Raw genomic sequence first — 101,738 nt, 5'->3', positions numbered from 1 at the left:
TATATTTTAAATTTGCGTGTTTATCGAATATCATGAGGCTACTTTTACTTTTTAAATATCCCATAAAACTCGATATGCTTAAATGTGGTGGTATTGTTACTACCATATGAATATGATCTGGGCAGCATTCCGCTTCTATTATCTCTACATTTTTTCTCTTACATAGATCTCTTAAAATTTTACCTACATCAGCTTTTATCCGACCATAAATTATTTGCCTTCTATACTTTGGAGCAAAAACAATATGATATTTACATCTCCATTTACTATGTGATAAGCTTTTTACGTCATTCATTGACATTGAACCTCCTATATTAAAATGTTGTGGTTGCCAGACCAACTTCATTTTATCACTAGGAGGTTCTTTCCTTTTCTCTAAGAATTTTTACCGACCCCCAGTTTAACTGGGGGTTTAGTCATGCCTATTCGGCGTACAATAAAAGCCCCTTGTAGTAGTGAGCATCAGCTTTCACTATTACAAGGGGCTACGATTAATTTGTCATATCATGAAAGGCATACAAATCAATCATCATCCTAATTATTTTTCGTCTCGTTTACGATATACAATGAACGGACGTGTTAAGTAGTTGAGTGGAACACTCAAGCAGTGTACCAAACGGCTGAATGGGAAGATAATAGCTACCACCATCCACGCTAACATATGGAATTTAAACATGAATGGTACGCCTTCCATCAAGGATGGATCAGGCATAAAGGATAGTAAGCTACGGAACCAAGGACCGATAGATACGCGGTAATCAAAGAAACCAGATGCATTAAGCAGTGTACCAGCCATACCGCTGAAAATGGCTAATGTTAAGAACAAATATAACCATTTATCAAGACCAGATGTATTAACTTTCATAGCAGGCACAGTAAAGCGACGTTTCATCAAAAGCAAGAAGCCTACGATAAAGATAAGACCCGCTACAGCCCCCATATATAACGCACCTTCATGGTACAAATGGTCATTAATACCAATAGCAGCAGTCCAAGTTTTAGGGATTAACACACCTACTACGTGACCACCGATAACGCAAAGCAAGCCAAAGTGGAACAATGGATTGGCAATGCGCAATTGTTTTTTCTCTAAAAATTCACTCGATTTTGTAGTCCAGTTTCTTTCAAAGTAGAAGAAACGAACCAAAGTACCTACGATTAAGAAGGTGAAAGCGATGTAAGGCAAAGCGCCCCAAAGGAATAGATTCATCGTGCACCGTCCTCCAATCCATTTGCAACAGACAAGATAATATCAAACAAGAATGCATAAGGCAATTTAGCCTCAATGAAGCGTTCTCTAATGTATTCCAATTTTGGCTTACAATAGTCGTAAATTTCTTTTGCTTTTTCATCATCGATAACGGCACATAATTCAAGAAGTGCTGGAACATAGTCTGGCATTTCTTTTGGCAAATCATAGTCGTTTTCTAGGAAGAAAGCTTTAAATTTAACGAGTTCTTCTGCTTGTTCCCCAGTACCTTGTAATTCATAAGTCGACAAATACATTGTTGTATTTTGACTAAAATCAAAGGTACGAACATATTGGTCTTCAAATTCTTTTTTATTGGATTCCTCTACATAGTCGAAGAATTCTAATAAACCTTGGCGGAGTTGAGGATGCCCAACGGATTGGGCGTCCTCTCTCCATTCAGGTAGTTCGTTATACCATTGTTCATCAGGATAGCGTAGAAGAAATGACGCAATAAGAGCGATTTTCTGAGCATCCTTCATTATTGACATCCCCCTGTAGGGCAAGCAAAACCGCGATTATGTTGCATTTCTAGGCGACCTTCGCGAGATACTTTTACATCAGATGGAATAACAAAGCGATCGTTGTATTTAGACAATGCCAACAATTTGTACATACCGTACATTTGATCCTCTGTTAAATCAACTTTGTGTTCAATAGGACCGTCACCTGTTTCACGACGGCGCATGTATTCACGCATGTCGAGAACACGTTGCAATGTACGAGCTAAAATTTCTGTATTACCTGCTGTAAACAAGTTAGCAAGGTATTGTACAGGTACGCGCATTTCATGTGCATCTGGCAAGTATACATCAGATGTTACACGTTGCAAGATTGGGCTGAGTGGTGGTACATACCAAACCATTGGCAATGTGCGATACTCAGGATGCAATGGCAAAGCCACGCCCCACTCTTTTACAAGTTTGTATACAGGAGATTTTTGAGCTGCTTTAATCCATGCTTCAGAGATGCCTTCAGCACGAGCCGCTTTGATAACCTCTGGATCATGAGGGTCCAAAATCAAATCTAATGTATTTTCGTAAATGTCTTGTTCATTTTTTGTAGCTGCCATTTCTTCAACTTTGTCCATGTCGTAGAATACAACGCCAACATAGCGCATACGACCTACACAAGTTTCAGCACAGATTTGAGGCAAGCCATTTTCTAAGCGTGGGTAACAGAATACGCATTTTTCAGCTTTATTAGTTTCCCAGTTATAGAAGATTTTTTTGTATGGACAAGATGGAACACAATGTCTCCAACCGCGGCATACATCTTGAGATACGAGAACTACACCATCTTCGTCGCGTTTATAAATCGCGCCGGATGGACATGCAGCTACACACGCAGGGTTCAAGCAATGGTTACAAAGACGAGGCAAATAACGCATGAATACTTCTTCGTAATCAAATACGATATCTTGGCCCATCTTAGTTAAGTTCACATCAGAGCGAGCATGTTGACCACCTGCTAAATCATCATCCCAGTTAGGACCCCAAGTAACTTCCATTTTTTGTTTCGTTACAAGAGAACGAGGACGAGCAACTGGTTGGTTATTTTTACGACCGCCATGAATCAATGTTTCATAGTCGTAAGTCCAAGGTTCGAAATAATCCTTCAACTCTGGTTGTTCAGGATGGAAGAATAATTTCATCAAACGATTTGTTTTAGAACCTGTAGAAAGAGCTAGTTTACCAGAGTTGTCTAGTGTCCAGCCGCCCTTCCATTTTTCTTGGTCTTCCCAATTACGTGGATAGCCTACACCTGGGCGAGTCTCCACGTTATTAAAGTACATATATTCCGCGCCTTCGCGGTTCGTCCATGTATTTTTACAAGTGATAGAGCATGTATGACAGCCTAAACACTTATCCAAATTTAGGACCATGGATACTTGAGCTTTAATCTTCAAGCCAATCCACCTCCTTCAACTTACGAGCCACAATTGTCATATCACGTTGGTTACCAGTTGGGCCATAGTAGTTAAAGCCATAGCTCAATTGACCATAACCGCCAATCATGTGTGTCGGTTTCATGTGAATATGAGTTGGTGCGTTGTGTGTACCACCGCGACGGTCTTTCTTAACTTGCGTACCAGGAACGTTGATGTGACGATCTTGGGAGTGATGCATATAGGAAATGCCACGAGGAATACGTGGAGATACAACTGCACGAGCTGCCACAACACCATTTTTATTGAAAGCTTCTACCCAGTCATTATCTTTAACGCCAATTTCTGCTGCATCATCTTCGTTGAGCCAAATAGTTTGACCACCACGGAACAATGTCAACATTTGTTGGCTATCGAAGTACATACTATGAGTAGACCACTTATTATGTGGTGTTAAGTATTTCAATGTAATTTCTGGAATACCTTCTTGTTTGTAGTCACCTTGTACCGGTTTGTAGGACAATACAGGTTTGTACAACGCCATAGCTTCACCGTAATCGCGCATCATTTCATGATCACAATAGAAGGATTGACGACCTGTTACGGTACGGAATGGTACTTTATCTTCTGTAGATGTTGTGAATGGGGAATAACGACGGTTTTTATCGTTTTTACCAGTACTTGTTACAGAGCTAATGATGAAGCGTGGTTGGCGAACCATGTCATCAAAGGTAATTTTTTCTTGTTCACGACCTTTTGCATTCTTTTCAAGATTAGAAAGACCTGTTTTTTCTTCCATTGCCTTCCAAGAACGAACAGCCAATTTACCATTTGTACAAGAAGACAATGTCAATACAGCATTACAAGCTTCTTTACATTCGTAAATGCTTGGACGGCCATGAGAAATGAATTCCGGATTATCAATTGTACCATTTTGTGCATACAATGTTTGATATTCATCAGATACATCCCAAGCTAAGCCATGAGCCCCCATTTTATTTTCGATGTTAGGTCCCAAAGCAATGAATTTTTCAAAGATTTGGCTATAGTCACGTTTTACATGAACGAGGTTAGGCATTGTTTTACCAGGAATTGGTTCACATTCGCCTTTGCTCCAGTCAAGAACCTTACCTTCTGGTTGAGCCACTTCACCTGGGCTGTCATGACCAAGAGGCAATGCTACGATGTCTTCGTATTCTGTGAAGCCAGACTCTTTTGCTACGCGAGATACTGTTTCTGCAAGGGTACGGAATGTATCCCAGTCAGATTTAGTTTCCCATGCGCAATCAACAGCAGCTTGGAATACGTGTACATATGGATGCATATCTGTAGAAGACAAGTCTTCTTTTTCATACCATGTAGCTGCAGGGAATACGATATCAGAGTACAAGCCTGTAGAAGCCATACGGAAGTCGATGTCGATTAAGAGGTCAAGTTTACCTGCCCCATCAGCTTCACGCCATTTGATTTCTTCTGGACGTGTAGGTGCATCGTCATCTTCTAATACCGCATTTTTAGTACCTAATAAATGTTTCAAGAAGTATTCATGACCTTTAGAAGAGGAACCGATGAGGTTCGCACGCCATACGAATAAGTTACGTGGATGGTTTTCTTTAGCCGCTGGATCTTCTACGCAGAATTGTAAATCTTTATTTTTCAACGCTTGCGCCACATATTGGTTAATTTCTGCTTCTGTACCAGCACCAGCTGCACGAGCATCATTAATCAATTCTTGGCTGCCTTTATTGAAAGTAGGATACGATGGTAACCAACCTAAACGAGCCGCTAATACGTTGTAATCGCCAGGGTGACGATAACGAGGCTTAGCTAATTTAGATACGCGGTCTGCCAAGTCGATGCAATCAGAACGATATTGTTCTGTAGCAAAGTAGAACCAAGATGTACCGTTTTGCAAACGAGGAGCTTTACTCCAGTCGTTAGCTGTCATGATACCGCCCCAACCTTCAACAGGACGAAGTTTTTCTTGACCTACGTAGTGAGCCCAGCCACCACCATTAACACCTTCTGTACCACAGAACATGATAAGGTTCAAAATTGTACGGTAAATCACGTCAGCATGGTACCAGTGGTTGATACCACCGCCCATGATAATCATGGAACGACCTTTAGTTTTTTCTGCATTATCAGCAAACTCACGAGCTGTAGCAATAGCGATATCTGCTTTTACGCCAGTAATTTTTTCTTGCCATGTAGGTGTGTAAGGAGTGTCATCTGTATAAGATGTTGCCACTTCACCACCGATACCACGGTCGATACCATAGTTAGCAAGAATAAGGTCATATACAGTAGTTACTTTTACAGGACCATCTACAGTTTGTACTGTAATTGTAGGAATAGCACGTTCAATAACGCCTTCATGTTCTTCATCGCCAAAGTATGGCAACTTAACAACAGTCACATCTTCACGTTGATCAAACACGGATAAGCGAGGATCGATTTTAGCCCCTGTATCGCGGTTTTCAAGGCGTAAGTTCCATTTTTGTGGATTTGTGTGACGTTCGCCCATTGTACCATTAGGGATAACGATTTCATTAGTTGTATCATCGATTAATACCATTTGGAAGTTAGCGCCTTCCTCTTGGCGACCCAAATCCTTAGCATTCAAGAAGCGGCCTGGTTGTACAGTGCCGTTGATTTCTTCAACGCGTACAAGGAATGGCATATCTGTGAACTCTTTAGCATACTCTTTGAAGTATGGAGTTTCTTTATCGATGTAGTATTCTTTTAAGATTACGTGGCCCATTGCCATAGCAAGAGCCGCATCAGTACCGGCTTTTACATTGAGCCAAGCATCAGAAGAAGTTGTAGATTCCGCATAGTCAGGGGATACGGATACTACCTTAGTACCTTTGTAACGAACCTCTGTTAAGAAGTGAGCATCTGGCGTACGAGTCAATGGTACGTTAGAACCCCAAGTCATGATGTAACCAGCATTGTACCAGTCACCAGATTCAGGTGTATCAGTTTGTTCACCCCAAACTTGAGGGCTAGAAGGTGGTAAATCGGCATACCAGTCATAGAAGGACAATGGTGAACCACCCATTAAGTTAAGGAAACGAGCACCTGCTGCATAGGACAACATGGACATCGCTGGAATTACAGAGAAGCCTGCGTTGCGGTCAGGGCCGTATGTTTTTGCAGTATATAATAAGGATGCAGCAGTAATTTCTGTCGCTTCATCCCATGTGGAGCGCACAAAGCCACCCATACCACGGGCAGATTTGTATTTTTTCGCTTTTTCAGGATCTTCTACGATAGATTTCCAAGCTTCGATCGGGTTCTTAGCATGCTTTTTAGCTTCTCTCCAAAGCTCAGCCAATTCGCCGCGCACATATGGATATTTTACGCGCAATGGGCTATAGAGATACCAAGAGAATGTTGCACCACGAGGGCACCCACGTGGTTCGTAATCCGGCATATCATCTGGTGTTTCAGGGTAATCAGTAGCCTGATTTTCCCACGCTACAACACCATTCTTAACGTAGATATTCCAGCTACAAGAACCAGTACAGTTTACGCCATGCGTTGTGCGGACAACTTTATCGTAAGACCAACGGTCACGATAAAAATTTTCCCACTCGCGACCGCCATCTTCAGTTATTTGATGGCCGCTTGGAGATACGTTCTTCTTGCGAAGAAACTTAAACTTTTGAGACAACAAGCTCATCTCGTGTCCTCCTTCAAAACTACAAAAAAATCCCTTGTGCTAGCTGAGCTAACACAAAGGAGAAAATACTGTTATTCGATATTACTAATATTAGGGTCTATATTATCAACCTCTAAATCAAGCAATCCGATTAAAGCATCAAAATCACAGATTACTAGATGGTGTTTGTCATAGGCTACATAGCCCAACTTACGCAACTCACTTAGCATGCGATTTAAACTTTCTCTTGATGTGGCAGCAAATTCAGCCAACTCTTGATTTGTTAGGGCGATATCGATAAAGATACCATCCTCGCGCTCTACACCATAACTATTGGCTAAGCGCAACAAGGTAGAATAAAATGCTCCCTTCTTGCCATATAGTAGCAAGTCTCGGTATTTTGCCTGTTGACGACGCATATGTAATGTGTAGATTTGCATCATCGCAATAGCCAATGAATGATCTTTTGCAATAGCTGGCTCTAACACATCATAGCGAATGGAATAAACAGAGCAATCCTCCCGAGCGATGGCGTTGAACACATAAGTTCTTGTGTTCTCCTCATACAACGGAACCTCACCAATTACATTATTCGGACCTACTAGACGCAACGCAAAAATGTGCCCACTAGATTCGAATTTCTTAATGCTCATTCTACCTTTTAACACTACGTAAAAGTGTTCTGCCTTGTCCCCCTCGTGGAAGAGAAAATCACCTTTTTTAAGATGGAGTTCCTCGCCCGGCAAAGCAAGTAATTGGTTAATTAAATTTTTATCCATACCTTCACCACTCCATTGTACTTTTAAAATAAAATCCATTAGTTATACTAATCTATTTATAGTAAAAGCACATGTATTATATACTTTTTTGTATATATAAGATTATTATAACTTATTAATTTCAGAATATGTGTGTTTTATGTCACATTCACAAAAAAAATTACAATATATAATATATTTGTGATATAAGACATTGCAAATTTTGTTGATACAATAATTATAACTCAGTTCTCTAAGTAATTCGAATATTTTCTATAGAAATTCTATAAATTGCAATATTCATATACATTGACTGATAATTGTATCTTCCATGTCTTCATTGCATGTATAGTTTTTCAGTAAGGAGAAGTTCAAAATGAGCGAACTAAAAATGCCTCAAGTAGGGGCAAGCCGTAGCGAAATTGTGGCTAATTGGCAACCAGATAATCCAGAATTTTGGGAAAAGTTTGGTAAAAAAATTGCTAAACAAAACTTGGTTATATCCACAATTGCATTAACCCTTTCATTCTGTGTATGGTATTTATGGGCAACCATTGCAGCACAACTAAATGGCGCTGGCTTTAACTTTACAACAGATCAATTATTTACATTAGCCGCATTACCAGGTCTTGTAGGTGCTACATTACGTTTCGTATATACCTACATGCCGGCCTTAATCGGTGGTAAGAACTGGACATTTATTTCCACACTTATTTTATTAGTTCCTGTTGTATGGCTTGGCTTTGCCGTTCAAGATACAACAACTTCTTATACGACATTCATGATCTTAACAGCCCTTATCGGTTTAGCGGGCGCCAACTTCTCGTCCTCCATGGCGTACATTGGCAACTTCTTCCCTAAATCTGAAAAAGGTACAGCCCTTGGTATCAACGGCGGCGTTGGTAACCTTGGTATCTCTGTAATCTACTTCTTAGCTCCATTCGCTATGGGTTCCGCTGCACTAGGTAGCGTATTTGGTGTAACACCAGCTATCATCAAAGGTAATGCAGTATACCTTGCCAATGCGGCTTTCATGTGGGTCGTACCACTCGTTGTTATCCTTGCACTTATGACACGTTTCATGGATAACTTACCACTAGAAAAACCAAATCCTAAAAACCTTGTACAAATCTTTGGTAACAAACACACTTGGGCACTTACATTGTTATATACATGTTCCTTCGGTGCTTTCTCCGGTTATGCGGCTGCACTTGGCTTATTAGTAGGTAAAGAATTCCCTGAAGTACCATTTGCATCTATCGCCTTCGTTGGTCCTCTTGTAGCAGGTGCCCTTCGTCCTGTAGGCGGTTGGTTATCCGACAAAATTAACAGCGGTACAAAAGTTACCTTTGTAAGCCTTCTCGGTCTATGTGCAACAACAGCACTAATTGCAGTTGGCGTAGATATGCACAACTTCCCATTCTTCTTTGCTATGTCCGTGTTGACATTCGTATGCTGTGGTTTCGCAACAGGTGCAACATTCCGTATGATTCCACACGTATTTGGCAATCCGTTGTTATCCTCTTTAATTACTGGCTTCGTTGCTGCTGTAGCTGCATACGGCGCCTTCATTACACCTAAAATCTTCGGCTTTGTATATTCCACATTCGGTAATATTCATCCAGCCTTTGCTGTATTGTTAGCCTTCAACATCGTAACTGTAGCAGTATGCTACTGGTTCTATGTGCGTAAAAGCGCAAATATGAACGTATAGGGTGTAACAGAAACTATAATTTACAACCCAATAAGGTAATAAAAGACTCCCTCAACAATCCTCCATGCGAATTAGTTCTGCGGCCATAGGCCTTGAACCCGCAAGTCGGATTTTATGAGGGAGTTCTTTTATTAAAAATTAGATGTATATTAGCATTTTAGGGAAATGTAAATTATAGTTTCTGTTATCTAAGCACGAAGGGAAGACCTCGTAAGTCGGATCGATGCGGGGTTTTCTTTTATAAAAATATAGTTGTAAACAAGATACTCAGACATAGTGAATTATATTTTACGAAGTACAGGTATAACGGATTCAGCAAATTTTCTGTTCAAAATTATAACCTTCATATTAAGGGGAGAAAAAATAGACTGCTCAGCAGTCCATTCATTCTAATTTGACGATATATATCTTTATCTCTATAATATAAATAGATAGTCAGACGAGTAGGAACGTCAGGCGCATCTCAAAAACTAATTATCTAGGAAATGGCCTTTCTGTTTAGCTAATTACGCATGGTAACGGAGGGCTATTTTTTTGCAATTATTTATCTATATATATGAATTAAACAATAGAAAGGGACTGCTCAGCAGTCCCTTTTATTATCCAAAGATTTCTTCTAATAGTGCATCATCAATGATGGTACCAACGTAGAAGTCGCTGAAGATGCCGTATTTTGCACTGGCTACTTCAAAGCGCATATCGTATACGATTTTTTTGAATTGGATGTCGTCATTACTGAAAATTGTAATGCCCCATTCCCAGTCGTCTAGGCCACAACCACCTGTTGTAAATTCGGATAAAACGTCTAAGTATGTTTTACCAAGTTCACCGTGAGATTTCATCAACATGCCCCGTTCTTGTGGTGGTAGCATGAACCAGTTGTCATCACCTTCACGTTTTTTGCTCATGTTATAGAAGCAGATGTATTTATCGCGAGGTACATGAGGGTATAGTTTTTGGTTAACTTCTTCTGTATCAAGTTTAGCCTTAACATAGGCACTTACTTCTGTTACAGATGTATAAGAGTAAGTTTGTACCAATACACTAGCAATGGCAAGGCGACGGAACTTGCGTTCTACTTGTGCCAAGTATTCAAGGGATGGACCAAGGATCCATAGGATTAAATCCCCTTTTGCGCCATTACAATCATAGAATGCATAGCTACCTTCTTTAGCTTGATGTGTAGCTTCAAGATCTGCTAAGAATGCTTTTAATTCGTTGCGCGCTGCTGCTTTTTCATCAGCTGTAAAACAGTTCCATGCGCTAAAGTCCATGGCGAATACCATGTGTTGGCTATGCCAACCTTCTACTGTAGGGATTGCTTTTCCCATTATGATCACTCCTATCTATGGTGATTATATTAAAATGATATATTTCTATTACTATAAGAATCGAAAAGACTCCATATACTATTATAGCATATGGAGTCTTTTCTTATAATTATTTATTAATATTAACTTTCATTACTATCCACAATAGACTGTACTAATTCTTTCGCTTGCTTCACACCATCAGGAATACCGATGCCATCAAATGGTGTACCAATGAGATGTAAATTTGGATAGTGTTTTGCCACATGTTTACGCACTGCTGTGATCCCTGCGCGATGGCCCACATTATATTGTGGCATGCAGTGAATGAGGCGATTGATGCGCACCCATTCAGGCTTAGCAGAGAAACACATAATGTTTTGAATTTCTTCCACTGCTAATTCTGAAAGTTCTTCATCACTATATTGTTCTACCACATCATTGCCTGGTTTACCGATAAAGACGCGCAATACAATTTTATCATCAGGCGTTGTTTGAGGCCATTTTTGATTGAGGATTGTGCATGCAGTAAGCGGTGTATCTGTATTACGAGTAATTAAAAGACCGGATCCTTTTAATTCACCATCAAATGTACTTTTGTCAAAGGCCATAATGGCAATAGCACAACTAGATTGCTCCATGGAGCGCAGGAAATCAAAGCCTTCATCATCTTTAAACCACTGATTATACGTCGCCGGCGGTGTAGATATAATCACATGATCCGCCATAGCAGGAGCTTTATCAAGAAGTACCTCTGTAGCTGAATCTGTAGCTAAATCTATAGTAGAATTGCTAGTTTCAACCCTGTTATCAGCGTTATTAGAATCAGTTTTAATGGAATTGGATTTGAAATTAGAATTAAAATTAGCATTAGCACTAGCATTAGCTTCACAGCCACAAGCATCGTTTCCAGACTTCACAACATCGATAGCATACATACCTTCAACATAGCGAATATTAGAAACTAATGTCCCTGTATGCAAGTGCACATTACTAGGCATAGCATCAACAATAGCGGTAATCACGCTTTCAAGACCACCTGTTAACTGGCGGAACATACCAGATTGAGCCGCAGTCCCCTTACGACTTGCCATATCTGCTTGAACCTTACTAGTTTGTTGGTGTGGACTAGTATTTGTGGCATGTCCAGAACTATTTGAGCTATTATTCATAGATGCTGTTTGACTAGACTTTGCTTCATGGTTTTCAAATTGGCGGTCTGTCATAGTCCCTTTACCAGCACGGGGTACGTCGCCTTCAGCTACGGCGCCTTTAGCCGCTTTAGTAACCCCCGCTTTAGAGTGGCCCATCTTAGCAGCCATCATGCCTTTTACCATATTCCCATATTTTTGTTCTACTTGAATAAAATGAGGGAATGTAGATAACAAGCTAATTTTATAAATGTCGCCGCCATAGATACCCGCCAATAAAGGCTCGATGAGTTTATCCATCATTTCTTGACCTAAATGGTATTGAAAGAAATGACCAATGGATACGTCACCATTTTTATCGAGCTGATACGGCTTTTTAAAGTAATCTAAGCCTGCTCGCAATTTGCCAGGCCAAGAAATAAGCGTTGCTTTCACAAAAGGCATCATTTCCGTAGGGATGCCCATGATAGAGCCCCCTGGAATCGGATGAATAGAACCTTTGTCATACACAAAGGCTTGCCCTGTTTCATTCGATACAAGGGTGTCCCCTAATCCGAGATCATAGACGAGATCCGTCATTTCCGTTTTACGGCCTAAGTAGGAATCAGGTCCGAGCTCTACTACGAAGTCATCGACGCGTTGTGTTTGTATTTTCCCACCAAATCGTGGTGCTTGTTCATAAAGAGTGATGGTCCAGTCCGGCTTTGCATGGCCTAAATAATAAGCCGCTGTCAATCCGGTTAAGCCACCGCCCACTATTGTTACATTCACGAATGAATCCTTTCTATTATTGCACTCGCCATCGCTTGCAAGAATGTTTCATCACAATTCGGCATTTCTGCACGCATATATACAGCGCCGCCAGCATCAACGAGTTCTTTACACTCTACATCATTATCGTACAATACCTCTACATGATTACTTACAAAGCCAAATGGTACAAAGGCTATATGTATCGCACCACTACGCAAAGATTGATTGATTGCTTCCGCTACGGTTGGCCCTAACCATTGTCCGTGAGGGGCTGCGCTCTGCCAAGCTACAGACCACTGTTCTAAATCGCAACGTTGAGCGATTTCTTTTGCACTTTCCTCTAAGGCCAAAGCATAAGAGTCTGCATTATGACTATTAATAAGAGGTATGCTATGAGCACTAAAAATAACAAATACATCTTTAGTGTCATTGATGCAGTCTGAAACTGCTTTTACCCAATACTCAATAAAGGAAGGTTGATCCCACCAAGCACGAATAACATCAAAGGTTACATCTTGAAAGTCACCAATTGCAGCCTGCACTTGTTTCTCATAAGCGCCAGTACCAAGAGACGTAAAGAATGGGGCCGTTACGATAGCGATAATATGCTCTACACCTTGTTTGACTAATGCATCTACCGCATCAGCAATGGACGGCTTCATATGAAGATATCCAATGGCCGATGGTATGGATGGCAACAAAGTAAGCAGTCTATTATATTGACGTTCTGCCATCGTTTGTAATTCTACGTTGGACCACTGACCAATAACATCATAACGATGGGTAAGATTTGCAACTTCAGCATCGGTCGGCACGCGACCATGACGAATACTCGTCATATATGGTACTAAATCATCCTTACTTGAAGGGCTACCATAGGATAAGAATAATAATCCTTTTTTCTCGATGTTCACCAGCTTACCCCTCTTGTGCCCATAATTCACGACTGCGTTCATGTACATAATCTGTGAGCCAATGGAGCTTTTTAGGATCCGCCTCTGGGAATACGCCATGACCTAAGTTAAAGATATGACGGCCATAACGAACACCATCAAGTAAGATACGATCCACTTCGTGAGCTAATGTTTTTTCATCGGCGAATAAGTAGGCTGGATCGAGATTACCTTGTACCGTTTGTGTTACGCCTCGTTCATTAGCCATAACGATGGAGCTACGCCAATCAAGAGCGATTACATCCAATGGCAAATGAGACCAAATAGATACGAGATGATCTGTACCAACACCATTCATAGCCATAGGCAAGTGAGGGTATCGCTCCTTTACAGTCTTAATAATGCGTTCCATATGAGGATAAATACCTTGTTTATATTGGTCCGCATTCACTGCACCAACCCAAGAGTCAAAGATTTGTAATGCATTCGCACCTGCTTCGGCTTGCATAGACAAATATTCAATGGACATATCTGCTAACTTTGTCATCAATGCATTCCACACATCTGGTGCACCTATAAGCAAGCCACGGGTCTTATTATAATTCTTTGTTGGTCCCCCTTCGATGAGGTAAGACGCAATCGTAAATGGTGCACCACAGAACCCAATGAGCGGAACGTCGAGCATACCGGATGTTAATAGAGTAATCGTTTTTCCAATATAATCTACCTTTGTAGGGTCAAAGGTATCTAATGTATCTACATCAGCCATGGAGCGAATTGGTGTATTAAACACAGGGCCCACACCAGCCTTGAGTTCTACGTTTACATTCATCCCCACCATAGGACTCATAATGTCCTTATAAAGGATGGCTGCATCTACGCCGTATTCTTTTACAGGTAGCTCTGTAACACGAGCACATAATTCAGGCTCTTTTGTAATTTCAAAGAGTGTATATTTTTCTTTAATTTTGCGATATTCCGCTTGGCTACGACCAGCTTGGCGCATATACCACACAGGTGTTACACCAGGGTTCTTACCTTGGATCATATCTAAATATGCTGTATTCAAGTACTCAACCCCTTTCTTTCTAATCAATACTAACACACTATGATAACTAAAACAGTTACTTTAGTTACATCATTTGTAACGTCGCCATTACTATTCCCTGTGAAAGCTATATACCTTCACAGGGGTTACATTTAATTGCGACTTAATCTATGGCAATCAATACCTGTAACGGATTGAGCCATATCAAATACAGAGCGTTGGCATGTAAACAACCAGATTTGTTGGTTCTTGCCTATTTCTGCTAATAGTTCTAAGGCACTACGTTGACGGTTTTCATCAAAGCGCACGAGAATATCGTCTAGGATAATTGGCAAGGATTCAACTTGGTAAGAGAATACCTTTGCCAGTGCCAAACGCAACGCTAAGTATACTTGGTCCGCTAAGCCACTAGACCAGAACTTAAGCTCTAATCGCTCCCCATTGCCGTTAACAAGAGCTACGCCTTCGTTGATGCCGAGGATATCAAAGGTGTAGATACCGCCAGTCAAACGTTCTATATAAGAAGATGCAAGTTCTAACATATGAGGCTGTTTTTCTTGCTCATAGGACTGTTGCGCTTTATCCATGCAGTGGCTCATCAATACTTGAGTAGCCCAATCTTCAAGAGCAGATTCCAGTTCATTTTGTAACGCTTCACGCTCTTGAAGCATTTGGTGTTGCTCTTGGTCAGAACCTAGGGCACGCATAGACTCCACAACTTGACCACGGCGCTCATATAATATTGCCAACTTGTCTTCAATGGATGCTATTTCTCGTTCAGAATGCGCCAATTCATCAAGCCAATTATCCTTATTGCCTTCACGCAAGCGGCGATAGAATAAATCCCTATTCTCCGCATCAGGCGCTAGTAAGTCTAACTGAACCTGACTTTGTTTGTAAATGGTTTGCCATTGCTTGTATTGATCTTCATCAATAAGATGTTGACGATACTCGTTGGAGCTTTCCATACCAGCCTTGTGCAAGAGCTCTTGTTGACGAAGTAGTAATTCTTTTTCTTTGCGGTGCCAATTATCATACTCATTGCGGAAGCTTTTACGTTGTGCTTCCTTTTGTTCCCATACAATTTTATTTTGTTGGAAGTTTTTGTATTGGTTATAAATACGTTTTAACTCTGTAGGAGATACTGGCGCCTCAACACCAAGGTTATACCACAAGGTCATGGCTTGGTCTTCGATAACACGCAAACCTTCTTTATGCTCAGCTAATCGCTTTTCATAGCCTTCAATGGTGCGCAATTGTTCATGATATTGATCATACTCTTGTTTGAGTCCAAAGAAATCATCTTCGTTAAGGCTCTTCGCCGCACCTTGAGGCAACCAATTCTGCCAAGCTGCAAGGGCCTCATCATAAATAGCTTGTAATGTATGACCTTCTTGGATCCAACGATCAAGATGTGCCGCTCCTTCAATGGATGGAATTGGGCTCACCACAGGTGTTGCGGCCTTAATCAACGCCTCTAGCTGATGTTCTACATCAGATTTACGAGATGACAAGATTTGTAACTCATAATTCAGTTTAGATACATCAGAATTGCCGTTATGACGTCTCCATGTAGCATACCAGAACAACGCCATAGATAGGATTAATAATACAAAGCCGCCAATCGTATAGAGTACAGACTCTAATACTAATAAGCCTGCTAATACGAGTAAAACGCCAATCACTGCAGCTACGCCACTAATGCGTTGTAACCACTTTGGCAAATTACTCGGTTGTGCATCAGGACCATAGCTATCCCGTTTTTCTGTAACCCGATCTATATCCATCAAGATAAGCTCTAGTTCACGTTCGAGATGCTCTTTTTTCGCCAAATCCTCTTCGCTGTAATTTGGTAACGATGCTCCGTCGAGATTGGCTGTTGGCAAATCATCAGAGGCCTCAGCAGGCTTGCGATCTTGCCAATGTAATAATTGATCTTTAGCAGTGCGCAAGCGACTTGCTAAGCGCTCTCCTTCAAACCAATTCACATCGTCAGCCATTGGCTCATCATCACGCCACGCAGAATGCATAGAACGAGAAAACTCTAATTGTTCTCGTACCTTAAAAATGTATGCATCCCCTTCTTCACACTCCCGGCGCAATTGTTCCCACTTGGCACCTTGTTGGATAAGGTCTTCAATATCTTGACCATACGTACCAAATGGACTATCCGGACTAAAGTTAGCTGGCATCAAGGCCGCTTCCTTTTCCTGCCACAACTGCATATTGTCTCGAGCTCGTTTGATTTCCTCATCGATACGAAGGAACTCATCACGGCTCAAGGCGAGTTCACTATTGTACTGCTGCATGTGCATACGCGCCTCTTCACTACGGCGATACGTATCCCATGCGCGCAATACGACGTCTATACCATCGCGGTATTCCTTCCATTCTTGCAACTGACCTTGCAATTCTGCCTCAGTCTGTTCCGTACTATGAAAGGCTTTTTGCAATTCTACATATTGCGTTTCATGCTCGGCTAAATGGCTTAACTTTTGACGATTTTCTTTAAGCTCATCCATCAACACATTGATGCGGCGTTTACCATTGGAGGAAGCTACTAATAGATCAGTAGCGCCTTTTTCCACATCTTTTACGACAGAGCCTAAATGCTCGCCCCCTTCAGCACCGAAGAAACGGGACCGAACCTCTACCTCTTGTAGAACATCGAGCCCTTGTAAATCATCAAGGGTCAATGCAAAAATTCGATTATATGTTTTTTTATCAATACCATGCCACCAGTGTTGAGCTGGCTCCTCATGAATGGCTGGATTCCCAGGACTGTAAAAGTCTAGTTGTTTACCCTTACGACCAATGTAGTAGCTTTCACCATTACGCTCTACATCAAGGGAACCAGTCATAGGCCCATAAGCCTTATGAGTACCACCAAATAGAAGTGTGCGCATCCCTTCAAGCAAAGAGGTTTTGCCACTTTCATTAGGTCCATACATGAGCTGAACACCATGATTTCCCGTAGTGAAAGACCAGTTGCGATACGGGCCAAATTCATCAAATCGTATGCGTTTAATGTTCATCGTTAGCCCCCATCAATACAGTAACACCTTCAATTTCACAGCGCTTCAAGGCGCGAAGCAATAATTCATCACTTAACAACTCAGCATATACACCTAAGCGTTTAAACTCAGGTCGTTCTGCCAAAATTTGACGTGCCGTCTGTACAGCATTGCCATCAACCATATCGTCATAGGCGCGTAAATAATCCCCTACTACATCGGATAACAATCTACGTTCAGCCAAATTAATGCTAGGTCGCGTATTACACATCATGCGATAAGGCATAACAAATATAGACTTGCTTTTCTCTTCACTTTGGGACTCTTGCAACCATAATTTGCGCACACCTTCTTGTGTACATAAACGATGCAATGGACCTGTACCTACGAGAACGATGGAAAGCAAGATATTTTTCTTATGCTGCTTACGCAGATTCTCTTTTTTATGGCGTAAAATTTCTAAGAATTCTGCTTCAGTTTTCATGCCTGCAATATCAATTTTGATTTCTTCAAAACGGATTGCACTTGTTTCAATGAAACGAGGTTCACAATGACCATTATGAGATACAGAGACGAGATAGCACCCCTTAGGGCCTATTTCCTTGCGGTGTAAACCTTGAGGATTACCGGAATAGACAACAAGAGGTTCCTCGCTAAGAACTTGAGATTTGTGAATATGTCCTAACGCCCAATAATCCATAGCTGCCTCTGCAAGATCAGTTAAACTGCACGGGCCGGTCACATTATGGTTTTCAGAGCCTGCACTAGAACCTACCGTCCCGTGCATTACAGCCAAAGAAAACTCATCTCGTTCAAAGGCACGGTATTGGCGCGCATAATTGTCGCTTTCATTACCATGGCCACAGCTAATACCGTAAACGCCACCAATTTCTATATTGTTAACAATTAATGGGAACCGTTGTACTTGTTCACTAGAGAATACATGCACATTGTCAGACATCTGCAATTGAGCCTTCCAGCTTTCAGCAGGGTCATGATTACCTTGCACCATATAAACCGCAATGCGATGTTCCGCCAAACGATACATGGCGCGCACAAAGCGCACCTGTGCCTCTAGATTATGATCTTCGCTATTATAAATATCACCAGCTATGACAACCGCATGAACATGCTCATCAATAGCAGTGTCAATAATTGTATCAAAGGCTACATAGGTAGCTTCGCTCACGGCACGATCAACGGCGCGGCTAATACCTGTAGCATATTGAAAGGGTGCCCCTAAATGCAGGTCACCACAGTGTATAAATCGAAATGGCTGCATCTATATCCACTCCTTGTATTAGTACTTTTATTATAGTTATATATAGTAATTACAATATTTTATTATACTACAAAACCGTAAAGATTACTTAAAAATAACTATCAATCAATCTATCAAAATAGATACTAAAATATAGTATCTCCAATTAGATTCAAACTATAGGCCTTACCTGTATTCAAAATGGTCTAAAACCTACTGCGACATTTTTGTTAACTTAAAAATACATTAAGTTGACAATTTATACACGAACGTTTACAATCAAATTGTCAATATTTTATATTTTTATTAAGTTAACAATCCTTGGAGGCTATTATGGCTTTGCCTACAGATCAACAATCAACCCAAGTGGGTACATACGAAAAAATCCTTACTATTGCCAACCGTATTATGAACGGCGGCGAAATCACTAAGAAAGAAGCAATCGAGCTGATTCATACTTCAGATGATGATACTATGATTTTACTTGCTATGGCCGATAAAATTCGCCAGCATTTCAATGACAACTCCGTGGATGTATGCGCCATTGTAAATGCACGATCTGGTAAATGTCCTGAAAACTGTAAATTCTGTGCCCAATCTGCCCATCACGAAACAGGTGTTCAAGAATATCCGTTCATGGATGATGAAAGCATCCTCGATGCGGCACGCAAAGCTAAAGAAGCAGGCGCTATTCGTTTTTCTATCGTAACGAGTGGTCGTAATACTAATAACCCAAACGAATTTAACCAAATCATTCGCGTATTAGACCGTATTAAAAACGAAGTAGGTCTCGAAATTTGCTGTTCTCTTGGTTTGTTAACTTACGAACAAGCTCTCAAATTAAAAGAAGTGGGTGTAACTCGATACCACTCCAATATCGAAACAGCGCCTAGTCACTTCCCAGATATTTGTACAACCCATTCCTACGAAGATAAAATGTCTACTATCGATAATGCTCAAAAAGCAGGTATTCGAGTTTGCTCTGGCGGCATCTTCGGTCTTAATGAAACATTAGAACAACGCGTAGAGATGGCATTCGAGCTTAAACGTTTGCATATTGACTCTGTACCACTCAACATTTTAAATCCTGTTAAAGGTACACCATTTGAAAATAATAAAGCATTACGTCCTCTAGATATTTTACGTACCTTCGCTGTGTTCCGTTTCATCTTGCCAAACGCATTGATTCGTACAGCTGGCGGTCGTGAAGTAAATCTTCGTGACTTACAAGCTTATGCTTTAAAAGGTGGTCTTAACGGCATCATGGTTGGTGGCTACTTAACAACTGGTGGTCGCTCTCCACAAGACGATCTCCAAATGATTCAAGACTTGGAGCTAAGTCGCAATTCTGCCCAAGTTTAAATTTTCGTATATACCATTCTCGTTTGAGAATGTTGTATATAAAAAATATTCCTAAGATTTATAAATTTTTTACACATATAAAAAAGAACCATCTAGTTTGCTGTGCTAGATGGTTCTTTTATTGCCATAATAAATTATAAATGGCTTGACCATTTGTATTGCCTTCAATAGGTTCTGGGTTTTCATTATACTCTACATTTTCATAAGGTGTACCGTCCGCCATGTACGCATCTACCTTTAACGTTTCCATGGTACGATTATATCTACTTATATACACTTTATATCGCAATTCGTCGCCACCCAGTTCATTGACCCGCAGCCACAAAAGCGCATCATAATCACTTTTTTGAACACTGTCATTGTCAATAAATAATTGGTTTCCTGACGCATCTGGTCCAACATAATACCAGTCCGTTGCGTTAGCGGTCCCCCCTATACTGAGTAGCCACAAAAGGGACAATATGGTTAATATTTTCCTCATATGACTGCTCCTCTCATGCCTTAGAGCTGTATACTTTATAAAACTTTAATAGCCATTAAACCTTTATAAAATATACAACTTCTCCTTTATATATAATACCAAAATTTCCCCATATTTATCAACAATAATTAAACTTAATTATTATCTTTTTTAGATTTTCAAGAAATTAAAAGAAATTTCTTAAAAAATTTCATTTTCAACTCATTTTTTGTTCTTATAATGACAATGTCAAATGATAAATAGAGGTAACAATTCCCTGGTTACCATACGTGTATTTATCTCCCGACAAGTATTACTAACCCCAAACCTACTACTTGTTTAAATACATGGTTCATTTGATATTAATACTAACACTCCCCTTACATGAAAAAAGGACTCCAGTTGGAGTCCTTTTTTCGTTGTATAAAACTTTAATGAATCTCAAAATATAAACGTGTATAAATTCTATCTACTTTGTAATCCACGATAAACTAGTTCAAAAATAATTTTCTGAGCTTCTAACCACTCATCGCTCTGAGACCACTTATATTGTTTATTAACAGCATATAGACCGTGTACTAAAAATACAAAAACGGATACCCCCACATCAAACGAAACGCCAAGAGATTTTGCCATAACGAGCCCTTGCCGATCTTTTTCACGTTCTATAATGCGTTGTAATACATATTCTGAAATTTGTTCATCTAAAAATAAAGGTAAATACTTTTTATGTCGTATAATACGCTGACATAAAGGCAATCTATCAAAAATAGAATCGTATGCTTCTCTCAACGAAACAGAATTAGAAGCAGCTGATAAGGTGTTAGCTATGGTTTGTAAATTGTTGTTATCTACCATTCCTGGCTTTGAATAAGCGATTGCATCATCCACTAAATCATCAACAATTTCCATGATATTACTATAGTGTAAATAAAAAGTAGAACGAGTTATACCCGAAGCTTTACACAACGATGTTACTGTTACAGACTCAAAAGAATTGTTTGCTAAACAACTAAGCAAGCCTTCTTTTAACAACATACGTGTCATTTCTTTTCGAGTTATCATATAACCTCCAATATAGACACTTTTATACAATGTGTCTATTAATAAACATAGTGTTAATTATTGTTGAGACTAGTATAACAAAACAAGGTACACTAGTTCTAGAGATTACAAATAATAATCTATTCAATTAAATCGACAATAATTTAATTAAGGAGATAACTATGACACAATATACTCACATTCGAAATGCTACAGGAAAATTAACAATAAAAAATACAACATTCCTTATTGATCCATTTTTAGCACCAAAGGATAGTTATCCTGGTTTTGAAGGAACATTTAACTATCAACAAAGAATGCCTATAGTTGATTTATCTCTATCAATGGACAATCTATTAAGCAATGTAACTGCAGTGGTAGTTACACACACACATCTCGACCATTGGGATGAAACGGCAATTAATGCTATTCCAAAATCACTTCCTATTTTTGTACAAAATTCAGCGGATCAAAAACTCATCAGCTCTCAAGGTTTTAATGATGTGCGCATCATTTTTGAAAGTGTGGACTTTAACGGCATTACATTAACAAAAACAGGTGGCTCTCACGGCACAATAGAAATGTATGCAAACCCTAATCTAGCAGCATTAGCCGGTGATGCAATGGGCGTAATTTTCGAAACATTAAATGAACCAACTGTGTACCTTGTAGGTGATACGATTTGGACAAGCGATGTGGAAAAAGCACTTCATCATTTCGACCCTAACGTTATTATTATGAACACTGGATATGCTCAAGTTTTAGGCTTTGAAGATAGTATTATTATGGGTACAAAAGATATTGGCCGCATGGTGGTACGCAAACCAAAGGCAAAAATCATTGCGGTTCACATGGATACAGTTAATCACACAGCAACAAGCCGTGAGGATGTGCGCAAGTTTATCAAAGGCAACAACATTGAAAGCCATGTAGCAGTGCCTGAAGACGGCGAAACCATCGCACTTTAATAGTCCTAAAATAATTAGCATACTAGGCTACAGCTAATACAACACTACTAAAAATCTATCAACAAACAATAAAAAACACCCTCTAAAGTCTAGCAGTCATAATAACTGCAAGATCTATAGAGGGTGTTTTTGTACTTAACTACAAATTATAATCTATCAAAAGATAAACTATTTTACTTCAGCCCAACCTAAAGCAGCACGTTTAGCATCGATATCTGCTAAGATTTTTTCAGCTACTTTAGCAGGATCAGTATTTACATACATAACAGATCCTAAGATGTCTTTAGTATCTTCTTTCAACCATTTTGTAACAGCATCAGAACCTTGTGTAGGTGGCTCAACGCAGTGGTAAGAGTTAATACCCATCAAGCGGAAGCCAAGGGATGCATCAATACCTTTTTCATTAGACCATTCAGGGCTAGACATTGCAAATGGCATTTGTGGTAAGTTAAGACCTAATTCACCAGCGATACCAGCAAAAATACCGGAGGAACGTGCATTATCTACACATTCGCCAACATGCCATACTGGTGGTTGATCATCACCTAAGAACTCTTGCAATGCAGGGCTACATTTTTTGTTAGCATCTGTATTACAGTAACCAAGTTTCATCAATGGGAAGGATGCACAACCATTTGTTAAGATGATACAGCCATTTTTAATAAGTGTATCAACGATATCTACAGTAGCTTTTTCGTAGATAACGCGAGGGTTGGAACAACCTACTACGTTAACGATACCACGAACTTTACCAGATTTTAAAGCCTCTGCCAATGGTTTGAAGGAACCATAATGTTTAACAGTGGATTCTGGAGAGAAACCGACTTCTGCAGTAATTTCGTATGGTGGAATGTATACAGGCATGCCTTTACGCAATTCATGAGCTTCAAGGGCACGATCCAAAATTTTGCGAGCCAATTCTTTTGTTTCAGACAAGTTAGTGTGATGATGATCGTAACCGATGTGTTCTGCACCTGGTAAACGAGCTGCATCAGATGTAGTGATAACTTTTGTGTTGAAGCAACGTGCTACGTCCATGATAGCAGGGTAAACGTCTTGAACGTCAGCTACCCAGCAATCAAGCGCGCCTGTACCAAGTACAAGTTCAGCACCGATAGCATTACACAATGGAATAACATTTTCATAACGATACATGCTGGACAAACCAGAGCAGCAGATACCGTAGAATTGGATACCTTTAGCACCGATAGCTTTCGCTTTTTCTAAGTACTCTTCGGACGCACCAATCTTACAAATTTGGGAAACCAATGTTGGTAAGTGACCATGAACAGCAATATTTACATAACCTTTTTTCAAGGCACCAATGTTAACTTTAGAAGTACGACGACCACCAAGACCGAACAATGCGTCTGTTGCGATGTCGGCAGCTACTACGCCTGTGAATGTGAACGCAAGACCACAACGTAAGAATTGTTTCATGTTGCTTTCCCAATCGCCATCTGTACCTACGCATGTACGATGATATGCATCAAATGCTTCATTGTATGCGGAAATAGGCAAGATATCTAAGTTTTTCCAAACTTCTCGACGTTCAGCAGGAGCTAACGCTGTAATTGTTTTATATTCGCCAGGCAATGCACGGCTCAAGTCTTCGAGCAATACATCAGCTAAATCATTAGCTACCTCTTTCAAGGAACGACCTTCTTCAGGGATGTTGAAAGCCTTACATACAGTACGGATTTTTTCTTCGCCCAAAATTGGAATATCTAATTGGTCATTAGCAGCAGCTTTCAAAGAAATCAAGATTTCACGAGCATGCGCACCATGTTGAGTCAAGCCACCTGCAGCAGCACGTGTCATATTACGAGCTACGATAAGGTCCGCATCAGCACCGCAGACACCACGAGGGCTCTTAGGTGTAATTTTACATGGACCCATGAAGCAGATGCGGCAACATACGCCTGCAATACCGAATGTACATTGTGGTTGTTGTTTATCGAAACGATCAAATACTGTATCGCAGCCAATTTGTTCCATGCGAAGAATCATTTCTCGTACCGCAGGATCTGGTGTTTGTTCGATAACATCTTGTTTTGTAGGCCATGTTTTACGGTATTCTGCAACGGCTTTCATGTAGTCATTTACGCCATGTTCATGAGGTACCCCTGGTTCATGAGTGTGTGGCACCCATTTATCCGTTGGTAGCGCTTTGCCATGACTATGGTCGTGACCATGTTCATGATCGTGGTCATGATGATGATCGTAATCGTGACCATGATGGTGATGATGACCGCCACAATGGCAATGATCATGGTCATGATGATGGTCATGATCGTGATGGTGATGATGTTCGCCATGGCTATGGTCATGGGTATTTTTGTTTTCCACATCTTTACTCATAATAAACCTCCTAAAGGCCTACGTAGGCCAGCTAACAATAATAAGAAAACATATTCTACATTTATTTCAAGTTAATTCCACCATAATGATGGACTTTAAATCCTATCTACTAAATATGTTTTAAACTACTATAAGTATATTTTCTGAAAGGACATTTGTCAATTACATTTTGAGAAATTTTTGACCCATTTATACCTATAAACCATTATATTAACAACATTTATCAAATTCAACCACTTCAGATTTCTTTCATAAAACAAAAGAGGTTAATTCCCGAAAATTATAGGAATTAACCTCTTTTATTTATATGACACATTATCTATATATTTATGTATCCAAATTATTATTCGATAATAGTATTAAATTCGCCAATATTCTATCTGTATAATTTATAAGAATTGTTGCATAATTCGAGCTACTTCGGGCAAATGGAATCGCTTTGCTCTATCCGATCTCGCTACAAGAACTAATTGACGGAAACATAATTTTGATGCTAAAGGATAGAATTTAACTTTATCATCATCACCTTTACTATTGAGTGTACTCGGCAAGAAAGTAATACCATAATCATCTTCTACTAAAGAACGGCAGGTATCTAAGTTTTCAGAACCAATAACAGCTTTTGGCACAAAGGATTCAGCCTGACATAGACGATTTACCAAAGTTCGTAACTTAAGGCCTTCTCTTATGAGAATAAAAGGGAAAGACCCAAATGGTGCTATCTCATGTATTCCATTCGGTGTCATGAGCGAGTCAGCAATAGCTATAGCTTTTTTATTTTCTACACTAACAGCTAATAAAATTTGCTCATCTAACACAGGATAACTTTCAAGAGCTTGAGAGTAAATTGGTGTTGGAAATAAACCTACATCAACTAATCCATCACAAATTTGTTGCTCCAAAAAATGGGACTCCCCTTCTACTACATGAAATTCCCAGGATGGCTCAATTTGTTGAAAGCTCTTCAATGTTTTACCTAACATATGGTGACCATAGAATTGAGATAATCCAATACGCACATGATAAGCCGCGTCAGACCCTTGATTAATGATAGACTGCGTTAAAGCCTCTACCTTTCCTACTAAAGGCATACCCTCTTTAGCAATTTGTAAGGCTGCAGCGGTTGGTACAACCTTTGTCCGATCTCGAGCAAATAAAGGCACCCCTAACTCAGCCTCAATGCGACGAATACTTTGACTCAATGCAGGTTGAGAGATATATAGTTTTTTAGACGCCTTTGAAAATGATGCCATCTCAACGATGGTACTTATATATTTAATATCCTTTATATCCATAAAAACACCTTATAACAAAACATTGTTGATTTATCATAAGTATATATTACCACAAAAGAAAGAACCCTCCACAAGGAGGGCCCTTTCTTTAAAGTTTTAAATAATCTTAAGACAGAAATTAAACTGACTCAATATATTACATTAGAGTTTTTAATACATCCAATACTTCTTGTGGCAATTCATTTTTATGACCAATAAGTTTTTCTACATAGTCATAGCGGAACTCGAACGCTTTGTGTAATTGGTGATGGTATTCACGCACTTGGAATGGTGGTTCAAAACCAGGAACCTCAACATAAGAGAGGTTTTCATATTTATAGAACGGTTTGAAGTCCAATGTACCTTCTACCAAACGTTCCAATAAATCAAGAGTTACCTCTTTAGGAATTTTATTTTCCAAGAAGAAACCTGTATTCATAATGTAGCATTGTACGCCACATTCAGAGAACAATTTTTTGTAGCTTTCATAGTCACGAACCAATGGATATGTACGGAATGGATTTGCATATGGTTCTATAACAAGTGCATTTGGATCAACGTGAGCATCGAGCTTTTCAGCAGTAGAACGACGTGTAGCTAGTGTTGCGCCCATTGTAGATGCCAAAACAGGGTCATTAATTTTAAGGATTGGTGGCAAAGTTTTATCTTTCATGAGCCATACAATGGCATTAACTGGTTGATCTACGTAGTTTACACGATTATCTGTCCAGAATTGAGATTTAATAGCGCGACCATTATTATTACGCACATCTTCTGCCAACACAACCTTACGGCCATCCTCATCCATAGTTACGCCAACATTTTGTAGAGTCAACAAGAATTCATTAGCAGGATGTTCCACAGGATAGTCTTGCATTTTGTCGAAATATGTAGGTTCAAGAGCAATAGAACTCAAGTCATTAGTATTGATGATATACGCATCGTCATGCAAGATAGAAATATCATAACGACCATCATGCTTTTCATGAGTTAATGTAGATTTACCAGAACCGGACAAGCCAAATACACCGATTGTATAGCTTTTACCATTCTCAAGATTGTAACGTTTCATACCGCCGTGGCATGCTACATAGTCGAAACGGTTCGCCAAGGACCACGCCAATGTAAGGGTACCTTTTTTATGCTCACCGAAGTAGCGCATACCAAGGATCATAGCGCAGTTATGAGCTGGGTCAAAAATAGCAAGCCCACCTGGATGACCTGGCACTACATAGTCAGGATCAGAATAGATATAAATATCGCCTTCTGGAATTTCTACACTATCATTGTAGAATTCTTTTACAGCTGCATCAAAGAACTTGAAGTTCATGATCCAGGAGTACAAAATGGATGCGTGGTCTTTTGGAATCATCAAATGAGCACGAGCGGTGAATTTTTTATCAAGACCAACAATAGCTTGAGCAGCAATCCACTCTTTATCGCGGCTATCATAGACTGCATCACGTGCAATATTAGCAAGTTCCACTTCGTCAATGCCTTCATCGCCAATAATGCGACGAGCTTTTGCATAGCGACCTGTAGTTTTACCATCGTTTGTAACTATTACCTTTGCATCAGCTGGCAAACCTTGCTCGCATGGTTTATATACAGGCATATCGAGGACGATAACACCTGGCTCTTCAGTGGCAAATTGATACGCTTGTGCCACAGATGTAATAGGCGTTACATTGTTTCCATAAAATGCAGTTTCAATAGTACTGCGCATCTTAGAAAATAATGGGTTTGTTTTAATTTCACTTTGCTTCCAAACGCGTCTTGTCGACATAGTATCCAGATCCTCACCTTTAATATATACGTAATTTCTCTTGTAAAAGTAGTTTAAGATAAGAAAATACTGCCTCGGCAAATACTTTCATTATATTTTATTGTACCCTTTTCAGACAAATTTGTATACACAAAACAGATGAATTATAAGAAATTAATGTATGTTTATTTTGAATTAGTGCAACACATCTCTAATAACAAAAATTGATAACTAATCATTCCTTAACGCTCCGACCAAGGTAAACCACATATGATTCAATATTCATAGTCACTGCACAATACTAATAACAAAATAAAATGAGGCAAGATCCTAAGACCTCGCCTCTTTCACATGTAAAAGTTCAATTATTTCTTATTTTTATTAATGAATGCGTCGATTTTACCAATCAAATCATTTACATCAAAATCACCGCGCTCTGCAATCATCTTGATGGTTGCTACCTTAGCCATTACTTTTACCATAGGTGTTTTCAATTTTTCAAATTTAGGATTTAAAGAAATTAAATAATCTACCACCTCAGGACTTTGTTTAATCAAATTAGAAAGAGTTGTTTTTGCGTCGATATGGAATTTACCATCTGCATCAGCTGTTAACGGTTCTTCCTCTACCTCCTCTGCAGCCTCTTGAGCCAATGATTTTTCTTTGCTACTATCGCCTACAAAGTCAGTTTTATCCCAAGTCAACAAGGTACGAGAACCTTCAAGTTCACGAATATGCGTACAATCTTGCATCATTTCTAGTACACCACGGAATTTACCATTTTCATCGCGCACTGCCGTGTAGATAACATAGATAAACAAGCCCGGTTTATTGATCCAGAATTCAGCTTGGCTTTGTTCTCCAGAGCGGAACTTTTCAACGATTTCTTCTACTATGTGAACAGACTTCGCTGGATGACAATTTTTCACCTCACGGCCAATAACATTGGCACTGCGAGGGAAAATGCGATGCGGTGTATCGCTGTAGAACTTAACGAGTTCATTTTCATCTACATAGGATAAATCTACAGGCAGATGACGGAATAACAAATTGATTTGCTCCAATGTCAATTTGCCAGTAGCTACATCTAGAACAGCATCCTTATTTACAGCTGCACCTCCTACAGGCCCAACATATTTGGATAATAGACCGGCCAAATCATTTAGGAACTCATTAGATACACCATTTTGACCGGAGTTATTTGCATTTAGTTGCGCCGCAGAATCATTGATGCCTGGCACTACATATAAACCTGGCGAATCAATGATAGCATAACCAATTTCATGATCATTTTTGCTCATGCGCACAAACTCTTCATCGCTTAACAATTTATACGATGTGGGCAATAGTACTTCTAACTCTTTGGAGTTCAAATCGCGTAACTTCTCTAACGTTTCTGGTACAGACGCTAAGAATTCTTCGTATTTATCCTCCCGTAGCAAAGCATAGGATGCAGAGATAGCATCGCGCACACCGTCATCAAAGGTCCACATAATACGTGTTGGGCGGTCAAAACCATGATCCTCTAACATTGGATACAGTTGATTTTGCTTACGAGACAGATGCGTTCTCCATTGCGCTAAAGAATCAAAGATACCAAGCCAAGGGTTCTTGATAAACTTCTCTTGCTTTAATAGTCCGTCTGCTTCAAGAGCGACCTTTTCAACAGCATTGATTTCTTCTAAGTACACCCACAACGGATGATTTTCAGGATACTCATTTTCTGCACGAACTAATACGCCATCAAACAAGTTCAATAAATCATCCATCTTATCTAGGATTTCTTCATCCTTGTAAACACCTTTTAAACTTTGCTCTGCATAAGCAAACTCATCAGGCGTACAAGTACCTAGTTTTTCTTTCAAAATGCGATTGCCCTCTTCTAAGGACAATTTGCCGTCTAAATAATCTTCTTTAATAGACACAATAATTCTGTAACGTTCATTGTTAATATCTAGCTTTTGTTTTAATGGATTCATATCTATATACCTCCAAGGGTTAATTGATGATTATAAATCCATTATATCATTTTGAAAATTATTTTCAGTAGCTATAGGTACAGTTTTATTATTTTATGAAACTTTCTCAAAAAAGCACCCATACCATTGTAACGGCCCTAAAGAGTCTAACTTTTTGAGGTCACTACACATGTACGGGTGCTTTTATTAGTTATTAAAATCAATATATTCTGTTTTAGAGGATGCTACTGGATTCCCATTAGAATCAGTAGCAGGATTAAATCGCCATGTAGAGATCTTTTCTACAAGTGCTTCGTCAAGAGCACTGATTCCACTAGATTTTACGACTTCTATATCTCCTACAGAGCCATCTTCATTAATGGTAAAACGCACATCAGCACTATGAGCTGCGCCACCATAACCAGCAATATTAATTTGATCTAAGGACGGTGTAGATATCGCTACAGGAAGTTGAAATGGAGCTGCCAACACAGAAGCTACCATACTAGTTACAAACAACGCACTCAACAAAGTACAACGCAACACTTTATTCATCATATTCTCCTTATTTAGCTGTTACAGCTTGTTTAGGTAGAGTAATTGTCATCCCAATAATAGATTCATGAGCTTTTTGATCCACCCCAATAGCAGGTGTGAATTTCCACTGCATGATTGCTTTTTTTACGGCTTCATCAACTGGAGCATAACCAGAGGAACGTTCTACAAATACATTTTTAACATTCCCTTTTTTATCAATCAAGAAGCGTACACGCATATTAGGTGCGACCGTAGCTGTTTGAGGAATCTCAGGCAACTCAGGTTTTACAATATCCACTTCTCGTGGAGATTCTAAGAACTTAGCCGCATCAGCCGTATAATTACCTAATACGCCAAAAGATGCAACAAGTAAAGCCGCCGCAGTGAATCTGAATACTTTATTCATAATAAGCCTCCTTATTAACTCGTATCTATGCATAATATCATACTAAATAAAGATGAATATTTAAAGAGCATTTTATTGTTGATAATTTTTCTCATTTATGCTATATTCAATATAGCGAAACTGATCGGACTTACATATCAGGTAGATATGACAAAAAATTACACAAAGGAGGTTCATCATGAGACGTAGAAAGCGTATTCAAATGAAGGTCATGATGGTACTTGGTATCGTTGCCCTCGTTGGGCCTAACCATCTACAAGCTCTCATCCACTAATGGATCATGACCCTAGCAGACGAACGTATAACTGCCAATAGCCGCTACGTTAGTAGCGGCTATTTTTCTGTTTAAATCAGGGTAGTAAATCACCTTTTCAAAGCATTTTATCTGTTAATTATGTATTCTTAATTATTTATATTGGTTTTTCTACATTATCATTACATCATTTTTGTATTAACAAGATAACTAAAGTTTTTAAATTCACTAACTATAAAAAGGAGGTTTATTATGAAATTCAATCGAGTCGTATTAGTTGTCTTATCATTAGTACTTATGTTATTAGCCCTTGCAGGCTGTGGTAAAGACACCGCTCCAGATAGTCAGAAAAAATTAAACGTCGTTGCCACAACGACAATGTTAACGGATTTAGTAAAAGAAATCGGCGGTGACCATGTGTCCGTCCAAGGTCTTATGGGACCCGGCGTAGACCCTCACCTCTACCAAGCGAGCGCCGGCGATGTAACAACTATGTCTAAGGCAGATGTTGTAGTGTACAACGGCATTCACTTAGAAGGTAAAATGGGTTCTATTTTTGACAATTTAACAAAACAAAATAAAGCTACTATCCGCGTATCCGACGCTATTGATCCAGCTACTCTACTCGACTTTGACGAAGAAGATGGCGTGAAAACTAAAGACCCTCATATTTGGTTCGATGTAGCGAATTGGAAACTAGCTGCCAAAGCTGTATATGAAGGTCTTGCGAAAGCAGATCCAGCTCACAAAGAGGATTTCAAAAAACGGTATGATGCATACCTCACTAAATTAGATGAAACAGATGCGTATATCAAAGCACAAGCAGAATCTATTCCTAAGGAATCCCGCATTCTAGTAACAGCTCACGATGCATTCCAATACTTTGCTCGCGCATACGGCTTTGAAGTAAAAGGTTTGCAAGGTGTAAGTACCGCTACAGAAGCAGGTACACAAGATGTGAATGAGCTTGTGCAATTCATCGTAGATCACAAAATTAAAGCGATCTTCGTGGAATCTTCTGTACCACACAAAACAATTGAAGCCGTTCAAGAAGCAGCTAAGGCTAAAGGCTGGAATGTTGCCATCGGTGGCGAATTATACTCCGATTCCCTCGGTTCTGAAGGCACTGAAGGCGGCACATATATTGGCATGGTAAAAGCTAACATCGATACCATCGCCAAAGCACTTAAATAACAGGAAACAAAATTAACAAAAGGAGGTCTCCATGGAATGGGCCGTTGAAGTTGAAGATATGACCGTAGCCTATACGACAAAACCCGTATTATGGGACGTAGATATGAAGGTACCCATCGGTTCTTTAGCGGCCATCGTCGGCCCTAACGGGGCCGGTAAATCTACATTATTAAAGGCCATGTTAGGCCTATTAACAGTTATCTCAGGTAGTGTTAAGTTTTATATCGACCACCACTTAGCGATGGACAAAAAGGATTACAAGAAAATCGCCTATGTCCCTCAAAGCGGCAGCGTAGACTGGGACTTTCCTACTACCGTATTAGACGTTGTACTTATGGGCCGCTATGGTCATCTAGGTTGGTTCAAACGACCAAGTAAAAAGGATAAAGAGCTGGCTCTCTCTATGATTGAAAAAATGGGCATGAGCGACTATGTAAATAGGCAAATCCGTCAGCTTTCAGGGGGACAACAACAGCGTGTATTCCTCGCGAGAGCTCTCGTACAAGAGGCAGATATTTACCTCATGGACGAGCCTTTCAAGGGCGTCGATAAAACAACGGAGCACGCTATTATTTCACTTTTACAAGAAATGAAAGCGCGGGGCAAAACGGTTATTGTCGTACACCACGATTTAAATACGGTGCCTCAGTATTTCGACTGGGTAACGATGGTCAATAAGCAAACTGTTGCCTATGGCCCCGTAGTAGATACCTTTACAGACGAAGCCATCGAGCGCACCTACGGCAAGGGGAGGATTGTATGACCATACTCCAATCCTACACGACGCAGATGGTGTTGCTCGGCACAGCGCTCTTGGGCCTTGCCAGTGGTATTGCAGGCACCTTTGCAGTACTGCGCAAGGAAAGCCTCATCGGTGATGGCCTCTCCCACGCGGCACTACCTGGTGTAGTCATTGCGTTCTTACTGACCGGCATAAAAGACATTGAAGTACTGATTATAGGTGCCGCCCTGTCCTCTATCACTGCGGCGTGGCTCATTACCGTCACCGTAGAAAACAGCAAAATCAAATTCGATGGCGCTCTGGCTACTATACTATCTGCGTTCTTTGGTCTTGGTATGGTTCTACTCACCTACCTTCAAAGTCTAAACAATGCAGGTCAGGCGGGGCTTTCAAAATTTATATTTGGACAGGCCGCCACCATATTAGCCCGCGATGTGTACATCACATCAGCAGCAGCGCTCATCATTATCGTTTTAACAGCTTTATTTTGGAAAGAGCTAAAACTCATATCCTTCGATGTGGAGTACGCCAAAACACTGCAAATTCCCGTCACATTTACGTTGATCTTATATCGTTCACTATTGATCATGACCATCATCATCGGCATTCAATCAGTAGGGGCTATCTTAATCAGTTCTCTCCTCATTGCACCGGCCGTAGGAGCCCGTCAGTGGACAAATAAGCTAGGTACCATGTGTATACTAGCAGGATGTTTCGGCATGGTGTCTGCTATGGGCGGTACCCTTTGGAGTACAACAGTACAAAAACTGCCTACAGGACCTGCGATCATCGTCATTCTGTCGGTTATCGTACTGTTAAGCCTCATTTTTGCACCTAATAGAGGCATGTTGTGGCAATTCCGGAAAAGAGGTGCCCCATGACAGTACATACAGAGATTTTACTCATCGCTATTGCAGTATCCATCGCGTGCGCTATCCCTGGTGTATTCCTCGTGTTGCGCCGCATGTCCATGATGGCCGACGCCATTACGCACACCGTATTCCTGGGCATCGTGCTCGCATTCTTTGTAACGGAAGACTTAAACTCTCCCTTGCTTTTAGTAGGGGCCACCTTAGTCGGCGTAGGAACGGTATGGCTTACAGAGATGGTTCATAACACAGGCCTCGTCAACGAAGACGCGTCCATTGGTATCATCTTCCCGCTCCTCTTCTCCATTGCTATCATACTCGTCAGTCTCTATAGCGGCAATGCGCACCTTGACGTAGATACGGCACTTCTAGGGGAAATCGCGTTCGCTCCATTCGACAGATGGATTGTAAACGGTACCGACTTAGGTCCTGTATCACTATGGATTTCCCTTGGGGTAGCGATCATCAACCTCGTATTAGTTATGCTCTTCTACAAGGAATTGCAGCTATCCACCTTCGATCCACTATTGGCAGGGCTTTTTGGCTTTATGCCCGCCCTTATCCACTACGTGCTCATGACCATGGTATCCCTCACCGTAGTGGCTTCCTTCCAAGCGGTAGGCGCCATCCTCGTTATCGGCCTCATGATTGGACCTGCGGTTATCGCTTATTTATGGACGGACTCTGTGAAAGCCATGCTCACTAGCAGTATCATCATCGGCATTATCTGTGCCGTCATCGGTACAGAAGTCGCTTTCACCCTAGATGTATCCATTGCAGGTGCTATCGCAACGACGATCGGTGTCGCTTTATTAATTGCCGTTATTTGCACGCCAAAGACGGGCTATATCGCAACCTATCTTCGCCAACGCCACTTGCGTCGTCACTATCGAGAAACAATGATGCTCTGCCATATCTACACCCATATGAATACACCTGTAGCGGCCATTGAAAACGGTATCGGTACTATTCACGAACACTTGAACTGGAAGCCAGACTATACACACCAAGCCGCATCACACCTTAAGAAGCAAGGCTTGTTATATGTAACAAATGGGTACTATATGCTGACCGATAAAGGCGTGGCACAAGTTAAAGAAATCATTTAATGATCCATATGGATTTTGGAATACACAAAGATAAGCAAATCCGTATAGTCTAATTAAATGAATTGTAGAAACTTAATATTTTTCCCAACAAAATAAGCTGAAATCAATGCACTGCAAAGATTTCAGCTTATTTTATTTGTTGAACTGAACGCGCATCTGATACCATTTGGCACCGCCATGATCAGACTCTGATTCACCTTCATTTACAAAACCAAACTTGGCATAATAAGGGATTTTTTCTTCCTTACAGGTTAGAATTACACCCTTACGTTTTTCCTCTCTCGCAAGGTCGATGAACGCCTCAATTAACTGACCACCTATACCGCGATTGCGGTATTCTGGCATTGTATTTAAGCCAAATATCATCTGCCATGCGCCATTGGGGTTATGCAAAGAAGCATCAGCGAACATCTCATCCGTTAAGATTTCATCATCCGTTACAAATCCATCGATAAAACCAATCGGTGTATCGCCGTCAAAGGCAATTAAAAACTGACCTGCATAATGGTCTAAGCGCTCCTTAAATGCCTCACGAGGTGCCGCTTCAGCAGGAGGAAAGCAAGTTGCTTCTATACGTGTCACTAAATCTAAATCAGCAGTTGTCGCTTTTCGTATTAATATATCCATATCTTTCTCCATCGTATTTACATATCGGTTTTAGTATATACCGTTTATAAAACAAAGGCTACACATTCAATGAATGATGCGTAGCCTTATATTAATAGTCTCACAAATTACTTTCCATATAATTACTTTCCATATAATTACTTTCCATATAGATTGTTCAGCAATTATTTTTCCGTATATTTCGGTACATTACGATATTGCATTGGTAAGGAATTCTCTTTCACCTTAAAGCCGTGCTTCTCGTAAAATGGTGCATTCTTGCTATCACCAATCATAACATTGATGTACAAATAAGACTTGTAAGCGTCTTTCACCATTTCTAGCAAATGACCTGCAATACCTCGGCCATGATAATCGGGATGAACTAGCACATAATTGATGAAACATACAAGCTCGCCATCATCCATGACGCGGATAAGACCCACCAAACGGTCGCCATCCCAAGCACTAATCACACGAGAGGAATTCATGAGAGCCTTGTGCAGACGATCTGGATATTTACCTACTACCCAACGAACAGACAGAAATAAATCTGCTACTTGCTGGGATGTAAAATTTCGCTCCTCAGTATATGTAATCTCCATAAAAGCTCCTCCAATGAATCCCAAGATAGCTCTATCAATCGAGTTCCTTGCTCATATAGATAACATCGTCCATAGGGTTATGATAATACGGATCACATTCAGTAAAGCCATGCTTCTTGTACAAATAAATCGCTGCTTGCAACGGTTCAATTGTATCTAGCACCATTTCTTTATATCCAGAAGTCTTAGCATGGTCCATGATACTTTCAATCAGACGATCCCCGAGAGCATGACCACGCCCTTCGGGACGTACATAGAGGCGTTTCATTTCACAACGGATATCGCTATGCTGATAATACGCCACCATGCCGAGCACGACATCATTATCATCAATAGCAACCAATAATTCACCATTTGGTGCCGTATATTTTTCTGCTATATCTGCTAATTCCTTATCTAAATTCTGAAAGGACAAATCGCGACCAAGCCACTGCGTATACTCAGTGATCAACTCTTTTACTTGATCTAAATACGGCTTGCCATCAATAATTTTAATCATATAAACTCCAATGGATATAATACTCTATAATTATTTTTCTCCATATGGCTTATGTTGAAAAATTTCTTTTACAACCCCTTCACCAACAATATTTCCGCCTTCCATGATAAAGAACTCAGTACCTGCTTGTAGAGCAGAATAATCTACAGTTTCATACAGTGGCAACGCATTAGCTCGTATCGGCTGATCAAAGGTAACATCCTCACCATCAATAAAGTTTACACCTAACAGCTGTTCAGAACCCTTTATAACAAGATGAGGGCAATACTTTCCATTATTCAAATTCGGTGGAGTTTTCCTCTTCTCGGTGAAGAAAGTAACTGTACAGCAAATAGTAAAGTCTAAATCGCTCATTTCCGGCCTCATTCAACTACATATACCATATCACCTTTAAAGTATATGTTCATTATACAGTGTACGGGATTTCCTTCGGTCCACAACCAACCTTGCAGCACAGCTCGCCCCCAGTTATAGGTCTCTGTAATAACCTCGAATTCACTTTCACTATACTCCTGCTGATACTGAGGCAACTCAATTCTTTTACCTGTGAAAGTATCTAATATTGTACTATTAAAGACGAGAATTTCTAAATCATCTATATCGCACGTCTCAAACACAACTTGAGCCTTATGAGTTTGTTCAACACCATTCTCATAAGAGAAAATGTACTCAAAAGTAAGAATCAAATTATCATCTTCATGTTCTATTTTTTGGACCCTTGCATCGTGGAGCGAATATTTTGGATACTCGCCAAAAGATTTTGTCGTTTTCATAGCTATCTCCAGTTATATCGCCATAGGGAATGGCTTTAAACCTTAAAATACATAAATCTAAATCATTACTAATGGAGAAATTATAAAAGCATAAAAATATTGTTATCTATTTTAGGCTACTTAATAAACAGTCTTAATAGTAATCAATAAGCTCATAAGTACTTATATAGCCAATATTAAAATCATTACGAAAATAGTCTTTTTGTAAAATAAACTTTATCCTTATAATTTAATTTTAAATATAAAAGCTAGTGAATTCTAAATTCATCAAGTATCACTGCAGCTTCTTCAATCCTTAGAGAGACCAACACTTCCAATATCCCTTCATAGGCAGTCATCAATTCAGCATCACTCTTTATTTTATCACTAAATGCCAAAAATGCTTTTGTAATAATCATATTTAGAGTTGATTCAACTGCATTTACTTGTTGTTGCAACTCTTTTCTATTACCCGCCTCAAGATTCCTTATACTTTCGTGTATAGGTATGAGGATTTCAGGTAAAAGCTCTGTAATATGTAACTGATATATTATATTGATTAGTTCTATAAAGTGTTCATGCCCATATCTAGACCAAATCTCTACAAGAAACATTTTATCAGCATAGGAGTAACTAGTTTGAAGTTCATTCCAATCCTTCATAGTATATTTTGGAAAAGTCAAAAGCAACATTTCAGTTAACTGCTGCTTTACCCATCCTTCCGGTAAAGTTAAAATACGCTCTTCAATTTTCAAAATATTACTTTTTAATAATTGACGAATATTTATATTTGTATATCCGTCAAAATAAGATGCTAAAAAACAAGAGCCAATCTCAACAAATACCTCAACTCCATCATTAGTAATATCTGTAAAATCAACAGAATCAAACATAATTGTAAGTGCAGGTTCTATATTCCTTTGAGTTGTCAGATATTGTGCTAAAAAATGTATCACTTCATGTTTAGAAGAATAATCTAAAAATTCATAATGATCTCGAATTTTACAGCATCCAATCATGGTTGGAAAGAGTTCACTAAAAACCAAAACAAAATCACTATCGTTAAAATCAAGACCACAGTTTATAGCGTAACAAAGAGTTCCTATTTCACACTTATCTATCGTCCAGCTAGAATAATCTTTTTGTAACCCCTTTATTAAAAAATCTTCAGCTATTTCTTTACGTTTATTTTTATATAAAGGAATGTTATTCGTTTCACATACTCTCTCTATCCAAGTAGGAGGTTTCTGCATATTTGGAAAATATTTATATGATGGCTCCTTAAGACAAACCTGCTCAGCATTATACAAATATCTTCGCATTTCATCTTCAGAAACCTCTACAATAGTATTAAACATGGATTTTGCTAAAACCTTATTAGTCACTAAATAATGCTTAAGCTGAGTAGAAATTTCATTGATAATCCCATGATGGCCTCTGTAAAGAATACAATCAACCATAAGATGGGATAGTCTCTCCTTCACAATATCATTAAGAGTATGTTCCATCTGTGTAAATAACACTTTTGACAGGGATATATCAAAAATAAACGATTCACCATTAAATAATTTCTCAATACCCTCAATCCAAATCTGACAAAATTTCGATCTACACTCTTCATCCATCTCATCAAAACCAAATGAATATGCTATAAGCCCAACCAATACCTGTTCTATCTCTGTCGTTATTGTGGCAGTATGTTGTAATGACCTTAGTACTTTTATTTGAGCTAAACATGATGCGAGGTCAAAACAATTTGTCTGCATTTTTTCATTACACTCTTGAATAATATGCTCTAACTTTCTTTGTTCAACAATAAAAGGAGTTTTATCATTATCATCAGTGATTTTTTTTGCTTCACCAACAACGACTGGTTGAATTTCTATAAGATTATTTTCAACACTTCGTATCGATACATTTCTAAGATCCATCTTTTGAACCTGTAAATTTTCTTTAGCATATTCTTTATTATTTGGATATAAAGAATATAGATAGTCTAATACAGACTGGGCCTGCTCAACAACCTGACTACTACTTATTAATTGTATTTGAATCATATACTCCTGTAATGATAAAAGAAGATTCTTATCAATAGGATATCTTTTTTCAAAATCAGGAATTCCCATTGTTTGCAAAATTTGTTTTTCAAGCAAAATCTTTACTGGATTTGGAGCAAATAATACAACTCTATTCGTATCAGCAACAATCAGTTCAAGACTACTTAATAACTCTAGTGAATATCCTGGCAATAGTTTTTTACAATAAATGCCTACATAGGAAATAACCGTTAACATCATTACATTATTTGCATTTTTTAATATTTCCTGTTTGATAAACTGCAAAAACTCTTTTTTTCTTTCATCATCACATTGATTAGAATTTAACAACTCTATAATATTTCTTGTAAGAACATAAAGTGCATCATCAACTAGATAATGAATCCCACCTTCTTGTGTTCCAACAAGCCAAAATTTATATGAAAAAAGATACTCTTTATCGATTATATCAGGTATATATAATTTTATTTTTGAAAGTTCATTTGGCGTCTTTTCATATACAGAATTTGCGACATGATTAGTTAAATTTATAATCCACCTCAAAGCTACTTTAAAATTATATCTCACAAGGATATGTAAGAACATATTCTGAGAAATTGTTTTAAATGTATATGAATATGAATCCGCCTGTTCTGATAATCCCCACACTTCAGATTCAGTTATAGATCTATGATTTAAAAATCTAGGCCTCCTTTTCATTTTTCTTTGCTCTAACCAATATATATCTGCTAATCGGCATAGTTCTGCACCTAAATAAATTGCAAGACGAGGCGTTGTATTTTTTAATGTATATTCAATAAAATCAGTTGAATTTCTTCCAAGTGAATTATCTTCATTCTTTATAAAAGCTTCACTAATCTGTTCCCAAAACGCTTTTATCCATGAAATAGCATAATCTGCCATTAAATATAGTGCTGATAATAGGTTATTAACTAACTCAACGTGTAACAAATCCCATTGTTTTTCAGCACCTTCTAACTCTTTTTGAATATAATACTCCAATATCTCACAAGCATTCTGTGCTATTATCGAATTAAACTGACCGATTTTAGAATAGTCTACACAAAGCTTAATAATCTCATCTTTATATGCCTCATTCTTATATTTTTTTGTAGTAAATAATAAACTAATAAGACATTCTCTACCTATACCAAACGGAGATAAAATTGCATAATCATTATTATGTAAAAGTTTAATTACTTTTGTACTAAAAGCATAAAGATTTTCAAGCTTTAGAAAACGTGTTAAAAGCTCTCCATTAATAGTATCCTCATACTCACTAAAAAAGTCCTTACAAAAATCTGATTTCAAAATTCCTATTATCGTTTGATCTTTCCATTTACTTGGAATATTATCAGTATAAAGCAAATTGTATAAAAACTTTCCTCGATTATCCCGAGTAAACAGCTTATTTTCCACCCATATCTGATACCTTCTATACACACATCTTCCAAAAACTTCTATAGACGTGAAAAAATCAGCATATTGCCCTTTACAAAGATCAAACTTATTATCAATAAGTCTTTCAAAGCAAATATCCTCAAAAATATCATATTTTAATCGAATTTTATTTGAATTACGTACTATTACCCCATTAGATTCTAAAATTGACACAATTCTAGAATCTAATTCATCCACTAATACTCCAGAAGAAAAGCGCTTTGCCCGCTCAAGCACTATATATTCTATTATTTGACGAATTTCAGTAGGCTTGATTTGCGGGTACACATTATTTCTACCCAAACATATAATCTCAGTCCAAATATAGCTTCTAAATGAGTTAATATTTTCAATTTCTGTTTTATCATCTATTCTCGAAACAATTAAATTTAAATAGAAGAGATTATTTAAAATCTGCCCGTATACAGGATTCGCCTTTACCCCCATAATTACAGGATACTTGCTAGCAACTGCATTAATCTCACTATTCTCCAGCACTGTAAGTCCAATATTTTTTATCGAAAAATGACTTTCAATTTTCAAGAATGCATTCTTATCAGAAGATCTACACGATGTGATAATATAAACATGTTCATAATTAACTGCATTATTATAAAGCTGAAATAAAAGATCCTGTTTTGATTTTGGTGCATCAGCAATAAATTCAAGTGCATCAATATATATATAAATTCGTTTATTGGCTGTATATCGGAATACATCTTGTAAATTAAGATTCCAAATAGAGTCAAGAGAGCTAGCTTCTATAAATCTTTCAGCGCGTGCAAATAAAACAAGATCTTTATCTTTAAGAAACTTTTTACATAGTGCAGATTTTCCGGATCCAGCAACACCTTGAACTGAAATAAATCTAGCTGCACTTTCATTCATTTCACTTAGTATCTCTGATCTATTAATCTCATATTCACCTGCAATTAAATCATCAATACTATTCTCAATCAATGATTTACTATCATTAATAGCTTGTTTAAGACTCGTTACACAAACCGATATCGTATTACCTTCATGAACGCACAGCTCATAAAGACTCTTTTGAAAATCCAAATCGACTTTGGCTTTTTCTATTATACTCTTTGTTGTAATAAGATGTTTGTCCTTTAAAAACGATATATTACCAATTTGGTTATCATTCGAGTAGTCTTTTACATTTGAAATAGAAGAATTATCCAATACAAAAAAATAAACTTCTTTGATTTTATCTATATTAACATCACTACTATCACGAATTTTTTCAAGTGTAGATTTAATTTTTTCTGGTATATTTTGATTAGTACTAACTTGTACAAAAATTTCAGCATTCTCTGAGATAAGATCAACATAAGGATAATTTCCCCTAGTACTATTCAAATTAAAAAAACGTTGCCCAAACCAAAGACTCGTACATTCAATAGCAAACAGCTCAAAAAGAGTAGCATTATCAAATAATCCTAACTTATTTAATATTTTGATATTATTCTCATAGTTTACAATATAATCATTAATATATTGAATTCGTTCTGCTGATTCTAACATATTGCCCTCTAATTTTTCTATAAAACTAACACTTTATCAGAATATCTTATTATAATAACAATAAGATTCAAAATTATTACTCTAACGCCATTTTAGTCCACAATTACATAACATATCAATCACCAGTCATTAAAATAAGCCTCCTACCAAAAACATAGGAGGCTTATTCAACTTTGATATAAGTATACGTAAAAAATTAGGTAATGTTAAATGCATTTTTCAAGTCTTGAATTAATGAAACACAATATAACTCTAATTCCTCTTTATTTAACTCTACTATTCTTTTAAATCCTGATCCTCCTACAGCTCTTCTAAAGGTTTTAATTAATTTTTTTGTAAAACCATATTTTCTAATATGCTCAAACTTGTCTTCTAAAGATAAAGATACTATTTCTGGATCATCTAATTTTTTTTGCTTCCTGTCTTTTAAACAATCATTAATTACTTCTATATTATCATTAATAAACTTTTCTTTTTTTGCATATAAATCTTCATCAGATATAGGATGCTTCAACAGTTCTTTTTCAAATGTATAACATTCTAACATACAATATTTAGTTAAAACTATTTTATTTAAAAAATCCTCCTTTTTTAATTCTTTATCAAATTTACAAACTTCATCTATAACTTCTCTTTTTTGTTTTTCTGTATTTCCACCATCCGAATCTACAATAAAAACACTTTTAGAGTTTGTATTAATATATTTCAAAACACTAGAATTAACTGCCATGGATAATTTTGATACACTAGTTAACATCATAAATTTGGAACTTATATCATCTCTGAATATCGTCTTGACTAAATACTCATAAGCCTTCTGATCATCTTTTCCTTCAACAAAGACAAGATACTCTTTTCCTAAAAGATATGTTATATCATAACCTAGCAATTGCATTACCTCTAAACTAGATTCTAACGGTTTAATCTTAGTAATAGGTAATGAGTGCTTAGTCGGATTTTCTCTAAAAATTTTAAATAATGTTCCTCTATCAAAGCTCATTATAGACATATGAGAATGAGTAGTTAACATAACTTGATGTTCTTTTGCAATTGTACAAATAAAATCTGCCATTCTCTTTTCCAATTTAGGATAAAGGTATAATTCAGGTTCTTCAAGCAAAAATAAAACAGGTTCAACACCACTTCTCTGCATCTCCAGTAAAGTTTGTAATAATACAATCTTATACATACTTCTTGTCCCTGAACCAACAGATTGAAAGTCTATATCTCTATCTATATTTGCAAATCTAAAGTTTGTTTTTATATGTATATTTTCAAAAAGTTGATTCGAGAATTGCCATGATATTTTTATAGTATCATCATAAGAATCTTGAAGATTATTATTTAATTTATCAGTTATTTCAAGTGTTTCTTCTTGAACACGTTTTAATAGATATTGATTAATCTCAGGTATAGATAGCTCCGAAATTATTGTATTATCAACTAATTGATTGGTGAGAGTTTTTTTTATATTTATTGAAGGTAACAAAAGTCTAAATAATTTATTAGTAGTACTATCAACCTCGCCTAAACCTTCTCCCAAAAAATTTCTTTCATCATGTAAATATGCATATCTAGGTTGTATAATCTTTTGAATCTGTCTAATTTCTTTAGAACTCAACTCAGATGTAATCGATTCACTAAAGCTAGCATCCGTCAAAAAGATATTTGACTCTATCGCCTTATCATATTTATAAACAATTTTAAAATATAAAACATTACTATGATTATCAATTCCCCATTCTTGTTTTATATTCTTTCGTAAATCTTTCAAATAAGCTTTACTTTCTAATCTCCTACGTCTTTCGCCTTTAGATTCTTCAAGTGCATTTGAATACCATTTTGGCTTATTATTATTTAAATCTGAATTCTCTAATATACGCTTAATTGAAAAGTCATCAAACTCTATGCCTATACCTATAGTAATTTCATCTTCACGATTTCCAGCTTTATCAAATCTAAAATCTGACTCCTTTATATTATATTCTCCTAAAAAAGTTAATATCGCAAATAATATAGAGCTTTTACCAGAGCTATTTTCTCCTATTAATCCTAATTTATTAGAAATATTACTAATCTCAATTTTTTTTATAGATCTATAGTTTTTTATAAGTATTTTTCTTATCATCTTAGTCCCTTATCACATAGAGTCATTATAAATTTTAGATAAACTATAAAACTACAATTATCTACTATAAAAACTCTATAGTCTTTCTCCCTATATAATTGATTAATACTATTCTCATTTATTTACTGCCTACCAACTTACACTTATCATTATATGAAAGCCTTCCACTTAAATAAAATGGAAGGCTTTAAAAGTTAATATATTCTTTTATTCCCACTCAATTGTAGCAGGTGGTTTAGATGTAATATCGTACACGATACGGTTGATGTGTTGTACTTCGTTTACGATACGACGGGAGATTGTGTCCAATACATCGTAAGGGATGCGCGCCCAGTCAGCAGTCATGAAGTCTGTTGTTGTTACGCCACGCAATGCCAATGTGTAATCGTATGTACGGAAGTCACCCATAACGCCTACGGTACGTGTAGATGTTAATACTGCAAAGTATTGGTTGATGCTACGATCAAGACCAGCTTTTGCAATTTCATCACGGAAGATGTAGTCCGCATCACGCAAGATGTCTAATTTCTCTTTCGTAATTTCGCCCATTACGCGAATAGCAAGGCCAGGACCTGGGAATGGTTGACGCCATACGAGGTAGTCAGCCAAACCTAATTCAGAACCAAGTTCACGTACTTCGTCTTTGAAGAGGTTACGCAATGGTTCAATAAGGCCTTTAAAGTCTACAACTGCAGGCAAGCCGCCTACGTTGTGGTGAGATTTGATAACTTCAGCTTCGCCAGTACCGGACTCGATAACGTCAGGGTAGATTGTACCTTGCGCTAAGTAATCAACGGAACCGATTTTACGGCCTTCGTCTTCGAATACGCGGATAAATTCTTCGCCGATAGCTTTACGTTTAGCTTCTGGATCTTCAAGACCAGCCAATTTATCTAAGAAACGTTTTTCAGCATCGACGCGGATGAAATGCATGCCGGAATCTTTGAAAGCAGCTTCAACTTCGTCGCCTTCGTTTTTACGCATCAAACCATGGTCAACAAAGATACAAGTCAATTGGTCGCCAACAGCTTTAGAAATAAGAGCTGCTGCAACGGAGCTATCTACACCGCCAGACAATGCCAACAATACTTTGCCATCGCCTACAGTGTTACGGATTTCTTCAATAGCAGTTTTTGCATAGTTTGCCATTGTCCATGTGCCTGTGAAACCACATACTTCGTACAAGAAGTTGTGAAGCATTTCTTTACCATGTTCAGTGTGCAAAACTTCTGCATGGTATTGCATAGCGTACAATTTACGTTCTTTATTTTGCATGGATGCTACAGGGCAGTCCTTTGTATGAGCAATGATTTCGAAACCTTCTGGTACTTTTGCTACATAGTCAACATGGGACATCCAAACGATTTGGTCTTCGTCCAAACCTTTGAACAACGGAGATGTAGTGTCCACTTTAGTAGGCGTTTTACCAAATTCACGGTTGTCCGCAGATTTAACTTCGCCGCCCAATGTATGCGCCATAAACTGCATACCATAGCACATGCCAAGAACAGGAATACCAAGTTCAAAAATCTCTTTTTCAATTTTTGGAGAGTTTTCTTCATACACGCTGTTAGGGCCGCCTGTGAAGATGATACCTTGCGGTTTTAATTCTTTAATTTTGTCCAGCGCTTTGTTGTATGGATATACTTCGCAGTATACGTGATTTTCACGAACACGGCGCGCGATCAATTGATTATATTGACCACCAAAGTCAACAACAATTACAAATTCCTTGTTTTCCATGCCTTCCTCCATATGCATCTTTGTGAAAGTATATTCACTATTTTTAATACCCTTACATTTCTGTACTGGCGGTGCGTTTTCTAGAGCAAAACGCTAAATTTCATTACATTTCATTATACCATACGAAGTATATGGACTCCATATATTCCGTATGAAATTTATGATTAATATTTTAATGTTCGGATTTTGGTTTTACTCTATACAAAACTCAATACAATGAGATGACCTATAAGAGGCTCTACCCTTTCAAGAGACTATTCTTTCTCAGGCTCACGTTTAGACATTTTTACGGCACCTACAGGACAGATGGAGTAACAATCGCCACATCCGATACAACCTTTACCTATATTAAATCGAGTCTCCCCTTGGGTAATGCATTGAACAGGACAATCTACCGCACACGCACCGCACTTAACACAAGTATCATCGATAATAAACTTTAGATTTCCCATTCTACATCACCTCCTATGTCTAACAATGCTATGTCAATATTGCTACATCAATGATATATATGTTTTTTCCAGATACTACCAGTTAAAAGTATTTATTTTTAACTGGTAGTATCTCAAATATAGACATATCTAGTCGAAGCGAAATTAAAGCAATTTATTTTTATTTAGCTCATCATTATGTGCTATAGCCGAGTAGATTGCTTTAGCCACGCCATGATGGTTATTATCCGTCGTCACATAGCGCGCTGCTTCTTTAATATTCGGCTTCCCATTGCCCATAGCTACGCTAGCACCTGCAAAACGTAGCATGGATAGGTCGTTCTCACTATCCCCTAATGTCATGACTTCATGGGGACTAAATTTCCAGTGATTTGCCAGTGCTTCTACAGCGGTCCCCTTTGTGGTATGTGGTAGTACGAATTCGAGATTACCTTCACTAGAGAGCAGTACATCGTAAAATCGTTCACGACCTGTACCATCATGAGACATACCTTGATATTCATCACGCAAATCTTGTAAGATTCTTTGGCGCATAGACTCATCGCCGTAAAAGATTTGCATCTTCTCAGGGCCTTCGTCTAAGGCTTCCATATGAGCTAGTAAATCAGGCACCATAGTTCGTGTTGCCAAGATAAATGGGCGGATATTAGGTCTAAAGAAGAAATTAGACTGTTCTACTTCACATTCAGATAAGTTATCATTTGCTGCTTTATCACCTTCAGCTAAGGCATAGTGATCATAAGTTTCACCAGGCAGATGTCCCCAAAGACCTTCCTCATCTGCACAAGCACATAAACGTTCCGGTGTAATACAGCGAGATGGCGGATACATACCAAAGATTTTATCTTTCACATAAGCCTCTACATAAACACCATAGGTTAAAAGTTTGCGCAACAAATAGAGTGCCTGTTCTTTATCAAAGGTTACATGGAACAAACTACGGTTTTCTTCCTTGTCCATTACATAGGCCCCATTGGTACACATGAAATAGCGTAAACATGGTAGTTTCTCGATAACATCATTCATCTCATTCCAAGCACGACCAGAAGCGATGGCTACGCGAATGCCACTTTCACGAGCAGCACGAATAGCCTCAATAGCCTCATCAGGAATTGCTTTTGCATCGTTAACTAATGTGCCATCAACATCAGAGGCTATAAATTTAATAGGCTTATCACCCTTGAGACCTATGTAGTTTTTAATTTGTAATGTTTCAGTTGAGGACATGAAGCCTCCTTTAATACAGTAGTATATAAATAGATAAAGAATTAAATAGATATACAGTTATCTAGATAAATAGTTGTGTATATAAATAGTTGTGTATATAAATAGTTGTATTTATAAATAATTAAGCAGATAGAAATGTATTTCTACTCAGCAAGATATTTCAGTAGGATATTAAAGTTTATAAGGTGTAAAATATAAACTAACAGAAGACCTACATAGAAATAAGAGCATCTAAATAGAAATTAAAACATAGATTGGAAGCGAGATAATATGCATATAATAATCGATCGAGATGCTGTTTGTGCAGCCGATGATGCTAGTTGGCATCGCGAAGAATTTACCGTACCAGATGATATGTCCATAGCCGGTTTATTCGAATTTCTTGAGCTTAAGTACATTCCGGTCATCGCTGGAAACAACGTGGTATGGGCGCTCTATCACCAAGATGTTGAGGTAGGAAGCTATTTCACCAAGATTCAGAGTTTTATCAATGGCAACATACCATTATCGTCCATTATTAGTAATTCTGAAAGAGACAATACATTCTATCTAAGATATTACAGCTCGCCCCATCGATATAGAAAGCACTGTATTAGCATTGGCCCCTTATCTAAATGCTAGTTGGTGAGATTGCATACAAATAAAATTATTTAGATACATTAAATTTAGATGCATTAAATTCAGCTACAATCTCTTCTAATACTGCTGGATTTTCTACCAATCTTAATAATGTACGACCAATAATATTGGCTCCATCAAGGATTGTTTGTTCAATGGTTGGTTCTAGCATAGCGGCTGCGAATTCTTTAGAGTGACATACTTTATCGTCCCCAGCAAGTCGTAATTTAGGGTGGAACGCCGCACATTGATAGCTCACATTACCAATATCTGAACTGCCCCCAATATCCGCTGGGCCCGATTTAAAATCTATGCCCATATCAGTCATTACGTCTTCAATAAGTAATGTACCTCTTTGGTTTTGATTCATATCATCATAGGGATTGCCGTAAAATTCTATGTCGACTGTTGTTCCAGTACAAAGGGCTGCTCCTTCAAAAATTTTCTTAATCTGTTCAGATAGACCATTCAAATAGTCCCGTTCGGTATGACGTACGGTTACTTCTAACTCGCCAAACTCAGGGATAACATTAGAAGCAGTACCACCGGCAATAATCCATGTACCGATGCGCGTTTCAGGTCGCACTTGTTGGCGCATCATATCCATCGCGTGAATCGCAAGTTGTACGCCATTTACCGCATTAATGCCGTTCCAAGGCTCACCTGCTGCATGGGCTGGTTTACCATGATAGCGTGCACGGAAACAGTCTAGTGCCAAGAATTGTGAATTAGGTCGAGTTTCTTCACCATCGAGGTGAACCATGATAGCCAAATCATAGTCCTTAAACACGCCTGCATTACACATATCCACCTTACAACCTGTAGCTTCTTCATCTGGTGTACCGATAATATCAATGTCCATATTGAAAGCAACGCCGTCTTGTTGCATTTTGCGGAGCGTTAATGCGGCGAGCACACTCATGGAACCGCTCGCACAGTGACCACATGCATGACCTACCTCAGGCAACGCATCATATTCACAGAGGATAGCCAAACGTCCTTTAGGGTTATCTACTTTTACAGGAGATGCCTTAAACGCTGTTGGTAGATTACAAAATTCATAAGTTACATCCATACCATATTTTTCGAGAACAGCACCAATCGTTTTTACGGTCTCAAATTCATGACTAGAAAGCTCAGGATTCTTAGCTAATGTATAGTTAATAGCAAACGCATCAGGTGCAAAGCTTTTACAAAGATCTGAAAAGGTATTTGTAAGGGACATATTACCTCCATGTATATATCCAAATTATTGTAAAGAATTTTAGTACTCTACAATAAAGAATAGAAAACTCATTTACTCTTAATTATACAATGTTATTGCCTATTATTGTAAAATTCCGTACAATATAAACAGAATTTGATAAACCATGTATATGGATGTTTGAGGAGGTTTCTATGTTTAAGTTCAAAAAGTTGACAGCTATCGCCCTCGTAGCGGTAGCAGCAATGGGTTTATTGGCTGGTTGTGGTAATGACAAACCAAAAATGACACAACAAGAAGGTGTATTGCGTGTAGGTTCTGAAACTACATTCCCACCATTCGAATTTACTGAAGGCGACAAATACGTTGGTTTCGACGTTGATTTGTCCGAAGCAATTGCTAAAAAATTAGGTTTAAAAATGGAATTCAAGTCCATGGGCTTCGATGCTTTGATTCCAGCTGTTCAATCCGGCGATATCGACATGATTGCAGCAGGCATCAATGCTACGCCTGAACGTGAAAAAGTATTGGACTTCTCCGATGTGTACTTCGATCAAGGCGGTTTCATCACAGTTGTTCGTAAAGACAACACTACAATCCACAACATGGACGAATTAGCAGGTCATACTGTAGGTGCTCAAATCGGTACTATCCCTGTTGAAATGGCTCAAAAAATCCCTAATACAACAGTAAAACAAATTGATTCCAATGCTAATATCTTCATGGAATTGAAAGCTGGTACAATCGACGGTGCTATCATCGATAACGCAGTGGCTATGTACTACCTTAAACAAGGTGCTGACAAAGACCTTAAACTCGTAGGCGAACCTACTAAAGCTGAAGGTACAGTTCTTGGCATGAAAAAAGGCAACAAAGCTTTACAAGAAGCTGTTAATAAAGCTCTTAAAGAACTTAAAGAAGACGGCACTTACCAAAAAATCTACGACAAATGGTTCGGCGATTACAACAAAAAATAATATCTATCTCTATGAACTAGGATAAATATGACCCCTCTGAAAGACTTCAGAGGGGTTTTTTCCTCTTTTGCGGTCTCTTACGTTCGTTATATAATAAATATGTATTCTATAGTAAATGTAATTAATATAAAGGAGGCCTTATGGCACAGTACTTTACGGAACGCCTAGAAAAGGTCTTCCACATGATTTTCACATCATATAATCAAGAGATGGCTCAAGAAGGCTTACGCCAATTAGAGCTCATCGTAAACAATCAGCAAAGCCCGGAGCAAACGAATCATCAAGCCTTGCGCAACGATATGACTACCTCTCTGGAAAACGAAATCACCACTAAAGAGGACGCATTAAAAATAGCAAACGATCCAGAGTCTCGAGAAATAGCTGATGCATATGCTTTATTGGCTCGTATCTACGCAGGACCACGCTTTACGTGGGAGGAATCTAATTTTCCTGAAAACAACATGCGTACCTATCAATGCTTGCACGATAGCATTCGCCGCTGTAGTCCAATCGGCACCTTGCAAGCATTGCGTATCAATGGAACCATTACACCTACGGTTGAAAAGGATATGTTAATATCCTTTAATGATGCATTTCGCATCGTTTACGATTACGCTGAACAAGGCGATGCCTTTTGCCAATACATTATAGGTAATGTCTTTTTCTGGCGCGATGATGATCGCATTAGCTTAGCCAAGGATATGATTACACCACCTCGCCTAAGTTGGTCCAAACGGATTCAACAGATTTTACAAAAAGGTTCTATTCAAGAACGTATTGGAGCCTTACAAGGCACTGTTTCAGACGAAACATTACAGGAAAATGCTACTACATTTGCCAAAGAATGGTTTAACAAGGCCCTCAACAATGGACTTGCCATGTTCCAAGGCAATTTACGTAACATCTATATCGACGAAGGTGATTTTGATAATGCGCGCCGTGTAGCTTTAACTGCTGCTGAGCTAGGCAATCCAACTATGATGCTCTACACTGGCCTAGACTGTCATGAACATGGAAAATTTGAGGATGCTTTCACATGGTTCACGAAAGGTGCCTCCTTGGGTCAAGCTGAAAGCACCGCCGAATTAGCGGATTATTACTATCACTTTTATGATACGAAAGAGCTACGCCGCCTAATTCCGTATAATCCTGTAAAAGCAATCGGCCTCTACCGTCGCGCAGCTACTAAGCATTTTAGCGACGCCGGCTATGCTGCATTGCAAGCGGCCTTCGGCTATATTTTCCACATAGGCCACCTTCCTCTCGACTGGGGTCTCATTGCAGACTTAACACACATGGCAGCCACTAAAGAACGCTTTATGTTCTCCTTGCCATACATCGGTTACATGCGAATCCATGGCTTAGGGGTAACAAAAAATATACGTTTCGGTGTACAATCGTTAACACGTGTACTGGATGAAGAAAAGCGCGCACTAGAAGAGGAAGATCGCGTTCTCTTCTATGATATTACACGGGCTTTAACACGAGTTGCCTTAGGATATGCCTATGAAAAAGGCTATGTCACAGGCAAACCTGATTTAGATGCCGCTGTAGCCTATTACGAAGAGTCTCATCAATATATACTATCTCACAAGGCAAACCTCGATGAAGAGCTAAAGGATATTCCTATTGATGATGAAGCAGAAGAACGCTTAGCAGCCTTCGAAGAGATTGATGGTCATTGGTACTATAAAGAGGGCTTTACAGAGTCTACCTCAACAGTACGGCCTGGTCATACGGAATGGCCTCAAAATGCGGCTCGCTTATCTGTAAATATGGATGACTTCTTATGGGATACCTCCTTATATGATTGGCAAACCATTGAGCATGCTTTAGAATCACAAGAAGAAATGAAACTGAGCTTTTACAATCATTTCCTATCCGTTCCAGATAAGTTGCGCAACATTTTTAAGTTAGATGTAAAACGCATGCCACGTGATACGTACCAAGTCAGAATACATGGATATGACTCCACAGAAGGTCAAGAGGTTATCTATCGAGCGCTATTCAAGAAAGAGGATGCTATACATCTGTTAAAAGACCTCTATGATAATCATCAATTACCTGTATTTGGTAATAACTGGTCCATTGAAAAGAATGAAGAAAAACCAACTTGGCACTATGTACTCGACGTAGATCACCAAGCTTTCTTGCTTGAAGAATACGACGATGCGAATGCCATGATACAAGCCGCATTACAAGGCTTAAAAGACAAAAAGTACGAACAAATTAATGTCCGTACCCATGACTTTATCGGTCCATCTTATTTTATTTTCAGAGGCAATCACACAAATCCATTTAGAGTACAACTCTATCTGAAAGAATCTATGCGCCACTCCATCGACAAGGATGGTAAACCTCTCGATACACCTGGCAATACCTATTTATTTGAACAACAGTTAGGTAACGAAGTATCCTTAAACTACTGGATTCAAAAAACGATTAATACCTTGGAAATACCTGAGCTAGACAATTGGAAAAAGCTCAGTGTTCCTAAGGGGTTACAATAATAAACAAATATACAAAAAGGAGCTAGTACACAGCGTACTAGCTCCTTTGCTATAAACGAAAATAAGCTATATTTAGTCTAAAATTACAGACTATAAACCAACATCGACAAACTGCTGTTCATAAGTATTTTCCACAGTTTCTTGTACAACCATGTCGCTACGATGTACCTTATCAAGCATCTTGGAACGAGCCGTTGTAATCGCGCTTTCACTATGTTTACCACCACGCCAAGCAAACTTGGAGGTACCGATGGTATATTTCAAGGTCGCATAAGGACCACTCAAATGATGAGATGCCGTTTGGTAACCCGCATCAAGGGTAAGATGCGGTGTTATATGGAATTCTGCACCCACTTTAAAACCTTTTATGGCATCACGTTTTTTTAATTTATAATACCCTACTCTTACAGACTCTCTACCACGCCAATTATAATAGTCCGCATAGACACGAGCCCATCGAGCATTTTTAAAGGTCCGTGAGTATCCTACATCAAATCCACTGGCAGCAACCTTTTCTGATAGCATCCAATGATTTTCATAAGCAGCCACACCATAATTATAAAGACTTTGATCAGGATCCATACCATATGGATACAATCCTGCAGGATCACCCAATACAACACTACGCCCATGGAGACCTATATATTTTCTATCATCAGTCCCTAGATTTCGGTACAGATTAGCATGAAATTCATTAAGGCCTGCCACATATTCTACACCGCCACTAACACGCTTATAGCCACCTTTAAACACATGGTCATAGAACGCATTAACACCAACATAAGCATGTTCACCTTTGCTAAGGCGACGATAACCAATACCAATATTAGCATTCATTCCTAATGATTCTTTCGTATCTGTTTGTTTATCGTGTCTTATAAACGTCCCTGCAGGTCTAGCTGGAACCAAATAACCATCTAATTTATAAGATGAAATCTTTTCTCCACTACGTCCAATACGACCTTGTACAAAGACAACGCTTTTAGCGTTTTCATCATAATGTGTTATAGGTTGCAAGGTCTCAATATACAATTTATTGATTTCAGTAGATTTTGAATTTTTCGAAGTTACAGTATGTAGATCAGTTCTCGGTGGTGAACCAACAGCATGGTGCTGTGTATGCGTCTCTTTCGAGTCTTTCATACCAACCCCAACAACCACATCTGTGCGATCCATCCAATTAGAACGAACAGCTTCATGTCGCGCTGCATCTTGTGAATTAATTTGTTGCTCATTAGGTGATGAATGTATACCTTGAGCATCCCCATTGGCTGCCATTCCTGTAATAGTGAAAGCACATCCTATAGATCCTAAAACTAACGCCTTAATGATTACGTTTTTTCTCATGCCTTACACGCTCCCCTCGTTTTACATAAGAAATAAAACCACACAAACTGTACGCCCTTCACGTTCATTTCATGGTTCATTCATCTTAATTATAGGTATGCTATTTTCCATAGTCAATATAAAGCCCTATAGTTAAACGATAGTTAAAGATTCTCTAAATCATTATGTTACAAATTGATTTCTATTTTCAGGCAAAAGAAAAAGACCACCTGCAAGCCAGGTGGTCTTTTTTCTGGGGAATGAAATTGTTATTTGAATAAAGGCAAGATTGCGTTTGCTAAACCAGTAAGCGCAGCCAAGATTGCTTTAACGATAGTTGCTACCATTGCTGTTCCTCCTTCTCATATAAGCACAATAACTAAACTAACTATAAATATCTTAAACTAGTATATTAAACTTAATATGAAATGAGTAAAAATTTACACATTAATTTTTCATGAGGAAAATAACAGAGTAGCAATTATTATAGATAGTTTTATGAGAAAGATAGCATACAACGAATTCATAATTTTCTATAAAATTTTAATAATTAACAGACTAAGGGATATTAATTTTCATAAACGTACTTACAGGACAGATACATATAACAAAAACCCTTCTCTCACTAGCTTAGCCAAGAATAACTAAGTGTAGTATAGAGAAGGATTTCCTATTTAGAAGTTAATACATAATAGACAACTCATAGTATGTATTATGTTCTTTGGATTATAGAGATTCAACAACCTCTGCACAACGATGGCAAAGTGTAGGATGTTCGATGTCTTGACCTAAATTTATTTTTTATCCGAATTAGGTTTTATCCCTAATGCCTCTTCTTGTACATACAACCGTTCTGTCTTTTTTTCCAATAATCGATCATAGAGCTTATTACCGGTTTCCACATTCACTTTAACATCGGAATCGTCTTTTTTATCCATATGTAACTCATCTAATAATTCTTTAGTGCGCTTTTCTTCTTTATCCAATAATTTTTTCTCTATTTTTTTTGTTATGGACATAATATAGCCCTCCATTCAATAATAATGAAACCTCTATATATAATCATTATACCTTAAAACGGCCAATATTATAATCAGATAAAATTAATAAAGTCACTATAACCGATATATCAGATAAACATAATCATTTTTCACATTATATTCATTAAATGTTATATACTTCTTACTACCTCTGCACAGCGGTGGCAAAGTGTAGGGTATTCGCTATCTTGACCTACTGTATCGCGGTGGATCCAGCAGCGTTCACATTTTTCAAGTTCAGATGGAGCAACTACTGTAGCTACGCCTGTTTCTTCGTCTTTTACAGCCTCTGCTAGTGCAGCGCCATTTACAATGTGAGCTTCGGATACAATAACGAGTTTAGCTAAACCTTCTTCACCAAGGGCATTTAATGCATCAAATGCAGCACCTTCAGCGTATACTGTAACGGATGCATCCAATGGGTGACCGATTGTTTTATTTTGACGAGCAAGTTCCAATGCTTTTTGTACAGATGTACGCAAGTCTAACAATTGGTTCCATTTATCAGCCAATTCTTGGTTGAAGTGTTCAGGATGACCTTGTGGCCAATCTTGAAGCATAACGGATTCAGGCATGCCGTCTTCTTTAGGCATGTATTTCCAAACTTCTTCAGCTGTGAAGGAAAGTACTGGAGATACCATTGCTACTAATGTTTTCAAGATTTCATACATTGCTGTTTGAGCAGAACGACGAGCTACGTTGTTTTTGCTTTCAGCATACATAGTATCTTTCATTACATCAAGGTAGATGGAACTCAAGTCTACTGTACAGAAGTTATGAATTGCATGGTACAACATGTGGAATTCATAATTTTCGTATGCGTCAGTAACCTTTTGACGTACTTCTTCTAAGCGCAACAATGCCCATTTATCGAATTCGGACATATCTGCGTAAGCCACTTTATCAGTGTTTGGATTGAAGTCATCCAAGTTACCAAGCAAGAAGCGGAATGTATTACGAATCTTACGGTATACTTCGGATAATTGTTTTACGATGTCTTTGGACAAACGCACGTCTGCTTGGTAATCTGCAGAGGATACCCACAAACGCATAACGTCAGCGCCATATACGTCGATGATGTCGCTAGGTGCCACTGTATTACCTACAGATTTAGACATTTTGCGACCTTCGCCGTCCACAACGAAGCCGTGAGTCAATACAGAGTTGTATGGTGCCTTACCTGTTGTTGCCACTGCAGTTAACAAGGAAGAGTTGAACCAGCCGCGATGTTGGTCAGAACCTTCAAGGTACATAGCACATGGTACATCTAATCCGTTAACTTCAAGTACACCGGACCAAGAGGAACCAGAATCAAACCATACGTCCATGATGTCTGTTTCTTTTTTGAACTCATCATGACCGCAATGAGGGCATTTGAAGCCTTCTGGTAACAATTCTTTAGCACTGTGAGCCCACCATGCGTCGGAACCTTCTACAGCTACTTTTTCAAGCAATGCAGCCATAGTGTCGTCGTTGATGATGTGCTCGCCACAGCTTTCACAATAGTAGATAGGAATTGGCACGCCCCAAATACGTTGACGAGAAATTACCCAGTCACCGCGGTCGCGAACCATATTAAAGATGCGGTCGTGGCCCCATTTAGGGATCCATTGTACTTGGTTATCGATAGCATCAAGAGCTTGTTGACGGTAACCATCTACAGAGGAGAACCATTGTTCTGTAGCGCGGTAAATAACAGGGTTTTTACAACGCCAGCAGTGTGCGTATTGGTGACGCAAGCTAGATTTATGAAGTAATGCATTATTGTGCGCCAAGATTTTGATAACAGGCACCTCTGCATCGTGAATTTCTACGCCAGCCAATGGGAATTCAGTATCGCCATAACGGTTGTCGTCCACTTGTTTTGTATAGTTACCAGTTTCGTTAACAAGGGATACGATAGGAAGCTCAACTTTACCTTCTTTGTTGTAACGTTGAACGATATTAAAGTCATCTTCACCATGTGCAGGCGCTGTATGTACGCAACCAGTACCAGCTTCAAGTGTTACATGGTCACCGCACAATACAGTGGATTTACGTTCTACGAATGGATGTTTGAAATCAGCCAATTCTAAGTCTGCACCGGAGAAGCGATTTACGATTTCGTATTCTTCAATGCCGATATCTTTCATAGCCGCATCAACAAGCTCAGTAGCCATCAAGTAGTATTCGTCGCCTACTTTTACCCAACCATATTCAAGCTCAGGGTTAACGGAGATTGCTACGTTGGCAGGCATTGTCCAAGGAGTAGTTGTCCAGATAACAGCATATGCTTGTTTTGGATCTACGCCAGCTGGTAAAGTTACCTTTTTCTCGGATACGTAAGGGAATTTTACGTAGATGGAGAAAGATTTTTTCTCAGCATATTCGATTTCTGCTTCTGCCAATGCAGTTTCACAGTGAGTACACCAGTATACAGTTTTAAGACCTTTATAGATGTGGCCGCGTTTTGCCATTTCGCCGAAGATACCAAGTTGTTTTACTTCGAACTCAGGACGCAATGTCAAATAAGGGCGATCCCATTCGCCTAATACACCAAAGCGAATAAAGTCTTGTTTTTGAGTTTCTACGCATTCTAATGCATATTCCTTACATTTGTTGCGCAAGTCCAATGGCGCCATTTCATGACGGTTAAGACCAGTGTTTTTAATAACCGCATGCTCGATTGGCAAACCGTGCGTATCCCAACCAGGGATGTAGCGAGTATAATGACCAGTCATTGTTTTGTATTTCATGATGATGTCCTTCAACGTTTTGTTGAGGGCATGACCGATATGCAATTTACCGTTCGCATATGGAGGGCCATCATGCAAAATGAAAGGTTTTGCGTCTTTACGCAATTCCAAACGTTTTTGATAAATTTTATTGTCTTCCCAGAACTTTAAGATTTCTGGTTCGCGCTTAGGCAAATTGCCGCGCATTGGGAATTCTGTTTCAGGCAAATGTAACGTCTTACCGTAATCCATGATATGCTCCTTTTACATAAAAAAATCGCCCGTCCCCGAAGGGACGGACGTAATATCCGTGGTACCACCCTACTGACCTTCTGTGAAAGCTAGCGCCACCGCATTTCTGCAATCGTCACACCATGAGACTCCATGATTGTAACTTATAGGACGCAACTCATCACATAACTATGAAAGCCACTTAAACATATAACGGTGTTCACCGGCAGGGTTCCTGCTTGCTCCAAAGTGATCCGCAAATCTCTAGATTTCCAAACCTTTCAGCCCATGAGTTTGGTCTCTACTAAATCCGTCTGAGACGTGCCGTCTTTTTCAACGCAATATTCATATAATAGATAATTATAGGACTCACGAGGGTAGATTGTCAAATATTTCATCACCTAATTTTACAAAGATTTTAAAGTCCTAATAACTAAAAAAGCCTGCATAAGCAGGCGTTTTCTTATATTGATAAAAAAGATATCCAAATATTAAGAACCCAAAGGCAGAGGCACACAATCATTGCTTTTTGGTCCATGCTTTCAGATGGTGTTTCTTTAAGGCCCGTACGAGCAGATTCGTCAGCTGTGATTGTTTCATAACTTACTGGGGAACCATATTGGTTATCGCCTGCATCACCTGGTTTAGCCAATAAATAAATAACATATATAAGACCGATAATTGGAATAAATGGAAGTAGCAAAAACCATCCAGATTTATTAATATCATGTAAACGACGAACTGCAATACCAAGAGACGGCAAGAATATTGCGCAAGTGTATGCAAAGGATAATAAATTAAAGAGGGATCCCAAGAATGTATTGCCAAAAATAAATCTTAATAGACTAAATACAAAACCTATGACAACTGTAACTGCTGTAAATCGCCAATATTCACTGCGACTAGCTCTAGTACTAAAGTTTACAAAATTACCGACTACAGAATGCTTGAAATTATCAATATACGCCAAGTTTTTAATGTTTAAATCAGTCATAATTCTCTCCTATCAAATAACAAATTGAAATTAATTAATTATACAACAAAACAGCCTATTGCACCATGCAAGAGGCTGTTATTTGTATATATATTTTATTTTTTACATCACACTTGTCGTTAGCAATCGATCCACCAAGAACCACAGCACAAAGATTGCACATAGTAGACCTGCTGTAAGGCCTGTGGTAGGTGTAGCATCAATCAAACCAATTTCATGAGCCATTTGTTTTGTTAAGATCACTTGCCCTGTAGGAGAGCCAAAGCGATTTGAGTGGCTTTCACCAGGAAGAGCCATGAGAACTAATAGGATAAGGGTCCCAATTACTGGAATAAAGCCAATAAATACTAGACCTCCAGAGCGACCTTGGTCGTGCAGGCGACGCACCGCAACGGCTACGCCAGGAATGACCATCACTACGGACAGTAGGACTAGGATTACTAAGCCGAAGCCAACGCCTACTGCACTAGAGAGAGGACTAATATAACTCAAAAAAGCACATGTGAACAAGATTGCTACAAAGAGCAGTTGGTACATCAAAAAGAAATTCCAATATTCACTACGACTAGCGCGTCCTTCAAAGTCAGCATATTTGTAAATCAAACATTGTTTAAAGTTTTCAATCAATCCCAAGTTATATTTATCTAACGAAATAGGTGCTTTACGAATACGTCCACAGTTTGGACAGTATCGTTCATTTTTTAACACCTCATGCCCACAATAGGGACAAGGTCTCATAATAAACTCCTTCCATTCACAGCAGGAAACAGTGAAGCTCATAAAGTCCTGTTGTTCTTAACACATATAGTAACTTAGATATGTTGTAACGTAACCATATCTATTTTTTTAAATTCATCTTGATTTCATTTTACTACAAAGTGTTATATTGTCTATAAAGGAGTTGTTAAACTTTTATAAAATAAAATAATAAGTATGCTATCAAATACAGATTGATACTATATGTATCCATTAGCATTTATACCATACCATAATATATCACCTATGGTGTTTCCAAATATTATGGACTGAATAATAAAAATGGTAATCCCCATAATCCAATCCTGACGACGAGAAGGTGTTTCTTCAAGTCCTATAGACTTACTAATAACAGCGGTGACAGGTACATAAGCGGTTCTTTCACCGTAACTATTCTCACCTTCATCGCCTCGTTTCAATTCATAGTTCAAGAATATAAAGAAGCCTATAATAGGAATAAAGGAGATGAGCTGAGTCCAGCCACTGCGACCAATATCATGCATACGTCGCGTTGTGATGGCAATATTAGGAATCAGGAAAAACAGAGTCACTAACAGATTAATCGTATCAATGATAGACTCAAAATTATAGAGACCTACTCCGTTACAAAGAATGGCTACAATCCCTAGTGTTCCTTGAACCATCATGACTCCAGCTATGAACCGCCAGTATTCACTACGGCTCGCACGACCTTTAAAATTGGCGTAGTTTTTGATGCCTAGCACGAAGGCATCGGTATAGTTTAAATCGTATACATTTACAGATGCCATACTAGTCCTCCTCAAACTCTTCAAAACCAACGATTTTCCAACCGTTACCCACATTATATAAACGTACTAACATAGATGGTCTTTTATCTACAAAGTCCACTCTATATCCGATATAATCCACCGTTACATCATCATCCACATCTTGAGACACATAATCTAATCGTATAGTTTCCACAACAGAACGTTGTTCCTTCGTCTTAGCCTGTTGCCAAAGATCAAAGGTACCATATCGTTCCATTTCACGACTACTCAATTCTCGATACGCACTATGATAATCCCCATTCGCAAGTGCTTTGTAATACTCTTTCACAACTAGATAACCTTCTGTTGTAGCAGAATCACTACGTAGTAAACGATTTGCTTTTTTGGTGAAAGCCCCCTGTCCTAAATTACCAAAGGCTGTTTCTTCTATCATATAATTATGACCCATCATAGAGGTCCCTACACTACTTGCAATCCAGCCTAAAACAAGGATAGCCATGATGAATACACCAGAAACAGACCGTTTTTCACCAATACTATGTTCTACAGATATCTGTTCGTTAGCTATACTTCCCGCTTGTTGCGGAGCCGACCTCTTGCATAATAGATAAAGCAAAACCAACCATCCTAAAATAGGAACAAAGACGAGGATCATCAATGTTGGATCATTATTAGAATCTCGCAACCGTCTTGCAACGAGCATAATAGTCGGCAATGTTAACACTACTGTCAATGCCGTTAATACGCCGCCCCCTAAGGATATAGCATATAAAAATCCATAAGGAATGAAGGTAGCAAGACCTGTTATGAATGTAACTAGACCGTATACAAAGGTCATAGCGCTTATGGTAAGCCAAAAATCAGCTGTCGTTGTTCGTCCTTTACCATTTGCATAGTTTTCTACTAACTCGCGATAGAGGATTTCATATACTCTCTGTTTCATAAAACTCCTACTATATTTAGATATTATACAAACTTAGCTATTACTATTATACTATGCTTTACCAAGGCTTACATTTCATTTTTTCTTCATTAATTTTACCTATACTAATAATATATTTTTTACAACTAAAATTCGTGCAATTAAGTTTGTATAGGAGATAATACTTATGAACGCTAAATTGACTAAAGTAGTAGCTATGGCCAGCTTGGCAGCATTCTTAACAGTCGGTATTGGTGCCAATGTGGCGCAAGCTAAAGATTACCACTTCAAAATCGGTGAAAACCATCGCATGGAAAAGAACGATGATGGTACTGTAGATAGCAGTGCTCATCCATGGTTCAAACCAGATCAAAAGAAATATAGAAAACACAAAATTTCTGAACGTGAAAAACATGATAAAAATGCCACTGCTAAACGCAGCGAACAACATCAACGTTCCGAATCCACAAACGGCTAATCATTCCCCTTTCATAACTGGTTATCCAGTCATATAACACATAACTAAACTAACTAACCTAAAAAGGACGTTATACACATGTATAACGTCCTTTTTAGTATGTATTGTATTATCTATTTTATTATGCGGTAGCTGTTATTATGCGTCAGCTTTTAGTACAGCTTGTTTCATAGATTGTACGTAGTCAAATAACGCTTGGTCAGCATTTTCACCGTGTTCTGCCACGATTTTAACAATAGCAGAGCCAACGATAGCACCGTCAGATACGCGCGCCATTGCTTCCGCTTGTTCTGGCTTAGAAATACCGAAACCAACAGCTACAGGAATATCTGTATATTTACGAATCGTCTCAACGATGGATTTAATATCTGTCTTGATTTCGCTACGCATGCCTGTAACACCGAGGGAGGATACGCAGTACACAAATCCTTCTGCATCTTTTGCGATCATTTCGATGCGGTTTTCAGATGTTGGAGCAATTAAGGATACTACTTCAACACCGTGTTTATTAGCCACACTAGCGAGTTCACCTTTTTCTTCAAATGGCATATCTGGCACAATAACGCCAGAAATGCCAACCTCTTCGCAGAGGGTAAAGAATTTTTCACGACCGAATACATAAATAGGATTCAAGTAGGTCATGAATACGAGTGGGATAGTCACTGCATCTTCACCACTGCGCAAACGACGCACCATATCAAAGATATCGTGAATTTTTACCCCTGTAGATAATGCGCGTGTGCTCGCTTCTTGGATAACTGGGCCTTCCGCCGTTGGATCTGAGAATGGAATGCCAATTTCTACCATGTCGGCGCCGGCTTTCACCATGATGCGAATATAACGTTCTGTATTCTCGATGCCATGATCACCAGCGCTGATGAATGGGATGAATGCCTTACCCTTTGTGAAAGCGTCTTTAATTTTACTCATGAAGATCCACCCCTCTATATTTCGCCATAGCCGCTACGTCTTTGTCACCGCGACCAGATAAACAAATAATAATGATATCATCCTTGCTCATGGTAGGAGCAATTTTACGAGCATGTGCCACTGCATGAGCACTTTCAATAGCTGGAATAATGCCCTCTAAACGAGACAAGTATTCGAATGCATCTACTGCTTCGTCGTCCGTTACAGGCACATATTCTGCACGGCCGCTGTCGTACAAGTACGCATGTTCAGGGCCGATACCAGGGTAATCAAGGCCTGCAGAGATGGAGTATACTGGAGCGATTTGGCCGTCTTCGTCTTGGCAGAAATAGGATTTCATACCATGGAAGATACCAACAGAGCCTTTCGCAATTGTCGCTGCGTGTTCCTCTGTGTCGATACCGCGACCTGCCGCTTCACAACCGATGAGGCGTACGCTTTCATCAGGGATGAAGTTATAGAACATGCCCATCGCATTGGAGCCACCACCTACGCAAGCCATAACAGCTGTTGGCAATTTACCTTCTGCTTCCAGAATTTGCTCACGAGCTTCACGACTGATGATAGATTGGAAATCGCGAACAATCATAGGGAATGGATGCGCACCCATTACGGAGCCCAATACATAGTGCGTATCAGACATGCGGTTTGTCCATTCGCGCATCGCTTCAGATACAGCATCTTTTAATGTACTAGTACCAGTTGTTACAGGATGTACCTTAGCGCCCAATAATTCCATGCGATATACGTTAAGTGCTTGACGTTCACAGTCCTCTGCACCCATGTATACTTCGCACTCCATATCCATTAACGCTGCAATAGTTGCCGTTGCCACGCCATGTTGGCCTGCACCAGTTTCAGCAATAACGCGCGTTTTACCCATCCGTTTTGCCAATAGCATTTGGCCAATTACGTTATTCAACTTGTGGGAACCAGTGTGGTTCAAGTCTTCCCGTTTTAAATAGATTTTAGCGCCTCCAAGGTCCTTTGTCATGCGTTCTGCATAGTATAAAAGGGATGGACGGCCTGTATATTTTTTATGTAAATCCTCAAGTTCGCGTACGAAATCAGGATCATCTTTGTACTTGTTGTACGCCTCTTCCAATTCGATGACTGCATTCATCAATGTTTCTGGCATAAATTGGCCACCAAAGGAACCAAAATAACCATGTCTTTGTTCACTCATATAACTTACCTTTCTATCTATCATTCTTGCTAATGTGTCATGTTATGACAGGGCTATTGTTCTTACAATGTTGGTGAAAGCTTTAATCTTTTCAGTATCTTTCACACCTTCTGTTTCAATGCCGCTGCTAATATCGATGCCATAAGGGCGAACCGTACGAATTGCACGAGCCACGTTGGCACTATCGATACCGCCTGCGAGCATAAATGGTCGTTCAAACTCATCTAACGAGGACCAGTCGAATACTTCACCTGTGCCGCCCCGTTCGTCTTTGTGGTATGCATCAAATAAGAGCATATCCGCACTGCTATCAATCCATTTTTCTGCATCTGCCGCACTACGGACTTGAACAGCCTTCCAAACCTCTACATTAGTACATTCTTTTAAGGATTGGATGAAAGCCTCATCTTCATCACCATGCAATTGCACCACATCAAGATTAACCTCATTTGCAATTGCTACAAGGTTATCTAATGTTTCATTTACGAAGACGCCTACCGTTTTAATCTTCTCAAAATTAGGATTTTCTTGGACAAATTCCTTACTATCTTGTGCTGTTTCAGCATTCATTGGCGCTTCAACTGCACCATATGTTTTTGCGTATTGTTTATGAAGTTCTTCCACTAATGTTTTAGCTTGCTCCACAGTGACTTGTCGTTTGCTCGGAGCAAACACAAGGCCCATATAATCAGGTTTTGCATCGACTATAGCAGGAATTGTTTCTACCTTAGAGATACCACACATCTTAATTTTTGGTGAGTAGTAGGTTGGACCATAGAGATATGCCAATTTCTCAACCTTATTAGAGGAACGCATAAAGGTTTCCCCCATCAAGGCTACGCCGATATTATTATCCCGCAACACTTGAATATCCTCTGGCGTTTCAAGGCCACTTTCAGATACGAAAATCACATCGTCTTCAACGAGATTGCGCAAGCGCACGCTATTTTGTACATCTACGGTGAAATCTTTCAAATTGCGGTTATTAACGCCAATAATGCGGGCACCACAATCGATAGCCATTTGCACCTCATGCTCGTCATGAGCCTCTACTAAGGAAGACAAACCAAGAGAATCGGCTAACTCGCGGAATTTTGTTAACGTAGGCACATCTAAACATGCACAAATCAAGAGAATCGCGCTAGCGCCCCACACCTTCGCTTGGTAGATTTGGTATTCATCGATAATGAAGTCCTTGCGAAGTACAGGGATTTTTACAGTGCTTGCAATTTCTTGGAGATATTTTTTATCACCTTTAAAGAAGTCTGGCTCAGTTAATACAGAGATGGCCGCTGCCCCTGCAACTTCATATTCTTTAGCGATGTCTAAATAGGGGAAGTGCTCAGCAATGATTCCCTTAGAAGGAGATGCCTTCTTTACTTCGCAAATGAAGTTGAAGTCTTGCTGACGAAGGGCTGCTTCAAAAGGAAATCCTGTATCAGATGGTAACGCCAAAGCCGCTGCTTTTACAGCCTCAGGCGTTTCCACCTGTTTTTCTTGGGCTACTCGAATTTTGGTAGCCTCTACAATTCTATCTAAAATCAATGGTTATACCTCTTGTGTTGCTTTCACAAACTGTTCCATTGTAGCAAGAGCCTTACCAGAATCGATCATGTTTTTCGCCGCTTCAATGCCCTCTGCCAATGTAATGCCATCTTTTGCGAGGTAAATCGCCATGCCTGCGTTGAGGAGAACTGCGGTGCGTTTGCCGCCTTGCTCACCGCCGAGAACGCGACGAGTAATCTCAGCATTCACAGTAGCATCGCCACCTTCGAGCTCAGTTTTATCAGCGTATTCGAAACCATATTCTTTAGGGTCGAATTCGTAGCTTGTGAAAGTACCATTATTAATTTCGCATACGTACGTTTTATTAGTAGCTGTAATCTCATCGAGACCATCGAAGCCGTGTACAACGGCACCGCGTTTAACGCCAAGGTTAGCCAATACGCGAGCCAATGGTTCTACTAAAGATTTATCGTACACGCCCATCAACTCCACAGTAGCGCCTGCAGGGTTTGCCAAAGGGCCAAGGATGTTGAACACCGTACGAACGCCTAGCGCCTTACGTACAGGACCTGCATATTTCATCGCTTGGTGATACACAGGGGCAAACATGAAGCACATATTTGCTTTATTGAGAACTGCCTCGTTTTGTTCACCATTAAGCTCTAATTTAGCGCCTAATGCTTCAATCAAATCAGCAGCACCACATTTACTGGATACACTGCGGTTACCATGCTTTGCTACAGGAATACCTGCGGCAGAAATGATAAAGCCAGATGTGGTAGAAATGTTGAACGTATTCGCTTCATCACCGCCAGTACCTACGATTTCTACAACAGTGTCTTCGTGAGGCACAGAACCAGCCTTCTCGCGCATAACCTCAGCAAAGGCCGTAACCTCATCTACAGTAGGGCCTTTTGCTGCAAGGGCGCACAAGAAACCAGCCATAGGAACCTCGGCTACATCGCCGCTCATAATCTTGTTCATTGTATCTTTTGCAAGGTCGTAGGATAAATCTTGACCGTGCGTTACTGCATATAATGCGTCTTTAATCATTTTATAACTCCTTTTGAGGATATCTATTAAATTGATACCATATCTACCTAGTCGGTACCGATTGGGTCATGCCCTCAGCCTCCAAGTGGCCACCCCCCCGCTATGCGGGGCGCCAAGTCGGCTTCGCACATAACCCAATCGCACCTATCAGCTAAAAAATCATACCAATTTAATAGATATCCCTCATACAAACTAATATCAAATGATCCTGCGCATTATATGGAGTAATGCACAGGTCATTTCTTTATGGGGAATGGGAATGGTGGGGCGGTGGCCACTTGGAGTTCCGAGGGACCTTATTTCCGCTCTATCATTCTAAGACTTATAAATAGCCCCTCGAATACAAAACAGAGGTTATTTTTCTAAGAAATTGCGAATCATTTGTTCCCCGTTCGGTGTCATGATAGATTCTGGATGGAATTGCACGCCGTAGATGGGGTAGTCTTTGTGTTCTACGCTCATTACTTCGCCATCGTCTGTAACGGATGTGACGATGAGTTCGCTTGGCATGGTTTCATCGATAATCGCCAAGGAATGGTAGCGTGCCACTTCAAATTGTTCTGGTACGCCTTTAAGGATTTTGGATGGGTGTACTTGTTTAGCTACGCTTTGTTTGCCGTGCATCACTTGTTTTGCGTAGGAAACGGTGCCGCCGAATACTTCGCCGATGGCTTGGTGACCGAGGCATACGCCAAGGATTGGGAATTCACCTTTGCATTCGCGCAATAGGTCTTCGTATACGCCCGCATCAGCTGGTCTACCAGGTCCTGGTGAAAGTATCACATAGTCTGGTTTCAATGCGCGGATTTCTTCAACTGTTAATTCATCGCTGCGGATGACTTTAATATCTGGATTGATAGAGCCTACTAATTGGTATAAATTAAAGGAGAAGCTATCGTAATTATCTATAAGGAGTACCATTATTCTACCTCCTGTGCATCTGTAATTGCGGAAATCATGGATTGGCCTTTGATCAAAGTTTCGTTATATTCACTAGCAGGAACACTATCGCGAACGATACCTGCGCCAGCTCGAACATAAACCTTACCACCTTTATTCATAGCCATGCGGATGCCAATACATACGTCCATGTTACCGGAGAAATCGATGTAACCTACAGCACCTCCGTATACACCGCGCGGGCTTTTTTCAAGTTCGTGTAAAATCTCGATAGCGCGAATCTTAGGAGCACCGGACAATGTACCAGCTGGTAATGTAGCACCGATAGCATCGAGAGCATCTTTACCATCTTGAATGTCGCCGCTTACAGTAGACGTAATATGAATTACGTGGGAGAAACGTTGTAACATATGTAACGCCTCTACTTGTACGGAACCAAATTTAGCAATCTTACCTAAGTCGTTACGACCAAGGTCAACGAGCATATTATGTTCAGCCAACTCTTTTTCGTCATTAATGAGTTTTTCTTCAATAGCAAGGTCCTCTGCTTCCGTTTTACCGCGGCGCATAGTACCTGCAATTGGGAAGGTGTACATTTTACCATCCGTCAATTTTACCAATGTTTCTGGAGAAGCACCTGTAAGCTCTACATCGCCACCAGATAGATAGAACATGTATGGAGATGGGTTCAAAGTGCGCAATACGCGGTATGCATTTAGCAAGCTGCCATCGAACTCAGCTTCACGACGGTTAGATACAACACATTGGAAGATATCCCCTTCCTTGATGTAATGTTGTGTCTTTTTAACAACTGCTTCAAACTCATCCTTTGTAAACTCAGAGGTAAACTCTGTTTTAAGGATGCCTTTTGGAATATTAGCCTCTTTGCCGTTTACTACGAGGTCAGCTAATGCTTTCAACTCAAGCTCAGCCTTGTTGTAGTTCCGTTCCAAATCGTTTGTACTGATGTTAGCAATCAAATAGATTTTATTTTTATAGTGGTCAAAAGCAATTACTTTGTCGAAGAGCATAAGGTCTACATCGTTTACCATCGCAGAGTCATCATCTGGCGTTGGGAAGTCCAATGTTGGCTCGATATAGCGGATATATTCACAAGCAAAGTACCCTACAAAGCCACCTGTGAAGGTTGGTAACTCTTCCAAACGAGGGCTTTTATATTGGCTCAAAATATTGCGAATTTCTGCAGCTGGGTCAGAGCATTCAAAAGTACGTGTTGTACCGTCTTTGATGGTCATTGTATGGTTTTTGCAGAAGAGCTCAATCTTAGGATCGTATCCCAAGAAGGAGTAACGGCCCCAATGATTACTATTATCCGCACTTTCAAGTAAGTATGTATGACTGCTCACTTGTTTTAATGCTTTCAACACACTAATCGGTGTGCGTACGTCGGATAAAATTTCCATATATACAGGCACGATATCGTAGCCCGGTGCGATAGCTTTCACACGGTCTAAACTAGGAAAAATCATGAGAACCTCCATCTGGCAGTTGCCAATAAAAAAACTCGCCCATGACAATGTAACGTCAAGGACGAGTCTATAGTTCTATTTTTACAAGAGTATTAGAAAATACTTGTATTATGCTATAAATCGCGGTACCACCTTGTTTGAATGCAGCGCATTCCTCTTTCGCAGGATACTAACATATCCCTCACGACTAACGCTCGTGTGACGTCGCACCATACTAGGAATGAAATTCATTCTGTTCCATGCGCCCTCGGTGGTCCATTTAATAAGCTGCGTACTACGGGTTCTCAGCTAATCCCGCTCTCTGTGAGTGCATTTCCTATTTTTATCTCCACCTCATCGGTTTCTTTTAGGCGAGTATAAAATTATAATCTGATTATAATGTTTCTATAGAATGAAAGTCAAGAAAAATCTCAACTTTCAATATGCCAAGATTTTTTAAACAAAAGATGATAACTAACAAAAATATTAATATATGGAACGAAAAGACCAATAATCCATAACCCACTTAATAGGGAATCATGAAGTCTACGTATGCCTAATGTAATCATTGCTATAGCTGGCCATATCAGGATAGCCATAAATCCCCAACGTGGTATATAAAGAGGTATACCAAGCTGAACAATTAACGATGCTACGGCTATAACCATATTCATAATGACATCCATGAAAAGACGAGTTCCTATGAGACCAACCCAAAAAGCTAATACAGGAGTCCTTCCCTTAACATCAAAGATCCTAGCAAATAAAACATCCCATATACAGCTACAAATATAGTCAAATTTACTATTATTTGTATCTTTAGTAATCGTGGAACTTCGAGTATAGGCAATAATATAGTTATTATACCTATCTCGTCCTTCATCTAAACCATACTCATTAGAATCTGGCACACTAAGTGGCAACGCAAAGCAAGCCAAGATAAAATACTGCCAGAAAAATCCGTCCCAATGAAAGCCTGCATTTATAAAGGTTTCGGATATAGATGCCCAACTAAAACTCATACCCCAATATACCCACAAACTTAGGTATGCTATGGGTACTAAAGTCATATACCACAAGGATGAACCACTGTCATTCAATCTACGTTTGAGTAAAAAAATAGTTACTGCTATATGTATAATCTGCAAACATCCAAAATAAATATATGACAAATATGTGCTGCCTTGAAACAAACCATCTTGAATAAATCCTATCAATACCACAAATAGAAGGTATACTAAAAATTTACTTCCCATTAAACCAAGCACAGCCCATAAAAATGCCAATCGGCCTATACGTTGATTCACTCGCAGCATTTCTATATTTTGTTTAAATAGTGAAAGTTCATTATCTAACCACATTAAAATAATTCTCTCTTCTCTCTCATACGAAGGATATCTACAAATTAAAGCCATGTAAACATAATCAATAAAGAGCTACATATACATTCCTTTTATTGTTATATCATATCCAGTTTCTATCTATTCTAATATAAATAATTTAAATTGAATATATTGTCTCTCAAGCAGCCCATAAATTTAGAAGGTTTATATTGTGTTCCTCTAAACACTAATAGTATACTGAAACTACATATGTTATCAGCTTCTACTGATTATTATGCGGAGGAGAGAGTATGAGTTTTTATTTCACTGATCAAATACAGCAGTCTTTCAATAAAATATTCCACCAGTGTAATAAAGATATTGCTTGGGCGGGCAAGGCTGAGCTTGATACCCTTGTGAAACTTGACGAGGAAGGCCAAAAGATTCCTGGTATTGGCGATGTGTACGCTATTTTGGCGCGCGTCTATTCTGGCCCTCAGTTCACGTGGATTGAGGCAGGCTTTCCTGAGGATGACACAAAGGCGTATAGTTATTTACATACGGCTATTCGCAAAGGCAGTGCCATCGCCATTTTACAGGCTATGCGTACCTCAGGTGCCCTTACACCAACCATTGAAAAAGAGTTGCCTATGACGAAGGACGAAGCATTCCAGCGCGTTTATGAAGGCGCCCAAAAGGGTTGTTCTTACTGTGCCTACGCCATTGCCAATGTATATCAATGGGGGGATTATCACATCTTACCATCGGCTAAGAAGGTGGCTAATGAAGGTGAACCATCTGGCTTTGCCCGTTTTTTAAAGGGCTTATTTGTACAAGCAGATCAACGTAGATTGGCCAATAAAGTAACTGCTATTGCTCAGCAATGGTTGCGTAAATCTGCCGAGGCAGGCCTTGTTATTGCATACCGCAACTTGCGCATTACCTATGTAGAACAAGGCAATAAGAAAATGGAAGAACAAGTCATTTTTGAAGCTGCTAAAGCAGGTTTGCCACTCATGATGTATTTAGCAGGCGATATTTGTAAATCACGTGGGGAGCATGAACGAGCTCTCCAATATTTTGAGCGCGGCGCCGCCATGAATAATGGTATGTGTTTGCGTGAAGCTGCCGAGTACTATGCAAAACCACGTGAGTCTAACAAAAGAATCCCTCAGGATATTCAAAAGGCCCTCAGATATTACGAGCGCGCTGCTATAAGCCCAGATTACTTAGACTTTGACGACCACGCTTATGTTACCATGCAAGCCATCATTATTCGTACCTTGAACATCGATGGTCAGTCCCAAGACTGGTCGCGCATTGCTCACTTATTGCAACAACCAGCTATTTACACGCTCGATGCTATCTGGCCATATCTTGCGTATGTATTTACTTTCAAAAAAGGTAATACCCCTGCCATAAGAACCGCCATAGAGTGCGTTAATCAGGCTAGCAAATGTCACGATAGATACGGTAGTTATGACTATGCGGACCATCTATGGCAACTGGCAGCCGGCTATTGCTACGAAATTGGTGCCATTACAAATGAACCGGATTTAGACCAAGCCGTTGCGTTCTACGAACATGCTCGTGAAAGCATCAGACGTATTAACACAAGAAACGATAATTGGTTAAGTACTGGTGAGCCCTTGGTAATCCCTGACGAAGCATCTGAACGATTAGAAGCCTTTGAACTTGTTAATGGCCACTACCAGTACAAAGAAGGCATAAAAGAATCTTCTACAACTTGTAATCCTATGCCACCTGCATGGCCTCAAAATTCTGTGGATGTATTAGAAATCTTCGAGGACTCTACTACTGGTTGGCGCACCAATAAATACGACTGGGCATTCATCCAGCACGAATGGGATACACAAAAATACCTCAGTTTTATCATCTATGATAATCGTCAATCCATAGAAAACGTCATTTGCGATGTGTACAGCATTGTCATGTTCCACAATGAGGATAAAAACTCTTGTACTATCTATCTATACGGCTACCTTGAGGCTACTGATGAACGAGATGAAAGTTCGGAGCCTACAGTATATGAAATACGATACTTTAAAGAAATGTCCATTCCTGAAGGGCTCGCTTTAATTAAAGAATTCTATGATCATGCTACATTGCCTGTTATTGATGAAAGATGGGAGAGACAGTACAAAAATACTACGCCTCCACGGGAGTATGTATTAACTTGCGACAATGATATTTTCTACCTCAATCAATATGAATTTTCCAATCAAATGATTAAGGATGCCTTAGAAGGCGTAGCCAATGGCAAGTATGATATCATGGCGGTTCGCCCACCTAACCTCGACGATCCAGGTATTAGCTACTTCATCGAGCGTGGAAAAGGTAAAAACTTACACATTAGCCTCTATATCACTATAGAAGACGACACAGAGGACGACATCGTATATGGCTTTGAACGAGAGTCTTGCAACTTAACATCCATCAACTACTGGATTCAGGAATCTATAACAAGCAATAAACTGCCGGACTTAAGCGATTGGGAAGAAGTTAAAAAGAAACATAATTAATAATTATTTCGTAGCAAGAAATAACTAGCCCAAAGTCATTAAGCAAAAGACTAGGCAAAAAATGAGCCTACAAGTTTTTATAGCTATAAATGTATTACAAGACTAAAGGAGGGATACTTTGGAAACGTGGAAACGAACGGTGTACATCAGTTTACTATGCGTATTCTGTACAGCCTTTGGTGTTAGTCAACTAGCTCCAATCCTACCTTTATACTTTCATGATTTAGGCGTACAAACACCAGAGTCAATGTCCCTCTGGTCAGGTTTAGCCACTGGTGCCACCTATATTATCGTTTGCTTGGCTGCTCCATTTTGGGGACGTGTGGCTGACAAAAAAGGTCGTAAAATTACATTAATACGATCTAGCTTTGGCATGGCATTATGCAATATATTAATTGCTTTTCAAACTACACCCGAAGGGGTTGTTTTAATCCGGCTCGTTCAAGGTCTAGTAAGTGGCTTTTACTCGGCATCAATTACATTAATAGCTTCAGAATCACCTATTGAGCGGACAGGTTGGGCCTTAGGATTATTAGCATCTGCTAATCTTGCTGGTTCACTAATAGGCCCTTTATTGGGTGGATATATTGCCGACACAGTCGGCATTCGCAATGACTTCATCATCGTCGGTGCGCTCATGGGTTTAGCTGGTGTGCTGGCTACTATATTCATCCACGAAAATTATGTACCACAACCTAATCCTGAAAAACTTTCCATCCGTAAGTTGAAAGAGCAAATACCGGAATTTAATAGTATTGTTGCATTATGTGTAGCATCCTTTATCTATGCAATATGCATTATGTCCTTACAGCCTGTTATCTCTGTATATATTAAAGGAATCGTTCCTAGTAATACAGAAAACCTTGCATTTATTGCAGGCGCTGTATTCTCCGCTATGGGTATTGCTCAACTTATGAGTAGTTCTCCACTAGGTAAATTAGTCGACAAGATTGGTCCACGCAAAGTATTAGTAGTATCTCTTATTTATGTAGGGATTCTAAATATCCCTCAAGCCTATGTTTCTGATGTATATCAACTGGCAATCATCAGGTTCCTACAAGGTTTTGGTTTAGGTGGCATGTTGCCTGCCTTAAACACTTACCTCTCTTCAAAAACACCTCGTGAATTTACAGGTCAAGTATTCTCCTACAATCAGTCTTGTTTGTTTTTTGGTTATTTCTTAGGGTCTGTTGGCGGTGCTAGCCTTATGGCATGGCTAGGCTTTACTACCCTATTCTGGGTTAGCGGTGGCTTATTTATAATTTCCGCTCTCTGGATTGGCTTCAAACTTAAATAATATAAAGATATATAAAAAGAACCCTATCATGATTGAACTACACCTCCAAAAATTGGACACAATTTTTGAAGGTGCAGTTTTTTATGTCAAAATAGGGTTCTTTTATTGTGTATTCTAAAGTTTAACGTCTTTAATATATCTGTAATTTATGAATTTATAGTTTTACAGCTACATTTTAATCTAATCATAGTAACAAGAGCATAATCACTACTGTAGCAATGATACATGGTACCGCATTGCGTTTTGCCATTTCCATAGGGTTAATGCCTGCAAGGCCAGCAATGATGATACCTGCACCTGCTACTGGACTCATGCTACGGCCGATGCCAGCACCTAATTGGGCCATGGAGCCGAGTTGCATAATGCCATAGCCAAAGTCTGCCGCATGCGGTGTAACAGCTCCGTTAAACGCAAGGGCTGCTGCATTACCAGAACCAGAGATAACAGCTAATAAGAATGGACCAAAGGCTGCACCAATTTGAGCGATTTGTTGAGAGTTCTTCATACCATCAATGAGTGCACTTGTAAGTCCAATGTACTGCATACCCGCAGTAAAGGCTGCTGCCGCAGCCATAAGACCGACTACATCACACATACCATCGCCAGTACCGCGGAAGAATTTCTTAACTGCTTCCGTTACATTAGGACGTACAGCAATAATACCGATGGCTGTACCAATTAACATGGATACCGGAACAGAAATTTCTGGAATCACCGCTACTTGTTTACTACCGAGTACGAGTAATACAAGCGGAATGATTGGGATGATAGCATATAAATAATTTACTTTAAATTCTTTACCTTCTTCTTCGTTAGCATCTTTCAATACATATCCTGTATGCTCTTTCTTAACGATAGCTACGATATTGAGCAAAATAGCTGCTACGACAATACCAATAATAGCTTGCATAGAGAAGCTCGCAATAACGGTCATTACGTCTTCACCTGCTAGTTGTGCTACTTGTGGGTTAAACATAAGACCTGGGCTCAATGCACTTCCCCATGTACCTAGGAAAATAGCAGAGCCTGCCATCGCTGGATGCACACCGGAGCGAATAAGTGCAGGAATTAATAGCGCACCTACTGCCGCTGCACAGCCTGCCGCTGTAGGTAACGCAATATTAATCAAGAACGTAATAATAACAGCACCAGGGATGATGATTTTAGTCATTTTTTTAAGGCCTGCAGAGATGAAATATACCATGTGCTCTGTACATTTTGTATACTCCATAACATAACTAAAACCAAGCACTGTACAAATAGTTGGTACAAGGCCTGGATTTGTAAGTTCTTTTACAAAGGCTGTCGTACCTGCACCAATCTGCCCACCAATAAAGCACATTAACAAGCCCGATAATAACAACACGAGCCGTGTTTCAAACTGCTTAATAATGGCAATAAACGTCGCCACTACGATAACAATACCAGCAATAACCATAATCTCTCCAATCCGTGTATTCCCTAGCAATAGCGAGTATTCTCTGCCATTCTATTGCGGAATACACCCTTCTAACCACGTAAAATATGATATCTTAGCTAGTTAACACATTTCTAACTAAATTATATCTACATCAAATATTCCACTGCACTCAATCTAGTTAAGTTTAGTACTTTCTAAGCTAAGCTTTCTTAGCACCGTGTCTAATATCTTAGCTCCCGTAACGATGTCATCCATATCTGCAAATTCAGCCGGATTATGGCTGATACCTTCGCGGCATGGAATAAAAATCATCCCTGTAGGAACTACATCCGCCCAATGCATGGCATCATGACCAGCACCGCTTGGCATAGTCATATAGTCTACGCCTACAGACTTAACAGCCTCTTCAATTTCGCGAATCATCACAGGATGCATCGCCACCGGATGATCTTGTGCAATAGGTTCAATCGTATAAGATAAACCTCGTTTCTCTGCAATAACATCAATAAATTCTTTAATGAGGGTAACTACAGAATCACGGGTCACCTTTGAAATACTGCGAATATCTACGCCCAGTTTAACGGCCCCAGGAATAACGTTCATCGCTCCTGGCACAACCTCTACTACCCCGACTGTGCCCACTACTGGAGGCTCTTCTTGCATGGATGCAATCTCCTCTATACCGAGGATGATTTTTGAAGCCCCACATAACGCATCATGACGCAAGTTCATTGGTGTGGCCCCACTATGATCCGCATTACCACGAATGGTTACATAGAACCGCTCTGGTGCAGCAATCCCTGTTACAATGCCGATGGGTTTAGCTTCGTGCTCTAACACTTTACCTTGTTCAATATGAATTTCTGTGAAAGATTTTACAGGTCTCTTATATTCCATATGATCAATAGCATCTGGATTTAAATTACGCTCTTTTAATGCGTCATACAAGGAAATGCCTTGTTTATCTACTAAGCGATGTAAATCTTGCAATGTCAATTCACCGCGCATAGCTTTACTACCCAATGTAGCTGCTCCAAAGCGGCTAGACTCTTCACACATAAAGTCTACTACTGCAATAGTATGGTCATGTTCAAAACCATCATCAGTCATACTGCGAACCGCTTCGATAGCAGATAATACACCCACAACACCATCATAATTGCCTCCATTAGGCACGCTGTCCGTATGAGATCCAACCATGACAACCGGTAAATCAGGATTCTTACCTACCTTATAGCCTAGCACATTTCCAAAATCGTCTATCTCTACAGTTAGACCCGCATCAGTCATACAATCAATAATATATTGGCGCCCTTTCCAGTCTGTATCTGTAAAAGCCAGACGATTTATCCCTTCACCAGGTGCACTCAACTGTGCCATAGCATCAAAGTCCTTAGCTAATCGCTCTCGTTGAACCATATAACACCTCACAATCTAATACTCATATTACATCTAATATATAGCACACTATACATATTTCGATGCATACATCTATATAGTTATGTACCTATAGTTTAGATGTATGCATCACAATATTTCAATCAATATGTCCTATTTTAAATAGTGAGTAGCAATTGTACCTAACGCAATAATGCCATTTAGCATGTCTTCTTCATCAATATCGAATAATGGATTATGATGAGGTGCTTTAATAGCAGAGCCCAATACCATATAGGTTGCTCGACCACCACGATCAATAACACGATTCAAGAAGTACGCACAATCTTCACTACCGCCACCGCTATAATCAAACGGTACTTCTTTGAAAATACCTAATGGTTCAATGATGGATTGTACTTCACGAGCTAAATCATCGCTAATACGGCCTGCAGGAGTTTCACCTTGTTTTGTAATTTCAAAGGTACAGTCATGCATTTCTGCAGCACCTTTAATAATGGTCTTAGTACGTTCAATCATATAATCATTGATCTCTGTAGTAGCACCACGAGTTTCTAATTTAAGTGTTGCTACATCAGGAGTAACATTGCGACCTGTACCACTTTCAAAAACACCTACATTCATGCGAGATGCACCCCCACTATGGCGAGCAATGGCTTGTAAGTTAATAACAGCTGTACAGCCGGCAAGCATGGCATTTTGAGCCTTTTCTGGAGAACCACCTGCATGGGAAGAATAGCCATGGAATACAGCATCAAGTTTTGTAGTCGCTAAAAAGCCATGATCACTACAAGCAAAGCAATTAGATAACTGTTCATTAAATCCGATATGCATACCAAACATCAAGTCTACATCATCTACTACACCAGCCTCTACCATCGCTTTAGCACCACGCACTCCTTCCTCTGCTGGTTGGAAGATAAGTTTAATAGTACCCTTCAAGCCATCCTTATGTGTAGCAATATATTCAGCAAGACCAAGGCCCATTGTCATATGTGTATCATGACCACAAGCATGCATAGCCTTCTCATGGCGGGAACGGAAACCATTCTTAGCAGGAATATGGTTAGATGCTTTAGATTCGATTACATCATTGGAATCCATATCTGCACGGAAGGCTACTACAGGACCATCAGCACTGAACTTCATAGTTGCCACAATAGCTGTTTTACCATAGCCCATCTTCTCTACTAGTTCAGGATCAGCACCTTCATCCATAGCACGAGCCATGGCTGCTTTCATAACATCCTCGCTAGGCAAGCCCATACGAGAATCTAAATCAAGCACTTCTGCACCGAGTGCCACATCATAACCCAAGGCAATTAGCTTTTCAGCTACTTTAGCGGCAGAACGATATTCGAGCCAAGCTGGCTCTGGATACATATGAAAATCACGACGTAAAGCAATAAAATCATCGCGGCGTTGTTGTACGAAATCTTTTACAGACATACTTACCTCCTAAAATACAATAGATACCTATACTTCAACTATATAAAGAGCTATAAAAATAGCTAATTAAATAGTCAACCAATAAGATTATGTATACAGAATTATAAATTTCTATATACATCAATAATAATTCTTATATTTATTATAACTTATATTGATATTTTTAGAAATAAAAAAACATACACACTATGACTAATAAATATACATAGTAATATATGTTTTTTAAGCTGTTGTTCTCTACTGTACCACTTCGGTACAAAGCATTATGCCCTTAGTGTATGCCTCAAAAGAGCATGCATACGCAGATCATACAATTTCCTCTTTATTTAATTTTTTCAGTACTTCTCGTTTCATTTGTCGTTGTCGGTCCCAAGCTAGAATAAATATGGTAGAGATGATGCAAGCTATACCTAATAATCCTGTAATAGTAAAATCATCCCCCATGATAGCCCAACCAAAGAATGTCGCCGAAATAGGCTCAATGGAGGATAGTATAGAGCCTTGAATGGATCCAATACGGCGTATTCCTTCCATGAAGGCATTAAAGGATACCACTGTGCCAAGTATGATGATAGCAAATAACCCAAGCCACGTCATACCGTCCCAAATAGCTTCCGATTCAAATTGTTGGAAAAGAAAAACTGCCAATATGCCACAAATAAACATGGCAAAGCCTACAATAGGGATTGTGCCATAGCGCTTGAGTAAGCTAACTGGTTGCACTGTATAGACGCTAATACTGGCCGCCGATAATAGTCCCCAAAATAAAGCCTCCCTATTAATAGCCGCAAAGTCGAATCCATGTTGCATAACAATGCACAAGGTTCCAAAGAACGCAAGTCCAACGCAGACTATTTCCGCTATTGATGGCTTACGGAAGTATCTCAATAAAAAGTAAATAATAATCATTGAAGACGCTACATATTGTAATACAGTAGCAATACCTACACCGGATATGCCGATGGCTCTAAAATACGTATATTGTCCTAACGATATGCCAATGGCACCAAATATAAGCAGCTGCAGTATATCCTTTGGTGACGAAAATACAGAAAAGGTTCGATTTCCTTCACGTACATAGGCGATGATAATCGTTAATAGGCCTGCTACTAACAATCGTACCTCTAACAGCCACTCAACATTGATATGTTTTGCGCTTTCAAGGTACTGCACCGCTGTGCCCGATAATCCCCAAAATATGGCGCCCATCATAGCGAGACACATACCAATCCACTGATCTTTATTCATGGTACCCCCATAATAATTCTATCCCTCATAGCTCAATATAATATATATAAAATCACATATTTGATAATCACATATTTAAGAATTACATTTCTAAGTAATATACTTCTATATGCCATGTATAGCTGTGTATATATTTTTTATATTTATATATTCCGTTTCTCCAACGCAATGATAATAACAGTAGCAATGATCATAGCCATGCCAATTAGCCCTAATGCACTAAATTGGTTGTCTAACAAAGCCCATCCAAAGAAAGCTGCTGAAATCGGTTCAATAGATGACAAAATGGATCCTGGAACGGCGCCAATGCGTTTAACCCCTTCAAGATACGCATTAAATGATACAATCGTACCGAGAAATACTACATTAAAACAACCCACCACAGTCCATACATCCCACATAGCATACGAATTTGGCTGATGAAATAAAATAGCAGCAACAATACCACTGAGAAGCATACCAAATCCTACAATCGGCAAGGTTCCATATTTATATAATAAATCTACAGGAGAAACACTATATACAGCGACCCCTACAGCAGATAGGAGTCCCCATACGAGCACTGCTAGTGGGAATTGCTCCATAGAAAAGCCATCATTCCCCATCAAACAAATCGTACCTACCAAGGCCAGTATAACGGAGATAATTTCCCCTTTAGAGGGCCTTTTACCATAACGAGCTAGCATATAAATAATAATCATTGATGGCGCCAAGTATTGGAGTACCGTCGCAATACCGGCCCCTGCTAAAGCAATAGATTTAAAGTATGTATATTGGCATAAAGCCATGCCAAATACGCCAAAAACGATAAGGCCTGCTGTATCTTTTAAACTACGAAAGACATGGAAGATAGAATTACCATATTTAAACCATGCATAGATAACAGTCAACAGTCCTGCTGTAATTAATCGCATGGTGACTAGCCATTCCAAGTTCATATCCCTAAAGTTACTTAAGAACTGTACTGAAGCACCTGATACGCCCCATAAAACAGCACCTAATAGGGTTAGTAAGACACCTATAATTTCATATCGCTTCATAGGATTACTCGCCTAAGAGATCCACATGCACTTTTACAACAACCTTGCGGATTTTAATAGGCTTATCATTAACAGCTAATAGTGGTCTATGGATATCAGATGGGAAGAATACTGTATAGTACCCTTCTGGGCAATGGATTTGTCCTTCATCTTCAGCTTCGTTTGGGTAGAAATAACAATCTCGTTCCGGATAGGATTCTACTGGTTCAACAAGACCTTTATCGACAAAGAACCCCATATTTTCTTCCCCATCTACCATGAATTGAATATCTACATAATTGCGATGGGACTCAGGTTTTGTAGCTTCAAATAATTTTGTTTCTACATCATCTACATTGGCATACATCATATCCCCTTCAATGGCATGACGACCACCAGGCAATGCTTTTAAATCTGTATTTTTCAAGAAATCCAAAGCCCGTACAATGGCTTTAGGATAGCCCATTTTTGTGTAATCTGCAGTAATGCTAGAGAAAAACATATACGATCCTTTCACACTATCTATTTATATAGTAAGCACATATTTATATAGTAAGCTTACGGTTGTCATTATATTTACTTTCTATGTTAACACATATACACACAACGGACTAGTAAAAGCCCTCCATACCATGGTAAAAGCCCTCCATACCATGGTAAAAGCCCTCCATACCATGGTAAAAGCCCTCCACACCATAGTAAAAGCCCTCCATACGCTACATATATGGAGGGCTCGTGTAAAATACTATTCAAATTTATGACTTACGTCAATTGTTATGCTATTAAGTTGTTACGATATGCAATTATCTATTCAGTTGTAGTGATTCTAACTGTATTTGATACAGTACGTGGACATGGTCTTACTTTATTCTTGAGTCTTACGAGCAGCGATAATTTCTTCCGCTTGCTTATGTGGAACCTCTTCATAAGTATAGAACTGACGGTTAAATACGCCTTGTCCTTGAGTGATAGAGCGCAATGCAGTTACATAGTCGGCCATTTCAGCCAATGGTACTTGTGCTTTAACAACAGAAATACCTGTTCTTTCACTTTGTTCCATGCCTAATACACGACCTCGACGGCTATTCAAATCACCCATGATGTCGCCCATGAAAGCATCTGGTGCAAACACGTTAACTTCATAGATTGGTTCTAATAGGACTGGTTTCGCCTTAGGAATTACATCCTTGATAGCTTGTGACGTAGCTACTTTAAATGCTAACTCTGAGGAGTCTACGCTATGGTAAGATCCATCCAAGAGTGTCACTTGCACGCCAATCATAGGATATCCCGCAATTAAGCCTTTATCTAGGGTTTCTTTGGCACCCTTTTCCACTGCTGGTATGTATTGTTTAGGTACAGCACCACCAAAGATTTTGTCTACGAATGCAAATTCGCTTCCATCGTATAATGGGTCCACTTGAATCTTAACGTGACCATATTGACCATGACCGCCACTTTGTTTTTTATATTTAGACTCGGTTTCAGCAGAGCCTTTAATTGTTTCGCGGTATGGAATATATGGAGTCACAAGTTTAGCTTGTACGCCATATTTACGATCCATTTTGTTGAGGATATGCTCGAGATGAACCTCGCCCATACAATCGATTTGTAGTTGACGGGCCTCAGCATTTTTCACTACTACACAAGTAGGATCTTCTTCTGCCACTTTTAGAACAGCACTAGCTAATTTTTCCTCCTCACCTTTTTTCACAGGTTCTAATGCCACTGTGTATAGAGGTTGAGGGAAGCGGATAGCATCGTATGTCACTTTAAAGTCAGGAGCAGTTAATGTATCGCCAGTCTTAGCATTTGCCAATTTCGGTATCACTACGATATCGCCAGCTTTAGCGGCAGATACAGGGATTTGTTGCTTCCCAATAAGGGTAACCATCTTGCCCCATTTTTCTTCTACCCCTTGATTTACATCAAAGAGGCGATCGCCTTCTTTTAGTTCACCAGAGAAGATACGTACAAAGCTTTGTTTGCCTGCGAATGGGTCTAACAATGTTTTAAATACAAATGCAGTTAAAGGTTTATCTACATGTACTACACATTGTTCGCCGGTTTCCGCATCAGTTGCGGTCATCACTTTTTTAGTTGCATCCGGCATGTAACGGATCATACGATCCAATACTTGATCTAGGCCAATACGAGATGTGGCACTGCCACACATGATTGGGCACACACGGCCACTAATCATCCCTTCACGCAAGCCTTGGCGAATTTCCTCTAAGGATAATTCTTCGCCTTCTAAATATTTTTCCAACAATTCATCGCTACCTTCAGCCGCGGCTTCTACGGTCATTTCCCGAATTTCTTGAGCCTTTTCGATAAGGTGAGCTGGTACAGCAATCTCTGTTGGTTGGCCGTCCTTGTAAGTAAACGCAGTCATTTTTGCTACGTCTACGACGCCTTCAAAGTTGGCGCCTTCACCGATAGGAATCTGCAATGGCATAATGCCTTTGCCAAATAATTCCCGCATTCTTTCAATAGTACCGAAGAAATCGGCACCATCCACATCCATTTTATTGATAAATGCCATGCGTGGCATTTGTAATTCAACTGCATAATCCCATGCGCGAACTGTGTCAGTTTCTACACCAGATGTGGCGGATAGTACCATCAACATACCATCGCACGCACGCAAAGCGGCACGAACTTCACCATGGAATTCATTATAGCCTGGAGTATCTACGAAGTTAACCTTATGGTCATGCCATTCACATGGAGCCATGCCCAATTGGATTGTTACGTTACGTTTAATTTCTTCAGGTTCAAAGTCCATAATATGTTTATTGTCTTGGCCTTTACCTACGAAATCAACCGCACCAGAGGTTAACAACAAAGATTCGACAAGAGCTGTTTTACCCGCACCATCGTGGGAAACAACAGCAACATTTCTAATTTTATCACTACTGTACTCTTTCATCGGAATCGCCTCCTTAATGGCAAATTACGGCTTTTGCTAATACATTTCGACACCCAAATAGAAAAGTCCTCTTTTTCCGAAAAAATTTATCAAAAAAAGAGGACTCTTTATTAATATTAATTTATAAATTAGTATTATCTACCCATTAAAGAGGCACAGCCACTAAGAAGTGCCATGAAAAGTGCCCAAATTATAGCGAAGATTATGGACGTTAAGATACTAGCAATGAATACTTTCATCTTCGTAAGCATGACCTGTCTTGCCATAAGTTCTAAGGATACCCAAATGGATATAACAAGTAAGGCTATTGTTCCTACAAAATAGATAACACCAGCAAAAGCCCTACTATCGAATGCTAAACCTAACATGCCCATTAAAACCAAGACTATCGTATAACCAATACTAAATAATAGTACCCCATACCCTTGTAGATACCAACTAACTTTCATAATCGCCTGTACATTGTCGGTACCACCCATCTTAGTGATAACCCAGTTATATACATAGGAACCGATGGCAACCATCACAAAGGACCAGCCGATACAAATAAGCCATGCAAAGATGAACATAAAGCTGGCACCGATACCGAGTAAATAGGTTAAACCAGTAAATTCATTATGAGGGAGAAATGGAATTAACATAGTCCCAAATAAAGCCAATATAATATATGGGATAGCCCATAAGAATACAGTGCCCCAGAATCCTTTTTTCAATGTCCCCGATTGTACAACTTGATCAATACCGCCGCTAAAAGGACTCACAAATAACCGCCAAAAATCAGAATACCATTTTGTTTCCATAATACAACCTCATATACAAACTACAATTCTCTAAAACTAAAATTCTCCTGTACGCTTGCCGTAGTGTTTGGAGTCACCATTTTGCTTCCAGCCAACGGTATCACCGATAGACATTACGCGGCGCGTTAAGCAGTCTTTACATTTATCCGCATTGTCATCTACACAAGGTTTGTTATCATATAACAAATACTTTGCCCGATGTTCAGGGATGGTAATGATAGGCATCAAAATATTGGCACCTGCAGCAAGGCCTTTTTCACGGCCCAGTTTATCTAGAGCTTGTAATGCTGTTGTGGCCGCAATATTGACATCTTTCAAGAATAAGCGGGTTAACGCAATCATCTTGAGGCCTAGTTGAATACGGCGCAATTTACCAGCTTCATCATCGATGCCCATCGCTAATGCTTCTTGGCCTAGGGGCGTATCATGATGTACCACATACGGTCCCATACCAATCATGTCGATATCCATATCACGATAGAATAAGATATCGTTCACTAAATCTTCCTCTGTTTGGCCCGGCAAACCAATCATGACACCTGTACCTACTTGGAAGCCTACACGACGCAAACGACGTAAGCATTCAACGCGCGTTTCAAAGGAGTGCAATTCATCTTGAGGATGAATTTTATGATACAGTTCTTTATTTGTTGTTTCAATGCGCAATAAATAACGGCTCGCACCGGCTTCACGCATGCGGCGGTACGCCTCTTCGCTTTGTTCCCCTACGCACATCGTAATGCCCAGGGAACCATCGCCAATGGCTTTAATATCGCGAATGAGATCTACTACATAATCGACGAATATATCATCACTGCGTTCACCAGATTGGAGTGTAATAGAGCCATATTCATGGTCATAGGCCCACTGTGCCATCTTAATGATGTCTTCACGATTCATATCAAAGCGTTCCGTCTTATCATTTTCACGACGGATACCGCAGTAATTACAGTTTTTGATGCATCGGTTCGAGAACTCAATGAGGCCCCGATAATACGCTACAGGCTGTACATATTTTGCCTTTACTTCATAAGCCTTTTTATATATTAACTGCAACTCGTCTTCATCAGTTACAGACATGAGAAATCGCAATTCTTCCTCGGTTAGCCATTCATCGCCAACGAGATCTTTAGCAAGAATATCTTGCACTTGCAAACAATCACTTCCTTTCATAACGAACCGTCATCGATTCGCTTGGTATAGTAATGGAATCTATGTCAGTGACACAGGTAAACCCATTCACTTCGCGCGGCAAATCCCGCACATGTTTCACTTGTCGAGTTAAACATTCGTGAGCCATCACACCGCGACTCATTTTTGAGGACGTACTCATCTGTTTAAATGCATCGCCTCGTAACTCCCAAAATTCAACGGTCACTACCTTTGGATGGTTTGCCATTTTGGCATATTCTTTAGATGCTAGATTGAGAATCCAATCTTCCTTGTGAAAGTAGGCATCTACCGCTTCACGCCACGTGTCATATAAGTTAATGCCTATCTTATCGACCATATCGAGACGATAGTCTCTAACACCCATTGTTGGCTCTACAACGCCGTACAAGGCAGACATTACAACAAGATGGCTTTCACCAAAGGCCTTAGCCTCATCGGACAAGTTCTGCCAGTCTAAATATTTGAAAGCAATGCCATCGTAGCTTTCACAAGCAAGCCCTACAGGATGAGACGCAAAATCTTGATAGAAATCAAAGAGAGCCTGCGCCTTATCATCCTTGAGTTTCAAAGCCTTGCCAAGGGCCGCCACATCTAGGGACTGTACATGTTTTACAAGATTTTGCGTAATGTGCGGTTGAAATTGACCGTCTTGAACCGCAGTATGTACTGCCCCATTATTGTCAACAGTAGTAATCGTTTTAGTCTTACTAGGAGAGAGGACGATTTTCATGGGATAATTCCGCCTTGATAGTTTCCTCTGTCAAATTGTCGATCAACTCAGGATTCCACAACATAAGAGGCACAGCCACTACATGGCTAGCTTTCATTTCTTTACATAAATTAATGCATTCTTTAAGGTAATCAGAATCTTCATCTACAAGATCGCATACGATAACAACGTGACGACCTTTTAAATTTACACCTTCGTAGTCGATGCTGCCAGCAGATACTGTAAGCATGCCAGTTTCTAGACGACCTTCGCTCATGTCGTTCAAGCGAGACATTAGAACGTGTTCGAGCATAGTAGATACAGGTGTTACCACGCGACCAATGCCGATAAGAGCCTCAGGTTGGGCGTGAACAATAACTGTTTTCTTGCGTTTATCAGTTCTAAAATCAACGAGAGCTTTTTCTAAAGCGCCAAAGAACACGAATAATTGCCAAGGATCAAAAGAACCTGTTTGGAACATGTCGATAACAGAGCCATCCTCATCCATATTTAGGCGCGTTAATAATTCCTCTGCAATGTCGTCTACTACAACACTAAAATCAGATTGCATTGCATCTTGTACTTTTACTTCCTCTGCCATTAGGTCCTCCTAATTTCTATCTATTACACTGGTGAGGGAATGTTCCCTACAGGATTTATACTATCTTTAATTGTAACATATTTTATAGCCCACATGGTTATTCATGGATACACTTTTTACATAACAACTATACCAGTTATATGACAAAGTAATTCTAATAAAACAATGTTACATGATTAATGTAACTTTATGATTAATGTAACTTTATAAATTTGAACATCTATTATACAAAAAAGACCGCTAACGCGGTCTTTTCCTATTACCCTACAATGAGTAGGTAAATATTCATAACAGTAACAACAATACCAATGCCCCATAATAGTACATTCGTATATTTATGATTCGCATATTCCCCCATCACCTTACGGCTACTCGTCATATAGAGCTGCAAGAAAATTGTAATAGGTAGTTGCAAACTCAAGAACATTTGAGAGATCAACAATGCTTGGAATGAATCAGTAACAAATACAATCAACAGCAATGCCGGAATGTATGTTAAAGCCAAGCCTAATCGAGTATGGAAGTCTTTCATATCGTAAGACTCACCAAACATGCCTGCAAATATACTAGCTCCAGCCATACCTGCTGTAGCAGAAGAGGCAAAGCCCGCAAAGAGCAATGCGATAGCAAAGATAGTACCTGCTGCAGGGCCAATGAGAGGTCGTAACAACTCCTCCGCCTGTTCAAGCTCTGTTACTTCAATGCCGTGAGTAAAGAATACTGCTGCCGCCAGTAAAATCATGGCGGAGTTAATCATCCACCCAATCCCCATAGAGAATAAGGTGTCTAGGAATTCATAACGCAATTGGCGCTTCATTATAGAAGGATCTTGTGTATTGAATTGGCGACTTTGGATGATTTCTGAGTGCAAGAACAAATTGTGAGGCATAATAACAGCCCCTAAGATACTCAAAATAACGAGCATCGATTCATTCGGAATCTTAGGATCTACCCAACCAATGCCTGCTGCCGCCCAGTCTACATTGACCATATTGACCTCAACGAGGTAGGCCAATGCAATAAGGGATACAAAACCTGCAATAATCCGCTCCAGCTTTCGATAGGAGTTTGTAATGAGCATCACAGTACATATAACGGCCGTTAATACACTACCTATCAGAAGTGGAATGCCAAAGAGCATTTTCAATGCAATAGCAGCGCCAATAAATTCAGCTAATGCTGTCGCCGCAGCTGCAATACCAGCTGTACTCAACACAAATCGTGATACATAGCGTGGCAAGAATTCATAGGCACATTCTGATAAGCATTGGCCCCGTACAATACCTAAATGGGCCACGTTATGTTGCAATAAAATAAGCATAATCGTAGATAGTGTAACTACCCACAATAGCTCATAACCATAACTAGCACCGGCAGCTAGATTAGCCGCCCAATTGCCAGGGTCGATAAACCCTACAGTTACGATAATGCCAGGCCCTATAAATTTAAAGACCTCGCTCACCTGGTGCTTACCATTTTGGTGAACAGTAAACAACTGTTTCTTTAAGAAATCAATCATTATAACTCCTCATTAAGGGTTATAGAGTAAAGGTCATCTCCGTTTGCATGCGAGCATCGGTTTTAGATTTTGTATCCTTACCACCGGTATAACGGATGCGCACATTATTATTTACTTTAACACGAGAATCATCAATTTTGAATTTCTTCATTTTTTCTTTGATTTGTTCATCTGTTAAAGCGCGCTCTTCTGGTTTTGCCACTTCATCATTAGCGGTATCTAAAGCCTCTTGTTGAGATTTAGATACTTGGTATGTTTTACCAGACTTCTTAGCTTTTTCAGCACGTTTTTCGTCTAATTTTTGACGGCGCTCTTGCGTAACCTTCTTATCGTGAGCAATACGATAGTCCATTATATCACGCATATTTTCTTGATAAATGCGCAATGCATATTGACGATCGTTTTCGTTCATTTGCTCCCGTTTTGTTACTACCTCATCGATAAGAGGCATAAGCTCATCCTTTGTATAGCTTGTATTGCCATCAAAGACAAAACCATGTGTATCTGTAATAGCACCGTGTTTAATTAACGTTTGTAATGCCGTATACGTCCAATCACTTGGCGTAATTACACCAGCACTCACATGATGTTGTGCTTTACTAGAGCTACTAACAGTTTCTACATCAGCACTAACACCATCCACCATAGGACGTGCACTTGGAATAGCAATGCTTTCAGCATGAACAAAGCCAACAGAGGCAACAAGACATAATGTGCCAATACCGATAGCGCGACGAAGTAAATTCATGTGACGTGTATATTTTATATTCATAAGAGTCTCCTTAAAATTACATTTTATACAATCTATTATATGAAACCCCTTGTCATACGTCAACTCTATAACCTTACACGCCTATATACATCAATATTTACAGGACCTTAAACTCATTTGAGTCCTTACACATTAAGGTTCATACCTAGTAAATATTACAATAAACAAAAAGACCTCACATCGCGTGATGTGAGGTCTCAGCATGGCGGAGGATTAGGGATTCGAACCCTAGCGACGGTAACCCGCCCTAACGATTTAGCAAACCGTCCTCTTCAGCCTCTTGAGTAATCCTCCATGCTTTACTGGGTAATCATATCATACCCAATAAGGCATTGTCAATAAAAAACCGCTAACTACTAGAGTCTCTAATAGTTAGCGGTTTATATAATTTATTTACTACTATATTAAATATAATATTCTATGTAGCCATCGGGGATTTTCTTTTCCTCAGTCTTACCATTATTAGTACGACGAGGTTTACGGACATACATATTTTCTGGATCCGTTTCAAAGATAACCATGTCTTTCGGGATATCATGTTTAATAACAAGGTTACAACCGATTTTTGTGCGGGCCCCGATAGTAATATCCCCTAAGATTTTTGTGCCTGTACCGATGAGCACTTCGTCTTCGATGGTCGGATGGCGTTTTACCTGTTTAGAGGACATGCCGCCTAATGTTACTTGATGGAACAGTGTTACATTATCCCCTACGATGGCGGTTTCACCGATTACAACACCCATACCATGGTCAATAAATAGGCCACGGCCGATCGTTGCACCTGGGTGAATTTCAATGCCCGTTACGTGACGAGAATGTAATGCCACACGACGCGCCAAGGTTGGCCAGCCCGCCTTATAGAGGCGGTGCGCAAAGAAATGCCAAAATAAGGCTGTAATATGCGGATACGTCCAAATGACCATCCACACACTTGTTGCGGCTGGGTCAGAATCCATTACGCGCTTTATATTATATTGAATTTTGCCCCATAATTCGCGCAAACCTTGCATCATAGTGACTCCATCTCAAATAACTCTACTCATATAATAATATATAGTATACAACATATGTGGTCTGTATTCCTATACATAAGATGTTTTATCTATGCGAAATCCGTTACTTTACATATTCGTTATTAGCAAAATCCAAAAGGGATAAATATTTTTCTACCCCATCTGGTGCAATAACCACTATATTCGCCTTTGGTTCTTCTCGTGCAATGCGCTTAGCTGCTACAATAGCTGCCCCCGCTGAAAGTCCAATAGAGACACCGCTTTCACGCATGAAGGTTTGTACTTCGCTAAAGGCTTCTTCATCGCTTACAGTTTGTACGCCGTCCATCAAGCTTTGGTCGAAGTTTTCAGGAATGAAGCCAGCACCAATGCCTTGAATTTTGTGAGGACCACCTTTGCCCTCTGTAATGGCCGGAGATCCTGTTGGTTCCACTGCGATAGATTTCAGATTCGGATTATGCTCTTTCAATCGTCTAGTAACACCTGTGAAAGTACCACCTGTACCGATACCTGCTACAAATACGTCTACATTCGGTACTTGCTCCACGATCTCAGCGCCCGTAGTGCGATAATGCATATCTGGATTTGAAGGATTTACGAATTGGCCCAAGGTAAAAGCATTAGGATATTTTTCTAAAATTTCATTTGCTCGTTCAAGAGCGCCCTTCATGCCCGTTTCTTTTGGCGTCAAGATGAGCTGTGCACCGTACGCCTTAATAAGCTCACGACGTTCTTTACTCATGCTTTCAGGCATAATAATAACTGTTTTAATATGTAAGATAGCACCCACCATGGCAAGAGCAATACCTGTATTGCCACTTGTAGCTTCTACGATGATGCTATCCTCGTGAAGGCGACCTTTTTCCTTAGCATCTTGCAACATGCCAAGAACGGCACGGTCTTTCACAGAACCGCCTACATTATATTTTTCTAGTTTTACATAAATATTGGTATTTGGTAATTGATATACCGGAGTTTTACCAATCAGTTCTGTAGTTTGATTTGTGACTATACTCATCTGATCCTCCCTCTAGCGACAGATGATAAAAATCGTCCTCAGGAACATCCCAAGGACGATATGAATTTCACCTTGTTATTCTCTATACACTGGATATAACCATTTGTGTATTCTCATAAATACAATCATACTCTATCACCTGCATCTATGCATTGTCAAGAGAATGAGAACCGCTTTTAAAACCCTAAAAATATAGGAAATAACTAGGTTTATTTATAATTTTGTCAGTGTATCTACCACCATACCCCAAGTAACAGGCACCATAATAATAACTAGCGCGAGTCCAATAAAGATGACTGTCCCTAGTATAACGGTAAGTCGCGGAACGATGACTATCACGGTACTATTCGCTACATTATACGCCTTATCTATGTCATAGTGTAGCGCTACATAGCCCCACAGGAATCCTACTATCACATATATCGCTACATAAGGGTCTAGTATGATATGCGTTGATGTCATCGTTTCAATATGCATTAACCGATTGATGACTGGTGAAAGTAGCACATTAGCAAGCATCGCTATAAGCTTGAACCATATAAGGCATATAATATAAGGCCACATGGTTCTCATGGTCATCCGCAACATGTAAATCAATCCTACAATAGCTAAGCCCAACCCGCCCTTTTCATGGGCCATGTACTGTTCCATCCAGGAAGGTTGTTCTTTACCTTGATGCAGTTGGTCATAGTGAAACGATAAGTTTCTTTCACCATGAGCCAAATCGACGAGACCTAACACTTGTAGCAACACTAGAACAAAGACGACAACAACGCCTATTTGGAAGCTTTCACTAAAGAATATAGCCATCGGATCAATAGCCAGCTCACGCAGAACGGATAGATTGCCATACACATCATAAAATACAGCATATAGGCCATTTGTTATGAGTACATCCACAATAAACAGGGTCAATATAAAAATAAGATACCCATTCCACCGAGTCCATCGACTCAGATGTGATAACTTCGTATGCTCCCCCACGATTATGGATGCAGGGTGAATAGACAAGATCACACCAATCATAAAAAACATTATGAACGATGTGACCATTGTTAAATATTCGTATGCCATATTAACGGTATGCTACGCGCTCAGGCTGCATATCGTGGAAATGAAGGCGCTCTTTTGCAGTCTTTTCCCACTCTGTACCAGGCTTGCCATAGTTTGCGTATGGATCGATGGACAAACCACCGCGCGGTGTAAACTTGCCCCATACCTCGATGTACTTAGGATCCATCAACTTGATGAGGTCTTTCATGATGATGTTGATGCAGTCCTCGTGAAAGTCCCCGTGATTGCGGAAACTAAATAGGTATAATTTTAAAGACTTGGACTCTACCATTTTCTTATCTGGTACATAAGAAATGTAGATGGTCGCAAAGTCTGGTTGACCTGTCATAGGGCACAAGCTTGTGAACTCAGGACAGTTAAATTTAACAAAGTAATCGTTATCAGGGTGCTTGTTATCAAACGCCTCTAACACCTGTGGTGCATAATCAGTTGGGTAATCGGTCTTGTGACCTAACATCGTTACCCCTTGTAACTCTTTTTCAGATCTGCCGGATGCCATAAGGAACCTCTTTCTATACATTCTAGAACTCTATAATTAGATATATTGAATAATTCATGTAACACTTAATTATAGCATATAAAAGAATACACCAGTTATAGAGATAAACGATTTCAGACTATAGTTAAATGACCGGTCCATCCTATGTCTCTAAATAAACTATCCTATCCCCATAATCTAGTTCAATTAGATTTATGCTCACATATAGATTGTGTAAAATTTAAGTTTATAATAAAATATTCATATACATTTGGTAACGTTAATACATTCAAAATGATATAACACCTTATGGAGGTCACTTATGAAATTAAAACAGCTTATTTTATCTAGCATCGCTGTAGGTGCGTTAGCTTTCACATTTGGCACGGCACAGCCTGCACAGGCGGCTATTGGCATGGAGAATCCTGGTCCAGCTATGAATCTTGAGAAGCCAGCATCTGTTACAACTGCTCATCATATCAATGTAAATGGTAAAGTGGTTGAACCTATTAACGGTCAACAAAATGTAATCTATGTAGATGGTCAACCGCTCGTAGCATTGCGCCAAGTATCTGAAGCATTGGGCTATAAGGTGGCATGGGATGAGCCTACTAAAACAGCATTAGTAGACATGAATATTGCTACACTAGCTATCCAACCTGATTCTGCAGAGGTAGTGCGCCATGGTAAATTGAAAATCATCAACCTTGATACTTCCGAATCCTTCTTGCCCGCAGCTCGCAAGGTAGATGGTACAATCTTTGTAAAACCTCAAGTATTCAAATTATTATTAAACGATGTAAAAATTACAAAGGATGAAATCTTCATCGCTCCTCAACGCGCACAATTAGCGTCTACTACAAACACAGAGGTATCTCACAAGAATGAACTTAACACATTCTTACCACCATCTCAGAATGATGTAAAGAAAAAAGAGGAGCCAAAAGCTACAGAAAAACCTCTTATTAAAATCAAAAAATCTGTATCCAAAGACACTGTAACTACAGACGATCAAACTCAATCTACAAATACATCTGAATACCAACGCGCTAACGGATTAGATCGATAACCGAAATTAAGAGATTGTTGAGCAAGCTCTCAACGCATTAAAAAATTTATGCAAATAAAAAGGTCCCATACGGGACCTTTTTATTATATAGCATATATAGTTATCCGAAATTAGTTTTACTAAATTTGATGGCTATATTATCTGCCAAAACCATAACGGTTAAGAGCTGTATTACCATTACCATATATAGCCATAATCTTCGCCATGAAATAGTCAGCTACTGCTAGAGAGTATGCTGCAATATCATTGTAATCAGAGTATTTTGGTGCAACATTAGTCACAGTAATGTTTTCAATAGTAGTACTAGCTTTAGGAGTAGTCAATTTATTTGTAGTAGGTGCAGGATCTGTAACAGTTACTGTAGAACCCATGGCTGGATTAACATAACCTGTTGGAGTAGATACTGGTGGACGTTGGGAATCAGTATATTTGTAGCCATAAGAAGCGTCTGCTTGTTGTGGTGCTACTGTAACAGCGCCAAAAGCAAGTACAGCTGCGGCCAAAACGATAGAGAATTGTTTTGATGCTTTCATAAAAAACCTCCAAATAACACAAAAGTATTATATCAAAAATTATGATAACGGAGATTTATTATAAACCATCTACATAAACGCACAATGAAAGAGAGTTAATATCATTTATATTTCATTTATCACTTTATTTTGATACCTTTAAAAGCATCTTTCACCTCATCCATTTGGCGTTTTACATCACCAACAGATTCTTTTACATCATCGGAAACCTTGATGCTATCTATACCTTTAGCTGACTCAGAGGCACGCTTACTATTTTCACCAGCTTGCTTCATCCCCTCTTTAATCCGATCCATATTCTCATCGATCTCATCGAAGGATTCGTCGTAGAGGATAAAATTACTACCCCCATGGGATGTAATGTTGAGAGGCCCCATGGTGAGCTGCCCATTATCGATACGCAACGCATCTGTAGAAATAGTCGTAATATTCGTATTAACTGTCACATCACTAAAGGATAAATGACGTCCTTTATTGTGAAAGTTTCCTGTAATATTTTTAATTGGAATGAGCATATAATGGCCTTCTCCAGACCAGAAATTTCCCCATACCTCCATGTCACGAGGCTGGCCCTCGCTTTTAAAGTTCAAATTAGCCGACACCGGTACAACAAATTCAGGTGTTTTAAGAGCCTCACTACTATCAAGGTCCTTTGCTATCCCTGTAATCGTATAAGCTCGAGTATCTAAGTTATATATGCCCTTTGCCTCTAGCTTTCCACCGTATACATTGGCATTTACATTTTCAAAGTTCAAAATGCCGTCTTGGTACGTTACATCGCCTACTACATTTTCAAAGGTAAGCGCAGGAATTCGTAAAACAGGCATCGTTACACGACCTTTAGCCAATGGACGATTAAAATCACCTGTTACTTTTGTCAGCAAGGTCATTGCATCGTGGATATTATCACCAAAACCGAGTGATGATGGGTCCACACCCTTTACATCAAACTGCAAGTCTAACTGAGGCATGCGATGCTTTAATACATCCTTTAGGTCAACACGACCTTTTAGTGTAAGACCATCACCAATGGCTGTGCCACCGAACTTACCCGTTTCCATATCAATACGAATAGCACGGTTACTATCAAGATGTATCTTAGAATTCACGTTCCTCATTACATAGTGACGATTTTTCTGAAAGATTTCCAGCTGGTTATTTCTCAATGTAATCGTAAGATTTAAATGTTGACCGTCCCAATTAAAGTTACGAACCTTCTTGCCCAGTTCCTCCTGCCGCTCTTGAGTCGTCTTTTTCGGAGGTTTAGGTCGCGGCTCTACCTCATTGAGTGGCTTGTTTACATCAGGTGAAGCAGGCACAAAGTCAAGACGGTTGTTATCGTCTAAATCGACTACAATGGTCGCATCATTTAGCTCGATTCCATTTATAGCAGAAGCCTTAAAATTTCGTGTTATTACGTCCCACATATTAACGCGAATCTTTCCATCTGGAACTGTGAGCAACTCTCGGCCTTCTGGATCCTTCCATACCAAGTCAGTAAAGGATAATGTCCCCCACGGTGTTGCAGTTAAACTCTCTACCGTTACAGTCCCTCTCATCATCGTTTGACGAGCCATTACCTCGTTAAAAATAACGCCCATCCCACGGCTCGCTATCGTAGCGAGCACAAAGACTATAATCGCTCCAATGGCAAGAAAAGCAGCAATACCTTTTAAGCCTTTCTTATACAATTGTTTATATTTTGTCCAATAGGAACGTATATAATGTTTCATAGCCTTATTATATCATGTTGAGGATGTGAGTTTTATTTTGATTGGTCTTGTAATATTACTACATTTAGATTGAAAAGGAGAGCCTATACCTTCTTCGCTCCAAAGCGAGCTAAGTCGCTTATCCGGTATAGGCTCTCCTTTTCATAACATTAGTTATAAAGATGTCCAATCAAAATAAAACTATTCTCTAAATGCTAATAATAAGGCTATGAAGCATTATCTAGAAAAGGGAAATAGAAAGGAGACGAGATTAAATCTCGTCTCCTTTCTATTTAAGTATTCAGTATTTATGCTTCATCGTCGGTTACAGCTTTGGTGCCTCTTGTGCCTGTCCGTATACGCATAGCGTCTTCTACATCGTATACAAAAATTTTACCATCCCCTACTTCACCGGTTTGCAATGTGTTTCGCGCTGTGTCCATTACAAGATCCACAGGCACATCACACACAACGGTTTCTACTTTTACCATAGGGATGAGATTCACATCGTATTGTTGGCCCCGATATACTTCGGTATGGCCCTTTTGTAGACCACAGCCAAAGACTTGTGATACTGTCATACCTTGAATACCAATCTTGTTTAAGGCCTCTTTTAAATCCTCTAGTTGCTCAGCACGAGCAATAATATCTACCTTTTTCATCCGTTTCATATATTTATCTCCTACAAGTACTATCTATCATTCACAAATCATAACAAGGACGTTTGATTGGACGAAATAAAACGACCTGAGCTTTTAAATTCAGATTGATTATAAGCGCCTTCGCCATGTTCACTAATATCAATACCAAGTGATTCAGAACCAATGCTAACACGCATATCCATGAAAGCGCTAACGATTTTAAATAGTATAAATGTACCTACAATAGCAAATACATAGGCAATCACGAGTGAAAGCAATTGAGGACCTAACAAGGAACCACCATAGAACAACCCATTCGCCCCATCTGGATTAATAGTTGTGGTAGCCCATAAACCGGTAGCAATAGCGCCCCATGTACCGCCTACACCATGAATACCAAAGGCATCAAGAGAATCATCATAGCCAAGGCGATTTTTAATGATCGCTACCGCTAGGTAACATACGACTGCCCCAATAAAGCCAATAATAATGGCGGCCATAGGCGTTATAAAGCCTGCAGCTGGTGTAATAGCTACTAACCCAGACACCCCACCAGAGGCAGCCCCTAACACAGTAGGTTTACCACGGTGTATCATTTCTACTAGTACCCAACCTACAATACCAACTGCTGCAGAGATTTGTGTAGTTAACACTGCATTAGCTGCAAGGAAGCCTACGCCAAGGGCAGATCCTGCATTAAAGCCAAACCATCCAAACCATAGAATAGCAGCTCCAAGAATTGTCATCGGCAAATGGTGCGGTAGCATAGGCATGCGCCCATAACCGCGACGACGGCCTAACAGCATACATAAGGTCAATCCAGATACACCAGACAGAACATGTATCGCAAGTCCACCAGCAAAGTCTAATGCACCCAAATCACTAAGGAAGCCACCGCCCCAAATCCAATGGGCCATCGGATTGTATATAAAGATAGACCATAGCAAAGCAAATACTACAAAGGGTGCAAAGCGCATCCGCCCCGTAACAGAACCACTCATGATGGCTGGTGTAATGACAGCAAACATACATTGGAATGCTATAAAAGCAAGCTCAGGAATATGGGTATCACTTAAGATGGTTGTTTCCGCACCACCAAGGCCAAATTTACTAAAGTCGCCGATGATACCATGTAGATCATCACCAAAAATCAACGTATAGCCGATCAAAATAAACTCAACAGAGATGACGCCAATTAAAAAGAAGCTCTGCATGATCGTACCTAGCACATTTTTACTACGCGCCATCCCACCATAAAACAACGCTAAACCAGGTGTCATAAAGAATACTAAGGCAGTGCATAACAAGACCCATGCTGTGTTGCCCGTATCAATCATATTGACCATAAGAAACTCCTTTCCATACAAAAAGCGCCTTGCTCGCAGAAACTCTGCATGCAAGGCGCCGTTACCTAACTATTTTATTGTAGTAATATACATCACTACATACATCGTATATTAGATTATAATGTATGTCAACAAATTCTATAGAATTTCTACAATGCCGCTTCCCATAAAATACATAAAACTCTATAACACTATAAATTAAAAGTGCACTCACAAAGGTGAGTGCACTTTATATATTATAATAATCAATATTATGCTTTTGCTTCTTTACCGTATTTTACAAGGCTTTCAGCTTCGATTTCAGCTTGTGTACGATAATCTTGAGGAATATTGGACAAGCGAATCCAGCTGCGTACAGCTTCTACCAATACGATAAGGATCATGAGGAACATAGCAGCACTGAATGCTACTAGGATCCATTTACCAGCTGGGATATAGCTGTTAAATACGTTTTCAAAGTCCGCAGCGATAGCAACGATAGCCATAAGGATACAAGGAATACCTGTTACCCATGCATAACGTTTGCGGCCAAGTCGCATGATAACTGTAGTACCTACAGCTAATGTCATAGTACCTAATAATTGGTTAGATACGCCGAATAAAGGCCAGATAATACCGATGTTACCTTGTAGAACTAGGTAGCCCCACAAAATACAAATTAAAGCTGCACAACCATAAACGCCAGGAGCCCAATGTTGGTCGTTGAATTTAGGATGGAAATGACCTAATAATTCTTGAAGTAAGTAACGACCTACACGAGTACCAGCATCGATCAAAGTCATGATGAACAATGCTTCGAACATGATACAGAAGTGATACCAGTAACCTAGCAAGTGATCCATGTTAGGCAATCTGGAGAAGATATGAGCCATACCTACTGCAAGGGATACGGCGCCACCAGGACGGTGCATCAAATCTTCACCAACCATTGCGGACAATGCTGGTAATTCATGAACTTGAAGGCCTAAGGCTTTGAAGGATTCAACAGTGGAGTTAATTGCGAAGTAATCATCTGGATGCAATGCAGTTGCGGCAATCAACGCCATCATAGCGATGAAGCCTTCTGTTAACATTGCACCATAACCGATAGGCAAGATTTCTTTTTCATTAGTAAGCATTTTAGGTGTTGTACCTGTTGCGATAACAGTATGGAAACCAGATAACGCACCACATGCGATAGTAATGAAGATATAAGGGAATACAGAACCTTTCAATACAGGACCGCCACCCCAGATGTAAGGAGTTACAGCCGGCATTTGAATTTCAGGCATTACGATGATAATACCAAGAGCCAATGCGCCGATTGTACCGATTTTAAGGTATGTGGACAAGTAGTCACGAGGAGCAAGCAATAACCATACTGGCAATGCTGCTGCAAAGAAACCATAGACTGCAAGCATGATTTCAATAGTTTGCAAGTCATATGTAAACCAAGAAGCATATTCACTAGCTGCTACGTTTGGACCGTAGATAATAGCTGCGAAGATCAACGCTACACCGATAATAGTTGCTTCTTGAATTTTACCAGGACGCAACCATTTCAAATAAATACCAATGAAAATAGCGATTGGAATCGTAGCAAATACGGAGAAGAAACCCCATGGGGAGTTATGCAATGCGTTAGCTACTACTACAGCCATACCAGCAAGGGTGATGATCAATAGGAACAATGTAGCAAGCATAGCACCGAAACCAGCAAATTTACTGATTTCTTCTCGTGCAATATCCGCAATAGATTTACCATCATAGCGAACAGATGCGAATAAGATAACCATGTCATGTACAGCGCCGGCTAATACGGAACCGATAAGAATCCATAATGCACCAGGCAAATACCCGAACTGGGCTGCGATAACAGGACCTACAAGAGGGCCTGCACCAGCAATCGCTGCAAAGTGATGACCAAATGTTACCCATTTGTTTGTGGGCACGTAATCGTGACCATCATTGTGGACCATAGCTGGCGTTGGACGATTTTCATCCAATGTTAATACTTTCGCCGCTATGAAAGCCCCATAAAAGCGGTACGCTAAAATTAGAATACACGCGGAGGCTATAACTAAGTAAATACCATTCATAACCATATAAACACCTCCAATTGTCTTGTGTGACATGGTGTTATATAAAAATATCTGATAAATCTTTTGCACATCCATGCCACATTGGCTCTCAAAACTTTTAGTACTTACAATAATATTGTATATCTAAACATAGAAGTGTCAATTATCAATTTCTCATTTTAGATGTACATTATGAGTTAAAGACATAACCAAAAAGCATTCTCCGTTACTTAGAGAATGCTTTTATCGTTTTATTTTGATAGTAATTATCTATTGTCTTACTACGACTCCTGATTCATGAAGGGCCTTTTTAATATCTTTTATAGTTAAAACTTTGTTATGTAACAACGCCCCTACAAGAGCTTCAGTTACATTCGTCTTTGTAAATAAATCCACAAAATGCTGTATATTTCCAGCACCACCAAAGACTGTTACAGGTACATCCACAACCTCTGCTAAAGCTTGATATAATTCAATATCAAAGCCAAGCCCCATGCCATACCTATCGATACTCGTTACCAATAACTCACCTGCATCATGGCCTACCGCTTCTTCTGCACATTTTACAGGATCGCCGGCATCTACCATATCACGGAATTGAACGCCATTCTGAACACGACCATTTGCCACACTGAGGCAAGGGATAATACATTTCGCTAACATAGAGTTACCCTCTTATTTTTTCGCCGCTACACAGGCTTCCGTAATATTGCCAAATGCACGCAATAGATTTAGACCTACGACACCACTTTTTTCAGGATGGAATTGCATCCCATATACTCTACCACGCTCAACAACACCTGGTACATCGATACCATAGTTTGCAGTAGATGTAATAAACTCAGGGTCAGTATCTACATAATAGGAATGAACGAAATAGGTATATTGATCGTCTACATTGCTGAAAGCACTATCTGGCTGGTGTACTGTATTTTTGTTCCACCCCATGTGAGGCACGCTAAGACCAAGGTCGCGAGGA

At 39.4% G+C, this 101,738-nt stretch carries 82 protein-coding genes and 1 tRNA gene (1 of these 83 only partly in view); 13 read left to right on the top strand and 70 right to left on the bottom strand.

What is annotated here, in order from left to right:
* The 6 genes from tnpA to VCHSUH04_RS09915 form a co-directional block, all read right to left on the bottom strand.
* Nucleotides 1–295: IS200/IS605 family transposase (tnpA, locus tag VCHSUH04_RS09940; protein WP_146104569.1), on the bottom strand; the 295-nt coding region annotated here is incomplete at its 3' end.
* Nucleotides 296–538: 243 nt separating this feature from the next.
* Nucleotides 539–1,210, bottom strand: a complete 672-nt coding sequence (narI, locus tag VCHSUH04_RS09935; protein ID WP_105086440.1) for a respiratory nitrate reductase subunit gamma — start codon at nucleotides 1,208–1,210, stop codon at nucleotides 539–541.
* Nucleotides 1,207–1,731 (bottom strand): nitrate reductase molybdenum cofactor assembly chaperone, encoded by a 525-nt coding sequence (gene narJ / locus VCHSUH04_RS09930; RefSeq protein WP_105086439.1) that lies wholly within the window; start codon nucleotides 1,729–1,731, stop codon nucleotides 1,207–1,209. The genes narI and narJ overlap by 4 nt, the downstream gene beginning before the upstream one ends.
* Nucleotides 1,731–3,158 (bottom strand): nitrate reductase subunit beta, encoded by a 1,428-nt coding sequence (gene narH, locus VCHSUH04_RS09925; RefSeq protein WP_105086438.1) that lies wholly within the window; start codon nucleotides 3,156–3,158, stop codon nucleotides 1,731–1,733. Before narH ends, narJ begins: the two co-directional genes overlap by 1 nt.
* Entirely contained in the window at nucleotides 3,148–6,825 is a 3,678-nt protein-coding gene (locus VCHSUH04_RS09920) for a nitrate reductase subunit alpha (RefSeq protein ID WP_105086437.1), read from the bottom strand. The genes narH and VCHSUH04_RS09920 overlap by 11 nt, the downstream gene beginning before the upstream one ends.
* A gap of 71 nt (nucleotides 6,826–6,896) precedes the next feature.
* Nucleotides 6,897–7,583, bottom strand: coding sequence for a Crp/Fnr family transcriptional regulator (locus tag VCHSUH04_RS09915; protein ID WP_105086443.1), 687 nt, complete (start codon nucleotides 7,581–7,583; stop codon nucleotides 6,897–6,899).
* A 355-nt stretch (nucleotides 7,584–7,938) separates the two neighbouring features.
* On the opposite strand from VCHSUH04_RS09915, the gene VCHSUH04_RS09910 reads away from it, so the two are divergent.
* Nucleotides 7,939–9,276: an MFS transporter gene (locus VCHSUH04_RS09910; RefSeq protein WP_105086436.1), complete on the top strand. Its 1,338-nt coding sequence runs from the start codon at nucleotides 7,939–7,941 to the stop codon at nucleotides 9,274–9,276.
* 599 nt (nucleotides 9,277–9,875) lie between these two features.
* Here VCHSUH04_RS09910 and hemQ read toward each other — a convergent pair.
* The 6 genes from hemQ to VCHSUH04_RS09880 all read right to left on the bottom strand — a co-directional run bounded on the left by hemQ (nucleotide 9,876) and on the right by VCHSUH04_RS09880 (nucleotide 18,727).
* Nucleotides 9,876–10,607 (bottom strand): hydrogen peroxide-dependent heme synthase, encoded by a 732-nt coding sequence (hemQ, locus tag VCHSUH04_RS09905; RefSeq protein ID WP_105086435.1) that lies wholly within the window; start codon nucleotides 10,605–10,607, stop codon nucleotides 9,876–9,878.
* Between the two features lie 122 nt (nucleotides 10,608–10,729).
* Nucleotides 10,730–12,508, bottom strand: coding sequence for a protoporphyrinogen oxidase (gene hemG, locus VCHSUH04_RS09900; protein WP_105086434.1), 1,779 nt, complete (start codon nucleotides 12,506–12,508; stop codon nucleotides 10,730–10,732).
* Nucleotides 12,505–13,404: a ferrochelatase gene (gene hemH, locus VCHSUH04_RS09895; RefSeq protein WP_105086433.1), complete on the bottom strand. Its 900-nt coding sequence runs from the start codon at nucleotides 13,402–13,404 to the stop codon at nucleotides 12,505–12,507. Before hemH ends, hemG begins: the two co-directional genes overlap by 4 nt.
* Before the next feature lie 4 nt (nucleotides 13,405–13,408).
* Nucleotides 13,409–14,452 (bottom strand): uroporphyrinogen decarboxylase, encoded by a 1,044-nt coding sequence (hemE, locus tag VCHSUH04_RS09890; protein ID WP_105086432.1) that lies wholly within the window; start codon nucleotides 14,450–14,452, stop codon nucleotides 13,409–13,411.
* Nucleotides 14,453–14,583: 131 nt separating this feature from the next.
* The gene (locus tag VCHSUH04_RS09885) at nucleotides 14,584–17,466 is read right to left on the bottom strand and encodes an AAA family ATPase (RefSeq protein WP_105086431.1); all 2,883 of its coding nucleotides are present in this window, start codon (nucleotides 17,464–17,466) and stop codon (nucleotides 14,584–14,586) included.
* A complete protein-coding gene (locus VCHSUH04_RS09880; RefSeq protein WP_105086430.1) occupies nucleotides 17,456–18,727 on the bottom strand; it encodes a DNA repair exonuclease in 1,272 nt (423 codons plus the stop codon). Before VCHSUH04_RS09880 ends, VCHSUH04_RS09885 begins: the two co-directional genes overlap by 11 nt.
* A gap of 312 nt (nucleotides 18,728–19,039) precedes the next feature.
* Here VCHSUH04_RS09880 and bioB point away from each other — a divergent pair, with 312 nt between their 5' ends.
* Nucleotides 19,040–20,068, top strand: coding sequence for a biotin synthase BioB (gene bioB / locus VCHSUH04_RS09875; RefSeq protein WP_105086429.1), 1,029 nt, complete (start codon nucleotides 19,040–19,042; stop codon nucleotides 20,066–20,068).
* Nucleotides 20,069–20,186: 118 nt separating this feature from the next.
* Here the strand turns inward: bioB and VCHSUH04_RS09870 are convergent, their stop codons facing one another.
* Together VCHSUH04_RS09870 and VCHSUH04_RS09865 are read right to left on the bottom strand one after the other, a co-directional pair.
* Nucleotides 20,187–20,549 carry a hypothetical protein gene (locus VCHSUH04_RS09870; protein WP_005387626.1) on the bottom strand — a complete coding sequence of 121 codons (363 nt, stop codon included), beginning with the start codon at nucleotides 20,547–20,549 and terminating at the stop codon, nucleotides 20,187–20,189.
* Nucleotides 20,550–20,993: 444 nt separating this feature from the next.
* Nucleotides 20,994–21,593, bottom strand: a complete 600-nt coding sequence (locus VCHSUH04_RS09865; protein WP_105086428.1) for a TetR/AcrR family transcriptional regulator — start codon at nucleotides 21,591–21,593, stop codon at nucleotides 20,994–20,996.
* A gap of 161 nt (nucleotides 21,594–21,754) precedes the next feature.
* Here VCHSUH04_RS09865 and VCHSUH04_RS09860 point away from each other — a divergent pair, with 161 nt between their 5' ends.
* The gene (locus VCHSUH04_RS09860) at nucleotides 21,755–22,540 is read left to right on the top strand and encodes an MBL fold metallo-hydrolase (RefSeq protein WP_105086427.1); all 786 of its coding nucleotides are present in this window, start codon (nucleotides 21,755–21,757) and stop codon (nucleotides 22,538–22,540) included.
* Between the two features lie 168 nt (nucleotides 22,541–22,708).
* Here the strand turns inward: VCHSUH04_RS09860 and cooS are convergent, their stop codons facing one another.
* The 6 genes from cooS to VCHSUH04_RS09830 all read right to left on the bottom strand — a co-directional run bounded on the left by cooS (nucleotide 22,709) and on the right by VCHSUH04_RS09830 (nucleotide 30,841).
* Entirely contained in the window at nucleotides 22,709–24,901 is a 2,193-nt protein-coding gene (gene cooS / locus VCHSUH04_RS09855) for an anaerobic carbon-monoxide dehydrogenase catalytic subunit (RefSeq protein WP_105086426.1), read from the bottom strand.
* A 389-nt stretch (nucleotides 24,902–25,290) separates the two neighbouring features.
* Nucleotides 25,291–26,196 (bottom strand): LysR family transcriptional regulator, encoded by a 906-nt coding sequence (locus VCHSUH04_RS09850; protein WP_105086425.1) that lies wholly within the window; start codon nucleotides 26,194–26,196, stop codon nucleotides 25,291–25,293.
* Nucleotides 26,197–26,332: 136 nt separating this feature from the next.
* Nucleotides 26,333–27,961 (bottom strand): phosphoenolpyruvate carboxykinase (ATP), encoded by a 1,629-nt coding sequence (locus tag VCHSUH04_RS09845; RefSeq protein ID WP_105086424.1) that lies wholly within the window; start codon nucleotides 27,959–27,961, stop codon nucleotides 26,333–26,335.
* A gap of 344 nt (nucleotides 27,962–28,305) precedes the next feature.
* Nucleotides 28,306–29,919: a PAS domain-containing protein gene (locus tag VCHSUH04_RS09840; RefSeq protein ID WP_105086423.1), complete on the bottom strand. Its 1,614-nt coding sequence runs from the start codon at nucleotides 29,917–29,919 to the stop codon at nucleotides 28,306–28,308.
* Nucleotides 29,920–30,105: 186 nt separating this feature from the next.
* A complete protein-coding gene (locus VCHSUH04_RS09835) occupies nucleotides 30,106–30,453 on the bottom strand; it encodes an energy transducer TonB (protein ID WP_105086422.1) in 348 nt (115 codons plus the stop codon).
* A 10-nt stretch (nucleotides 30,454–30,463) separates the two neighbouring features.
* Complete coding sequence (locus tag VCHSUH04_RS09830) at nucleotides 30,464–30,841, bottom strand: energy transducer TonB (RefSeq protein WP_105086421.1); 378 nt, start codon at nucleotides 30,839–30,841, stop codon at nucleotides 30,464–30,466.
* Nucleotides 30,842–31,346: 505 nt separating this feature from the next.
* Here VCHSUH04_RS09830 and VCHSUH04_RS09825 point away from each other — a divergent pair.
* Genes VCHSUH04_RS09825 through VCHSUH04_RS09810 form a run of 4 tightly spaced genes read left to right on the top strand, consistent with a single transcriptional unit; the run spans nucleotide 31,347 to nucleotide 35,008 of the window.
* Nucleotides 31,347–32,288: a metal ABC transporter solute-binding protein, Zn/Mn family gene (locus VCHSUH04_RS09825; RefSeq protein ID WP_105086420.1), complete on the top strand. Its 942-nt coding sequence runs from the start codon at nucleotides 31,347–31,349 to the stop codon at nucleotides 32,286–32,288.
* 31 nt (nucleotides 32,289–32,319) lie between these two features.
* Nucleotides 32,320–33,051 carry a metal ABC transporter ATP-binding protein gene (locus VCHSUH04_RS09820; RefSeq protein WP_005378256.1) on the top strand — a complete coding sequence of 244 codons (732 nt, stop codon included), beginning with the start codon at nucleotides 32,320–32,322 and terminating at the stop codon, nucleotides 33,049–33,051.
* A complete protein-coding gene (locus VCHSUH04_RS09815; protein WP_105086419.1) occupies nucleotides 33,048–33,911 on the top strand; it encodes a metal ABC transporter permease in 864 nt (287 codons plus the stop codon). The genes VCHSUH04_RS09820 and VCHSUH04_RS09815 overlap by 4 nt, the downstream gene beginning before the upstream one ends.
* A complete protein-coding gene (locus VCHSUH04_RS09810; protein ID WP_105086418.1) occupies nucleotides 33,908–35,008 on the top strand; it encodes a metal ABC transporter permease in 1,101 nt (366 codons plus the stop codon). Before VCHSUH04_RS09815 ends, VCHSUH04_RS09810 begins: the two co-directional genes overlap by 4 nt.
* Before the next feature lie 132 nt (nucleotides 35,009–35,140).
* Here the strand turns inward: VCHSUH04_RS09810 and VCHSUH04_RS09805 are convergent, their stop codons facing one another.
* From VCHSUH04_RS09805 to VCHSUH04_RS09750, 11 genes are all read right to left on the bottom strand, one after another.
* Nucleotides 35,141–35,635, bottom strand: coding sequence for a GNAT family N-acetyltransferase (locus tag VCHSUH04_RS09805; RefSeq protein ID WP_105086417.1), 495 nt, complete (start codon nucleotides 35,633–35,635; stop codon nucleotides 35,141–35,143).
* Between the two features lie 164 nt (nucleotides 35,636–35,799).
* Complete coding sequence (locus VCHSUH04_RS09800; protein ID WP_105086416.1) at nucleotides 35,800–36,219, bottom strand: GNAT family N-acetyltransferase; 420 nt, start codon at nucleotides 36,217–36,219, stop codon at nucleotides 35,800–35,802.
* A gap of 34 nt (nucleotides 36,220–36,253) precedes the next feature.
* Nucleotides 36,254–36,718, bottom strand: coding sequence for a GNAT family N-acetyltransferase (locus VCHSUH04_RS09795; RefSeq protein ID WP_199176444.1), 465 nt, complete (start codon nucleotides 36,716–36,718; stop codon nucleotides 36,254–36,256).
* A 30-nt stretch (nucleotides 36,719–36,748) separates the two neighbouring features.
* Entirely contained in the window at nucleotides 36,749–37,072 is a 324-nt protein-coding gene (locus VCHSUH04_RS09790; protein WP_105086415.1) for a hypothetical protein, read from the bottom strand.
* A gap of 8 nt (nucleotides 37,073–37,080) precedes the next feature.
* Entirely contained in the window at nucleotides 37,081–37,491 is a 411-nt protein-coding gene (locus tag VCHSUH04_RS09785; RefSeq protein WP_105086414.1) for a hypothetical protein, read from the bottom strand.
* A 248-nt stretch (nucleotides 37,492–37,739) separates the two neighbouring features.
* Nucleotides 37,740–42,497 (bottom strand): SMEK domain-containing protein, encoded by a 4,758-nt coding sequence (locus VCHSUH04_RS09780; RefSeq protein WP_105086413.1) that lies wholly within the window; start codon nucleotides 42,495–42,497, stop codon nucleotides 37,740–37,742.
* 196 nt (nucleotides 42,498–42,693) lie between these two features.
* A complete protein-coding gene (locus VCHSUH04_RS09775) occupies nucleotides 42,694–44,625 on the bottom strand; it encodes an ATP-dependent endonuclease (protein WP_105086412.1) in 1,932 nt (643 codons plus the stop codon).
* Between the two features lie 207 nt (nucleotides 44,626–44,832).
* The gene (gene guaA / locus VCHSUH04_RS09770; RefSeq protein ID WP_105086411.1) at nucleotides 44,833–46,368 is read right to left on the bottom strand and encodes a glutamine-hydrolyzing GMP synthase; all 1,536 of its coding nucleotides are present in this window, start codon (nucleotides 46,366–46,368) and stop codon (nucleotides 44,833–44,835) included.
* Nucleotides 46,369–46,622: 254 nt separating this feature from the next.
* Complete coding sequence (locus VCHSUH04_RS09765) at nucleotides 46,623–46,820, bottom strand: DUF362 domain-containing protein (protein WP_105086410.1); 198 nt, start codon at nucleotides 46,818–46,820, stop codon at nucleotides 46,623–46,625.
* A 144-nt stretch (nucleotides 46,821–46,964) separates the two neighbouring features.
* On the bottom strand, nucleotides 46,965–48,047 hold the full coding sequence (locus tag VCHSUH04_RS09760) for an HAD family hydrolase (protein WP_105086409.1): 1,083 nt from the start codon (nucleotides 48,045–48,047) through the stop codon (nucleotides 46,965–46,967).
* 646 nt (nucleotides 48,048–48,693) lie between these two features.
* Entirely contained in the window at nucleotides 48,694–49,890 is a 1,197-nt protein-coding gene (locus VCHSUH04_RS09750; RefSeq protein WP_105086407.1) for an amidohydrolase, read from the bottom strand.
* A 173-nt stretch (nucleotides 49,891–50,063) separates the two neighbouring features.
* Here VCHSUH04_RS09750 and VCHSUH04_RS09745 point away from each other — a divergent pair, with 173 nt between their 5' ends.
* Together VCHSUH04_RS09745 and VCHSUH04_RS09740 are read left to right on the top strand one after the other, a co-directional pair.
* The gene (locus VCHSUH04_RS09745; RefSeq protein ID WP_105086406.1) at nucleotides 50,064–50,846 is read left to right on the top strand and encodes a basic amino acid ABC transporter substrate-binding protein; all 783 of its coding nucleotides are present in this window, start codon (nucleotides 50,064–50,066) and stop codon (nucleotides 50,844–50,846) included.
* Nucleotides 50,847–50,986: 140 nt separating this feature from the next.
* On the top strand, nucleotides 50,987–53,356 hold the full coding sequence (locus VCHSUH04_RS09740; RefSeq protein WP_105086405.1) for a tetratricopeptide repeat protein: 2,370 nt from the start codon (nucleotides 50,987–50,989) through the stop codon (nucleotides 53,354–53,356).
* A gap of 90 nt (nucleotides 53,357–53,446) precedes the next feature.
* On the opposite strand, the gene VCHSUH04_RS09735 is transcribed toward VCHSUH04_RS09740, so the two are convergent.
* The 7 genes from VCHSUH04_RS09735 to VCHSUH04_RS09705 all read right to left on the bottom strand — a co-directional run bounded on the left by VCHSUH04_RS09735 (nucleotide 53,447) and on the right by VCHSUH04_RS09705 (nucleotide 62,112).
* Complete coding sequence (locus tag VCHSUH04_RS09735) at nucleotides 53,447–54,703, bottom strand: inverse autotransporter beta domain-containing protein (protein ID WP_105086404.1); 1,257 nt, start codon at nucleotides 54,701–54,703, stop codon at nucleotides 53,447–53,449.
* Between the two features lie 773 nt (nucleotides 54,704–55,476).
* Complete coding sequence (locus tag VCHSUH04_RS09730) at nucleotides 55,477–55,701, bottom strand: hypothetical protein (protein WP_105086403.1); 225 nt, start codon at nucleotides 55,699–55,701, stop codon at nucleotides 55,477–55,479.
* A 152-nt stretch (nucleotides 55,702–55,853) separates the two neighbouring features.
* Nucleotides 55,854–58,688 (bottom strand): isoleucine--tRNA ligase, encoded by a 2,835-nt coding sequence (ileS, locus tag VCHSUH04_RS09725; protein ID WP_105086402.1) that lies wholly within the window; start codon nucleotides 58,686–58,688, stop codon nucleotides 55,854–55,856.
* Nucleotides 58,689–59,130: 442 nt separating this feature from the next.
* Nucleotides 59,131–59,661 carry a DUF805 domain-containing protein gene (locus VCHSUH04_RS09720; RefSeq protein ID WP_105086401.1) on the bottom strand — a complete coding sequence of 177 codons (531 nt, stop codon included), beginning with the start codon at nucleotides 59,659–59,661 and terminating at the stop codon, nucleotides 59,131–59,133.
* A 102-nt stretch (nucleotides 59,662–59,763) separates the two neighbouring features.
* Nucleotides 59,764–60,399, bottom strand: a complete 636-nt coding sequence (locus tag VCHSUH04_RS09715) for a DUF805 domain-containing protein (RefSeq protein ID WP_105086400.1) — start codon at nucleotides 60,397–60,399, stop codon at nucleotides 59,764–59,766.
* Nucleotides 60,400–60,617: 218 nt separating this feature from the next.
* Complete coding sequence (locus VCHSUH04_RS09710) at nucleotides 60,618–61,187, bottom strand: DUF805 domain-containing protein (RefSeq protein WP_105086399.1); 570 nt, start codon at nucleotides 61,185–61,187, stop codon at nucleotides 60,618–60,620.
* Nucleotide 61,188: 1 nt separating this feature from the next.
* Nucleotides 61,189–62,112, bottom strand: coding sequence for a DUF805 domain-containing protein (locus VCHSUH04_RS09705; RefSeq protein WP_105086398.1), 924 nt, complete (start codon nucleotides 62,110–62,112; stop codon nucleotides 61,189–61,191).
* Between the two features lie 166 nt (nucleotides 62,113–62,278).
* Between VCHSUH04_RS09705 and VCHSUH04_RS09700 the strand changes: the two genes are divergently transcribed.
* On the top strand, nucleotides 62,279–62,569 hold the full coding sequence (locus tag VCHSUH04_RS09700; protein WP_105086397.1) for a hypothetical protein: 291 nt from the start codon (nucleotides 62,279–62,281) through the stop codon (nucleotides 62,567–62,569).
* Between the two features lie 138 nt (nucleotides 62,570–62,707).
* Here the strand turns inward: VCHSUH04_RS09700 and trpA are convergent, their stop codons facing one another.
* The 7 genes from trpA to VCHSUH04_RS09665 form a co-directional block, all read right to left on the bottom strand.
* Nucleotides 62,708–63,499, bottom strand: coding sequence for a tryptophan synthase subunit alpha (trpA, locus tag VCHSUH04_RS09695; protein WP_105086396.1), 792 nt, complete (start codon nucleotides 63,497–63,499; stop codon nucleotides 62,708–62,710).
* Nucleotides 63,492–64,685 (bottom strand): tryptophan synthase subunit beta, encoded by a 1,194-nt coding sequence (gene trpB / locus VCHSUH04_RS09690; protein ID WP_105086395.1) that lies wholly within the window; start codon nucleotides 64,683–64,685, stop codon nucleotides 63,492–63,494. Before trpB ends, trpA begins: the two co-directional genes overlap by 8 nt.
* A 42-nt stretch (nucleotides 64,686–64,727) precedes the next feature.
* Nucleotides 64,728–66,230: a bifunctional indole-3-glycerol-phosphate synthase TrpC/phosphoribosylanthranilate isomerase TrpF gene (gene trpCF / locus VCHSUH04_RS09685; protein ID WP_105086394.1), complete on the bottom strand. Its 1,503-nt coding sequence runs from the start codon at nucleotides 66,228–66,230 to the stop codon at nucleotides 64,728–64,730.
* Nucleotides 66,231–66,233: 3 nt separating this feature from the next.
* Nucleotides 66,234–67,244 carry an anthranilate phosphoribosyltransferase gene (gene trpD, locus VCHSUH04_RS09680; RefSeq protein ID WP_105086393.1) on the bottom strand — a complete coding sequence of 337 codons (1,011 nt, stop codon included), beginning with the start codon at nucleotides 67,242–67,244 and terminating at the stop codon, nucleotides 66,234–66,236.
* Between the two features lie 354 nt (nucleotides 67,245–67,598).
* Nucleotides 67,599–68,165 (bottom strand): aminodeoxychorismate/anthranilate synthase component II, encoded by a 567-nt coding sequence (locus tag VCHSUH04_RS09675; RefSeq protein ID WP_105086392.1) that lies wholly within the window; start codon nucleotides 68,163–68,165, stop codon nucleotides 67,599–67,601.
* Nucleotides 68,165–69,634 carry an anthranilate synthase component I family protein gene (locus tag VCHSUH04_RS09670; RefSeq protein WP_105086391.1) on the bottom strand — a complete coding sequence of 490 codons (1,470 nt, stop codon included), beginning with the start codon at nucleotides 69,632–69,634 and terminating at the stop codon, nucleotides 68,165–68,167. Before VCHSUH04_RS09670 ends, VCHSUH04_RS09675 begins: the two co-directional genes overlap by 1 nt.
* 410 nt (nucleotides 69,635–70,044) lie before the next feature.
* Nucleotides 70,045–70,974 (bottom strand): DUF805 domain-containing protein, encoded by a 930-nt coding sequence (locus VCHSUH04_RS09665; protein ID WP_105086390.1) that lies wholly within the window; start codon nucleotides 70,972–70,974, stop codon nucleotides 70,045–70,047.
* A 272-nt stretch (nucleotides 70,975–71,246) separates the two neighbouring features.
* On the opposite strand from VCHSUH04_RS09665, the gene VCHSUH04_RS09660 reads away from it, so the two are divergent.
* Nucleotides 71,247–73,478 (top strand): tetratricopeptide repeat protein, encoded by a 2,232-nt coding sequence (locus VCHSUH04_RS09660; RefSeq protein WP_105086389.1) that lies wholly within the window; start codon nucleotides 71,247–71,249, stop codon nucleotides 73,476–73,478.
* A 118-nt stretch (nucleotides 73,479–73,596) separates the two neighbouring features.
* Entirely contained in the window at nucleotides 73,597–74,775 is a 1,179-nt protein-coding gene (locus VCHSUH04_RS09655; RefSeq protein WP_105086388.1) for an MFS transporter, read from the top strand.
* Nucleotides 74,776–74,959: 184 nt separating this feature from the next.
* Here VCHSUH04_RS09655 and dcuC read toward each other — a convergent pair whose 3' ends face one another.
* The 18 genes from dcuC to queF form a co-directional block, all read right to left on the bottom strand.
* A complete protein-coding gene (dcuC, locus tag VCHSUH04_RS09650) occupies nucleotides 74,960–76,213 on the bottom strand; it encodes a C4-dicarboxylate transporter DcuC (RefSeq protein WP_105086387.1) in 1,254 nt (417 codons plus the stop codon).
* Between the two features lie 156 nt (nucleotides 76,214–76,369).
* Nucleotides 76,370–77,614: a M20 family metallo-hydrolase gene (locus tag VCHSUH04_RS09645; protein WP_105086386.1), complete on the bottom strand. Its 1,245-nt coding sequence runs from the start codon at nucleotides 77,612–77,614 to the stop codon at nucleotides 76,370–76,372.
* A 132-nt stretch (nucleotides 77,615–77,746) separates the two neighbouring features.
* Nucleotides 77,747–79,042, bottom strand: a complete 1,296-nt coding sequence (locus VCHSUH04_RS09640) for an amidohydrolase (protein ID WP_105086385.1) — start codon at nucleotides 79,040–79,042, stop codon at nucleotides 77,747–77,749.
* Between the two features lie 306 nt (nucleotides 79,043–79,348).
* Nucleotides 79,349–80,290 (bottom strand): DMT family transporter, encoded by a 942-nt coding sequence (locus VCHSUH04_RS09635; RefSeq protein ID WP_105086384.1) that lies wholly within the window; start codon nucleotides 80,288–80,290, stop codon nucleotides 79,349–79,351.
* 143 nt (nucleotides 80,291–80,433) lie between these two features.
* A complete protein-coding gene (locus VCHSUH04_RS09630; RefSeq protein ID WP_105086383.1) occupies nucleotides 80,434–81,330 on the bottom strand; it encodes a DMT family transporter in 897 nt (298 codons plus the stop codon).
* A 4-nt stretch (nucleotides 81,331–81,334) separates the two neighbouring features.
* Nucleotides 81,335–81,811 carry a YhcH/YjgK/YiaL family protein gene (locus tag VCHSUH04_RS09625; protein ID WP_105086382.1) on the bottom strand — a complete coding sequence of 159 codons (477 nt, stop codon included), beginning with the start codon at nucleotides 81,809–81,811 and terminating at the stop codon, nucleotides 81,335–81,337.
* Nucleotides 81,812–82,174: 363 nt separating this feature from the next.
* Nucleotides 82,175–84,241 carry an elongation factor G gene (gene fusA / locus VCHSUH04_RS09620; protein WP_105086381.1) on the bottom strand — a complete coding sequence of 689 codons (2,067 nt, stop codon included), beginning with the start codon at nucleotides 84,239–84,241 and terminating at the stop codon, nucleotides 82,175–82,177.
* Between the two features lie 134 nt (nucleotides 84,242–84,375).
* The gene (locus tag VCHSUH04_RS09615) at nucleotides 84,376–85,041 is read right to left on the bottom strand and encodes a hypothetical protein (protein WP_105086380.1); all 666 of its coding nucleotides are present in this window, start codon (nucleotides 85,039–85,041) and stop codon (nucleotides 84,376–84,378) included.
* A 36-nt stretch (nucleotides 85,042–85,077) separates the two neighbouring features.
* Nucleotides 85,078–86,214 (bottom strand): [FeFe] hydrogenase H-cluster radical SAM maturase HydE, encoded by a 1,137-nt coding sequence (hydE, locus tag VCHSUH04_RS09610; RefSeq protein ID WP_229025314.1) that lies wholly within the window; start codon nucleotides 86,212–86,214, stop codon nucleotides 85,078–85,080.
* Nucleotides 86,201–86,944: a YaaA family protein gene (locus VCHSUH04_RS09605; RefSeq protein ID WP_105086378.1), complete on the bottom strand. Its 744-nt coding sequence runs from the start codon at nucleotides 86,942–86,944 to the stop codon at nucleotides 86,201–86,203. Before VCHSUH04_RS09605 ends, hydE begins: the two co-directional genes overlap by 14 nt.
* Nucleotides 86,922–87,524, bottom strand: coding sequence for a hypothetical protein (locus VCHSUH04_RS09600; RefSeq protein ID WP_105086377.1), 603 nt, complete (start codon nucleotides 87,522–87,524; stop codon nucleotides 86,922–86,924). Before VCHSUH04_RS09600 ends, VCHSUH04_RS09605 begins: the two co-directional genes overlap by 23 nt.
* Before the next feature lie 259 nt (nucleotides 87,525–87,783).
* Nucleotides 87,784–89,043 carry an Nramp family divalent metal transporter gene (locus tag VCHSUH04_RS09595; protein ID WP_105086376.1) on the bottom strand — a complete coding sequence of 420 codons (1,260 nt, stop codon included), beginning with the start codon at nucleotides 89,041–89,043 and terminating at the stop codon, nucleotides 87,784–87,786.
* 19 nt (nucleotides 89,044–89,062) lie between these two features.
* A complete protein-coding gene (locus VCHSUH04_RS09590; protein WP_105086375.1) occupies nucleotides 89,063–89,815 on the bottom strand; it encodes a hypothetical protein in 753 nt (250 codons plus the stop codon).
* Between the two features lie 203 nt (nucleotides 89,816–90,018).
* Nucleotides 90,019–90,109 (bottom strand) — tRNA-Ser (locus VCHSUH04_RS09585).
* A 110-nt stretch (nucleotides 90,110–90,219) separates the two neighbouring features.
* The gene (epsC, locus tag VCHSUH04_RS09580; protein WP_105086374.1) at nucleotides 90,220–90,828 is read right to left on the bottom strand and encodes a serine O-acetyltransferase EpsC; all 609 of its coding nucleotides are present in this window, start codon (nucleotides 90,826–90,828) and stop codon (nucleotides 90,220–90,222) included.
* Nucleotides 90,829–90,931: 103 nt separating this feature from the next.
* Nucleotides 90,932–91,846, bottom strand: a complete 915-nt coding sequence (cysK, locus tag VCHSUH04_RS09575; protein WP_105086373.1) for a cysteine synthase A — start codon at nucleotides 91,844–91,846, stop codon at nucleotides 90,932–90,934.
* 213 nt (nucleotides 91,847–92,059) lie between these two features.
* Nucleotides 92,060–92,872, bottom strand: coding sequence for a hypothetical protein (locus tag VCHSUH04_RS09570; RefSeq protein ID WP_233188357.1), 813 nt, complete (start codon nucleotides 92,870–92,872; stop codon nucleotides 92,060–92,062).
* A gap of 49 nt (nucleotides 92,873–92,921) precedes the next feature.
* Nucleotides 92,922–93,419, bottom strand: coding sequence for a preQ(1) synthase (queF, locus tag VCHSUH04_RS09565; protein WP_005387511.1), 498 nt, complete (start codon nucleotides 93,417–93,419; stop codon nucleotides 92,922–92,924).
* A 301-nt stretch (nucleotides 93,420–93,720) separates the two neighbouring features.
* On the opposite strand from queF, the gene VCHSUH04_RS09560 reads away from it, so the two are divergent.
* Complete coding sequence (locus VCHSUH04_RS09560) at nucleotides 93,721–94,467, top strand: copper amine oxidase N-terminal domain-containing protein (RefSeq protein WP_105086371.1); 747 nt, start codon at nucleotides 93,721–93,723, stop codon at nucleotides 94,465–94,467.
* A 137-nt stretch (nucleotides 94,468–94,604) separates the two neighbouring features.
* Here VCHSUH04_RS09560 and VCHSUH04_RS09555 read toward each other — a convergent pair whose 3' ends face one another.
* From VCHSUH04_RS09555 to hisH, 7 genes are all read right to left on the bottom strand, one after another.
* Nucleotides 94,605–95,000, bottom strand: a complete 396-nt coding sequence (locus VCHSUH04_RS09555; RefSeq protein WP_005387504.1) for a hypothetical protein — start codon at nucleotides 94,998–95,000, stop codon at nucleotides 94,605–94,607.
* A 119-nt stretch (nucleotides 95,001–95,119) separates the two neighbouring features.
* The gene (locus tag VCHSUH04_RS09550) at nucleotides 95,120–96,733 is read right to left on the bottom strand and encodes a membrane biogenesis protein AsmA (RefSeq protein ID WP_105086370.1); all 1,614 of its coding nucleotides are present in this window, start codon (nucleotides 96,731–96,733) and stop codon (nucleotides 95,120–95,122) included.
* A gap of 287 nt (nucleotides 96,734–97,020) precedes the next feature.
* A complete protein-coding gene (locus VCHSUH04_RS09545; protein WP_105086369.1) occupies nucleotides 97,021–97,383 on the bottom strand; it encodes a P-II family nitrogen regulator in 363 nt (120 codons plus the stop codon).
* A gap of 38 nt (nucleotides 97,384–97,421) precedes the next feature.
* A complete protein-coding gene (locus tag VCHSUH04_RS09540) occupies nucleotides 97,422–98,699 on the bottom strand; it encodes an ammonium transporter (RefSeq protein ID WP_105086368.1) in 1,278 nt (425 codons plus the stop codon).
* Between the two features lie 251 nt (nucleotides 98,700–98,950).
* Nucleotides 98,951–100,783 carry a carbon starvation protein A gene (locus VCHSUH04_RS09535; RefSeq protein ID WP_105086367.1) on the bottom strand — a complete coding sequence of 611 codons (1,833 nt, stop codon included), beginning with the start codon at nucleotides 100,781–100,783 and terminating at the stop codon, nucleotides 98,951–98,953.
* A gap of 246 nt (nucleotides 100,784–101,029) precedes the next feature.
* Entirely contained in the window at nucleotides 101,030–101,422 is a 393-nt protein-coding gene (locus tag VCHSUH04_RS09530) for a HisA/HisF-related TIM barrel protein (protein WP_105086366.1), read from the bottom strand.
* Nucleotides 101,423–101,434: 12 nt separating this feature from the next.
* Nucleotides 101,435–101,738, bottom strand: the 3' end of a protein-coding gene (gene hisH, locus VCHSUH04_RS09525; RefSeq protein WP_105086365.1) for an imidazole glycerol phosphate synthase subunit HisH. The gene runs 323 nt beyond the window's last position; 304 of the gene's 627 nt are visible here — the last part of the coding sequence; its start codon lies beyond the right edge, outside the window; the stop codon is at nucleotides 101,435–101,437.

The organism is Veillonella sp. T14073-2 (assembly GCF_002959875.1).
Taxonomy (GTDB): domain Bacteria; phylum Bacillota; class Negativicutes; order Veillonellales; family Veillonellaceae; genus Veillonella; species Veillonella infantium.
The sequence above is the reverse complement of the archived record's forward strand: the minus strand, read 5'-3'. Positions and strand labels throughout refer to the sequence as shown.

What these genes read in the sequence shown, in the direction of transcription:
- VCHSUH04_RS09805 (WP_105086417.1), bottom strand. Translation starts at nt 35,635, where the DNA reads ATGGATATATTAATACGAAAAGCGACAACTGCTGATTTAGATTTAGTG.
- hemQ (WP_105086435.1), bottom strand. Translation starts at nt 10,607, where the DNA reads ATGGGAAAAGCAATCCCTACAGTAGAAGGTTGGCATAGCCAACACATG.
- VCHSUH04_RS09635 (WP_105086384.1), bottom strand. Translation starts at nt 80,290, where the DNA reads ATGAATAAAGATCAGTGGATTGGTATGTGTCTCGCTATGATGGGCGCC.
- VCHSUH04_RS09800 (WP_105086416.1), bottom strand. Translation starts at nt 36,219, where the DNA reads ATGGAGATTACATATACTGAGGAGCGAAATTTTACATCCCAGCAAGTA.
- VCHSUH04_RS09710 (WP_105086399.1), bottom strand. Translation starts at nt 61,187, where the DNA reads ATGGCATCTGTAAATGTATACGATTTAAACTATACCGATGCCTTCGTG.
- VCHSUH04_RS09820 (WP_005378256.1), top strand. Translation starts at nt 32,320, where the DNA reads ATGGAATGGGCCGTTGAAGTTGAAGATATGACCGTAGCCTATACGACA.
- VCHSUH04_RS09810 (WP_105086418.1), top strand. Translation starts at nt 33,908, where the DNA reads ATGACAGTACATACAGAGATTTTACTCATCGCTATTGCAGTATCCATC.
- VCHSUH04_RS09765 (WP_105086410.1), bottom strand. Translation starts at nt 46,820, where the DNA reads ATGGGAAATCTAAAGTTTATTATCGATGATACTTGTGTTAAGTGCGGT.
- VCHSUH04_RS09640 (WP_105086385.1), bottom strand. Translation starts at nt 79,042, where the DNA reads ATGTCTGTAAAAGATTTCGTACAACAACGCCGCGATGATTTTATTGCT.
- VCHSUH04_RS09540 (WP_105086368.1), bottom strand. Translation starts at nt 98,699, where the DNA reads ATGGTCAATATGATTGATACGGGCAACACAGCATGGGTCTTGTTATGC.
- fusA (WP_105086381.1), bottom strand. Translation starts at nt 84,241, where the DNA reads ATGAAAGAGTACAGTAGTGATAAAATTAGAAATGTTGCTGTTGTTTCC.
- VCHSUH04_RS09615 (WP_105086380.1), bottom strand. Translation starts at nt 85,041, where the DNA reads ATGGAAACAAAATGGTATTCTGATTTTTGGCGGTTATTTGTGAGTCCT.
- VCHSUH04_RS09605 (WP_105086378.1), bottom strand. Translation starts at nt 86,944, where the DNA reads ATGAAAATCGTCCTCTCTCCTAGTAAGACTAAAACGATTACTACTGTT.
- VCHSUH04_RS09785 (WP_105086414.1), bottom strand. Translation starts at nt 37,491, where the DNA reads ATGAAAACGACAAAATCTTTTGGCGAGTATCCAAAATATTCGCTCCAC.
- VCHSUH04_RS09625 (WP_105086382.1), bottom strand. Translation starts at nt 81,811, where the DNA reads ATGTTTTTCTCTAGCATTACTGCAGATTACACAAAAATGGGCTATCCT.
- VCHSUH04_RS09530 (WP_105086366.1), bottom strand. Translation starts at nt 101,422, where the DNA reads ATGTTAGCGAAATGTATTATCCCTTGCCTCAGTGTGGCAAATGGTCGT.
- queF (WP_005387511.1), bottom strand. Translation starts at nt 93,419, where the DNA reads ATGGCATCCGGCAGATCTGAAAAAGAGTTACAAGGGGTAACGATGTTA.
- VCHSUH04_RS09885 (WP_105086431.1), bottom strand. Translation starts at nt 17,466, where the DNA reads ATGAACATTAAACGCATACGATTTGATGAATTTGGCCCGTATCGCAAC.
- cooS (WP_105086426.1), bottom strand. Translation starts at nt 24,901, where the DNA reads ATGAGTAAAGATGTGGAAAACAAAAATACCCATGACCATAGCCATGGC.
- VCHSUH04_RS09545 (WP_105086369.1), bottom strand. Translation starts at nt 97,383, where the DNA reads ATGAAACGGATGAAAAAGGTAGATATTATTGCTCGTGCTGAGCAACTA.
- trpD (WP_105086393.1), bottom strand. Translation starts at nt 67,244, where the DNA reads ATGATTAAAGACGCATTATATGCAGTAACGCACGGTCAAGATTTATCC.
- VCHSUH04_RS09550 (WP_105086370.1), bottom strand. Translation starts at nt 96,733, where the DNA reads ATGAAACATTATATACGTTCCTATTGGACAAAATATAAACAATTGTAT.
- VCHSUH04_RS09730 (WP_105086403.1), bottom strand. Translation starts at nt 55,701, where the DNA reads ATGTCCATAACAAAAAAAATAGAGAAAAAATTATTGGATAAAGAAGAA.
- VCHSUH04_RS09795 (WP_199176444.1), bottom strand. Translation starts at nt 36,718, where the DNA reads ATGATTAAAATTATTGATGGCAAGCCGTATTTAGATCAAGTAAAAGAG.
- VCHSUH04_RS09590 (WP_105086375.1), bottom strand. Translation starts at nt 89,815, where the DNA reads ATGAATATAAAATATACACGTCACATGAATTTACTTCGTCGCGCTATC.
- VCHSUH04_RS09735 (WP_105086404.1), bottom strand. Translation starts at nt 54,703, where the DNA reads ATGAGAAAAAACGTAATCATTAAGGCGTTAGTTTTAGGATCTATAGGA.
- VCHSUH04_RS09705 (WP_105086398.1), bottom strand. Translation starts at nt 62,112, where the DNA reads ATGAAACAGAGAGTATATGAAATCCTCTATCGCGAGTTAGTAGAAAAC.
- VCHSUH04_RS09600 (WP_105086377.1), bottom strand. Translation starts at nt 87,524, where the DNA reads ATGGCAGAGGAAGTAAAAGTACAAGATGCAATGCAATCTGATTTTAGT.
- VCHSUH04_RS09660 (WP_105086389.1), top strand. Translation starts at nt 71,247, where the DNA reads ATGAGTTTTTATTTCACTGATCAAATACAGCAGTCTTTCAATAAAATA.
- bioB (WP_105086429.1), top strand. Translation starts at nt 19,040, where the DNA reads ATGGCTTTGCCTACAGATCAACAATCAACCCAAGTGGGTACATACGAA.
- VCHSUH04_RS09665 (WP_105086390.1), bottom strand. Translation starts at nt 70,974, where the DNA reads ATGTGGTTAGATAATGAACTTTCACTATTTAAACAAAATATAGAAATG.
- VCHSUH04_RS09825 (WP_105086420.1), top strand. Translation starts at nt 31,347, where the DNA reads ATGAAATTCAATCGAGTCGTATTAGTTGTCTTATCATTAGTACTTATG.
- VCHSUH04_RS09745 (WP_105086406.1), top strand. Translation starts at nt 50,064, where the DNA reads ATGTTTAAGTTCAAAAAGTTGACAGCTATCGCCCTCGTAGCGGTAGCA.
- VCHSUH04_RS09920 (WP_105086437.1), bottom strand. Translation starts at nt 6,825, where the DNA reads ATGAGCTTGTTGTCTCAAAAGTTTAAGTTTCTTCGCAAGAAGAACGTA.
- VCHSUH04_RS09850 (WP_105086425.1), bottom strand. Translation starts at nt 26,196, where the DNA reads ATGGATATAAAGGATATTAAATATATAAGTACCATCGTTGAGATGGCA.
- VCHSUH04_RS09815 (WP_105086419.1), top strand. Translation starts at nt 33,048, where the DNA reads ATGACCATACTCCAATCCTACACGACGCAGATGGTGTTGCTCGGCACA.
- VCHSUH04_RS09560 (WP_105086371.1), top strand. Translation starts at nt 93,721, where the DNA reads ATGAAATTAAAACAGCTTATTTTATCTAGCATCGCTGTAGGTGCGTTA.
- VCHSUH04_RS09880 (WP_105086430.1), bottom strand. Translation starts at nt 18,727, where the DNA reads ATGCAGCCATTTCGATTTATACACTGTGGTGACCTGCATTTAGGGGCA.
- trpA (WP_105086396.1), bottom strand. Translation starts at nt 63,499, where the DNA reads ATGAGTAAAATTAAAGACGCTTTCACAAAGGGTAAGGCATTCATCCCA.
- VCHSUH04_RS09570 (WP_233188357.1), bottom strand. Translation starts at nt 92,872, where the DNA reads ATGATTGGTGTGATCTTGTCTATTCACCCTGCATCCATAATCGTGGGG.
- VCHSUH04_RS09675 (WP_105086392.1), bottom strand. Translation starts at nt 68,165, where the DNA reads ATGGTACTCCTTATAGATAATTACGATAGCTTCTCCTTTAATTTATAC.
- VCHSUH04_RS09750 (WP_105086407.1), bottom strand. Translation starts at nt 49,890, where the DNA reads ATGTCCCTTACAAATACCTTTTCAGATCTTTGTAAAAGCTTTGCACCT.
- VCHSUH04_RS09535 (WP_105086367.1), bottom strand. Translation starts at nt 100,783, where the DNA reads ATGGTTATGAATGGTATTTACTTAGTTATAGCCTCCGCGTGTATTCTA.
- narJ (WP_105086439.1), bottom strand. Translation starts at nt 1,731, where the DNA reads ATGAAGGATGCTCAGAAAATCGCTCTTATTGCGTCATTTCTTCTACGC.
- narI (WP_105086440.1), bottom strand. Translation starts at nt 1,210, where the DNA reads ATGAATCTATTCCTTTGGGGCGCTTTGCCTTACATCGCTTTCACCTTC.
- VCHSUH04_RS09910 (WP_105086436.1), top strand. Translation starts at nt 7,939, where the DNA reads ATGAGCGAACTAAAAATGCCTCAAGTAGGGGCAAGCCGTAGCGAAATT.
- VCHSUH04_RS09865 (WP_105086428.1), bottom strand. Translation starts at nt 21,593, where the DNA reads ATGATAACTCGAAAAGAAATGACACGTATGTTGTTAAAAGAAGGCTTG.
- VCHSUH04_RS09740 (WP_105086405.1), top strand. Translation starts at nt 50,987, where the DNA reads ATGGCACAGTACTTTACGGAACGCCTAGAAAAGGTCTTCCACATGATT.
- VCHSUH04_RS09760 (WP_105086409.1), bottom strand. Translation starts at nt 48,047, where the DNA reads ATGTCCTCAACTGAAACATTACAAATTAAAAACTACATAGGTCTCAAG.
- VCHSUH04_RS09700 (WP_105086397.1), top strand. Translation starts at nt 62,279, where the DNA reads ATGAACGCTAAATTGACTAAAGTAGTAGCTATGGCCAGCTTGGCAGCA.
- VCHSUH04_RS09720 (WP_105086401.1), bottom strand. Translation starts at nt 59,661, where the DNA reads ATGACTGATTTAAACATTAAAAACTTGGCGTATATTGATAATTTCAAG.
- VCHSUH04_RS09860 (WP_105086427.1), top strand. Translation starts at nt 21,755, where the DNA reads ATGACACAATATACTCACATTCGAAATGCTACAGGAAAATTAACAATA.
- VCHSUH04_RS09835 (WP_105086422.1), bottom strand. Translation starts at nt 30,453, where the DNA reads ATGAATAAAGTGTTGCGTTGTACTTTGTTGAGTGCGTTGTTTGTAACT.
- VCHSUH04_RS09790 (WP_105086415.1), bottom strand. Translation starts at nt 37,072, where the DNA reads ATGAGCGATTTAGACTTTACTATTTGCTGTACAGTTACTTTCTTCACC.
- VCHSUH04_RS09780 (WP_105086413.1), bottom strand. Translation starts at nt 42,497, where the DNA reads ATGTTAGAATCAGCAGAACGAATTCAATATATTAATGATTATATTGTA.
- VCHSUH04_RS09555 (WP_005387504.1), bottom strand. Translation starts at nt 95,000, where the DNA reads ATGAAAGCATCAAAACAATTCTCTATCGTTTTGGCCGCAGCTGTACTT.
- cysK (WP_105086373.1), bottom strand. Translation starts at nt 91,846, where the DNA reads ATGAGTATAGTCACAAATCAAACTACAGAACTGATTGGTAAAACTCCG.
- epsC (WP_105086374.1), bottom strand. Translation starts at nt 90,828, where the DNA reads ATGATGCAAGGTTTGCGCGAATTATGGGGCAAAATTCAATATAATATA.
- VCHSUH04_RS09630 (WP_105086383.1), bottom strand. Translation starts at nt 81,330, where the DNA reads ATGAAGCGATATGAAATTATAGGTGTCTTACTAACCCTATTAGGTGCT.
- VCHSUH04_RS09870 (WP_005387626.1), bottom strand. Translation starts at nt 20,549, where the DNA reads ATGAGGAAAATATTAACCATATTGTCCCTTTTGTGGCTACTCAGTATA.
- trpB (WP_105086395.1), bottom strand. Translation starts at nt 64,685, where the DNA reads ATGAGTGAACAAAGACATGGTTATTTTGGTTCCTTTGGTGGCCAATTT.
- guaA (WP_105086411.1), bottom strand. Translation starts at nt 46,368, where the DNA reads ATGGAAAACAAGGAATTTGTAATTGTTGTTGACTTTGGTGGTCAATAT.
- VCHSUH04_RS09595 (WP_105086376.1), bottom strand. Translation starts at nt 89,043, where the DNA reads ATGATTGATTTCTTAAAGAAACAGTTGTTTACTGTTCACCAAAATGGT.
- VCHSUH04_RS09670 (WP_105086391.1), bottom strand. Translation starts at nt 69,634, where the DNA reads ATGATTTTTCCTAGTTTAGACCGTGTGAAAGCTATCGCACCGGGCTAC.
- VCHSUH04_RS09715 (WP_105086400.1), bottom strand. Translation starts at nt 60,399, where the DNA reads ATGAGACCTTGTCCCTATTGTGGGCATGAGGTGTTAAAAAATGAACGA.
- VCHSUH04_RS09840 (WP_105086423.1), bottom strand. Translation starts at nt 29,919, where the DNA reads ATGAATCCATTAAAACAAAAGCTAGATATTAACAATGAACGTTACAGA.
- hydE (WP_229025314.1), bottom strand. Translation starts at nt 86,214, where the DNA reads ATGAAAGGAAGTGATTGTTTGCAAGTGCAAGATATTCTTGCTAAAGAT.
- VCHSUH04_RS09645 (WP_105086386.1), bottom strand. Translation starts at nt 77,614, where the DNA reads ATGGTTCAACGAGAGCGATTAGCTAAGGACTTTGATGCTATGGCACAG.
- dcuC (WP_105086387.1), bottom strand. Translation starts at nt 76,213, where the DNA reads ATGGTTATTGCTGGTATTGTTATCGTAGTGGCGACGTTTATTGCCATT.
- VCHSUH04_RS09915 (WP_105086443.1), bottom strand. Translation starts at nt 7,583, where the DNA reads ATGGATAAAAATTTAATTAACCAATTACTTGCTTTGCCGGGCGAGGAA.
- VCHSUH04_RS09830 (WP_105086421.1), bottom strand. Translation starts at nt 30,841, where the DNA reads ATGAATAAAGTATTCAGATTCACTGCGGCGGCTTTACTTGTTGCATCT.
- ileS (WP_105086402.1), bottom strand. Translation starts at nt 58,688, where the DNA reads ATGGATTACGGTAAGACGTTACATTTGCCTGAAACAGAATTCCCAATG.
- VCHSUH04_RS09845 (WP_105086424.1), bottom strand. Translation starts at nt 27,961, where the DNA reads ATGTCGACAAGACGCGTTTGGAAGCAAAGTGAAATTAAAACAAACCCA.
- VCHSUH04_RS09775 (WP_105086412.1), bottom strand. Translation starts at nt 44,625, where the DNA reads ATGATAAGAAAAATACTTATAAAAAACTATAGATCTATAAAAAAAATT.